The 112,784-nt window shown below is 71.8% G+C and carries 101 protein-coding genes and 1 pseudogene (2 of these 102 only partly in view); 53 read left to right on the forward strand and 49 right to left on the reverse strand.

The genetic code is table 11. From position 1 onward, the window contains the following. From yicI to ACZ6SA_RS35455, 13 genes are all read right to left on the reverse strand, one after another. A protein-coding gene (gene yicI / locus ACZ6SA_RS35395) for an alpha-xylosidase (RefSeq protein WP_465833126.1) crosses the window boundary here: on the reverse strand, positions 1-868 show its 5' end (the start). 1,460 nt of this gene lie to the left of the window's left edge; only the first 868 of its 2,328 coding nucleotides appear in the window; it begins with the start codon at positions 866-868; its stop codon lies beyond the left edge, outside the window. Between the two features lie 93 nt (positions 869-961). Continuing rightward, positions 962-2,971, reverse strand: a complete 2,010-nt coding sequence (locus tag ACZ6SA_RS35400; protein ID WP_465833128.1) for a beta-galactosidase — start codon at positions 2,969-2,971, stop codon at positions 962-964. Then, positions 2,968-4,008 (reverse strand): LacI family DNA-binding transcriptional regulator, encoded by a 1,041-nt coding sequence (locus tag ACZ6SA_RS35405; protein ID WP_465833130.1) that lies wholly within the window; start codon positions 4,006-4,008, stop codon positions 2,968-2,970. Before ACZ6SA_RS35405 ends, ACZ6SA_RS35400 begins: the two co-directional genes overlap by 4 nt. 165 nt (positions 4,009-4,173) lie before the next feature. Beyond that, positions 4,174-5,136 (reverse strand): arabinan endo-1,5-alpha-L-arabinosidase, encoded by a 963-nt coding sequence (locus ACZ6SA_RS35410; protein WP_347644674.1) that lies wholly within the window; start codon positions 5,134-5,136, stop codon positions 4,174-4,176. Positions 5,137-5,399: 263 nt separating this feature from the next. Continuing rightward, positions 5,400-6,404: a LacI family DNA-binding transcriptional regulator gene (locus tag ACZ6SA_RS35415; RefSeq protein ID WP_347644673.1), complete on the reverse strand. Its 1,005-nt coding sequence runs from the start codon at positions 6,402-6,404 to the stop codon at positions 5,400-5,402. Beyond that, on the reverse strand, positions 6,401-7,489 hold the full coding sequence (locus ACZ6SA_RS35420) for a Gfo/Idh/MocA family protein (RefSeq protein WP_465833133.1): 1,089 nt from the start codon (positions 7,487-7,489) through the stop codon (positions 6,401-6,403). Before ACZ6SA_RS35420 ends, ACZ6SA_RS35415 begins: the two co-directional genes overlap by 4 nt. Then, positions 7,486-8,334: an amidohydrolase family protein gene (locus ACZ6SA_RS35425; protein WP_465833135.1), complete on the reverse strand. Its 849-nt coding sequence runs from the start codon at positions 8,332-8,334 to the stop codon at positions 7,486-7,488. The genes ACZ6SA_RS35420 and ACZ6SA_RS35425 overlap by 4 nt, the downstream gene beginning before the upstream one ends. Then, entirely contained in the window at positions 8,331-8,819 is a 489-nt protein-coding gene (locus ACZ6SA_RS35430; protein ID WP_465833137.1) for a VOC family protein, read from the reverse strand. Before ACZ6SA_RS35430 ends, ACZ6SA_RS35425 begins: the two co-directional genes overlap by 4 nt. Then, positions 8,816-9,808, reverse strand: a complete 993-nt coding sequence (locus ACZ6SA_RS35435; RefSeq protein WP_347644669.1) for an alpha-ketoacid dehydrogenase subunit beta — start codon at positions 9,806-9,808, stop codon at positions 8,816-8,818. The genes ACZ6SA_RS35430 and ACZ6SA_RS35435 overlap by 4 nt, the downstream gene beginning before the upstream one ends. Continuing rightward, on the reverse strand, positions 9,801-10,748 hold the full coding sequence (locus tag ACZ6SA_RS35440; RefSeq protein ID WP_347644668.1) for a thiamine pyrophosphate-dependent dehydrogenase E1 component subunit alpha: 948 nt from the start codon (positions 10,746-10,748) through the stop codon (positions 9,801-9,803). Before ACZ6SA_RS35440 ends, ACZ6SA_RS35435 begins: the two co-directional genes overlap by 8 nt. After that, entirely contained in the window at positions 10,741-12,096 is a 1,356-nt protein-coding gene (locus ACZ6SA_RS35445; protein ID WP_347644667.1) for a class-II fumarase/aspartase family protein, read from the reverse strand. The genes ACZ6SA_RS35440 and ACZ6SA_RS35445 overlap by 8 nt, the downstream gene beginning before the upstream one ends. A 2-nt stretch (positions 12,097-12,098) precedes the next feature. Beyond that, positions 12,099-12,857, reverse strand: a complete 759-nt coding sequence (locus ACZ6SA_RS35450; RefSeq protein ID WP_347644666.1) for an SDR family NAD(P)-dependent oxidoreductase — start codon at positions 12,855-12,857, stop codon at positions 12,099-12,101. An 87-nt stretch (positions 12,858-12,944) separates the two neighbouring features. Then, positions 12,945-14,732 carry an aldehyde ferredoxin oxidoreductase C-terminal domain-containing protein gene (locus ACZ6SA_RS35455; protein ID WP_465833140.1) on the reverse strand — a complete coding sequence of 596 codons (1,788 nt, stop codon included), beginning with the start codon at positions 14,730-14,732 and terminating at the stop codon, positions 12,945-12,947. A 195-nt stretch (positions 14,733-14,927) separates the two neighbouring features. On the opposite strand from ACZ6SA_RS35455, the gene ACZ6SA_RS35460 reads away from it, so the two are divergent. Continuing rightward, positions 14,928-16,199, forward strand: a complete 1,272-nt coding sequence (locus ACZ6SA_RS35460) for a cation:proton antiporter (RefSeq protein ID WP_465833142.1) — start codon at positions 14,928-14,930, stop codon at positions 16,197-16,199. A 38-nt stretch (positions 16,200-16,237) separates the two neighbouring features. On the opposite strand, the gene ACZ6SA_RS35465 is transcribed toward ACZ6SA_RS35460, so the two are convergent. Then, entirely contained in the window at positions 16,238-18,364 is a 2,127-nt protein-coding gene (locus tag ACZ6SA_RS35465; RefSeq protein ID WP_465833144.1) for a WD40 repeat domain-containing serine/threonine protein kinase, read from the reverse strand. A gap of 216 nt (positions 18,365-18,580) precedes the next feature. Here ACZ6SA_RS35465 and ACZ6SA_RS35470 point away from each other — a divergent pair. The 3 genes and pseudogenes from ACZ6SA_RS35470 to ACZ6SA_RS35480 all read left to right on the forward strand — a co-directional run. Beyond that, positions 18,581-18,748: pseudogene (locus tag ACZ6SA_RS35470) on the forward strand (MBL fold metallo-hydrolase); the annotation flags it as partial. Between the two features lie 202 nt (positions 18,749-18,950). Next, on the forward strand, positions 18,951-19,178 hold the full coding sequence (locus ACZ6SA_RS35475; RefSeq protein ID WP_347644661.1) for an MBL fold metallo-hydrolase: 228 nt from the start codon (positions 18,951-18,953) through the stop codon (positions 19,176-19,178). Between the two features lie 196 nt (positions 19,179-19,374). After that, on the forward strand, positions 19,375-20,304 hold the full coding sequence (locus tag ACZ6SA_RS35480; protein ID WP_347644660.1) for a lytic transglycosylase domain-containing protein: 930 nt from the start codon (positions 19,375-19,377) through the stop codon (positions 20,302-20,304). A gap of 70 nt (positions 20,305-20,374) precedes the next feature. On the opposite strand, the gene ACZ6SA_RS35485 is transcribed toward ACZ6SA_RS35480, so the two are convergent. Beyond that, positions 20,375-22,129 (reverse strand): glycoside hydrolase family 15 protein, encoded by a 1,755-nt coding sequence (locus tag ACZ6SA_RS35485; RefSeq protein WP_347644659.1) that lies wholly within the window; start codon positions 22,127-22,129, stop codon positions 20,375-20,377. A 106-nt stretch (positions 22,130-22,235) separates the two neighbouring features. Then, complete coding sequence (gene yczE / locus ACZ6SA_RS35490) at positions 22,236-22,814, reverse strand: membrane protein YczE (RefSeq protein WP_465833147.1); 579 nt, start codon at positions 22,812-22,814, stop codon at positions 22,236-22,238. An 87-nt stretch (positions 22,815-22,901) separates the two neighbouring features. On the opposite strand from yczE, the gene yczR reads away from it, so the two are divergent. Continuing rightward, complete coding sequence (gene yczR, locus ACZ6SA_RS35495) at positions 22,902-24,332, forward strand: MocR-like transcription factor YczR (RefSeq protein WP_465833149.1); 1,431 nt, start codon at positions 22,902-22,904, stop codon at positions 24,330-24,332. A 7-nt stretch (positions 24,333-24,339) separates the two neighbouring features. Here the strand turns inward: yczR and ACZ6SA_RS35500 are convergent, their stop codons facing one another. Both ACZ6SA_RS35500 and ACZ6SA_RS35505 read right to left on the reverse strand, forming a co-directional pair. Further along, positions 24,340-24,948 (reverse strand): trimeric intracellular cation channel family protein, encoded by a 609-nt coding sequence (locus ACZ6SA_RS35500; protein WP_347644656.1) that lies wholly within the window; start codon positions 24,946-24,948, stop codon positions 24,340-24,342. A gap of 27 nt (positions 24,949-24,975) precedes the next feature. Then, positions 24,976-26,454 (reverse strand): peptide MFS transporter, encoded by a 1,479-nt coding sequence (locus ACZ6SA_RS35505; protein WP_347644655.1) that lies wholly within the window; start codon positions 26,452-26,454, stop codon positions 24,976-24,978. 151 nt (positions 26,455-26,605) lie between these two features. On the opposite strand from ACZ6SA_RS35505, the gene ACZ6SA_RS35510 reads away from it, so the two are divergent. The 3 genes from ACZ6SA_RS35510 to ACZ6SA_RS35520 all read left to right on the forward strand — a co-directional run bounded on the left by ACZ6SA_RS35510 (position 26,606) and on the right by ACZ6SA_RS35520 (position 30,078). Beyond that, a complete protein-coding gene (locus ACZ6SA_RS35510) occupies positions 26,606-28,447 on the forward strand; it encodes an AMP-dependent synthetase/ligase (protein ID WP_347644654.1) in 1,842 nt (613 codons plus the stop codon). A gap of 107 nt (positions 28,448-28,554) precedes the next feature. Next, positions 28,555-29,421: a hypothetical protein gene (locus tag ACZ6SA_RS35515; protein WP_347644653.1), complete on the forward strand. Its 867-nt coding sequence runs from the start codon at positions 28,555-28,557 to the stop codon at positions 29,419-29,421. Between the two features lie 153 nt (positions 29,422-29,574). Beyond that, a complete protein-coding gene (locus ACZ6SA_RS35520) occupies positions 29,575-30,078 on the forward strand; it encodes a hypothetical protein (protein ID WP_347644652.1) in 504 nt (167 codons plus the stop codon). 71 nt (positions 30,079-30,149) lie between these two features. Here ACZ6SA_RS35520 and ACZ6SA_RS35525 read toward each other — a convergent pair whose 3' ends face one another. Then, positions 30,150-30,797, reverse strand: a complete 648-nt coding sequence (locus ACZ6SA_RS35525) for an NAD(P)-dependent oxidoreductase (protein WP_347644651.1) — start codon at positions 30,795-30,797, stop codon at positions 30,150-30,152. Between the two features lie 104 nt (positions 30,798-30,901). Here ACZ6SA_RS35525 and ACZ6SA_RS35530 point away from each other — a divergent pair, with 104 nt between their 5' ends. From ACZ6SA_RS35530 to ACZ6SA_RS35545, 4 genes are all read left to right on the forward strand, one after another. Next, positions 30,902-31,270 carry a winged helix-turn-helix transcriptional regulator gene (locus tag ACZ6SA_RS35530; RefSeq protein WP_347644650.1) on the forward strand — a complete coding sequence of 123 codons (369 nt, stop codon included), beginning with the start codon at positions 30,902-30,904 and terminating at the stop codon, positions 31,268-31,270. Between the two features lie 38 nt (positions 31,271-31,308). Beyond that, on the forward strand, positions 31,309-32,283 hold the full coding sequence (locus tag ACZ6SA_RS35535) for a Rossmann-fold NAD(P)-binding domain-containing protein (protein ID WP_347644649.1): 975 nt from the start codon (positions 31,309-31,311) through the stop codon (positions 32,281-32,283). Between the two features lie 139 nt (positions 32,284-32,422). After that, a complete protein-coding gene (gene moaA, locus ACZ6SA_RS35540) occupies positions 32,423-33,412 on the forward strand; it encodes a GTP 3',8-cyclase MoaA (RefSeq protein WP_347644648.1) in 990 nt (329 codons plus the stop codon). A gap of 310 nt (positions 33,413-33,722) precedes the next feature. Continuing rightward, the gene (locus ACZ6SA_RS35545) at positions 33,723-34,514 is read left to right on the forward strand and encodes an NTP transferase domain-containing protein (RefSeq protein WP_347644647.1); all 792 of its coding nucleotides are present in this window, start codon (positions 33,723-33,725) and stop codon (positions 34,512-34,514) included. Positions 34,515-34,816: 302 nt separating this feature from the next. On the opposite strand, the gene ACZ6SA_RS35550 is transcribed toward ACZ6SA_RS35545, so the two are convergent. Further along, the gene (locus ACZ6SA_RS35550; RefSeq protein ID WP_347644646.1) at positions 34,817-35,131 is read right to left on the reverse strand and encodes a DUF3099 domain-containing protein; all 315 of its coding nucleotides are present in this window, start codon (positions 35,129-35,131) and stop codon (positions 34,817-34,819) included. A 99-nt stretch (positions 35,132-35,230) separates the two neighbouring features. Here ACZ6SA_RS35550 and ACZ6SA_RS35555 point away from each other — a divergent pair, with 99 nt between their 5' ends. Beyond that, positions 35,231-35,443, forward strand: a complete 213-nt coding sequence (locus tag ACZ6SA_RS35555) for a dodecin (RefSeq protein WP_347644645.1) — start codon at positions 35,231-35,233, stop codon at positions 35,441-35,443. Between the two features lie 31 nt (positions 35,444-35,474). After that, on the forward strand, positions 35,475-36,032 hold the full coding sequence (locus tag ACZ6SA_RS35560; protein WP_347644644.1) for an arsenate reductase/protein-tyrosine-phosphatase family protein: 558 nt from the start codon (positions 35,475-35,477) through the stop codon (positions 36,030-36,032). A gap of 36 nt (positions 36,033-36,068) precedes the next feature. On the opposite strand, the gene ACZ6SA_RS35565 is transcribed toward ACZ6SA_RS35560, so the two are convergent. Further along, positions 36,069-37,424 (reverse strand): metallopeptidase TldD-related protein, encoded by a 1,356-nt coding sequence (locus tag ACZ6SA_RS35565; protein WP_465833296.1) that lies wholly within the window; start codon positions 37,422-37,424, stop codon positions 36,069-36,071. A 62-nt stretch (positions 37,425-37,486) separates the two neighbouring features. Beyond that, positions 37,487-38,980 (reverse strand): TldD/PmbA family protein, encoded by a 1,494-nt coding sequence (locus tag ACZ6SA_RS35570; protein ID WP_465833157.1) that lies wholly within the window; start codon positions 38,978-38,980, stop codon positions 37,487-37,489. Between the two features lie 77 nt (positions 38,981-39,057). On the opposite strand from ACZ6SA_RS35570, the gene fabG reads away from it, so the two are divergent. Both fabG and fabI read left to right on the forward strand, forming a co-directional pair. After that, positions 39,058-39,753 (forward strand): 3-oxoacyl-ACP reductase FabG, encoded by a 696-nt coding sequence (gene fabG / locus ACZ6SA_RS35575; protein WP_347644642.1) that lies wholly within the window; start codon positions 39,058-39,060, stop codon positions 39,751-39,753. A gap of 1 nt (position 39,754) precedes the next feature. Continuing rightward, on the forward strand, positions 39,755-40,519 hold the full coding sequence (fabI, locus tag ACZ6SA_RS35580; RefSeq protein WP_347644641.1) for an enoyl-ACP reductase FabI: 765 nt from the start codon (positions 39,755-39,757) through the stop codon (positions 40,517-40,519). 105 nt (positions 40,520-40,624) lie between these two features. Here the strand turns inward: fabI and ACZ6SA_RS35585 are convergent, their stop codons facing one another. Both ACZ6SA_RS35585 and ACZ6SA_RS35590 read right to left on the reverse strand, forming a co-directional pair. After that, positions 40,625-41,449, reverse strand: a complete 825-nt coding sequence (locus ACZ6SA_RS35585) for a hypothetical protein (RefSeq protein WP_347644640.1) — start codon at positions 41,447-41,449, stop codon at positions 40,625-40,627. Positions 41,450-41,576: 127 nt separating this feature from the next. Beyond that, the gene (locus ACZ6SA_RS35590; RefSeq protein ID WP_347644639.1) at positions 41,577-42,524 is read right to left on the reverse strand and encodes an aldo/keto reductase; all 948 of its coding nucleotides are present in this window, start codon (positions 42,522-42,524) and stop codon (positions 41,577-41,579) included. 261 nt (positions 42,525-42,785) lie between these two features. Here ACZ6SA_RS35590 and ACZ6SA_RS35595 point away from each other — a divergent pair, with 261 nt between their 5' ends. Genes ACZ6SA_RS35595 through mshC form a run of 5 tightly spaced genes read left to right on the forward strand, consistent with a single transcriptional unit; the run spans position 42,786 to position 46,724 of the window. Next, positions 42,786-43,472: an MSMEG_4193 family putative phosphomutase gene (locus tag ACZ6SA_RS35595; RefSeq protein WP_347622317.1), complete on the forward strand. Its 687-nt coding sequence runs from the start codon at positions 42,786-42,788 to the stop codon at positions 43,470-43,472. Between the two features lie 9 nt (positions 43,473-43,481). Next, positions 43,482-44,030: a DUF3090 domain-containing protein gene (locus ACZ6SA_RS35600; protein ID WP_347644638.1), complete on the forward strand. Its 549-nt coding sequence runs from the start codon at positions 43,482-43,484 to the stop codon at positions 44,028-44,030. Next, positions 44,027-44,791, forward strand: a complete 765-nt coding sequence (locus tag ACZ6SA_RS35605; protein WP_347644637.1) for an SCO1664 family protein — start codon at positions 44,027-44,029, stop codon at positions 44,789-44,791. Before ACZ6SA_RS35600 ends, ACZ6SA_RS35605 begins: the two co-directional genes overlap by 4 nt. 48 nt (positions 44,792-44,839) lie before the next feature. Continuing rightward, positions 44,840-45,490 carry an NRDE family protein gene (locus tag ACZ6SA_RS35610; RefSeq protein ID WP_347644636.1) on the forward strand — a complete coding sequence of 217 codons (651 nt, stop codon included), beginning with the start codon at positions 44,840-44,842 and terminating at the stop codon, positions 45,488-45,490. Between the two features lie 10 nt (positions 45,491-45,500). Next, the gene (mshC, locus tag ACZ6SA_RS35615) at positions 45,501-46,724 is read left to right on the forward strand and encodes a cysteine--1-D-myo-inosityl 2-amino-2-deoxy-alpha-D-glucopyranoside ligase (protein ID WP_465833161.1); all 1,224 of its coding nucleotides are present in this window, start codon (positions 45,501-45,503) and stop codon (positions 46,722-46,724) included. Positions 46,725-46,746: 22 nt separating this feature from the next. On the opposite strand, the gene ACZ6SA_RS35620 is transcribed toward mshC, so the two are convergent. Genes ACZ6SA_RS35620 through ACZ6SA_RS35665 form a run of 10 tightly spaced genes read right to left on the reverse strand, consistent with a single transcriptional unit; the run spans position 46,747 to position 56,802 of the window. Further along, positions 46,747-47,286, reverse strand: coding sequence for a cysteine hydrolase family protein (locus ACZ6SA_RS35620; protein WP_347644634.1), 540 nt, complete (start codon positions 47,284-47,286; stop codon positions 46,747-46,749). A gap of 2 nt (positions 47,287-47,288) precedes the next feature. Beyond that, the gene (locus ACZ6SA_RS35625) at positions 47,289-48,251 is read right to left on the reverse strand and encodes a UDP-glucuronic acid decarboxylase family protein (RefSeq protein ID WP_347644633.1); all 963 of its coding nucleotides are present in this window, start codon (positions 48,249-48,251) and stop codon (positions 47,289-47,291) included. Then, on the reverse strand, positions 48,248-49,135 hold the full coding sequence (locus ACZ6SA_RS35630) for a glycosyltransferase family 9 protein (protein ID WP_347644632.1): 888 nt from the start codon (positions 49,133-49,135) through the stop codon (positions 48,248-48,250). The genes ACZ6SA_RS35625 and ACZ6SA_RS35630 overlap by 4 nt, the downstream gene beginning before the upstream one ends. After that, a complete protein-coding gene (locus tag ACZ6SA_RS35635) occupies positions 49,126-49,800 on the reverse strand; it encodes an SDR family oxidoreductase (RefSeq protein ID WP_347644631.1) in 675 nt (224 codons plus the stop codon). The genes ACZ6SA_RS35630 and ACZ6SA_RS35635 overlap by 10 nt, the downstream gene beginning before the upstream one ends. Next, positions 49,797-51,131: a PfkB family carbohydrate kinase gene (locus ACZ6SA_RS35640; protein ID WP_347644630.1), complete on the reverse strand. Its 1,335-nt coding sequence runs from the start codon at positions 51,129-51,131 to the stop codon at positions 49,797-49,799. Before ACZ6SA_RS35640 ends, ACZ6SA_RS35635 begins: the two co-directional genes overlap by 4 nt. After that, positions 51,128-51,676, reverse strand: a complete 549-nt coding sequence (locus ACZ6SA_RS35645) for a D-sedoheptulose-7-phosphate isomerase (RefSeq protein WP_347644629.1) — start codon at positions 51,674-51,676, stop codon at positions 51,128-51,130. Before ACZ6SA_RS35645 ends, ACZ6SA_RS35640 begins: the two co-directional genes overlap by 4 nt. A 2-nt stretch (positions 51,677-51,678) precedes the next feature. Then, positions 51,679-52,866 carry a glycosyltransferase gene (locus ACZ6SA_RS35650; protein ID WP_465833165.1) on the reverse strand — a complete coding sequence of 396 codons (1,188 nt, stop codon included), beginning with the start codon at positions 52,864-52,866 and terminating at the stop codon, positions 51,679-51,681. Continuing rightward, a complete protein-coding gene (locus tag ACZ6SA_RS35655; RefSeq protein ID WP_465833167.1) occupies positions 52,863-54,134 on the reverse strand; it encodes a glycosyltransferase family 9 protein in 1,272 nt (423 codons plus the stop codon). Before ACZ6SA_RS35655 ends, ACZ6SA_RS35650 begins: the two co-directional genes overlap by 4 nt. Continuing rightward, entirely contained in the window at positions 54,131-55,162 is a 1,032-nt protein-coding gene (locus tag ACZ6SA_RS35660) for a glycosyltransferase family 2 protein (protein WP_465833169.1), read from the reverse strand. The genes ACZ6SA_RS35655 and ACZ6SA_RS35660 overlap by 4 nt, the downstream gene beginning before the upstream one ends. Then, the gene (locus tag ACZ6SA_RS35665; protein ID WP_465833171.1) at positions 55,159-56,802 is read right to left on the reverse strand and encodes a carbamoyltransferase family protein; all 1,644 of its coding nucleotides are present in this window, start codon (positions 56,800-56,802) and stop codon (positions 55,159-55,161) included. Before ACZ6SA_RS35665 ends, ACZ6SA_RS35660 begins: the two co-directional genes overlap by 4 nt. A gap of 170 nt (positions 56,803-56,972) precedes the next feature. On the opposite strand from ACZ6SA_RS35665, the gene ACZ6SA_RS35670 reads away from it, so the two are divergent. The 3 genes from ACZ6SA_RS35670 to ACZ6SA_RS35680 are packed head-to-tail and all read left to right on the forward strand — an operon-like array spanning position 56,973 to position 58,820. Further along, positions 56,973-57,566 carry a D-glycero-alpha-D-manno-heptose-1,7-bisphosphate 7-phosphatase gene (locus tag ACZ6SA_RS35670; RefSeq protein WP_347644624.1) on the forward strand — a complete coding sequence of 198 codons (594 nt, stop codon included), beginning with the start codon at positions 56,973-56,975 and terminating at the stop codon, positions 57,564-57,566. Continuing rightward, complete coding sequence (locus ACZ6SA_RS35675) at positions 57,563-58,483, forward strand: glycosyltransferase (RefSeq protein ID WP_347644623.1); 921 nt, start codon at positions 57,563-57,565, stop codon at positions 58,481-58,483. The genes ACZ6SA_RS35670 and ACZ6SA_RS35675 overlap by 4 nt, the downstream gene beginning before the upstream one ends. Positions 58,484-58,511: 28 nt before the next feature. Beyond that, the gene (locus ACZ6SA_RS35680; protein ID WP_465833174.1) at positions 58,512-58,820 is read left to right on the forward strand and encodes a WhiB family transcriptional regulator; all 309 of its coding nucleotides are present in this window, start codon (positions 58,512-58,514) and stop codon (positions 58,818-58,820) included. On the opposite strand, the gene ACZ6SA_RS35685 is transcribed toward ACZ6SA_RS35680, so the two are convergent. Then, complete coding sequence (locus tag ACZ6SA_RS35685) at positions 58,756-59,241, reverse strand: peptide deformylase (protein ID WP_465833176.1); 486 nt, start codon at positions 59,239-59,241, stop codon at positions 58,756-58,758. The two genes, ACZ6SA_RS35680 and ACZ6SA_RS35685, sit on opposite strands and share 65 nt — an antisense overlap. Before the next feature lie 238 nt (positions 59,242-59,479). On the opposite strand from ACZ6SA_RS35685, the gene ACZ6SA_RS35690 reads away from it, so the two are divergent. Continuing rightward, entirely contained in the window at positions 59,480-60,631 is a 1,152-nt protein-coding gene (locus ACZ6SA_RS35690; protein WP_347644621.1) for a uroporphyrinogen-III synthase, read from the forward strand. After that, a complete protein-coding gene (locus ACZ6SA_RS35695) occupies positions 60,628-61,365 on the forward strand; it encodes a sirohydrochlorin chelatase (protein WP_465833178.1) in 738 nt (245 codons plus the stop codon). Before ACZ6SA_RS35690 ends, ACZ6SA_RS35695 begins: the two co-directional genes overlap by 4 nt. A gap of 33 nt (positions 61,366-61,398) precedes the next feature. On the opposite strand, the gene ACZ6SA_RS35700 is transcribed toward ACZ6SA_RS35695, so the two are convergent. Both ACZ6SA_RS35700 and ACZ6SA_RS35705 read right to left on the reverse strand, forming a co-directional pair. Further along, positions 61,399-61,953, reverse strand: coding sequence for a hypothetical protein (locus tag ACZ6SA_RS35700; RefSeq protein ID WP_347644619.1), 555 nt, complete (start codon positions 61,951-61,953; stop codon positions 61,399-61,401). Between the two features lie 153 nt (positions 61,954-62,106). Continuing rightward, complete coding sequence (locus ACZ6SA_RS35705; RefSeq protein WP_132604671.1) at positions 62,107-62,961, reverse strand: PAC2 family protein; 855 nt, start codon at positions 62,959-62,961, stop codon at positions 62,107-62,109. A gap of 271 nt (positions 62,962-63,232) precedes the next feature. Between ACZ6SA_RS35705 and metH the strand changes: the two genes are divergently transcribed. From metH to ACZ6SA_RS35745, 8 genes are all read left to right on the forward strand, one after another. Further along, entirely contained in the window at positions 63,233-66,697 is a 3,465-nt protein-coding gene (gene metH / locus ACZ6SA_RS35710) for a methionine synthase (protein WP_347644618.1), read from the forward strand. Positions 66,698-66,793: 96 nt separating this feature from the next. Then, positions 66,794-67,480 (forward strand): HAD family hydrolase, encoded by a 687-nt coding sequence (locus ACZ6SA_RS35715; protein WP_347644617.1) that lies wholly within the window; start codon positions 66,794-66,796, stop codon positions 67,478-67,480. Positions 67,481-67,585: 105 nt separating this feature from the next. Beyond that, complete coding sequence (locus ACZ6SA_RS35720; RefSeq protein WP_347644616.1) at positions 67,586-68,077, forward strand: cellulose synthase; 492 nt, start codon at positions 67,586-67,588, stop codon at positions 68,075-68,077. Between the two features lie 228 nt (positions 68,078-68,305). Next, on the forward strand, positions 68,306-69,298 hold the full coding sequence (locus tag ACZ6SA_RS35725) for an ABC transporter permease (protein ID WP_443153264.1): 993 nt from the start codon (positions 68,306-68,308) through the stop codon (positions 69,296-69,298). A gap of 48 nt (positions 69,299-69,346) precedes the next feature. After that, positions 69,347-71,107 carry an ABC transporter substrate-binding protein gene (locus ACZ6SA_RS35730; RefSeq protein WP_347644614.1) on the forward strand — a complete coding sequence of 587 codons (1,761 nt, stop codon included), beginning with the start codon at positions 69,347-69,349 and terminating at the stop codon, positions 71,105-71,107. Positions 71,108-71,191: 84 nt separating this feature from the next. After that, on the forward strand, positions 71,192-72,205 hold the full coding sequence (locus tag ACZ6SA_RS35735; protein WP_347644613.1) for an ABC transporter permease: 1,014 nt from the start codon (positions 71,192-71,194) through the stop codon (positions 72,203-72,205). After that, positions 72,202-73,227 (forward strand): ABC transporter ATP-binding protein, encoded by a 1,026-nt coding sequence (locus ACZ6SA_RS35740; RefSeq protein ID WP_465833183.1) that lies wholly within the window; start codon positions 72,202-72,204, stop codon positions 73,225-73,227. The genes ACZ6SA_RS35735 and ACZ6SA_RS35740 overlap by 4 nt, the downstream gene beginning before the upstream one ends. A 250-nt stretch (positions 73,228-73,477) precedes the next feature. Next, on the forward strand, positions 73,478-74,512 hold the full coding sequence (locus ACZ6SA_RS35745) for an ABC transporter ATP-binding protein (RefSeq protein WP_443153265.1): 1,035 nt from the start codon (positions 73,478-73,480) through the stop codon (positions 74,510-74,512). Between the two features lie 248 nt (positions 74,513-74,760). Here ACZ6SA_RS35745 and ACZ6SA_RS35750 read toward each other — a convergent pair whose 3' ends face one another. The 3 genes from ACZ6SA_RS35750 to ACZ6SA_RS35760 all read right to left on the reverse strand — a co-directional run bounded on the left by ACZ6SA_RS35750 (position 74,761) and on the right by ACZ6SA_RS35760 (position 77,617). Further along, positions 74,761-75,444: a response regulator transcription factor gene (locus tag ACZ6SA_RS35750; RefSeq protein ID WP_347644610.1), complete on the reverse strand. Its 684-nt coding sequence runs from the start codon at positions 75,442-75,444 to the stop codon at positions 74,761-74,763. After that, positions 75,441-76,616 carry a sensor histidine kinase gene (locus ACZ6SA_RS35755; protein WP_347644609.1) on the reverse strand — a complete coding sequence of 392 codons (1,176 nt, stop codon included), beginning with the start codon at positions 76,614-76,616 and terminating at the stop codon, positions 75,441-75,443. The genes ACZ6SA_RS35750 and ACZ6SA_RS35755 overlap by 4 nt, the downstream gene beginning before the upstream one ends. A gap of 140 nt (positions 76,617-76,756) precedes the next feature. Next, entirely contained in the window at positions 76,757-77,617 is an 861-nt protein-coding gene (locus ACZ6SA_RS35760; protein WP_347644608.1) for a RecB family exonuclease, read from the reverse strand. A 186-nt stretch (positions 77,618-77,803) separates the two neighbouring features. On the opposite strand from ACZ6SA_RS35760, the gene ACZ6SA_RS35765 reads away from it, so the two are divergent. Next, on the forward strand, positions 77,804-78,940 hold the full coding sequence (locus ACZ6SA_RS35765; RefSeq protein ID WP_347644607.1) for a site-2 protease family protein: 1,137 nt from the start codon (positions 77,804-77,806) through the stop codon (positions 78,938-78,940). Positions 78,941-79,280: 340 nt separating this feature from the next. Continuing rightward, positions 79,281-80,792, forward strand: a complete 1,512-nt coding sequence (locus ACZ6SA_RS35770; protein ID WP_347644606.1) for an FHA domain-containing protein — start codon at positions 79,281-79,283, stop codon at positions 80,790-80,792. 369 nt (positions 80,793-81,161) lie between these two features. Here the strand turns inward: ACZ6SA_RS35770 and ACZ6SA_RS35775 are convergent, their stop codons facing one another. Then, positions 81,162-81,659, reverse strand: a complete 498-nt coding sequence (locus ACZ6SA_RS35775) for a hypothetical protein (RefSeq protein WP_443153270.1) — start codon at positions 81,657-81,659, stop codon at positions 81,162-81,164. A 115-nt stretch (positions 81,660-81,774) separates the two neighbouring features. Beyond that, entirely contained in the window at positions 81,775-82,890 is a 1,116-nt protein-coding gene (locus tag ACZ6SA_RS35780; protein ID WP_465833187.1) for a GNAT family N-acetyltransferase, read from the reverse strand. Positions 82,891-82,942: 52 nt separating this feature from the next. On the opposite strand from ACZ6SA_RS35780, the gene ACZ6SA_RS35785 reads away from it, so the two are divergent. From ACZ6SA_RS35785 to dop, 5 genes are all read left to right on the forward strand, one after another. Then, positions 82,943-83,794 carry a tRNA (adenine-N1)-methyltransferase gene (locus ACZ6SA_RS35785; protein ID WP_347644603.1) on the forward strand — a complete coding sequence of 284 codons (852 nt, stop codon included), beginning with the start codon at positions 82,943-82,945 and terminating at the stop codon, positions 83,792-83,794. A gap of 204 nt (positions 83,795-83,998) precedes the next feature. Next, complete coding sequence (gene arc / locus ACZ6SA_RS35790) at positions 83,999-85,762, forward strand: proteasome ATPase (RefSeq protein WP_132514529.1); 1,764 nt, start codon at positions 83,999-84,001, stop codon at positions 85,760-85,762. 128 nt (positions 85,763-85,890) lie between these two features. After that, positions 85,891-86,970 (forward strand): pyridoxal-phosphate dependent enzyme, encoded by a 1,080-nt coding sequence (locus ACZ6SA_RS35795; protein WP_465833190.1) that lies wholly within the window; start codon positions 85,891-85,893, stop codon positions 86,968-86,970. Between the two features lie 67 nt (positions 86,971-87,037). Next, the gene (locus ACZ6SA_RS35800) at positions 87,038-88,117 is read left to right on the forward strand and encodes an acyltransferase family protein (protein WP_443153273.1); all 1,080 of its coding nucleotides are present in this window, start codon (positions 87,038-87,040) and stop codon (positions 88,115-88,117) included. Positions 88,118-88,203: 86 nt separating this feature from the next. Continuing rightward, positions 88,204-89,718, forward strand: a complete 1,515-nt coding sequence (gene dop, locus ACZ6SA_RS35805; protein WP_347644600.1) for a depupylase/deamidase Dop — start codon at positions 88,204-88,206, stop codon at positions 89,716-89,718. Positions 89,719-89,778: 60 nt separating this feature from the next. On the opposite strand, the gene ACZ6SA_RS35810 is transcribed toward dop, so the two are convergent. Further along, positions 89,779-90,183, reverse strand: a complete 405-nt coding sequence (locus ACZ6SA_RS35810) for a hypothetical protein (protein ID WP_347644599.1) — start codon at positions 90,181-90,183, stop codon at positions 89,779-89,781. A 147-nt stretch (positions 90,184-90,330) separates the two neighbouring features. On the opposite strand from ACZ6SA_RS35810, the gene ACZ6SA_RS35815 reads away from it, so the two are divergent. Next, the gene (locus ACZ6SA_RS35815; RefSeq protein WP_347622130.1) at positions 90,331-90,540 is read left to right on the forward strand and encodes a ubiquitin-like protein Pup; all 210 of its coding nucleotides are present in this window, start codon (positions 90,331-90,333) and stop codon (positions 90,538-90,540) included. A 283-nt stretch (positions 90,541-90,823) separates the two neighbouring features. Here the strand turns inward: ACZ6SA_RS35815 and ACZ6SA_RS35820 are convergent, their stop codons facing one another. Then, positions 90,824-91,936, reverse strand: coding sequence for a DNA polymerase IV (locus ACZ6SA_RS35820; RefSeq protein WP_465833194.1), 1,113 nt, complete (start codon positions 91,934-91,936; stop codon positions 90,824-90,826). A 205-nt stretch (positions 91,937-92,141) separates the two neighbouring features. On the opposite strand from ACZ6SA_RS35820, the gene prcB reads away from it, so the two are divergent. From prcB to ACZ6SA_RS35845, 5 genes are all read left to right on the forward strand, one after another. Then, positions 92,142-92,990, forward strand: coding sequence for a proteasome subunit beta (gene prcB, locus ACZ6SA_RS35825; protein WP_465833196.1), 849 nt, complete (start codon positions 92,142-92,144; stop codon positions 92,988-92,990). Positions 92,991-93,011: 21 nt separating this feature from the next. Continuing rightward, positions 93,012-93,800: a proteasome subunit alpha gene (gene prcA / locus ACZ6SA_RS35830; protein WP_347644787.1), complete on the forward strand. Its 789-nt coding sequence runs from the start codon at positions 93,012-93,014 to the stop codon at positions 93,798-93,800. A 282-nt stretch (positions 93,801-94,082) separates the two neighbouring features. Further along, entirely contained in the window at positions 94,083-94,604 is a 522-nt protein-coding gene (locus ACZ6SA_RS35835; RefSeq protein WP_347644597.1) for a hypothetical protein, read from the forward strand. A gap of 149 nt (positions 94,605-94,753) precedes the next feature. Next, positions 94,754-96,112 (forward strand): Pup--protein ligase, encoded by a 1,359-nt coding sequence (gene pafA, locus ACZ6SA_RS35840; RefSeq protein WP_103962987.1) that lies wholly within the window; start codon positions 94,754-94,756, stop codon positions 96,110-96,112. 122 nt (positions 96,113-96,234) lie between these two features. After that, complete coding sequence (locus tag ACZ6SA_RS35845; RefSeq protein ID WP_347644596.1) at positions 96,235-97,164, forward strand: FKBP-type peptidyl-prolyl cis-trans isomerase; 930 nt, start codon at positions 96,235-96,237, stop codon at positions 97,162-97,164. Positions 97,165-97,303: 139 nt separating this feature from the next. Here the strand turns inward: ACZ6SA_RS35845 and ACZ6SA_RS35850 are convergent, their stop codons facing one another. Continuing rightward, entirely contained in the window at positions 97,304-98,785 is a 1,482-nt protein-coding gene (locus tag ACZ6SA_RS35850) for a sulfatase-like hydrolase/transferase (RefSeq protein ID WP_465833199.1), read from the reverse strand. Positions 98,786-98,966: 181 nt separating this feature from the next. On the opposite strand from ACZ6SA_RS35850, the gene ACZ6SA_RS35855 reads away from it, so the two are divergent. Continuing rightward, on the forward strand, positions 98,967-100,151 hold the full coding sequence (locus tag ACZ6SA_RS35855) for an RNA-guided endonuclease InsQ/TnpB family protein (protein WP_465833201.1): 1,185 nt from the start codon (positions 98,967-98,969) through the stop codon (positions 100,149-100,151). A 38-nt stretch (positions 100,152-100,189) separates the two neighbouring features. Here ACZ6SA_RS35855 and ACZ6SA_RS35860 read toward each other — a convergent pair whose 3' ends face one another. Then, positions 100,190-101,641: an ABC transporter substrate-binding protein gene (locus tag ACZ6SA_RS35860; protein ID WP_465833203.1), complete on the reverse strand. Its 1,452-nt coding sequence runs from the start codon at positions 101,639-101,641 to the stop codon at positions 100,190-100,192. 139 nt (positions 101,642-101,780) lie between these two features. On the opposite strand from ACZ6SA_RS35860, the gene ACZ6SA_RS35865 reads away from it, so the two are divergent. The 5 genes from ACZ6SA_RS35865 to ACZ6SA_RS35885 are packed head-to-tail and all read left to right on the forward strand — an operon-like array spanning position 101,781 to position 110,498. Then, positions 101,781-102,788 (forward strand): LacI family DNA-binding transcriptional regulator, encoded by a 1,008-nt coding sequence (locus ACZ6SA_RS35865; RefSeq protein ID WP_347644593.1) that lies wholly within the window; start codon positions 101,781-101,783, stop codon positions 102,786-102,788. Then, complete coding sequence (locus ACZ6SA_RS35870; protein WP_347644592.1) at positions 102,785-103,720, forward strand: carbohydrate ABC transporter permease; 936 nt, start codon at positions 102,785-102,787, stop codon at positions 103,718-103,720. Before ACZ6SA_RS35865 ends, ACZ6SA_RS35870 begins: the two co-directional genes overlap by 4 nt. After that, entirely contained in the window at positions 103,717-104,559 is an 843-nt protein-coding gene (locus tag ACZ6SA_RS35875) for a carbohydrate ABC transporter permease (protein ID WP_347644591.1), read from the forward strand. Before ACZ6SA_RS35870 ends, ACZ6SA_RS35875 begins: the two co-directional genes overlap by 4 nt. Before the next feature lie 19 nt (positions 104,560-104,578). Further along, entirely contained in the window at positions 104,579-106,414 is a 1,836-nt protein-coding gene (locus ACZ6SA_RS35880) for a glycoside hydrolase family 2 protein (protein ID WP_465833206.1), read from the forward strand. A 13-nt stretch (positions 106,415-106,427) separates the two neighbouring features. Next, positions 106,428-110,498 (forward strand): glycoside hydrolase family 2 TIM barrel-domain containing protein, encoded by a 4,071-nt coding sequence (locus ACZ6SA_RS35885; RefSeq protein ID WP_465833208.1) that lies wholly within the window; start codon positions 106,428-106,430, stop codon positions 110,496-110,498. 74 nt (positions 110,499-110,572) lie between these two features. Here ACZ6SA_RS35885 and ACZ6SA_RS35890 read toward each other — a convergent pair whose 3' ends face one another. The 3 genes from ACZ6SA_RS35890 to ACZ6SA_RS35900 form a co-directional block, all read right to left on the reverse strand. Continuing rightward, positions 110,573-111,718: an RNA polymerase sigma factor gene (locus tag ACZ6SA_RS35890; protein WP_465833210.1), complete on the reverse strand. Its 1,146-nt coding sequence runs from the start codon at positions 111,716-111,718 to the stop codon at positions 110,573-110,575. After that, positions 111,715-112,122 (reverse strand): YciI family protein, encoded by a 408-nt coding sequence (locus ACZ6SA_RS35895; RefSeq protein ID WP_347644786.1) that lies wholly within the window; start codon positions 112,120-112,122, stop codon positions 111,715-111,717. Before ACZ6SA_RS35895 ends, ACZ6SA_RS35890 begins: the two co-directional genes overlap by 4 nt. Positions 112,123-112,292: 170 nt before the next feature. Continuing rightward, positions 112,293-112,784 carry the 3' portion of a MarR family winged helix-turn-helix transcriptional regulator gene (locus ACZ6SA_RS35900; protein ID WP_347644587.1) on the reverse strand. Its footprint extends 48 nt past the window's final position, so the window shows 492 of its 540 coding nt (coding positions 49-540); its start codon lies beyond the right edge, outside the window; its stop codon occupies positions 112,293-112,295.

Here is a 112,784-nt window from a genome sequence, read left to right on the forward strand (position 1 = left end):
CGTCCACGAACGACGTCACCGTGGCCTCGTCGTAGTCGGTGGTGAAGGACGTCGACAACCAGAGCCCGAACGACCACGCGGGCGGCAGCGCGGGGCGGCCGGTCAGCGCCGTGTAGCGGCGCAGGACGTCGGCCGGCTTCGGCCCGTGGATGACCAGGTATTCCAGGTCGTGGCCCTCGGCGCTGAACTGCACCCGCGACACCGACTCCGAGCCCACCTCGAACGACACCCGGCCGGGATGGTTGACGAACACGCCGTAGCCGCGGTTGGTGAGGTAGAAGGGCACGTTCTTGTAGGCCATCTCGCTGCTGGTGCCGCCGTCGTCGTTCCAGACGTCCACGGACTGCCCGTTGCGCACCAGGGGGCCGAAGCGCTCGCCGAGCCCGTACACGAGTTCCCCCGCGCTCAGGCGCAGCTGCTCGACCATGAAGTGCCGGTCATCGGCGTCGTGCATCACGCCCAGGCTCTTGCCGGCGCTGCGGGTCAGCTCGCGGCCGCCGGCGCTGAACGTCATCTCCCACGGCGCGTCCCTGCGCACCCGCACGGTGAGGGCGCCGCTGGTCAGGCTCGCGCTCTCGCCGTCCACGGCGACCCGCACGTCCGGGCGCTCGTCGCGCACCTCGAAGGCCGGCGCGTCCGGCACCGATCCGGCGAAGTGCACCGTACGGACCCTGATCACGTCCGGCATGGGGGACGACAGGTCCAGCCGCAGCACCGGGCCGTCGAGGGTGTGGCCGCGGCGGGTGATCTCCCTCGTCGGGGCGAGCACCCGCAGCGAACCGGCGTCCTCGGTCACGTCGTGGGCCGAGGCGGCGTAGTCGCCGCGCACCCCGGGGCGCATCCGCCAGTAGCCGTCTTTGAACTTCATCGGGATCGTGGCGCGGCGTCCACCGCCGTCAGGACCGGCGGTAGGCGCCGCCCCTCCTTTCGCAGAACAGTGGGCCGCAACGGTGAGCAGGGGTCATTCAGCGTGGGGGCGCAGCGCGACGACGTCGCGGGGAGCCAGCGTGACCTCGCCGCCCGCGACGGCTCCGGTCAGCAGGTCCTCCGCCTGCCAGGGGATGGGCACGACAGCCGTCCCGGCGCCGTGGTTGAGCAGGAACAGCACGTCGCCGCGGCGTACCGCCTCGACACCGGGCGGCAGCCGTGGCAGCGCGCCGGCCACGCCGGCGTCGGCCAGCGCCCGCTCGATGATCTCGCCGAGCGCGGCGGCCTCGGGCATGGTCGCCACGTACCAGGCGACGCCGTCGCCGGCGCGATGCCGCAGCACGGCGGGGCCGCCCGCGAGGTCGCCGCCGGCGAACTCCGCCACCGCCTGCGCGCCCTCGGCCGCCACCAGCTCCGTCCAGGTGTGCGCGGTGAAGGCGGCGCCGCCGGCCCACCGGCAGCGCACCGGCACGTCGTCGGGCGCCGGCCGCCACTCCTCGCCGGACGCGCCCAGCACCTCGCGCAGCGGCGCGGGGAACCTGCCCGTACGCACGTGCGAGCGTTCGTCCACCACCCCGGAGAACGGCCCGACCACCAGCACGCCGCCGCCGCGCGCGTAGGCGGTCAGCGCCGCCGCGTCCCGGTCGCCGACGAGGAACAGGTTCGGGACCACCACCAGCGTGTAGCCGGACAGGTCGGCGGAGGGCGGCACCACGTCCACGCTCACGCCGCGCTCCCACAGCGGCAGGTAGTAGCTGAGCAGCTGGCCGGTCGCGTCGAGGCGGTCGCTGGGGCGGCCGCGCTCCTCCAGCGCCCACCAGCTCGCCCAGTCGAACACCATCGCCACCCGCGCGGGAACCGGCGTGCCCGCCACGGAGGCGAGCCCGCGCAGCTCCCGGCCGTGGGCGCGGACCGCCGCGTGCAGCCGCGTGTCCGGCCCGGCGTGCGGCACCATCGCGGCGTGGAAACGCTCGGCGCCGAACCTGGAGGCCCGCCACTGGAAGTAGCAGAGCCCGTCCGCGCCGCGGGCCAGCGCCTGCAGCGACTCCAGCCGGAACTGGCCGGGCGGTTTGGGCAGGTTGTGCGGGCGCCAGTTGACGGCGCTCGTGGCCTGCTCCATCAGCAGCCACGGCCGGCCCCCCGCGAGCCCGCGCATCAGGTCGTGGGTGAGCGCCGTGCGCGCCGGGGCCAGCGGGTCGCCCGGCTCCGGATACCAGTCGTTGGAGACGACGTCCTCCTCGCCCGCCCACGACCAGTAGTCGACCGGCTTGAACAGCCCCATGAAGTTCGTGGTCACCGGCGTGCCGGGGGTGTGCTCCCGCAGGAGGTCACGTTCGGCCCGGTAGTGCTCCAGCAGCGCGTCGGAGCAGAAGCGCCGCCAGTCGAGGCGCTGCGACGGGTTGATGATGTACGGGGCCAGCCGCGGGGGGACGATCTCGGCCCAGTCGCCGTAGCGCTGGCTCCAGAACGTGGTGCCCCACGCCTCGTTGAGCGTCTCCAGGTCGCCGTAGCGCTCGCGCAGCCAGGCGCGGAACGCGGCCGCCGACTCGTCGCAGTGGCAGACCTGGCCGTACTCGTTGCCGACGTGCCACAGGGCCAGCGCCGGGTGGCCGGCGTACCGGGAGGCCAGGGCGGAGACGATCGACAGGGCGCGCTCGCGGTAGACGGGCGAGGAGGGGCAGAACTGGTTGCGCGCGCCGTACCAGAGCCGGTGCCCCGACTCGTCGACCGGCAGCGTCTGCGGCCAGCGGTGCCCCAGCCACGGCGGCGGCGAGGCGGTGGGGGTGGCCAGGTCCACCGCGACGCCGTTCTCGCCCATGAGGTCGAGCACCCGGTCCAGCCAGCCGAAGTCACGCACGTCCGGCTCGGGTTCGAGCCTGGCCCAGCTGAACACGCCGACGGTGACCAGGTTGACCCCGGCCGCGCGCATCAGCTCGGCGTCCTGCGCCCACACCTCCTCCGGCCACTGCTCGGGGTTGTAGTCGCCGCCGAACAGCAGCCCGCGGCCCGCGGTGAGCGTGTGCATCCCCAGCCGTGCGGTCATGCCCGCCTCCTCCCGTCCCGCCCGGTCGTCCGTGGGGGCGCGGAGCTGTCGCCGGCCACCAGCCGGCAGGGCACCAGCCGCTGCTGGGGCGGCCCGTCGCCGCGCAGCCGGTCGACGAGCATGCGCGCGCCGAGCCTGCCGAGCTCCGTGCCGGGCGGCTCCAGCGTCGTCAGCCTGGGGTGGAACATCTCCGCGACCCGGGCCGACGACAACACCAGCATCAGGGTCAGGTCCTCGGGGATCCGCCATCCGCGCGCCGCCACGGCCGCGATCACCCCGACCGCCGCGTGGTCGTCCATCACGGCCAGCGCGGTCACGCCGGGGTGCGCGTCCACGAGCCGCTCGAACGCCTCGCGGCCCTCCTCCGCCGACCCCGGGCGGTAGCCGTCCACATAGCCGATCCCGGCCGCCCGCGCGGCGGCCGCGAACTCCTCGCCGGCGCGGACCGCGGGGCCGTAGCCGGCGGCGTACGCGTCGGCGGAGAGGTTGAAGAAGGCGAGCGCGCGATGGCCGAGCGCGGCCACGTGCGCCACGGCGGACCCGGCCGTGGCCGCGAAGTCGATGTCGGCGTAGTCGATCGAGCCGGGGTCCCTGGTGCGCCCAATCATGCTGAACGGCACGCCCGCCGCCGACAGGAAGGACGCCCGCTCGTCGTCGAGGCCGACCTCCATGAGCAGCACCCCCTCGACCAGCCCGACGCCGGTGAGGTGGCGCAGCTCCTCGATCGGGTCGGCGTGCTCGGGGGAGAGCAGCAGGTGGTGGCCCAGCTCGCGGGCCGCCTCGGCGGCGCCGGTGGCGAACTCCATCTCCGTCAGGCCGAAGCCGCTGCGCGGGGCGGGGTACAGCAGCGCGAGGATGCGGGTGCGCTTGCTCTGCAGGCCCCTGGCCAGCAGGTTGGGGCGGTAGCCGAGCTCGGCCGCGGCCTGCTCGATGCGCCGCCTGGTGCCGGCCGCGACCGGCCGGGTCCCGTTGAGCGCGGCCGACACGGTGCTGATCGCGACCTGCGCGCGCTCGGCCACGTCTCGTAATGAGGACATCCTGCTCCCGACCCTGGGCACGCTCGGCCGGAGGGGCCGATACGGTTGTCGAAACGTTTCGCACAACGTAGGGTCCGTTTTGTGTGGATGTCAATGGTCTTGATTCGGATGTCCAGAAAGGCGGCCCCGGCCGCGCAGGCGTGACCGGGGCGCGCCCGCGGGGCTCTAGTGCACGTACGGCCAGCCGCCGGAATCCCAGCCGAGGAGGTTGATCCCGAGCTTGGGCGTACCGTTGTCCGCGCCGTCGTAATAGTGGTAGACGAGCAGGTCGCCGTCGACGTCCCGCATGATGCTCTGCCCGCCGGGGCCGACGAACCGGCCGTGCGTCTCCAGGACCGGCGTGCCGCCGCCGCCCAGCATGGGCCGCCCCGAGCGGTCGACGTACGGGCCGGTCGGGCTGGTGGAGCGGCCGACCTTGACCTTGTACGTGCTGCTCGTGCCGGCGCAGCACCGGTCGTAGGAGGCGAACAGGTAGTAGTGGTCGCCGTGCCTGACGATGTGGGGCGCCTCGACGGCGCGGGGCGCGTCGGGGCGGGTGGCGAGGTGGTGGAGCGTGCCGTCGCCGGGAAGCCGCTTGCCCGTCGAGGGGTCCAGCCGGATCATCCGGATGCCGCTCCAGTGGGAGCCGAAGCTCAGCCACCACCGGCCGGAGGCGTCCACGAGCAGGTTCGGGTCGATGGCGTTGTGGTCGGAGCTGGTCGTGGTCGCATAGACGACGCCCTGGTCGGTCCACGAGCCCGGCTGCCCGGTCGAGCTGGTGGCCAGGCCGATCGCGGAGTGGTTGGAGCCGAAGCTGGAGACCGCGTAGTAGAGCAGATAGCGCCCGCCGTGCTGGGAGATGTCCGGCGCCCACGGATCGTTGCCCGAGGAGTAGGCGCGCCACCACGACGGCGGCGTGCGGAAGGCGGATCCGGCGCGGGAGAAGGCGATGCGGTCGGTGGAGGTGCGCGCCTCCAGGTAGCCGTGGGTGGAATAGAGCACATATCCGGTCGAGGTGCGGATCATCGTGGGGTCGTGGACGACGACGTCCCCGGTGACGTGGCCGGGGTCGGGGTAGGCGAAGGCCGTGCTCGCGAGGAGCGCGAGCGCGGCCGACGAGGTGCCGATCAGACGTGCGAGGCGACGCACAGGGGTCCTCCTTCGGGGGCGGCCGTGCCGCCGTTCGTGGTCCGCCTGCCTGACGCTGCGCCGCACGACATGTAAACCCCGCCTCTGACGGACGTCAACCGCCGCGTGAAACTTTCACGGCCGTCCGGGCGCGCTCCGCGGGGACCGGCCCCGGGCCTTGACAGGGACGCCGGCCAAGCCTACGTTCGAGCTGCTTCGCCCCCTCTGTTAGCGCTAACAGTGCCTGCCGCGCTGCGCCACAGCGACAACCCGGCACCCGCGCGTCACCCGGGCGGCGGCGCGGTGGACCGGCGCTGGATGAGCTCCACGGGCCCGGCCAGCACCTCGGCCACCTTGTCGTCGGGCCTGAGCCCGGCGAGCAGGGTGACGCCGCGGCGGCCCAGCTCCGCCAGCGGCATCCGCACCGTGGTCAGGGCGGGGAACAGGTAACTGGCCAGCTCCAGGTCGTGCACGGCCACGATCGACACGTCCCGCGGGATCTCCAAACCGGCCGAGCGCGCCCCCTCCATCGCGCCGATCGCCGAGGCCACGTTCGCCACGAACACCGCCGTCGGCCGCTCGGGGCCGCCGAGCAGCCGGGCCATCGCCGCCGCGCCGCCGGCCGGCGTGTACCCCGCCGCCACGATCGGGCCCTCCGGCAGCCGCGCCTCGCGCATCGCCGCCGAGTAGCCCGCCGACCTGCGGCCGGCCGTGTCGGCGGCGGCCGGTCCCGCCAGGTGGGCGATGCGGCGGTGACCGAGGCGTACGAGATGCTCCACCGCGAGCGCGGCGGCCCGCTCGTCGTCGAGGATGACGTACCGCTCGACGCTCCTGCTGCGGTTGTTGAGCATGATCCACGGGATGGCGGCCCGGTCGAGGTGCTCCACGAGCCCGGCCTCGTCGCCCGCCCCGGCCAGCAGCAGGCCGTCGATGCGGCCCTGCCCGATCCGGTCCATGTACTCGCCGAGCCCGGCGCCGATGGCGCTGCCGGTGACCAGGACGTACCCCTGGGAGGCCGCCTCGGACTCCGCGCCCTTGATGATCTCCGCGTAGACGGGGTTGGCGAAGTCGGGGATGAACAGCCCGAACATGTGCGCACGCGCGGTGCGCAGGCTCCGCGCGGCCACGTTGGGCCGGTAGCCGAGCCTGTCGATCGCGGTCAGCACCCGCTCCCGCGTCTCCTGGCGGATGTTGAGCGTGGGGTCCTTGTTGATCACGCGGGAGACGACGGCCCTGTCGACCCTCGCCATCGCGGCGACGTCGGCGAGCGTGACCCGTGAACGCTTCATGCCGACGATCCTGGACGCACGCTCTCGCCCTTGTCCATCGAGCGGTAGAGGGCGTGGATCAGGCGCAGCGTGCCGAGGTTGTCGGCCCCGGACGTCTCCGGCTCGCCGCCCTCGGCGATCGCCCGCAGCAGCGAGCCCATCGGCCCGGCCACCGCGTCCGGCAGCCACCGCGTGGTCACCGGGTACGGCAGCCAGCCGTCGGTCGGCAACGAGCGGCTGTTGACGGCCAGGGTGTCGGGGCGGCCGTGCGGATAGTCGTAGAGCAGGCCGAGCGTGCCCTTGATCGCGCCTTCCGTCCCGTCGATGCGGAACGACGCCTCCTGGTCGCCGGTGCGGTTCTCGTGCGTGGCGTGGACCAGCGCCCGCACGTCGCCCGGGTAGACCAGCGTGCTCATCGTCCTGGTCTCGCCCTTGGCGACCTGGCCCGGCGTGCGGCTGCCGGTGCAGAAGACGAGCTCGGGGTCCCCGAGGACCGAGCGGATCGCATCGAGATAGTGGATGGAGTGGTAGACGATCTCCAGCCGCTCGGAGCTGACGAGCCAGTCCCAGGCGCTCCAGTCGGTGTGGATGTTCACCGTGAACGTCATGGCCGTCGGCTCGCCGATCCAGCCCGCGCGGACCATGGCGCGGGCGGCGGCGACGCCCTCGTCGAAGCGGAGCTGCTGGTTGACCGCGACCTTCAGCCCGCGGGCCGCCGCCAGCTCGACGATCTCCTGACCGGTCGCGACGTCGGGCGCGAACGGCTTCTGGCACAGCAGGTGCTTGCCGGCCGCCAGCGCCGCCCGCGCGATGGCGGGCTGCGCCCCCGGCGCGACCGCGATGTCGACCACGGCGGCCCGCTCGTCGGCCAGCAGCTCCTCCAGCGACCCGTACGTCCTGGGCACCCCGTGCCGGCCGGCCACCTCGGCGGCCCGCCCGGCGTCGAGGTCGAACAGCCCGGCCACCTCCAGCCCGGCCCGCCGGTAGGCGGGCAGGTGCGCGACGTCGACGATCGCCCCCGCGCCGACCACCGCGATCGGCAGCCGGTGTCCGGCGGGGACGGCCAGGCCGGCCGCGGCGGCGATGGGCGCGAAAACGTCGATCATGCCGGCTCCTCCATGCCGTAGAAGCGGGTCGCGGTGCCGCCCAGCACGGCCGCGCGATCGGCCGGCGACAGCCCGGACAGCGCCGCGCCCGTCTCCCGCCACACCTTCGCGTAGTCGCCGGCCAGCAGCGCCACCGGCCAGTCGCTGCCGAACATGAGCCGCTCGGGCCCGAACGACTCCAGCGCGTGCTCCACGTACGGCCGCAGGTCGGCGGCCGTCCAGGCCGCGGCGTCGGCCGCGGTGTTCAGCCCGGACACCTTGGCGTACACCTGCGGGCACTCGGCCGCGCGGGCGAGCAGCGACGCCCACGGCTCCCAGCCCTTCTCCCTGATCGGCGGCTTGGCGAGGTGGTCGATGACCATCCGCAGGCCCGGCACCCGCTCGGCCAGCACCGGCACGTGCTCCAGGTGCCGGGGCAGCACGGCCACCACGTCGAACGGCAGCCCGGCCGCCGCCAGCAGCCGCAGCCCCTCGATCACGGAGTCCTGCAGCACCCAGTCGGGGTCGGGCTCGTCGTGGATGAGGTGGCGCACCCCGGCGAACTTCGGATGGCGCCGGTAGCGCTCCAGCGCCCCGGCCGCCTCGTCCGGCCGCCGCAGCGGCACCCAGCCCACCACCGCGCCGATCACGTCGTGGGCGTCGGCCTGCGCGAGCATGGCGTCGGTGTCGGCGTAGGAGTCCATCGCCTGCACCAGGACCGTGCGCTCGACTCCGGCGGCGGCGAGCTGGGGGAGAAGCTCGTCCGGCTCGAACGTGCGGAAGATCGGCCCCGACTCCGGAGTCAGCCACGGGAAGGAGCCGGTCTCGAGGTTCCAGAAGTGCTGGTGGGCGTCTACGACGGTCATCCGGCCTCCTCGCCAGATCGTCCGAGCGGGTTCGCGGGGGGTTGGACCAGCTCCAGTGTGATCGCGTCGGGGTCGAGGAAGTAGCAGGCGTAGCCGCCCTTGTTGACGCCCGCGGTGATCTCTGCGGGCGGGTTGACGAAGCTCACGCCGGCCGCCGACAGCCGGGCGTGCTCCTCGCGGGCGTCCTCGACCGCGAGCGCCAGGTGGGCGGCGCCGGGCAGGTGGCGGGCGGGGTCGCGCGGCCGGCCCCTGGGCCGTACGTACTCGACCAGTTCCAGGTCGTGGGTGGAGACGCCGCGGGGCTGGCCGGGCACGGCGAGCTGGGCGACGCGCAGCACCGCGTCGGGGTAGCCGACGAGCCTGCGGGTGTAGGCGTTGTCCTGCTCCTGCCGGTGCACGAGGGCGAATCCGAGCAGGTCGCGGTAGAAGGCCACGGACCTGTCGAGGTCGGCGACCGTGAACGAGAAGTGCCAGACGCCTCTCATCGCGGAGCCTCCCGCCGGGCCAGGGCGCGGAGCTCGTCCGCGACGCGATCGGCGCCGGGCACCAGGGCCCGCGCCAGCGCCGGCGCGGCCGGCATCCGCACGTCCGGCGTCCCGATCCTGACGGGCGGCGCGAGCAGCGGCACCCCGGCGCCGGCCACGCGGGCGACGACCTCAGCGCCGAAGCCGCCGGTGACGTTCGCCTCGTGCACGACCGCCAGCCTGCGGGTGCGGCGGGTGCTCGCCAGCACCGCCCCGGTGTCGAACGGGTTGAGCCACGGCGTCTCCAGCACCTCGGCGTCGATCCCCTCGCCGGCCAGCGCCTCGGCCGCCTCCAGCACCCGGTGCGTCATGGCGCCCCAGGTGACGACCGTGACGTCGGAGCCGGGACGGCGGGTGCGCGCCCCGCCCATCGGCTCGACCGGGCCGCCGACCCGGACCTGCTCCTTCGCGCCGAAGTACAGCGTGCGGTTCTCGATCACCAGCACCGGGTCGTCGCAGTGCACGGCCGTCACCAGCAGGTCGTAGGCGTCCTGCGGCGTGCTCGGCATGCACACCCGCAGCCCCGGCACGTGCAGGAACAGCGCCTCCAGGCACTGGGAGTGCTGGGCGCACGCGCCCGGCGCGTTGCCCTGCTGGGTGCGGATCGTCAGCGGGGCGCTCAGCCGCCCGCCCGAGACGTAGCGCACGTTGGCCGCCTGGTTGACGATCTGGTCGAGCGCCACCAGGGAGAAGTCGGCCCACATGATCTCGACGATCGGGCGGGAGCCCATCATCGCCGCGCCCACCGCGCTGCCGAGGATGGCCGACTCGCTGATCGGCGTGTCGAACGCCCGGTCGCCGTGCTGCTTGCGCAGGCCCCTGGTGACGCCGAACACGCCGCCCGGCACGGCGACGTCCTCGCCGTAGACGAGTGTCTCCGGCAGCTCCTCCATGAGCCGGTGCAGGGCCGCGTTCACGGCCTCGCCGTAGGTGAGATCGCGCTCATGCATACAGGTGCTCCCTCGCGGTCGCGGGGTCGGCGAGCGGCGCGTCGAGCGCCGCCGCGGCGGCGGACTCCATCTCCGCCCGCGCCCGGCGCTCCACCGCGTCGACGTCGTCGGCGGGGACCCCGTCGGCGAGCAGGCCCTCGCGCAGCCTCGCGATCGGCTCCCTGCGCCTGATCCGCTCCAGCTCGCCGGGCTGACGGTACGCCTCGGCGTCGCCGATGTAGTGGCCCACCAGCCGTTCGGTCATGCACTCCAGCAGCGTCGGCCCGCCACCCTCGCGGGCGACCTCCAGGGCGTCGCGCATGTGGAAGCGCACGGCCTCGGCGTCGTTGCCGTCGATCCGGTGCCCGGGCATCCCGTACGCGGCCGCCCGGTCGGCCAGGCGCGGCGCGCGCACCATGTCGGCGATCGGCGTCAGCTCCGAGTAACGGTTGTTCTCGCAGACGAAGACGACCGGCAGGGAGAAGGCGGCGGCGAAGTTCATCGCCTCGTGCACCGCCCCCTGGTTCATCGCGCCGTCCCCGAAGACGCTCACGGCGGCCCGGCCCGAGCCGTCGAACCTGCCCGCCAGCGCGGCCCCGCACGCGATCGGCGCGCCGGCGCCCACGATCGAGTTCTCGCCGTGGAAGCCGTGCTCGGCGGCCGTGAAGTAGGCCGAGCCGCCCCGGCCGCCGTTCACCCCCGTCGCCCGGCCCATCAGCTCGGCGAACAGCGGCTCCGCCGGCACGCCCCTGGCCAGCGCCCAGCCGTGACCGCGGTAGGTGGCGAACAGCGCGTCCCGCGGCTCCAGCACGTCGCACGCGCCGGCCGGGATGGCCTCCTGGCCGACGCACAGGTGCACAGACCCCACGATCGGGCCCTCGGCGCGCAGGTCGCGCACCTTCTCCTCGAACGCGCGGATCCGCCACATGGCCAGCAGGTCCGCGAGCCGTCTCTCACTCATCGCTCTTTCTCCAGGCGTCCAGGGCCGCGGCGCAGATCGCCCCGGCGTCGCCGATGTAGGACTCGGGCGGGATGGGCAGCGTGCCCAGGCTCGCCAGGTCGTCGGGGCCGGCGACGTCGCGCAGGGCGTCGGCCAGCGCGCGCCCGCGCTCGCGCGCCTCGTGGGCAGCCTGGTAGACCAGGTCGTGCGCCTTCTCCCGGCCCAGCACGGGCGCCAGGCGCATCATGTACGCCTCCGCCATGATCAGGCCGCCCTCCGCACCCAGGTTGGCCCGCATGGCGGCGGGATAGACGCGCAGCCCGGCGGCGACATCGGCGGCCGTGGCCAGCGCGCCCGCGGCCAGCTCGGCCAGCAGCGGCACGACGTACCACTCGACCTGCCACTCGCCGGCCGCCCGCTCGTGGCCGGCCTCCATCGCGCGGAACAGGCCGGAGCTGAGCGCCCCCGCCGTGCCGGACATGCCGATGACGGCTTCGCAGCCGATGGGGTTGGCCTTCTGCGGCATCGTGGAGGACGCCCCCCGGTGGTGGCCGCCGGCCTCGCGCACCTCGCCGACCTCGGTCCTGGACAGGTCCACGACCTCGCGGGCGAAGCGGGCGGCCGTGGCCGCCAGGCTCGCGCAGGTCACGCCGAACTCGGCGACGCCGTCCCTGGCCACGTGCCACGGCACGTCCGTGGTACGCAGGCCGAGCCGCCCGGCCACGCCCTCGCGCACCTGGCGGGCGCGCTCGCCCATCGCCGCGGACGTGCCGCCGGCGCCGAACAGCGACACGACCCGCACCTGGCGTGCGGCGGCGGCGACCCGCTCGCGCTGCCGCGCCGCCTCCGCCAGCAGCACCGCCATCTTCGCGCCGAACGTCGTGGGCACCGCCTGCTGGGCGTGCGTGCGCGCGGCGATGACGGTGCCCGCGTGCCCGGCCACGAGACGGGCGAGCGCGTCGCCGAAGGAGCCGAGCAGCGTGGCCAGGTGGTCGAGCGCCTCGCCCATCTGCAGGGCGAGGCCGGTGTCCATGATGTCCTGCGTGGTGGCGCCGTAGTGGACCCGGCCGTCGGGCCCGTCCGGGAGGGCCGCCGCGATCATCCGGACGAGGGGGAGGATCGGGTAGCCCACGTTCGCCGCCTCGTCCCAGAGGCGGTCGAGGTCGATGGTGCCCGGGACGCAGGCCGCGGCGATGGCCTCCGCGTCGGCCTCGGTGATGATCCCCGCCTCGGCCTGGGCCCGGGAGAGCGCGGCCTCGGTGCGCAGCCAGGCGAGCACGGTGCGCTCGGCGGAGAAGATCCCGGCCATCGCGCGGTCGGCGAACAGCTCGGGCAGCAGCTTGAACGTCTGCGCGGAGGAGGCGGCCACGGTCAGTTCATCTCCAGTCCGCCGTCGACGTTCAGCGCCTGGCCCGTGACGAACGAGGCCAGATCGCTGGCCAGGAACAACACCGCGGAGGCGACCTCCTCGGGCCGGCCGGGGCGGCCCAGCGGCGTACGCTCGCCGACCTCCTTGAGGTGGGCGGCGCCCGCGCCGGGGCCGAAGCGGCGGTCGCGGTCGGCGATGATCTCGTCCCACATGGGGGTGAGGAAGACGCCGGGGCAGACCGCGTTGACCCGTACGGGGGCGAGCGCCTCGGCCGCCGACTTCGTCAGGGAGAGCAGCGCCGTCTTGGTGGCCGAGTAGTGGGCCGCGTTCGGGCGGCCCGAGCGGGCGGCGACGGAGGCGAGGGTGATGATCGAGCCGCCGCCCTGCTCGGCCATCCGCCGGCCGACGGCCTGGGTGAGCCAGAAGGCGGCGTTGAGGTTGGTGTCCACGATCCGCAGCCATTCGTCCGGCTCGATGTCCAGCAGCGGCGTGGTGCGCATGACGCCGGCGCAGTTCACCAGCACGTCGAGCCGGCCGGGATGGGCGGCCAGGGCCTGGGCCTGGGACCGGTCGGTGAGGTCGGCCGGCCGCGCGGTGACGCCCAGCGCGGCCGCCGTCTCGGCGAGCCTCGGGCTCTCCAGGTCGGAGAGCACGACGTCCGCTCCTGCCTCGGCCAGCGCGCGGGCGCACGCCGGCCCGAGGCCGCCCGCACCGCCCGTGACGAGCGCCGTGCGCCCGCTCAGGTCGATCGTGACAGCCATCCCCGATGGTCTCCCTCTCGTCAGTCAAACGATTGACCTGACCCTAACAGCGGCCTCGCGAACCGAACAAGAGGGAGATCAATTGTTCTATCGGGAAATGTCCTGCCAGCCGAGTTCCGCGCAGAACGCCGCGCTCGCCCGCGCGAACGCGGCGCGGTCGAGCACCGCGCCCTTGTGGCGGCCCTCCGTGATCGGCTCGTCGTGCATCCGGGCGGGCAGCCCGCCGGGAGCGCCGCCCTCCCTGGCCGCGTACGCGCGCATCTCGTCGAGCCGGAGCTGCCCGGCCGCCAGCAGGTCCTCCAGCGTGAACGCGTCGCCGAGCACGGCGGTGACCAGCGCCGTCAGGCGGTCGACGGTCAGCGGGCGCGTGGGGGAGGAGGCGAAGACGCACAGGTTGAGCGCGTCGAGACCGCTCCAGAGCCGCAGCAGCCGGGCGGTGCGCCGCCCGCGCTCCTCGTCCAGCACTCCGGCGGGGGCGGGCTCCGCGCCGATCCGCCGCGCCTCGGGGAAGCTGTAGCCCAGCCCCGCGACGGGATCGAAGTCGAGGTCGTGCTCCAGGGCGTCGTAGCGCGGGCCGCCCGGCGCGAGCGCGTACCCGAGCCCGACACCGGGCTGGATCCGGGGATCGAAACACGGCAGCTCCGCACCCCGGGCGGTCATCGCGTACGCCGCCGCCCCCGGCCCCACCCGCGCCGCCGCCCTGGCCGACCCCTCCGCCAGCAGGTCGCCCAGCGCGCCGGCACGGGCGGCCACGTCCCTGATCAGCCCCGGCAGCGCCGCCGCGTCGCCGAACGCCGGCCCGCCGGGCAGCAGGCCGCGCGCCGCGCACTCCATCGCGAAGGCGAGCGTCCCGCCGAGCGAGACGGGATCGAGGCCGAGGTCGTTGCAGAGGGCGTTCGCGGCGAGCACGGCGTCGAGGTCGTCGATCCCCAGGTTCCACCCGAGCGACAGGAACGCCTCCTGCCCGAGCCCGCCGGTGCGCCGCTCGCTCAGTCCGGGCGGGGCGTACACCTTGAGGCAGTCGTTCGGGCACCCCGGGCACGCGCCCGTGGTCGCCACCGCCCGCCCGTCGTAGTCGCGGACGGCCGGAACGCGCAGCCCGCCCGCCCCCGGCACCGAGAAGTTCCGCACGGACGCGTAGCCGGGGTCGAGAGGGTCGCCCGCCCACCCGGCGAACCCCGGCTCGCCCGCCTGCAGCGCCGCCAGCGGGTTCGTGGCCAGCGACTCCCGGTAGAAGGCCGTCAGCGAGGCGATCGTGCCCGGGTCGGCGACCGGCGCGGCAGCGTCGCCCGCGCACACGACCGCCTTGAGGTTCTTGGCGCCGAAGACCGCGCCCAGGCCGTACCGCCCGGCGGGGTGGGCGTGGCCGGTGACCACGCTCGCGTACCTGACGAGGTTCTCCCCGGCGGGCCCGATGGCCGCCACCTGGGCCGCCGCGCCGTGCCTGGCCCGCAGGGCGTCCGTGGTCGCGGCGACGCCGAGCCCCCACAGGTCGCCGGCGTCGCGGCACATGACCTCGCCGCCCTCGACCAGCAGGTACGACGGCCGCTCCGCCCGCCCCAGCACGGCCAGCGCCTTCGCCCCCGCCCCGCGCATCCCGGCCGCGAACGGCCCCAACGCGTGTGCCTCCCCGGCCACCCCCGTCAGCGGCGACTTGGCCAGGAAGACGGCCTTGGCCAGGCCGGGCGCCGCCGTCCCGCCCAGCATGCCCGCGGCCACGTACAGCAGGGCGCGGGGGTCGTACGGATCCAGCCCGGCGGGCGTGCGCTCGGCCATCAGCCGCAGCCCGAGGATGGAGCCGCCGTAGTGTCCCCTCTCGGCCGAGCGGTCTTCGCGTTCGACGCTCCCGCTGGTCAGATCGACAATGAACGGCAACAAAGCCTCCTTGAGTCGAAGGAGGCGGCCGGCCCCGGGCAGGCCCGTCGCCGTCCGCCAGACCTCAGGAGCGGCACACCATCACATATCACGCGTACGGCGCAACCCGGCCTGCTTCCATCCTTGATGGGCGAAAAGAGCGCGGACGGCGGCCGACACGGATTTTCCTCCGCCGCCCGGGCAGGAGATCAGGCGATGACCACTCCCGATCTCGTCCTCGCCCTGGGCGGTGGCGCCGCGCTGCTGGCCGCCTTCCTGCCCCAGGTGATCTCCCGCAGACCTCTGTCCTTACCCCTCGTCTACCTGCTGGGCGGCATGGCGCTCTTCGCCCTGCCGATCGGCCTGCCGGAGCCCGACCCGGTCGCCCACCGCGTGGCGCTCGAGCACATCACCGAACTGTGCGTCGTCGTCTCCCTCATGGGGGCGGGTCTCGCGATCAACCGGCGGGCCGGAATGCGCGCCTGGTCGACGACGTGGCGGCTGCTCGGCCTGGCGATGCCGCTCACCGTGGCCAGCGTGGCCGTCGCCGCCGCCCTCCTGCTCGGCTGGCCCGCCGGGGCGGCGCTGCTGCTCGGGGCGGTGCTGGCGCCCACGGACCCGGTGCTCGCCTCCGACGTGCACGTCGGCGAGCCCGTCGACGCCGAGAACGCCGACGACGAGGTGCGCTTCGCCCTCACCTCGGAGGCCGGGCTCAACGACGGGCTGGCCTTCCCCATCGTGTACGCCGCCGTCGCCGTCGCGGTCGCCGGCGGGACCGGCTGGCTGGGGGAGTGGGCGCTGATGGACGTGCTCTACCGCACCGCCGCCGGCATCGTCTCGGGGCTGCTGATCGGCTGGCTGCTCGGCCGCCTGTTCTTCCGCGCACCGTCCAGCGGGCTGCGCCTGTCGGAGCGCCGCGACGGCTTCGTCGCCCTGGCCGCCACGTTCCTGTCGTACGGGGTGACGGAGCTCACGCACGGGTACGGCTTCATCGCGGTGTTCGTCACCGCGTGCGCCATCAGGCGGGCCGAGCACGGGCACGGCTACAACAACGTCCTGCACGGCTTCGTGGAGCAGATCGAGCGGCTGTTCACGGCCTGGTTGCTGCTCCTGCTCGGCGGTTTCGTCGCCGTCGGCGGCCTGTCAGGGCTCACGTGGCGCGGCGCGGCCGTCGCGCTTCTCCTCCTGCTCGTCATCCGGCCGCTGACGGGCTGGCTCGCGCAGCTGCGCGGTCCGGCCGGGCCCAGGGAACGCCTGGTGATCTCGTTCTTCGGCATCCGGGGGATCGGATCGCTGTTCTACCTGACGTACGCGCTGGGCCAGGCCGGCTTCGGCGTACCCGCCGAGGAGCTGTGGGCGGTGACGGGATTCACCGTGGTGGCCTCGGTCGTCCTGCACGGCCTCACGGCCACCCCGGTCATGAGGCGCGTCGACGCGCTCCGCGACCGCGCCGAGACCAGCTCACCGGCCGCCCAGCCCGCCCCCTGACCACCCACCGCCCTCATGCCGGTCGTGACCGGGGCGGGTCAGGCCGGGCCGAGACTCCAGACCTGCGCCTTCCCGTACTCGCCCGCGCCCGCGATCACCGGCCTGCCGTCGAGCTCGGCCAGGGTGAGGGCGTGGACGGCGCCGCCGTCCGCGGGACGCAGCGCGCCGATGACCCGGGCCTCGTCGAGGTCCCAGATCCGGACGATGACCTCACCGCCCACGGGAGCGTGGGTCACGGCCGCGATGGGGAGGCCGCCGAGCCGCCCGGCCACGAGCGCGGTGGTGCCCCGGTCATCGGGGCTTCTGCCGCTGAAGTTCCACATCTTCCTGCGCTTGCCCGTCACCAGGTCGTGCACGCGGAGGGTGGCGTTCTGGTGCGTCGAGACGACCACGGGCCGGCCCTCGATCTCGCCGCAGGCCAGCAACTCGATCCCGCTGTACCGCCCCATGCCGAACGAGTGCCGCGGCTTTCCCGTCGACAGGCGCCACACCCGGACGCGCCCGCGGCCGTCCCCCGTGACGAGCACGTCGTCGGTGCCGAGCCGGCCGAACGCCAGGCCGTGGACGCCCTGGTAGTGGTCGCGGATCGCCGGGCCGATCTGCTTGCCGGTGGCGATGTCCCACAGCCGTACGACGCTGCGCAGGTCTTGGACGAGGTCGTACTTCTGCGACACGGCGATCGCCCTGCCCCCGTCAGTGTCCTCGTCCGTGCCCCCGCGTGTGATCGTGACCGCGATGACCGGGTCGCCGGCCCGGTGGTCGGCCAGGCTCTCGCCCGTCAGGGTCCACAGCCGCATCCTGCCGTCGGCGTGCCCGGAAGCCGCCACCGGGCGGCCGTCCACCCGGCCGGCGGCCACCGAGGTGGCCGTGCCTCCGCCGTCGCCGAGCGCGGTGACAGCCGCCGCGCCGTCGCCCGCCGCGTTCACGTCCCAGGCCAGCACGAGTCCCGTTGTGGTGGCGCACACGACCGCCGTCTCCGAGGCGGCCATGGACACCGGATCGCCGGACTTCGAGGGCAGCGGCACGGGCCCCCTGACCGGCGTGCCGAACGGCTCGGCCGAGGCGGCCCGTGTGGGTGCCCGTGCGGTCGCCGGGGTGCCGGTGCCGGGTGTTCGGGGGGAGGCGGACGAGGAGACCTCCTGGCCGGCACCGCTTGTGTGCTCGACGCCTGGCGGGAGCGGTGTGCGGCCGGGATCGAGGAAGGCGCGGTCGGGCCGTAACACGGCGAGGGCGGACACCCCTGCCGCGGCCGCCGCGGCCACTCCGCCGATCACCACCCGGCGGCTGAGCGACCTGGCCGGGTGCGGCGACCGTCCTTCCCGTAGGCCCGGCGTCGTGGGGTGCGGCCCGCCCGCGGGGTTCGTCCGCCGGATGATGTCCTGCAGCAGGTCGGTGGGGGTGGGCCGGGAGGCGGGGTCTTTGGACAGGCACGTCTCGATCAGCGGCAGCAGGTGTCCCGGCACTCCAGAAAGATCCGGTACGCCGTTGATCACGCTGTTCACGACGGCGGCCACCGTCGTGCCCGCGAAGGGAGCGCGTCCCGTGGCCGCGAAGACGATCGTGCCCGCCCAGCTGAACACGTCCGACGCAGGCCCCACCCGCCCGGACCCGAACTGCTCGGGCGACATGTACGCAGGAGTCCCGACCAGCCCGGACGTGTGCGTCGAGGCGTCGAGTGCCTTGGCGATCCCGAAGTCGATGACGATCGGCCCGTCGGGGCCCATCAGGACGTTGCCCGGCTTGAAGTCCCGGTGCACGACCCCGGCCTGGTGGATGGCTGTCAGCGCGGTCAGCGTGGAGATCGCGAGCCGGTCGAGCGCCCCGCCGGCGCGCGGCCCCTGGGAGCGGACGACCGCCTGCAGCGTGTCGCCGGGGACGTACTCGCTCACGATGTACGGCCGATCGCCCAGCATGCCGACGTCCAGCACCGCCGCCGTGCAGAACGCGGCCACCCGCCGCGCCGCCTCTACCTCCCGCATGAAGTCGGCGGTGGCGCCGCCGTCGTGGCTCAGGTGGCTGTGCAGCACCTTGATGGCCACGTCAGGCCCCGGGTCACCGGCGCCCTGGTAGACCACTCCCTGCCCGCCGGTGCCGAGCACGCCGAGCAGCCGGTGGCCGCCGATGTGCTGCGGATCGTCCGGCCGGAGCGGGCGTATCTCCGGCATCCCGCCCCTTTGCTCGATCTATTTGAACGATCCACACAATATGGCCATAACCGCGCCTGGACGAAGACCCGGTGCTCGACTACGACGTGTCCCGCGCCGCCGGTCGCGACCGCCCCGGATGCCCGTCCCGCCGCAGGCGTGGGGAGCAGGGCGATCGGGACGGCGCGGGGCGCCCCTCGATACCGGCGCCCTTGGAAGAACGGCGATGGCCGGCACATGGAGTCGATCGAACTATCGCCGACCCTGCACCATCTCCGGTTCCGCGTCGGCCAGGCATACCTGCGGCGCGATGCTGACGGGCTCACCCTCATCGACACCGGCGAGCCCGGCTCGGGCCCCGACCTGCTCGCCGCCGTCGAAAGCCTCGGGCACGCGCCCGGCGACCTGCGCGCCGTCGTCGTCACCCACGGCCACGACGACCACTGGGGAGCCCTCTCCGAGCTCGGCACGGACGCCACCGTCATGGCGCACGCCCCCGTCCTGCGCGGCGAGCGCGGCCAGCAGCTTCCCGACCTCACCGCCATGCCCGCCTGGGAGCGGGAACTGTTCGAGTCCCTCCCGTCGATGAGCCCGCCGAAGCCCGCGGGTGCATCGCGAGCTGGCCGGCGGCGAGGTGCTCGGCTTCGGCGGCGGCGCCCACGTGATCGCCAACCCCGGAGGCAACACGATGCTGGGCGTCTTCAACGCCGACCGGCAGGCGGCCGCCGGCTCGTTCCGCCGCCTGGCGGAGCTCGACGTGTCGCTCGTCTGCGTCGGCCACGGCGACCCGCTGACCGGCGACGCCTCCGCCCGCCTGCGCGCCGTACCGCTCTGAACGCCACCTCCGCCCGCGGGGCCGCACAGGTCTGGGCGGCGTGTCGCCCCGCGCGCCGCACTGGCCCGGAGCGAGAAGGTCGGATCGCGCGTGGTGCGGGTCCGGACGGCGGGCCGGGGGCGCGTGACGCGGGACGTATGCCGGATCGCCCGTGGGGCCGGTGCGCGCGGGCCGGAACCGGGTAGGTTGGCGGCCCATGGAGGAACGCCAGAAGCACCCACGACTCACCGGCCGGGGTCGCGCGCTCGCCGCGCTGGCGGCCGCGGCCCTCACGGGGACGGCGGCCTGCGGAACCCCGGCGCCCGTGCAGAACGCCCCCGCGCGCCAGCCGCTGGCGGCCCTCACCGGCACCGCGACACCCGCGCCGAGCCGGACGCTCCCCGACCCCGACGAGAAGATCCCCGCGAACGCCGCGAAGCTCGCCTCAGCCCTGAAGGAAACCACCTCCGCGCTCAACGACGCCATCGACGCCTGGAAGGGCAAGAAGGGCAAGCCGCCGGAGGACGTCGAGCTCCTGGCCCTCCACCACCAGCGCATCCACCGTTACGCGGCCCGCCATCCCAAGCTCGCCTCCCGGGCCTTCGCCCGCCTGCCGAAGGGCCTTGCCGCCCAGGCCAAGGACAACACGCGCGCCATCCGCGAGCTCCTGGCCCTGGCCCACCCGATCAAGCCGTCGACGCCGTTCAAGGTCCAGCCGGCCCGCCCGGCCGCCGAACTGCTCGGGTTCTTCAAGAAGGCCGAGCGCCGGTTCGGGGTGGAGTGGGAGGTGCTGGCGGCGGTGATGCTCTCGGAGACGAAGTTCGGCCGGGTGAAGTCGGCCAGCCACGTGGGCGCCCAGGGGCCGATGCAGTTCATGCCGGCGACCTGGAAGGCGTACGGGATGGGCGGCGACGTGCACGACCCGCGCGACGCCGTGATGGCCGCGGCCAACTACCTCAAGGCCAGCGGCGCGCCGCGCGACTATCAGCGGGCGCTGCACGCCTACAACCCGTCGCAGGCGTACGTGAACGCCATCCTCCTGCACGCCCGCCAGATCAAGCGCGATCCGCGGAACTACTACGTGTACTACAACTGGCAGGTGTACGTCATCACCACCGCCGGCGAGCGCCGCCTGACCGGCCCTTGAGCGTCGCGAAGGCCGGTCGGGCGGCGCGCCTCCGTGCGGCCGGCGCAGCACGGGGCGGCCCCCCGGGCGCCTATGCCAGGGCGCGGGCGGCGTGGACCAGAGGCACGTGGCTGAACGCCTGCGGGAAGTTGCCCACCAGGCGGTGGTAGCGGGGGTCGTACTCCTCCGCGAGCAGGCCCACGTCGTTGCGGAGCGACAGCAGGCGCTCGAACAGGTTCTTCGCCTCGTCCTTCCTGCCCTGCATCGCCATCACCTCCACCAGCCAGAAACTGCAGGCCAGGAACGCGCCCTCGCCGCCGGGCAGGCCGTCGACGTCGTTGTCGTCGGCCAGCGGATAACGCAGCACGAAGCCCTCGGACATGAGCTCCTTCTCGATCGCCGCCACCGTGCCCGCCATGCGCGGGTCGTCGATCGGCAGGAACCCGACCATCGGCAGCATCAGCAGGGCCGCGTCCAGCTCCACCGACCCGTACGACTGGGTGAAGGTGTTGCGCGTCTCGTCGAAGCCCTTCTCGCAGATCTCGGCGTGAATGTTGTCGCGCAGGGCCCGCCACTTCTCCACGGGACCCGTACGGCCGAACCGCTCGACGTATTTGACGGCCCGGTCGAGCGCCACCCAGCACATCACCTTGGAGTGCACGAAGTGCCGGCGCGGCCCGCGCACCTCCCACAACCCCTCGTCGGGCTCGTCCCAGTGCTCGGTCACGTAGTCGAGCAGCTGCCGCTGGATGGCCCACGCCCGCTCGTCGGGGGACAGGCCGCGCTCGCGGGCGACGAACAGGGAGTTCATCACCTCGCCGTACACGTCGAGCTGCAGCTGCTTGACCGCCTCGTTGCCGATGCGCACGGGGCGGGAGTCCTCGTAGCCGTCGAGCCAGTCGAGGCGCAGCTCGGGCAGCCGCCGCTCGCCCGCGACGCCGTACATGATCTGCAGGTCCTGCGGTCGCCCGGCGATGGCGCGCAGCAGCCAGGCACGCCAGTCGGCGGCCTCTTCCAGGAAGCCGGACGAGATGAGCGCGTCGAGCGTCAGCGTCGCGTCGCGCAGCCAGCAGAACCGGTAGTCCCAGTTGCGCACCCCGCCCAGGTCCTCGGGCAGCGACGTGGTGGGCGCGGCGACGATGCCGCCCGTCGGCGCGTAGGTGAGCGCCTTCAACGTGATCAGCGACCGCGTCACGGCCTCGCGGTAGGGGCCGTCGTAGGTGCAGCGCGCCACCCACTCCGCCCAGAACGTCTCACTTTCGGCGAGTTGTTCCTCGCAGGCGATCTGCGGCGGCATCGGCTCGTGCGAGGGGTGCCAGGTGAACACGAACGGCAGCCGCTGGCCCTCCTCGACGGTGAACGTCGCCCGGTGGGCGTAGTCGCCGCCCTTCAGCGGCACGGGGGCGTGCAGCCACACGGAGTCGGGACCGCCGACGGCCTGCAGGTGACCGTCGGTCCTGCGCACCCACGGCACGATCCTGCCGTAGTCGAAACGCACCCTGACCACCGTGGACATCTCCACGGTGCCGGAGACGCCCTCGACGATGCGCACGACGTCGGGGTTCCTGTCGCGGGGAGGCATGAAGTCGATCACCCGGACGGTGCCCGTCGGAGTGTCCCACTCGCTCTCCAGGATGAGCGTGTCGGGACGGTAACGGCGCCTGGTCGCCGGTTTCCTGCCGGTGGGCCCGAGCCACCAGTGGCCGTGGCGCTCGCTGCCCAGCAGCGCAGCGAAACACGCCGGCGAGTCGAACCTGGGCAGGCACAACCAGTCGATGGAGCCGTCCCTGGCCACCAGCGCGGCCGACTGCATGTCTCCGATCAGGGCATAATCCTCGATCCGCATGCCTAGACGCTACCGGAACCGTCCGTGGTGGTCCGGCTTCCTGCCGTGCGGGTGATTCCGTGACCGGGCCGGGTCATGTCGCGTCATGCCCGGACCGGTCACGGGATCACGTCAGCGGGAACCAGCGGGTGAACAGCTGCGTCATCGGCCCGATGGCCAGCGCGAACACCAGCGTTCCCACGCCCACGGTGCCGCCGAGCAGCCACCCGGCGGTCAGCACGGTGACCTCGATGAGGAAACGGCCGAGCCGTACGGACAGGCCGAGCCGCATCAGCCCGGTCATGATGCCGTCACGCGGGCCGGGGCCCATTCCCGCCCCGATGTACAGGACCGTGGCCAGGGCGATGGAGACGACCCCGAGCGCGAGGTACGACGCCTGGGCCGCGACGTGCTCCGGCGAGGGCAGCAGGAAGATCGCGGCATCGGCGAACAGACCCAGGAACACCACGTTGCTGATGGTCCCGAAGCCCGGCTTCTGCTTCAGCGGGATCCACAGCAGCATGACCAGGGCGCCGACGATGATGATCATGGTGCCGATGGTCGTCCCCGTCCTGATCGCCAGGCCCTGGTGGAAGACGTCCCACGGGTCGTTGCCCAGGCTGGACTCCACCTGGAGCCCGATGCCCAGCCCGTACAGGGCCAGCCCGCCGTAGAGGCGGAGCACTCGTGCGGGAAGGGAAGCCACGCGAGGGGCGGTCGTGTCACTCATAGTGGACCCAGAGTGGCAGGCCACTGGCTTGCCAAAACAGAACCAATCACGAAAAGTGGCCTTATGCGTTATGTATCGGCCACCCAGGCGGCCAGGCTCCTCATGATCGACCCCGCCACGCGGCCGTACTACCGGGCCCTGGCCGCCGGCGTGCGGGCTCTGATCATGGACGGCCGGCTTGCCGTGCAGGTCCGCATGCCCGCCGAGCGCCACCTCGCCGAGACCCTCAAGGTCAGCCGCACCACCGTGACCGCCGCCTACGACCTGCTGCGCGAACAAGGCTACCTGGAGAGCCGCCAGGGCTCGGGCAGCTGGACGGCCCTGCCCGATCCGGCCACCACCGCGGACAACCCGTGGCTCGAGACCGACGGCGACGGCCTGATCCAGCTCCAGACCGCCGCCCCGGCCGCGCCCACGGCGCTGCGCGAGGCCATGGCGGAGGCGCTGGAAGACCTCCCGAGGTACGGCATGGGCATCGGCTACGACCCCATGGGCCTGCTGGTGCTCAGGGAGCGCATCGCCGCCGCCTACACCGCCAGAGGCCTGGCGACCAGGCCCGAGCAGATCGTCGTCACCACCGGCTCCCAGCACGCCATCCAGCTCGTGATGGGGCTCCTCGTCGGCCCGGGCGACCCGGTGCTCGTGGAGTCGCCGACGTACCCGCACGCCATCGACGCGGCCCGCCGCGGCGGCGCCAGGATCGTCCCGGTCGGGATCTCGCACGAAGGCTGGCAGGACGATCTGCTGACCTGCGCCATGCGCCAGTCGGCGAGCCGTCTCGCCTACCTCATGCCCGACTTCCAGAACCCGACGGGCGCCCTCATGGACGACGCCACCCGCGCCGCCGTCGTGGGCGCCGCCCGGCGCGTGGACACGCTGCTGCTGGTGGACGAGACCTGGTCAGAGCTGGCGCTCGACGAGGTGCCGCGCACGTCGCCGATGGGCTCGTTCGACACCGACAGCCGCGTGATCAGCATCGGCTCCGCGTCGAAGTTGTGGTGGGGCGGGCTGCGCATCGGCTGGATCCGCGCCACGGCCGCGATGGCCCGGCGGCTGGCCACGTACCGCTCGGCTGCGGACATCGCCAGCCCGGTGATGGAGCAGCTCGCGGTGGCGCGGCTGTTCGACCGGCTGGGGGAGACGCGGGCCGAGCGCCGCCGCGCGTTGCGCGCCTCCCGCGACGCGCTGGTGTCCGGGCTGCGCGAGCACCTGCCGGAGTGGACGTTCACCGTGCCGCGCGGCGGGGGCACGCTCTGGGTGCGCCTCGACCGGGGCGGCTCCACCCCGCTCGCCGAGGCGGCGGCCTGCCACGGCGTACGCCTCGCGCCCGGCCCCTGGTTCGGCCTGGAAGGGACGCTCGAGAGTCACCTGCGGCTGCCGTACACCCAGCCGCCCTCGATCCTGCAGGACGCGCTCGTCCGGATCCGCGCCGCCCGCGACCACGGCGCCGCCGGCGGCTCCCGCCCGCCCGAGTCCCTCATCGCGATGGTGTGAGGGGCGCTCACTCGCCGGCCCCGCGGGCCAGCGGCGCCTGCCACTTGCGGCGCATCGCCACGATGCGCAGTCCGAACGCCAGCACGGCCGCCGCCAGCGTCACGGGCCAGCCGTGCAGGCCGTAGGAGGACAGCGCGGCCATCGTCGCCGCCCCCACCAGGGCGGGCACGGCGTAGAGCTGCCGGTCGTAGAGCAGCGTCGGGATCTGCCCGGCCAGCACGTCGCGCAGCATGCCGCCGCCCACGGCCGTGGTGATCCCCAGCACGGTGGCGTGCAGAGGGCTGAGGCCGTACTCCATGGCCTTGGCCGTGCCGACCGAGCAGAACAGGCCGAGCCCCGCCGCGTCCAGCACGAGGATGACCGGCATCACCTTCGTGACGTGCGGATGCCAGTAGAAGACGATCACCGTCGCCGCCAGCGGCACCAGCACGTAGCCGACGCTCTGGAAGGCGGCGGGCCGGACGTTGAGGATCAGGTCGCGTACGACGCCCCCACCCAGGGCGGTGATCTCGGCGAGCATCGTCATCCCGACCACGTCGAGCCGCTTGCGCACCCCCATCAACGCCCCCGTCAACGCGAAGACGAAGATGCCTGCCAGGTCGAGAATCTCGGACACGTTGACAGTGTCCACCGCATGGCGGGTCTACCGCACGGCGGGCTCATGGTGCTCGGCCATCATCACCCGCAGCCGCCGGGTGAACATGAACAGCGCGAGTCCCGCCACGATCGCCACCAGCGCCAGCACCAGGTAGTACATCGGGTCGGACAGCACGGCGGTGAGCCGGCCCGTCTGCCCGCCGACCGCGTCGCCCACCGACACCGCGATGAACCAGACGCCGAGCATCTGCCCCTTGAACGCCTCCGGCGCCAGCTTGGCCGTCACCGACAGCCCGACCGGGCTCAGCGACAGCTCGCCGAACACCTGGATCAGGTAGACCAGCACCAGCCACCACACCGACACCCTGCCCGGCCCGGCCAGCGCCGCCGCGACCGCCATGACGACGAAGCTCGCCCCCACCATGACCAGCGCGAAGCCGAACTTCTGCGGGGTGCTCACCCGCGTGCCCAGCCGCAGCCACAACGCCGCGAACACCGGCGCGAAGATCATGATGAAGAGGGGGTTGAACGACTGCGTCGTGGCCGGCTGGATCGGGATCCCGAACAGCGACAGCTCGGTGTGGTCCTGGGCGAAGAAGAGCAGCTTGCTGGGCGCCAGATCGAAGATCATCCAGAAGATGGCCGCGGCCACGAACAGCCAGATGTACGCCTTCATCCGGATCCGCTCGTCCTGCGTGAGGTTGTGGCTGCCCAGGAGGATGTAGCCGAAGTACGCGACGGGCACGAGCAGGATGATCACCGTGACCACCACGGTGAACCGGTCGACCGTGAACGTGCCGGTCGCCGCCCACCCGGCCAGCAGGGCCGCCGTCGCACCCACCGCCAGGACGAACAGGCGGCCGAACCTCCGGCGTTCCCGCGGCGACAGGCGAAGGCCCGGCTGCTCGCCCACGCCTCTGAGGGCCTTGCCGCCCCAGACGTACTGGATCAGGCCGAGCGCCATGCCGACCGCGGCGGCGCTGAAGCCGAGGTGCCAGCGGTCGCCCGCGGCCAGCCAGCCGACGACGAGGGGCGCGAAGAAGGCGCCCAGGTTGATGCCGAAGTAGAACAAGGAGAACGCCGCGTCGCGGCGCGCGTCGTCGCTGTCGGCGTAGAGGCGGCCGACCATGACGGAGATGTTCGGCTTGAGCAGGCCGGTGCCGGAGATGATGAGCAGCAGGCCGAGCCAGACGAAGAACGCCGACGTCGCCGGGATCGCCATGCTGATGTGCCCCAGCATGATGACGAACCCGCCCCAGAACACCGACCTGCGCGCCCCGAGGATGCGGTCGGCGATCCACCCGCCGGGCAGTGCCACCAGGTAGATGAGCGCCGCGTAGACGCCCACGACCGCCTGGGCGGTCACGGGCGACATGCCGAGGCCCTGGTGAGCGGGCGATGCGGCCAGGAACGTGGCCAGGATCGCGCGCAGGCCGTACCAGCTGAAGCGCTCCCACATCTCGGTGCCGAACAGCGTGGCCAGGCCCCACGGGTGCCCGAAGAACGTCCTGCCGCCGCCGGTCATGCCCAGCCCTCTCCCACGGCACCGAACGTAACCGAAATATCGCTCCAGGTGAGGGACGCGGGTGTTTCCCCGCGAGCTCTTGCCGCTACCCCCGTGGTGTGGTGCGATGCATGCCATTCATGCAAGTGAATACTGACGGGAGGCGCGCGCCATGGCCGAAGTCCTCGACGTGCGGGCGGAGATCCAGCGGCAGATCGCCGGCATGACCGTCTGCCGGCAGCTCGCTCAGGCCGCCGAGCAGCACCCCGACGCACCCGCCTACTCCGATCCCGACGGCGACGGCTGGCGCACGCTGACCTACGCACAGGCCAGGGAGCGGGTCCTGGAGATCGCCGCCGCATTCGCCGCGCTCGGGCTCCGGACCGGCGACACCGTGGCGCTCATGATGGTCAACCGCAGCGAGCACGTGCTCGCCGACTTGGGCGCCGTGCACGCGGGCGGCTCCGGCTGCACGATCTACTCGACGTTCGCGCCCGACCAGATCGCGTTCGTGGCCGGCGACGTCGGGGCGAAATACGCGGTGCTCGGCGGGCCGGCCGACCTGGACCGCTGGCGGCCCGTGCTCGACCGGCTCGACGGCCTGCGCACGATCATCATGCTGGAGGGAGCGCCCGACGGCGAGCGTTTCCTGGCGTGGACGGACTTCCTCCGGCTCGGCCGCGAACGCCTGGCCGCCGACCCCGGCCACATCGAGACGCGCTGGCGCGCGGTCACCCCCGACGACGTGGCCACCGTGTTATACACCTCCGGCACCACCGGCATGCCCAAGGGCGTGCCCCTGACGCACACGAACATCTTCTACGAGGTCGCCTCCACCGACCGGATGGCCTCGCTGCCCACCGAGGGCACCCAGATCTCCTACCTGACCTACGCGCACATCGCCGAGCGGGTGCTCAGCCTCTACCTGCCGCTGGTCAAGGCCTCCCACGTCTACTTCTGCACCGACCTGGCCAACCTGGGCGGCACGCTGGGGCAGGTCAGGCCGATGATGTTCTTCGGGGTGCCCCGGGTGTGGGAGAAGATGATGGCCCGCCTGTCAGCCGTGCTCGCCACCCAGCCGGAGGAGCAGCAGGCGGCCGTGCGCGCGGCCATGAAGGCCGGCGTCGCCTACATCGAGGCCGGCCAGCACGGCCACACCGTCACCCCCGAGATCCAGTCCGCCTACGACCAGGCCGACGCCTCCCTCCTGTCGGTCATCCGCGGCATGATCGGGTTCGACCGCGCCGTGTGGACCGCCACCGGTGCCGCGCCCCTGCCCGCCGAGGTGCAGCGCTTCTACGCCGGGCTCGGCCTCAAGGTCATCGACGTGTACGGCATGACGGAGACGACCGGCGCGTTCACCGGCAACAGCCCCACCTGCTACCGCCTGGGCAGCGTCGGCAGGGCCGAGCCCGGCGTCGAGATCCGCATCGCCGAGGACGGCGAGATCCTCACTCGCAGCCCGCTCAACACCCGCGGCTACCTCAACCGCGCGGAGGCCACCTCCGAACTCGTCGACGACGGCGGCTGGCTGCACACCGGCGACATCGGCACGGTCGACGACGACGGCTTCTACCGGGTCGTCGACCGCAAGAAGGAGCTGATCATCACCGCGGGCGGCGAGAACATCTCCCCGGCGGCGATCGAGAACCATCTCAAGGAGCACGCCCTGATCGGCCAGGCGCTCGCCTACGGCGACAACCGCCCGCACCCGGTGGCCGTGCTGACCCTCGACGGCGAGGTCGCGCCGGGCTGGGCGCGGGCGCGCGGCGTCACGTTCTCCTCGCTCGCCGAGCTGGCCGGGCATCCCGAGGTGCTCAAGGAGGTGGAGGCCGCGGTCGAGGCCGCCAACGCCAAGCTCGCGCAGGTGCAGCAGGTGAAGAAGTGGGCCCTGCTCGGGGTCGAGTGGACCGCCGAGACCGAGGAGCTCACCCCGAGCCTCAAGCTCAAGCGGCGCGTCGTGCACCAGAAGTACGCCGACGTCATCGAAGGGCTCTACACCGGTCCCCGCTGAGCGGGCGGCGGCACGCACCCGGCGGACGGGCCGCTCCGAGCGGTTTTGCCAATCGGGGCGTGTGTTGTGGTCCTGGTCATGACCGGCGGGTTCCTACCGTCTCGCTCATGACCAGAAGCCTTCTTCTCGTCTCGCTCGCGGCGGGATCGCTCACAGCGGGGTCGCTCATGGCGCCCGCGCCCGCGACCTCCGCCGCGACCGAGCTCGCCATCCGATCCATCACCGTACGTCCAGCGGAGCCCGTGGTCGGCCCGAAGGGCTCCGTCCGCCTGGTGATCGAGGTGATCGCCCGGGGGACACGGGGTAAGCACGGCGTCTCCGTCAAGGTCGAACCCGGCTCCCCGCCGGCCCCGGTGCTCAGCTCGAAGACCCCGGCCGAGGACACGCCGGCGGCCACGCCGTCGCCGAGGGTCTCCGGGGCCCCGCGGCTCGCCTCCGGCGGCGAGCCCGCCGCGGACCTCCCGGCGATGATGGCGTGGCGGGTGGGCTCGCCCGCCAGGTCCGCCACGCCGGCCTCGGCGGCGGAGGGCTGGGAGACGTGGCGTTTCCTGCCCGACAAGAGGCTGAACCGCTACTACCCCACGGGCACCTGGACGATCGCCGCCACCGCGACGGGCCGGGGCGGCACGACGGTCACCGAGTACGAGTCGTTCCAGTTCAGGCGTAACACGAAGCTCGCCTCCGTGCGGGTGGACGGGACGGCGGGCGGAAAGGTGCGGCTGCGGGGTTCGCTGACCAGGGTCGATCCGCGCGGTCTCACCGACTACGGGCCGTTCTCCAGGCAGAAGCTGGACATCCTCTGGCGTGCCGACGCATCCTCGGACTGGGAGCGCATCGGGGAGGTGCGTACCGACGCCGCCGGTTCGTTCGCCACGACGGTCTCGGGCCGTACCGGCGGATTCTGGCGCGTCCGCTATCCCGGAACGGGACATTACGCCGCAGATATCTCCAAAGTTCAACAAATCACTCAATAGCACAGCAAACATAATTAAATCAGCGCATGGCCTAAACCGCTGTTGCCGAATCGTGATCAACTGCGTCGCAACTTTTCTTTACCCTTACGCGTCATTGGCCAATGACGTGCCCCGTCCCGGGGTGCGTTCTCAGACGGGGAAGGAATTCCGATTGTGAAGATGCGACGTCTCGCCGCCGGCCTGGCGGCGGCCGCCCTGGGCGCGACGATGGTGGCCACCGCCGCCTCGCCCGCGCTCGCCGACCCGGGCATCGACCCGGTCGCGGGCGGGCACACGAGCCTGAAGTTCGACGCGAACCCTGAGCCCGCCTGGCGGGGCCGCCCCATCACCCTTGAGGGCAAGCTCTCCGTCGAGTGCGACAAGGACTACATCAGCGGTCTGGTCTCGGTGCACCACGCCGACCACTGCAAGAGCACCGAGCGCTGGCACCGCCTGGCCTGGAAGCGGATCACGATCCTCTTCCAGCCGGCCGGCAGCGGCAAGTGGGAATACGTCGAGACGGTCAGGACCAGCCGCAGCGGCTACTTCCACACGAAGGTGCCGGCTCGCACGTCGGGCACCTGGCGCGCGGTCTTCAAGGGCGCCAGGTGGCTGGACGGCTCCGAGGGCACGGACTGGGTCCGGGTCATCGGCCACCGCCACCACCACCGCCACTAGTCAACACCTCGGACGCCCGGCCTCACCAGGCCGGGCGTCCGGCATGTGCAACCGGCGATCGCCGGCCGGGCTCAGTACGACACGGCCACCTGGACGCGGTGGTGGCGGGGCGTCTCGGCCTCGTCCACCAGGGCGGCCGCGAGGTCGGCGTACGCGAACGCGGGATCGCCCTCGGCGGACGCCGGCACCTGCCCGCCCCCGATCCGGTAACGGCCCGTCCTCGCCGCGTGCTCGTCCAGGAAGACCGGCGGCGGCGCCAGCACCACCCAGTCCAGTGCCGACTCCTCGAACACCGCCAGCTCCGCCGCGTGCCCCAGCGAGAACGCGCGGGCGTCGGCGGGGAAGCCGGGCGTGTCCACGAGCCGGATCCCGGGTGAGACCTCCAGCAGGCTGCCGATGCCCAGCGCGACCAGGCGCGACACCCCGGCCCGCGCCAGCCCGTCCACCAGGGCGTGCGAGGCCGCCGTGTAGAACTCCTCCGACGGCATGTCCAGCCTGGCCGTGACCTGGATCGCCACGTCGTGATCCGCCGCCACCGCCGCCACCCGGTCGGCGTCGGTGACGTCCCCGGCGACCACCCGTACGTTCTCACCCGACAAATTCGGATATTTGGTTGGATCCCGTACTACGGCCGTCACGTCATGCCCGCGCCCGGCCGCCTCCGCCGCCACCCGCGTCCCGGCCCGTCCGCCGGCTCCGAACAGCACGAACCTGCTCATCGTCCACGCTCCGTTCTCCCGGCGACCGGACTCCCCGGCCGCCGGGAGAACGGTAGAGGGCGGGACCTCGCTTTCCGCAACGATAGTTACCTACGATGACGGGCATGGCCGAGCCTCTCGATCCGGACATGTTCTACGGATGCCCTCCTACCGCCGCGCCCATCCGCGTCGGCGACAAGTGGACCGCCAAGATCATCCGCTGTCTCGAACTGGGTCCGCGGCGTTTCACGGAGCTCCAGCGGCCGCTGCGCGGCATCACCCCCAAGGTGCTCACCGAGTCCCTGCGCGCGATGGAACGCGACGGCCTGCTCACCAGGACCGCCTACGACGAGATCCCGCCGCGCGTCGAATACGAGCTGACCGCCCTCGGCCGCAGCCTCCTCGAGCCGATGAACGCCGGCTGCGAGTGGTCCAGGAAACACCTGGCCGAGCTGATGCGCGCCCGCGAGACCTGGCACGCGGGAACGCCCTAGCCCGCCCGGGCGGGGGACAGATCGGGCAGGGTGGGAGCATGAGAGTCCTGATGCTGGGCGGCACGTGGTTCCTGGGGCGGCGCGTAGCCGAACGTCTCGCGGCCCGCGGCGACCAGATCCTCCTCGTCCACCGGGGTTCCGGCCGCTCCGCACCCGGCGTGCCGGGCGTCCACCTGCACACCGACCGTCACGACCTGGCGCGTCACGCCTCCCAGATCAAGGACTTCGCGCCGCAGGCCGTGGTCGACACCCACGCGCTCACCGGCTCCGACGTGGACACCGTCCTGCCGCTGCTGCCGCACGTGCCCACGGTGGTGCTGTCCAGCCAGGACGTGTACGAAGCGTTCACCGGCCTGCAGACGGGACGCTGCCTGGCGCCCGTGCCGATCACCGAGGACTCGGAGTTGCGCCGCGAACGCCACCCCCAACGGGGCAAAGGCTTTCCCGGCGTGCCGGACGACTACGAGAAGCTCGACGTGGAGGAGCGGTGGCTCGCCCGCGGCGCCGTCGTCCTGCGGCTGCCGCTGATCTACGGCCCGCACGACTGGCAGCGCAGGGAGGAGCCGATCCTGCGCCGCGTCCGCGCCGGCCGCGACCGCATTCCGGTCGGCGCCGCCAACCTGCTCTGGACCAAGGGCTACGCCGACGACCTGGCGACCGGCGTCCTGTCCGCCCTCGACCACCGCTCCGCCGACGGCCTGGCCGTCAACCTCGGGGAGACGGCCACGGTGACGATGGGCGCCTGGTTCGAGCAGATCCTCGGCGCCGCCGGTTCGCGGGCCCGGCTGGAACGGGTGCCGGACGACCGCATCCCGCCCGACCTGGCGCTGTCAGGTGCGCCCGCCCAGCATCTGGTGGTGTCCGTGGCCCGTGCCCGGGCACTGCTCGGGTGGGAGCCGGGCGACCCCGCCGCGCACGTCGCCGAGTCGGTGCGCTGGCATCTGGCCCACCCGCCGCAGGACGCCTGGACGGACGATGACACCGCAGCGGACGACGCCGCCCTCGCCGGCTGAGACGGGGCCCGGTTCGCGTACCAAGGAGGAATCGATCAAGATGGGAATGTGTTGTCGTGGCAGAGAGGGGCGATGGGAAGCGCCTCCCGGCATGCGTCATAGTCTGGTCCCCTGGCGAACGAACAGGAGGTGACGCCCCATGTTGCGAGACTCGTTCGGACGGGTGGCGACTGATCTGCGGGTGTCCCTCACGGACAAGTGCAATCTGCGCTGCACCTACTGCATGCCGCCGGAGGGGCTCGACTGGCTCCCCAACCCGCAACTGCTCACCGCCGACGAGATCGTCCGCCTGGTGACGATCGGCGTCGAGCGGCTGGGCATCACCGAGGTGCGCTACACCGGCGGCGAGCCGCTTCTCAGGCGCGAGCTGGCCGACGTCGTCGCCCGCACCACCGCGCTCACCCCCAGGCCGCAGGTGTCGCTCACCACCAACGGCATCGGCCTGGCCCGCCTGGCCGGCGCGCTGGCCGGCGCGGGGCTCGACCGGGTCAACGTCTCGCTCGACACGCTCGACCCGGCCACGTTCAAGCGGCTCGCGCACCGTGACCGGCACGCCGACGTGATCGCCGGGCTGGCCGCGGCCGACGGGGCGGGCCTGCGGCCCGTGAAGGTCAACGCGGTCCTCATGCGCGGCGTCAACGACCACGAGGCGGTGCCGCTGCTGCGCTGGTGTCTCGACCAGGGCTACGAGCTGCGCTTCATCGAGCAGATGCCGCTCGACGCGCAGCACGGCTGGAGCCGCGAGGGCATGGTCACCGCCGACGAGATCCTCGACCTGCTTTCCGCGTCGTTCGACCTGAAGCCCGACGACCTGGAGGAGCGCGGCAGCGCACCCGCCGAACGGTTCCTCGTGGACGGCGGGCCGGCGCGGGTGGGCGTGATCGGCTCGGTGACGCGCCCGTTCTGCGGCTCCTGCGACCGGGTCAGGCTCACCGCCGACGGCCAGGTGCGCAACTGCCTGTTCGCCACCGAGGAGTCCGACCTCAAGACCGCCATGCGCGCGGGCGCGTCCGACGACGAACTGGCCGAGAGGTGGGTGGCGGCGGTCGCGCGCAAGCGCGCCGGGCACGGCATCGACGACCCGTCCTTCCTCCAGCCCGCCCGCCCCATGTCCGCCATCGGCGGCTAGCCCCGGCGACGCGACCGGTGGCGGTTGTCCATGGACACCGGAACGCGAGCCGCCGCAGTCCGGCATCCGGCCCCCGGGACGCGAGCCGCCGCGACACGGCATCCGGCCCTCGGGACGCGAGCCGCCGCGACACGGCATCCGGCCCTCGGGACGCGAGCCGCCGCGACACGGCATCCGCCCCTCCCGGCCGCGGCACGTGCTTGAGGGGCTCCTGGGTCGCCCTTCGAGGCGGGTGGTGCCCGTACCCCCGGTGGGGTGCGGGCGGAGGAAGTGGTGACGTGCGGGACGGTTTCGAGCTGGGGGTGAGGGCGTGGACTTCGACGCGGTGATCCTGGCCGGGGGAGCGGCGCGCAGGCTGGGCGGAGCGGACAAACCCGGCCTGACCGTGGGCGGACGTACCCTGGTCGAGCACGTGGTCGCGGCCGCCGCGGGCGCGAGGAAGACGATCGTGGCCGGCCCCGAGCGTCCGATCCCGGGCGTCGTGTTCGTCAGGGAGGATCCCCCGCGCGGCGGCCCCGTGCCCGCGCTCGCCGCCGGCCTGAACGAGGTCACCGCGCCGCGGGTGGTGCTGCTCGCCGGTGACCTGCCCTTCATGACGGCGGCCCACGTGGCGGCCATGCTCAGGGCCGCCGAGCCGACGGGCGGGGTCGTGCTGGTGGACGCGGGAGGGCGCGAGCAGTGGCTGGCCGGCGCGTGGCCGGCCGCCGAGCTGAAGGCGGCTCTCGCGGACTATCGGGGACGCTCGCTCAAGGGCCTGCTGGGCCCGCTCGTGACGGTGCGCCTGGCGCTGCGCGGGCGGCCGTGGTTCGACTGCGACACAATGGACGACCTGGAGGAGGCTCGTATGAACGTGCTCAACGAATGGACCGCCCTGGCCTGCAAGGAACTCGGCATCGACCCGGCCACCGTGGACCGTGACCTGATTCTCGACCTGACCAAGGAGGTCGCCCACGGGGTCGCCAGGCCGGCCGCGCCCCTGACCGCCTATCTGCTCGGGCTCGCCCAGGGCGCCGGCACCGCACCCGAGGACGCGGTCACCAAACTGATCACATTGGCGAAAAACTGGTCGCAGGCGACCACCGAGACGTTGACCGACGACTGACACTCGAACGAACTGTTGAAGTCAATCCCCCTGCCCCCCTGAAAGTTTCCTGTGAAATGTGGGGCAGGAGGGGTGTAAACGATTTCGGGAAAGCAGTCCTATCCGACTCGCCCGACGGCGTCGCGCTGATCAAAAATTTCCGGAAAGGGGCGACGCCGGGTGGTTACGGGGGCAAACCACCCGGCGTCGCTTCATCGGCGTTCCGACGGGGGCCCGGAACGCCGGCACCAGCACTCCGACGGGGGACCGGAGCGCTTGGCTAAAGCGTACACCTACAACCCATGGGATGCGTCAAGACTTAGTCACGACCCGATCTCGCGTCGATGCAGCGGTATCTCGGTTTGGTTAGCCTCCGGCGACTGAAAGGTAGGAGGCGGGACGGCCTGGCCCCTCTCATTGGCCCCGATTACGGCTATGTATGGCAAAAAGACCGCGCCGGCGATGAACAGCAGCCGGTACGGCCACGGAAGCGGGACCACGACCGCCAGGATCAGGCAGATCGTCCGGATGCCCATCTTGATGAGGTAGCTGACCTCACGTTTGCGGATGTCCGCGGTCAGCGACGGCCTGGCGTCGGTGACGGCGTGGACGTCCGGCTTCTTGCGCCACCCCTTCATACCTTCCACGGTAGACCTCGGATGAGCAGGGCGCGACGGCGCCCCCGGACACGGACGCGGGTCATGCGACCATGGCCTTCGAGTAAGGAGGATGGGGAGATGACGGACCGTACGTACCGGGTCACCGAGATCGTCGGCACCTCCGGGGAGAGCGTCGACGAGGCGATCCGCAACGGCCTCAGGAGGGCCGCACAGACGCTGCGCCATCTCGACTGGTTCGAGGTGACGGAGATCCGCGGCCACCTCGACGCCGGCGAGGTCGCGCACTTCCAGGTCGGCATGAAGGTGGGCTTCCGCCTGGAGGACGCCTGAGCGCCGGGCGCCACGGGCTAGATTGGCCCACGTGAACGGTGAGTTCCGCATCCTGCTCGTGTGCACGGCGAACATCTGCCGTTCCGCCATGGCGGAGGTGATCACCAGGGCGATGCTCGCCGGCACGGGCCTGCCCGCCGCCACGGGGAGCGCGGGGGTGCACGCTCTGACCGGCCATCCGATGGCGCCGCACGCGCTCGCCACGCTCGCCCGGCTGGGCCTCGACGGCCGGGCGCACCGGGCCAGGCAGCTCGACCCCGAGCTCGTCAGGTCGGCCGACCTGCTGCTGACGATGGAGGCCGGGCACGCCGCCGTCGCGGTCGGGCTCGACCCGGCCGCCACGCCGAAGACGTTCACGCTGCCCGAGTTCGCCGCGCTCGCGGCGGGCACGGAGCAGCGCCACCACCGATCCGACACCGCGCAGCGCGCGCGGGCGATCGTCGAGTCGGCCGCCGGACGGCGCCGCCGGCGGCCCGCGCCCGACGTGCGCGACCCCTACGGAGGCCCGCCCGAGGGCTACGACACGTGCGCGAAGGCGCTCGGCGAGTCGCTCAGCCACACCCTGGGCGCCCTCCTGGGCCCCCGCTGAGCCCGCCCGTCCCCGGCAGACGGCGGGCGGCGCGGGTCAGCTCGCCTGGCTCACCGTGGACATGTTGAAGTCGGGCACCCGCACCGGCGGCATGACCGTGTTCTGGAAGTAGTCGCCCCACTCCCTCGGCAGCGTGCGCTCGCTCGCGCCCACCTCAGCCAGCCTTCCCAGCAGGTCGACGGGGCTCTCGTTGAAGCGGAAGTTGTTCACCTCGCCCACGATCTCGCCGTGCTCGACCAGGTAGACGCCGTCACGGGTCAGCCCGGTCAGCAGGAGCGTCTGGGGATCGACCTCGCGGATGTACCACAGGCACGTGACCAGGAGCCCGCGCCTGGTGGAGGCGATCATCTCGTCCAGCGACCTGCCGTCACCGGGACCCGACAAGATCAGGTTGTCGATCCCCGGCGTCGCCTGGAGCCCGCTCAGCCCCGCCGAGTAGCGGGTCTGCAGCAGCGCGTCGAGGCGGCCGTCGGTGATCCAGCCGGTCGGCCCCAGCGGCAGCCCGTTGTCGAAGACCGAGCTGTCCCTGTCGGAGGCGTGGGCCGCCACGAACGGCGCGCACCCGATGCCCGGCGCCCCCGGGTCGCTCGACAGCGAGACGGGCAGCGTGGCCAGTTGCTCGCCCACCCGGGTGCCCCCGCCGCGCCTGGCGAACACCGAACGCCCGTCGAGCGCGTCGCGCGCGCCCGACGACCAGTACATGTAGATCATCAGGTCGGCCACCGCGCTCGGCGGCAGCAGCGTCTCGTAGCGGCCCGCGGGCAGGTCGACCCGTGTCCTGGCCCACTCCAGCCGCTGCGCCAGCGTGGACCCGAGCGCCGCCACGTCGACGTCGGCGAAGTCGGGTGTGGACACGCCGGTCCACGCGGAACGCTTCATGTCGGCGGACTTGGCGTTGAGCTCGACCTTGCCGGCCGGCTGGTCGTGGCGCAGCCGCAGGCCCGTGGACGAGCCGAGGAAGGTCGTGGTCACCTTGTGCTGGGCGAACCCGTACAGCTTGCCTCCGGCCGCCTCCGCGTCGGCGAACGCGTCGCCGAGCGCGGGGGCGAACGCCCCGAACACCCCGATGTCGGTCGGCCGTACCGGCTCGCTCCAGTCAGGCGAGGCGGGGACGCCCGCCACGAGGTCGCGGGCGTCCTCGGCGGGCTGGGCCTCGCGAGCCGCCGCGTCGGCCGCCGCCACCACACCGGCGAGCTGGTCCTCGCGTACGGCGGACCGCGACACCACTCCCACGCCCTGCCCCGCGATCGAGATCACGGTGAGCCGCGACGAGCGGGCGACGCCGTTCGTGGTCAGCGTGTTGCCCGCGAAGCGCAGGTTGGCCGTGGAGCCCTCGTCCACCAGCACCACGCAGCCGTCATTGCGGGAGAGCTCCAGCGCCCTCTCCACCATCTCCTGAGGGGATACGAGGCTCTCCACCGGCTCGCGCCCGCCGGTCAGCTCGCCGTGCTCGTTCACTTGCCGCCCTCCTGCACCGTGTTGAGGATCCGCACGCCCCTGAAGAGCGCCGCCGGGCAGCCGTGGCTGACCGGCGCGACCTGCCCCGGCTGGCCCTTGCCGCAGTTGAACGCACCGCCGAGCACGTACGTCTGCGGCCCGCCCACGGCCTCCATCGACTGCCAGAAGTCGGTCGTCGTCGCCTGGTAGGCGAAGTCTCTGACCTGACCGGCCAGCTTCCCGTGCGAGATCTTGTACGCCCGCTGCCCCGTGAACTGGAAGTTGTAGCGCTGCATGTCGATCGACCAGCTCTTGTCGCCGACGATGTAGAGGCCCCGTTCGACGCCCGCGATGAGCTCGTCGGTGGAGGGCCCGCCGGGCGCCGGCACCAGCGACACGTTGGCCATGCGCTGGATCGGCATGTGACCGGGGGAGTCGGCGAACGCGCAGCCGTTGGACCGCCCGAACCCCTTCATCAGGCCCATCCGCCGGTCGAGCTGGTAGCCGACCAGGATGCCGTCCCTGACGATGTCGAAACTCTGCCCCTGCACGCCCTCGTCGTCGTAGCCGATCGTGGCCAGGCCGTGCGTGACCGTGCGGTCGCCGGTCACGTTCATCAGCGGTGAACCGTAGACCAGCTCGCCCAGCTGGTCGAACGTGGCGAAGCTGGTGCCGGCGTAGGCCGCCTCGTAGCCGAGCGCCCGGTCGAGCTCGGTCGCGTGGCCGATCGACTCGTGGATCGTCAGCCACAGGTTGGACGGGTCGATCACCAGGTCGTAGTCCTCGGCCTCGACCGAGGGCGCGGCCAGCTTCTCCGCCAGCAGCTCGGGCAGCCTGGCCAGCTCGCCCCGCCAGTCCCAGCCCGTGCCCGTCAGGTATTCGTAGCCCCTGCCGACCGGCGGCGCGAGGGTCGACATGTCGTCGAACCCGCCCTCGGCCGCCTTCATCGCGTTGAGCCTGGGATGCACCCGCACCCGCTGCTGCGTGGTCACCGTGCCGGCCGTGTCGGCGTAGAACTTCTGCTCCTTGACCTGCAGCAGCCGCGCCGAGACGTGGTCGGCCCCCTTCAGCAGCCCGGCCGACCAGTCGGCCAGCAGGCCCACCTTGTCGGCCGGCGCCACCTCGAACGGGTCGACGTCGTACGCCGACACCCACACGGTGTCGGCGTGCACCGGCTCCGGGGCCAGCTCGATGGGCTCCCTGTTGATCGGGGCGCTCACCTCCGCCACCCGCACCGCCTGCTCGGCCACCGCCGCGGCGGCCTCGGGGGTCAGGTGGATGCCGGCGGCGAACCCCCACGTGCCGCCCTTGACGACGCGCACGGCGTAGCCCAGGTCGTCGGCGTCCATGGAGCCTTCGAGGCGGGCGTCATAGAGGCTCAGCGTCTCGGCCCTGACGCGTTCGAGCCGGAAGTCGGCGTGCTCGGCGCCGAGGTCGCGGGCACGTTGCAGGGCGGCGTCCGCGAGCTGCCGCAACGGCAGCTCCAGGAAGTCGGGATCGATCTGGCGCATGTCCACGATCCTAACCCTGCGATCTTGTACCACCCGGACAAGCGCATACCCGCCGGTAGGAGATAGCGTCAGGTGTCATGGCACGCTCTGTACTCGTCACCGGAGGCAATCGCGGCATAGGCCTCGCGATCGCCCGTGAACTCTCCGCGGCAGGCGACGCCGTCGCGGTCACCTACCGCTCAGGGGAGCCGCCCGAGGGCCTGTTCGGCGTGCGCTGCGACGTCACCAGCATGGCCGACGTCGAGGCCGCCTTCGACAAGGTGGAGGCCGAGCACGGCCCGGTCGAGGTCGTGGTCTCCAACGCCGGCATCACCAAGGACACCTTGCTGGCGATGATGCAGGAGGAGACCTTCACCGACGTCATCGACGCCAACCTCACCGGCGCCTACCGCGTCGCCAAGCGGGCCATCAGGCCCATGATGCGGCTCAAGCGCGGCCGGATCGTCCTCATCTCCTCGGTCATCGGCATGAGCGGCCAGGCCGGGCAGGCCAACTACGCCGCCTCCAAGGCCGGCCTCATCGGCTTCGCCCGCTCCATGGCCCGCGAATACGGCTCGCGCAACATCACGGTCAACGTCGTCTCGCCCGGCTTCGTCGCCACCGACATGACGGCAGACCTCGACCAGGAGCAGATCGTGGCGCGCATCCCGCTCGGGCGCCAGGCCAGCCCCGAGGAGGTCGCGCGCGTCGTGCGCTTCGTGGCCAGCGACGACGCCTCCTACATCACCGGGGCCGTGATCCCCGTCGACGGCGGACTCGGGATGGGGCACTGACATGGGCATTCTCGAAGGCAAGCGGATTCTCGTGACGGGCGTGCTCACCGACGCCTCGATCGCGTTCAACGTCGCCAAGCTGGCGCAGGAGGAAGGCGCCACGGTGGTGCTCACCGGGTTCGGCCGGCTGAGCCTGGTCGAGCGCATCGCCAGGCGCCTGCCGTCGCCGGCCCCCGTGCTGGAGCTCGACGTCCAGGACACCGAGCACCTCGACACGCTCGCGGCCCGGGTCGGGGAGCACGTCGACGGTCTCGACGGCGTGGTCCACTCGATCGCCTTCGCCCCGCAGAGCGCTCTGGGCGGCAACTTCCTCAACACCTCGTGGGACGACGTCGCGACCGCCGTGCAGGTGTCGACCTACTCGTACAAATCGCTGGCGGTCGCCTGCCTGCCGCTCATGAAGGAGGGCGGCTCCCTCGTCGGCCTCGACTTCGACGCCTCCAAGGCGTGGCCGGTCTACGACTGGATGGGCGTGGCCAAGGCGGGCCTGGAGTCCTGCAACCGCTACCTCGCCCGCGACCTGGGCAAGCACAACATCCGCGTCAACCTGGTGGCGGCCGGTCCGCTGCGCACGATGGCCGCCAGGTCGATCCCGGGCTTCAAGGAGTTCGAGGACAGCTGGCCGGAGAAGGCCCCGCTGGGCTGGGACCTGTCCGACACGGTCCCGGCGGCCAGGGCGTGCGTGGCGCTCATGTCCGACTGGTTCCCGGCGACGACGGGCGAGATCGTCCACGTGGACGGCGGCGTCCACGCCATCGGCGGCTGAACCACCCGCCGGCGCTCAGGCGCGACGGCGGCGCTCACGGAGACGGCCGCCGTCGCCGCCGGGGCGGTCGAGGCCGACGCCGGCGGTGGGGCCTGGGGGTGCTGCTCAGGCCGTGCGGTGGCGGCCGTTGCCGGCGCGGGCCGGCTCGAAGGGGATCGACTCGGCGGGTTCGTTGCGGCTGCGGCGCTGCTGGACGATGCGGGCGGCGAGCACCGCCGACCCCAGCAGCGCGATGGTCAGCGCCGTGCCCAGCACGTCGGAGGCTGGCGGGCTGGGCCGCACGACCCGCTGTTGCTGCATCGGCACGGTCAGCTCGTGCGCGAACGGGTTGGGCCACAACAGGTCGACCCGCGGCTCCTCCGGGTCGGCCCGCTTCTTGTCGGCCAGCGGCCGGCGCGTGTCCATGAGCTGCGGCCGGCTCTCGGGCCTGCGCGTCCTCGACGTGCTGGGCACGGACGAGGAGTCCTTCTGTCCCGCGCGCGGCCGCGCCGGGCGCCTGGCCGAGGACGTGCGCGGTGGCGACAGAGTGCTGTGGACCTCGCCGTCCGCGCAGGCCGGCTCCGGCAGGCATCCGTCATCGGAGGGCTCCCGCTCCTGCTCACTCGCCCTGGGCGACGGCGACGGGGGCGGCTCGATCGTCCTGGTGGTCTTCGGCCTGGCGGTCGGCACGACCGTGCCCACCCTGCCGAGCACCTCGTCGGTGGTCTTGTCGAGGCCGTCGGTCACCTTGCCGGTGACCCCGCCTGTCAGGGTGTCGACCGTGCCGGTCACCGCACCCACGACGTCGCACAGCGTGTTGGTCACCCCGGAAAGCAGGCCGCCGCCCCGCGTGCAGTCCTGGGTGGTGGCCGCCGCGGCCGGTGCCGCCACCGGAACGGCCCCCAACGCCACCGCGAGAACTCCAGCCGAGATCGCGGTCCTGCTCCCCATCCGTCCCCTCCTGCGTTGCCTCAGGGAGAAATCCTGATGGACATCCCCGGTCGGACGCAGGCGTTTGCCGGGTAAAGTTGCGATTCGGTATCGACTAGTGATACACGAGAGAGTCTCTCGTTCCCGGTCAGTCGAGTGACGACACGTCATCGAGGGCCTCTCGGATCTCTATGGGCAGCACCACGTCTTCGGCGGGCAGGATGCCCTTGAGCTGCGCGTGTGTACGCGCTCCGACGATGGCGGAGGCGACGCCGGGCTGGTCGCGCACCCACGACAGCGCCACCGCCAGGGGCGAGACGCCGAGCCCGTCGGCGGCGGTCATGACCGATTCGACCACGCGCCGGCTGCGCTCGTCGAGATAAGGGCGGACGAAGTCGGCGAAGTGCGGGGTGGCGGCGCGCGAGTCGCCGGGGACACCGGCGCGGTATTTGCCCGTCAGCACCCCCCTGCCCAGCGGCGACCAGGCCAGCATGCCCACGCCGAGGTGTCTGGCGGCGGGCAGCAACTCGCGCTCGGGCTCGCGGGCCAGCAGCGAGTATTCGGCCTGCGCCGAGGTGATCGGGATGCGGCCGGGGATCATCTTCTGGGTGACCGCGGCGGCGGCCAGTTGCCAGCCGGCGTAGTCGCAGACGCCGGCGTAGACGGCGCGGCCGGAGGAGACGATCGCGTCGAGCGCGGCCAGCGTCTCCTCCAGCGGCACCTCGGCGTCGTAGGTGTGCAGCTGCCAGAGGTCGACGTAGTCGAGCCCGAGCCGGTTGAGCGAGTCGTCGACGGCGGCGATCAGGTGGCGCCGTGAGGCGTCGCGGGGCCGCCGGCCCGTGGGGGTGACCACGGCCTTGGTGGAGATCACCAGCTCGGAGCGCGGCACCGAGTCGCGCAACATGCGCCCCAGCAGCCGCTCGGAGTCGCCGCCGGTATAGACGTCGGCCGTGTCGACGAGGGTGCCGCCCGCGTCGAGGAACGTGCGGAGCTGGGCGGCCGCCTCGTCCGCGTCGGTGTCACGCCCCCAGGTCATCGTGCCGAGCCCCAGCCTGGACACCGACAGTCCGCTGTGGCCGACATAGCGCTGCTCCATGATCCCGCCAGATTACCAACAAGAAACCTGCTCAGCAGGCTGCCGCTCCGCTGTTGTCGGTGGTCAGGGCTGTAGCGGCGGCCCGCCATGCCGTTTTCTCATCGGCCGGCCGGAGATCTGCTGGGCGGGTTGTGGTCCGCGGCCCGTAGAGGGAGGGGCGGCCCCCCGCGTGCGGCCGGATGGCGGCGCCGCGGGCGCCGGGCCGGGGCGGGGGCGCAGCCGTTGTGATCGACTGTGGACGGCGCCTGCGACACTGGCAGGGTGACCACGTTGCTTCTCGCCCGGCACGGGCTGACGGATCTCACAGGGCCGGTGCTGGCCGGCCGTACTCCGGGGGTGCACCTGAGCGAGGCGGGCAGAGCGCAGGCCGCGGCGCTCGCCGGGCGCATCGCGGGCGTCGGTCTCGACGCCATCGTCTCCAGCCCGCTCGAACGGTGCCGGGAGACGGCCCAGGCGGTCGCCGACGGGCGCGCGGCGGAGGTGGTGATCGACGAGCGGTTCATCGAGTGCGGTTACGGCGAGTGGACCGGGCGGCCGCTGAAAGAGCTCGCCCGCGAGCCGCTGTGGCAGGTCGTCCAGGCGCATCCGAGCGCGGTGGCCTTCCCCGGCGGGGAGGCGCTGACGGCGATGCAGCATCGGGCGGTCGCGGCGGTCAGGGAGTGGAACGAGCGGGTCGGGGAGAAGGGTGTCTACCTGGTCTGCAGCCACGGCGACGTGATCAAGGCGATCGTCGCGGACGCTCTGGGCCTCCACCTCGATCACTTTCAGCGGATAACAGCCGATCCTGGAGCGCTCACCGTCATTCGCTATGCGCCGCTACGTCCCTTTGTGCTCAGGCTTAACGATATGGGGGAATTGAGGCTTCCCGAGGATTCGGAGGAGAAAGACGGGGGAGAAAACATCACCGGGAGCGATGCTGCCGTCGGCGGCGGACCCGGAACCACGTAAGGTCAGGCTATGCCGGTCTTCGACTACGACCCACCAGAGAGGTTCGTCGCCGGTGCCTTGGGGCAGCCGGGCGCGCGGGTCTTTTTTCTGCAGGCCAGGGCCGAGGGCAGACTGACCACGGTGGCGCTGGAGAAGTTGCAGGTCGCCGCGCTGGCGGGCAGGCTCGACGAGCTGCTCGACGAGGTGTTGCGCCTCAGCGGGGGCGCCGCGCACGTGCCCGCGCTGGCGCCCGCCGACCTGGCCGACGACGCGCCCCTGGACGTGCCGGTCGCGGAGGATTTCCGGGTGGGGACCATGGCGCTCGCCTGGGACTCGGACAGGTCGCAGGTGGTGATCGAGGCGCAGGAGGCCGTCGACGAGGACGACCTCGACGGCCCCGACCCCGCGGTGCTGCGCGTGCGCATCAGCGCCGGGGCCGCCCGGGCCTTCACCCAGCGAGCGCTGCAGATCGTCGCGGCGGGCCGCCCGCCGTGTCCCCTGTGCAGCCAGCCGCTCGACGCGGCCGGTCACGTGTGCGTCCGTCTCAACGGCTACCGCGGGGGTGAGGCGGCTTCATGACCGCTCCTGAGAGCGAACCGGCCGTCAAGTCGTCCCAGCCGCCGCCCCTGCACGAGGACGAGGCGCACGCGCTCCTGCGTGACGGCCGCCTGGAGGTGGCCGGCCGTCTGGTCGAGGCGACCAACATGACGCTCTACTGCTCGGTCAAACTGGGCTCCCGCACGGCGGCCTGCGTCTACAAGCCCGTACGCGGTGAGCGCCCGCTGTGGGACTTCCCCGACGGCACCCTGGCCGCCCGCGAGGTGGCCGCCTACGAGGTGTCCCAGGCGACCGGCTGGCGCATCGTGCCGCCCACGGTCTACCGCGACGGCCCTTTCGGGCCGGGCATGTGCCAGCTCTGGATCGACACCGAGCGGGAGATCGACCTCATGCGGCTGGTCAAGAGCCGCAACCCGGTCGTGCGCCGGATGGCGGTGTTCGACGCCGTGGTCAACAACGCCGACCGCAAGGGCGGTCACCTGCTGCCGCTGCCCACCGGCCACGTCTACGGCGTCGACCACGGGGTCTGCTTCTCCGTCGAGGACAAACTGCGTACGGTGCTGTGGCAGTGGCGCGGCAAGCCGCTGGCCCGCGAGGCGGTGGCGGTGCTGGCCAAGCTGGAGCGCGACCTCGAGTCGGGATCCCTCGGGCGCAGGTTGCGCGAGCTGCTCACGCCGGCGGAGGTGGAGGCCACCTGGCAGCGCGTCAGGCGGCTGCTCGACACCGGCGTGCATCCCTACCCGCCGGAGGGCTGGCCAGCCATCCCCTGGCCGCCGATCTGACCCGACCCCGGGCGTCACGCGACTTGGGGCGTTGATTACCCTTTGCCCATGTGCACGCTGATCGTGAGAACCGGGCGGCCGCTGACGCTCATGGGCGTGAGAGACGAGTTCACCGACCGTCCGTGGGAGGGCCCGGGCGAGCACTGGCCCGAATACCCTGGCGTGATCGGCGGGCGCGACCTCAAGGCCGGCGGCACCTGGCTGGCCGTCAACCCGGCGGCCCGCCGCGCCGCCGCCCTGCTCAACGGCCGCGGCCGGGCCGCGCGGGAGACCACGAAGATCTCCCGGGGCGACCTGGCGCTTCGGGCCGCGTACGGCGGCGACTTCCCCGATGCCGACCTGACCCGCTACGACCCCTTCCATCTGGTGCTGGCCGACCTGTCGCGGGTGCGGCTGGTCAGCTGGGACGGCGAGCGGCGCACCGAAGGCGAGCTGCCCGAGGGCACCAGCATGGTGGTCAACGCGGGCCTGGATCCGGAAGACGAGCGGGTGCTGGCCTACCTGCCCAGATTCGCGGAGACGAGCGCCTGGCGCGAGCTGGCCGCGGCGGAGCCGTCCTCCGACCCGGGCGCGCTCATCGTCCGGCACGAGCTGGCCGACGGCCGCGTCCTCGCCTCCCTTTCGGTGATGGAGGTCGAGATCGATGCCGGCGGCGTGACGTACGACTTCACCGACCTGACCGCAGATCGGGACGGATAGGCTCGAAGACATGCGATCGTGGTCTGCCCCGAACATACCCAAGCTCCTTGGTGAGAGCATCCCGCTGCGTCTCCACGACACCTCCGCGAAGCAGGTCAGGCAGACCGATCCGGGGCCGACCGCCAGGATGTACGTCTGCGGCATCACCCCCTACGACGCCACCCATCTCGGCCACGCCAACACCTACCTCGCCTTCGACCTCGTCGGCCGGTTGTGGCGCGACGCGGGCCACGAGGTGCACTACACGCAGAACGCGACCGACGTGGACGATCCGCTGCTGGAACGGGCCACGCAGACCGGCGTCTCCTGGCGCGAGCTGGCGGAGCGGGAGATCGAGCTGTTCCGCGGCGACATGGAGGCGCTGCGGATCGTGCCGCCCCGCGAGTACGTCGGCGTGACCGAGGTCGTCGACCAGGTGGCGGGTCTGATCGCCAGGCTCTCCGCCAAGGGCGTCACCTACGACCTCGACGGCGACGTCTACTTCAGCGTGGCCGACGCGCCCAAGTTCGGACAGGTGTCCGGCTACGACGAGGACGAGATGCTGGCGCTGTTCGCCGAGCGCGGCGGCGACCCCGACCGGCAGGGCAAGCGGCACCCGCTCGACTGGCTGTTGTGGCGCGCCGAGCGGCCCGGCGAGCCCGCCTGGGACTCGCCTCTCGGCAGGGGCCGGCCCGGCTGGCACATCGAGTGCACCGCGATCGCCCTCGACAGCCTGGGCGCGGGCTACGACGTGGCCGGCGGCGGCTCCGACCTGATCTTCCCGCACCACGAGTGCGGCGCCTCCGAGGGCCACGCGGCCACGGGGGAGTGGCCCTTCGCCAAGTTCTACACGCACGCGGGCATGGTGGCGCTCGACGGCGAGAAGATGTCGAAGTCGAAGGGCAACCTGGTCTTCGTCTCCAAGCTGCGCGAGCAGCACGACCCGATGGCGGTCCGGCTCGTGCTGCTGGCCCACCACTACCGCGCCGACTGGGAATACGTGCCCGAGCTGATGGCCGAGGCCGAGCGCAGGCTGGAGCTGTGGCGCCGGGCCACGGCGCTGCCGTCGGGACCGCGCGCCGGAGAGCTTCTGGCCACGGTGCGCGAGCGGCTGGCCGACGACCTCGACGCGCCGGGCGCGCTGGCCGCCGTCGACGCCTGGGCATCCGGGGCGCTGGCCGGCGAAGGCCCGGACACCGGCGCGCCGGGCCTGGTCAGGGACCTGGTGGACGCCCTGCTCGGGGTGCAGCTCTAGCAGGCGCCTGGCGGGTGCCTCGCTAGGTGAGGCAGCCCCTGGCCGGGGTGACCTCGGCCGACATGTTGCGCTCCATCATGCGCAGCGCCGCCAGCCCGAGGTCGCGGTGGATGGCCGCCACGCAGTCCGGCGGCACCATGATCGAGTAGTGCCTGATGTACGCGTCCAGCGCGCTGTACAGGATGCACTGCTCGGTCACCTGGCCCGCCAGCAGGACCGTGTCCGTCCCCAGCTGCCCGAGCAGGTACTCCAGCGGTGTCCCGAAGAACGCGCTGTGCCGCACCTTCGGCAGGAAGGAGCAGTCCGCCGGGGGCACGATCGGCTCGACCAGGTCCGGCCGGTGACCGCCGAGCGCCCGCGCCACCAGGTCCTCCCGGGTCGCGGTGAAGTCGCCGTAGTTGTCGTTGACGTAGATCAGGTCCACGTCGTCGCGCGATCGTGCCCGGCCGACGAGCTCGACCAGCGGGGGCAGGATCGGCTGGACGGCGCGCTCCAGCTGCTCGGCGTCCGCGTGCTCGTACGGGTTGAGCATGTCGACGACGACCATCGCGGTCCTGGCCATGATCAGACCTGGAGCTGTTCGAGCTGGTCCATCGAGGCCAGCTCGGCGGTGAACCACTCGATCGTGCGCCCGAGCCCTTCGGCCGCCGGCACCCGCGCCCGCCAGCCGAGCTGCTCGGCAGCCAGCGACGTGTCGGGCCGCCTGACCCGGGGATCGTCGGCGGGACGGTCGATGAAGACGATCTCCGACGACGACCCGGCCAGCTCCTTGATCATCGTGGCCAGCTCCAGCATGGTCAGCTCGTCCGGGTTGCCGATGTTGACCGGGCCGCCGAAGTGGCTGCGGGCCATCGCGAGGATGCCCGACACGGTGTCGTCCACGTAGCAGACCGAGCGCGTCTGGGAGCCGTCCCCGGTGATCGTGATCGGCTCGCCCTTCAGCGCCTGCCTGATGAACGTCGGGATGGCCCGGCCGTCGAACGGGCGCATGCGGGGCCCGTAGGTGTTGAAGATGCGCACGATCCCGGTGTCGGTGCCGCGCGAGTGGCGGTAGGCGGTCGTCAGCGACTCGGCGAAGCGCTTGGCCTCGTCGTAGACGCTGCGCGGGCCGACCGGGTTCACGTTGCCCCAGTACGTCTCGCGCTGCGGATGCTCCAGCGGGTCGCCGTACACCTCGCTGGTGGAGGCCAGCACGAACCTGGCGCCCTTCTCCCTGGCAAGCCCCAGCGCGTGCAGCGTGCCGGCGCTGCCCACCCGCAGGGTCTCGATCGGGTAGCGCAGGTAGTCGGCCGGCGAGGCGGCCGAGGCGAAGTGCAGCACGAGGTCCAGCCGGTCGGGCACGTGCACGTATCCGGTCAGGTCGCACTCGATCAGCCGGAACTCCGGCCGGTCCATCAGATGCTCGACATTGCGCGGCCCGCCGGTGAGGAAGCTGTCCATGCAGACCACCTCCGCACCCTCGTCCAGCAGCCGCTCGCACAGGTACGAACCGAGGAAGCCTGCGCCCCCCGTGACCAGAGCCCTCATGACGTGACCTCCAAGGCAGCGTCGACGACTTCGGAAACTTCGATCTTCAACAGGCCGGGATCCGGCCGCTCGCCGTGCGGGTCCCCGTTCCGCCCGGCCCACAGGGCCACGTGGCGCCAGCCGGGCGGCGGCCCCCACAGGGCGGGGGAGACCGGCCCGAACAGCACCACCGACGGGACGCAGAACGCCGTCGCCAGGTGCGCGACCCCGGTGTCGCCGCACACCACCAGCCGCGACCGGCTGACCAGGTCGACCAGGTCGGCCATGGTGGTCCGCCCGGCCAGCACCCGCTCAGGCGGCAGCCCCGCCAGCTCGGCGACCCGCCTGGCCAGCGGCGTCTCCTCGGCGTTCCCCGTGACGACCACGTCGTCCAGCGCGGCGGCGACCTCCGCGAAACGTTCCGGCGGCCAGCGCCGGGCGGGGTAGGCGGCGCCCGGGTGCACGATCGCGGGCCCCGTACGGTCGGAGACGCCGAACGTCAGGTCGGCGGGGTCGGTGGCGATGCCGTGCCATTCCAGCAGCCCGCACCAGCGCCGCACCTCGTGCACGCCGTCCGGGTACGCCGGACCCGTGCCGAAGCTGATCAGCCGGCCGGGACCGGTCCGCCGCAGCGCCTCGATGCTCTGCGGGCCCTTGCCGTGGAGGTTCACCGCGATGTCGGGGCGCTCGAACGGCACCCTGTCCATGGGGATCGGCCCCGGCCCCGACACGTCCACCTGCTCGTCCACCGCCCCGGTCAGCGGCGGCAGGGCGTCCAGCGCCCGCGGCGCCGCCAGCGTGATCCGGTGCCGGGGGAACGCCTGCCGCAGCGCCCGCAGCGCGGGCACGGCCGTGAGCAGGTCGCCCAGGCCGAGCCCGCGGAGCACCAGGAGATCTAGGGCCATGACGTCTCCGTGGACGGGCAGACGACGAGCTCTCTCACCTCGCATCCGGCCGGCTGCCGCAGCGCGAAGACGATGGACTGGGCGACGTGGGCCGGATCGTTCAGCCCGGCCTCGGGTCCCGGCTTGTACTGCTCGGGACGGCCGTCGAAGAAGCTCGTACGCATGCCGCCGGGGATCAGCAGGGTCACCCCGACCTCCCCGCGCAGCTCGGTCGCCAGCGCCCTGGTGAAGCCGACCACGCCGAACTTCGACGCCGAGTACGCCGACGCGTCGCTCAGCGGCCGAAGACCCAGCGTCGACGCGCAGGTGACGACCGTGCCGCGGGTGTGCTTGAGATACGGCAGCGCAGCCCGTACGACGGAGGCCGTGCCGAGCAGGTTCACCCGGACGACCCGCTCCCAGTCGTCGGCGGGAACGTCCTCCAGGCGCCCGCACGCGTCGATGCCCGCGGCCGTCACCACGCCGTCCAGGCCGCCGGCCCGCTCGGCCAGCTCGCGTACGGCGCGCTCGGCCTCGCCCCGGTCGGCCAGGTCGGCCGTGACGTGCTGGAACCGCTGGTCGGGCGCTCGGACGTCGACGACCAGCGCCTGCCAGCCCTCCTTCTCCACGGCCTCGGCGGTGGCCAGCCCGAGCCCGGATGCTCCCCCGGTGATGAGAATGTTCACTGGATCTCCTTGATCAGATCGGTGGTCGAACGCCCCGGCAGCGTGCTCAGCACGACGGTCTCCGCGCCGAGCCTGCCGAGGACCTCGGTTTCGGGCAGGATCTCCCCCGTGTAGTCGCCGCCCTTGACCCACACGTCGGGCCGCAGCCGCTCGATGGCGGCCGCCGGGGTGTCCTCGTCGAACACCAGCACGGCGTCCACGCAACTGAGCGCCCTGAGCACCTCGACCCGGTCGCGCGCGTCCACGATCGGCCTCGGCGGGCCCTTCAGCCGGCGTACCGAGTCGTCGGAGTTGACGCAGACGACGAGCGCGTCGCCGAGGGCCCTGGCCCGCCGCAGCAGGCTCACGTGCCCCGCGTGCAGCAGGTCGAAGCAGCCGCCCGTCGCGATCAGCCGGCCGCCCTGGGCGCGGGTGAGCTCGGCCACCTCCAGCGCCGTGCGCGGCCGGTCGCCGAGCCGCTGCTCGCGGACCTTGACGGTGGCCGCGCCGCCGCGCTCGACGAACCGCGAGGCCTCGCCGACGCCGATCGTCACCGCGTCCTGCACGTCGGTGCCGTCGCGCAGCGCGAGCGCCGCGGTGGCGGCGAACCGGTCGCCCGCCCCGCACGCGTCCTGCCCGGCGGCGCGCACCGGCGGCGGCACCGCCGTCAGCGGGCCGCCCTCCACGGCCAGCGCGGCGCCCCGCTCGCCGGTCGTGACGGCCACCGCCCTGGCCTGGATGGCCCTCACCAGGCAGCGGGCCGCCTGGTCCGGTCCGTGATAGCCGTCGGGGCACAGCAGCCGCGCCTCCGCCTCGCTCGGGGTCACCAGCGCGCAGCCGGGCATGGGCCGTTCGCCCCGGGGATGCGGGTCCCACACCACCGGAACGGCGACGTCGCGCAGCAGCCCGCGGGCCATCCTGGCCACACCCCTGCCGTAGTCGGACACCAGCACCGCGCCCGCCTGGAGGATCGCCTGCGCCGCCTCCTCGCTGGGGGCGTACCTGGCGGCGCCGTCGCCGGTGTCCAGCCTGACCAGCGTCTGGCCCTTCGACCTGACCCTGGTCTTGCGCACGGTGCCGCCGCGCAGCGGGAGGCGTACCAGATCGAGCTCCTCGGACAGCAGCCCGCACAGGCGGTGGCCGTCGGGGTCGTCGCCCATCGCGGTGATCAGCACGACGTCGGCGCCGTCGCGGGCGGCCAGCAGCGCCGCCAGGCCCGCCCCGCCCGGGCGGGCCTGTTCGGCGGCCACGTCGACCACGGGGACCGGCGCGTCAGGGCAGAGCCGCTCCGTGTCGCCTTCGACGTCCACGTCCAGCAGCGAGTCGCCGATGACGACGAGCGGCCCTCTCACAGCGCCTCCTCCACCGCGTCGCACAGCAGGTGGATCAGCGCGAGGTGCACCTCCTGTACGGTCGCCGTCTCCTCCGCCGGCACCGCGACCGCCTCGTCGCACAGGATGGCCAGCGGGTTGGGGGCGGGGCCGGTCATGGCCCAGGCGACGATCCCGCTGTCCTGCGCCGCCGCGGCCGCGGCCAGCACGTTGGGGCTGCGGCCGCTGGTGGACAGGCAGATCAGCACGTCGCCCGCGCGGCCGTGGGCCAGCACCTGGCGGGCGTAGACCTCCTCGTGGCCGAAGTCGTTCGCGATCGCCGTCAGCGCCGAGCCGTCGGCGTGCAGCGGGATCGCCGCGTACGGGCGCCGGTCGTGCCGGAACCTGCCGACCAGCTCGGCCGTCAGATGCTGGGCCTCCGCGGCCGAGCCGCCGTTGCCGCAGGCCAGCAGCCTGCCCCCCGCGGACAGCACGCCGGCCAGCTTCCCACCCCAGGCCCGGACGGCGACCGCGTGGTCGTCGACCTTCTCCAGCGTGTTCCACAACTTCTCCAGATGAGCATCCATGATCAACCCCCCAGGGCCGCCAGATGGCCGACCTTGCCGTCGATGACCTGCGCGTACACGGCCTCCGTGCGCTCGGCCACGCGGGCCCAGCCGTACCTCTCGCGGGCCCGGCGCGCCCCCGCCGCGCCCAGCTCCGCCCGCCTGCCCGGGTCGCCGAGCACCTCGCGCAGCACCCTGGCCAGGGCGCGCGGGCGGCGCGGCGGCACCAGCACGCCCGCGCCCGCGACCGTGTCCAGGTGGCCGCCGACCGCCGAGGCCACGACGGGAACGCCGCACGCCATCGCCTCCACCGGCACCATGCCGAACGGCTCGTACCACGGCACCGTGACCACGACGTCGGCCGAGCGCATCAGCGCCGGCACGTGCGAGCGCGGCACGCTGCCGATCACGTGGACGCGGTGGTCCAGCCCGTACGCCCCGGCCAGCTCGCGCAGCCGTCGCGCCTCCGCGTCGTCCCGGCCCCCGCCGGCGATCACCAGGTCGGCGCCGGGCACCCCGCGCATCGCCCTGACGATGGTGTCGACACCCTTGCGCGGCACCATCCTGCCGATGCTCAGCACCAGGCTGCCCTCGGCGCGTGGCGCGGCCGGGCCTTCCGGGCAGAACGCGGTCAGGTCCACCCCGCAGGGCACGACCGCGACCCGCTGCTCGGGCACGCCCATCGCGCGCAGCTCGTGCACCTCGTCGGTGCAGGTCGCGAGCACGGCGTCGGCCCGCTTGGCGATCTCGCGCTCGGTGGCGATCCGGTGCGCGGGGCTGGTGTCCGCCCCGCCCTGCCAGCGGCGCTTGACGGTGCCGAGCGCGTGGAACGTCTGCACCACCGGCACGCCGGCGGCCGCCTGAAGGGCCGCCTGCCCGCTCATCCAGAAGTGGGCGTGCACGATGTCCGGCGGGCGCGTGGCCAACCGGACGGCCAGCCGCTCGGTGAACTCCGGCATGTACGGAGGAAGCTCGTCCTTGGGGACCTGGGCCGCGGGGCCGGCGGGGACGTACTCGACGGTGACGCCCGGCGCCATGGTCAGCGAGGCGGGCTGCGAGCCGCGGGTGCGCCGGGTGTGGACGACCACCGTGTGCCCGCGCTCGGCCAGCGCCACGGCCAGCGCGGCGACGTGCACGTTCTGGCCGCCGGAATCCACGCCGCCCACCGCGGCCAGCGGGTCCGCGTGCTCGGAGATGAGATCCACCTTCACTGCGTCAGCTCCCTCACTGCCTTGACCACCTGCTCGCTGGTCACCTGGGACAGGCATGGGTGCCCGGGCACCGGGCAGGTGCGCGCCCTGCTGTCCCGGCAGGGCGCCTGCTGGTCGCCGAGCACCACCGTGGGCACGCCGTACGGGGCCCACCGGGCCACGGGGACGACGGGGGCGAACAGGCTCACGACCGGGGTGCCGACGGCCGCGGCCAGGTGGGCGGGGCCGGTGTTGCCGGCCACCAGCACGCCCGCGTGCTCGATCACGGCGGCCAGTTCGGCGAGCGTGGTCATCCCGCCCAGGTCGACGGCGACGTCTCCGGCCACGTGGGCGGTGAGATCACGTTCTGTTCCGGTCACGACGACCTGGTGCCCGTCCCCGGCCAGCTCCCGTACCGCCTGCCGGTGCTGGCCGGCGGGCCAGGTGCGGGCGGGGGCCGAGGTTCCGGGGTGGACCACGACGTACGTGCGCTTGTCAGCGCCGGACGCGTTCCCCAGAAGTCCCGAAATATCCGGCAATGGCCGCCGAACAGCGAGTTTTCCGTCATCGCCCGGCGGCAGCAGGAACCCGGCCGCCGCGGCGACGGCCAGCATCCGCTCCGCCTCCGGCACGTCGACGCTCTCGTCCACGACGTGCCTGACGTCCAGCAGCGAGCCGGGATAGTCGTTGCTGATGGCGGTGATCCTGCGCACGCCCGCCAGTCTCAGCAGCAGGGCCAGCGGCAGCGCCGACTGGTGGAACGACGTCAGCACCACCGCCTCGTCCACGCCGCGCAACCGGCCGACGAGGCCGGCGACGTCGTTCCTGCTGACCGGCGACGGGGTGTGGTCGATCCACGGGGCGTGCCACTCGATCACCTGGTCCACGCCCGGCAGGAGCTCGGCGGCCGCTCTGCCGTTCGGGCCCGCCAGGAAGACCACCTCGGCGGCCAGCGTCCGCACGGCCCTGACGGCGGGTCCCGCGAGCAGCACGTCACCCGCGTCGTCCAGGCGTGCCACGAGCACCCGCCCCCGGCCCGCGCCGCTTCGCACCGGCTCTCCCTGCTCGGCCGGGACCTGCCCGGATCTGTCGTGGACAGCCCGGTTGCGCCCGATCCCGCCCCGCTCCGCGCGCCGGCCCGTGCCCGCGCGCCGCCCGGTGCCCCCGCGCCGGCCGCCACCGGGCCTGCCGGTGCGGGCGGGCGCGCGCGGGGGCGCGCCCTCCGGCGCGCCTGCTGTCCGGCACGGGTTCGAGCCGCACGACACGGTTTCCGCCCAGCGAGCGCTCATCGCCGTGCCCTCCATTCCCCTCGCAGCCGGTGCACGCAGGCGACCGGCGGGATCACCACGCTGGTGACGGCCATCCGCACCACCTCGGCCGGGGTACGCGGCCCCGGCGCGATCCGGCGCCACGCGAACTCCGCGGCCAGGGCTCCCCAGACGAGCGCCGCCGCCCCCGCCGCCCGCCACCGATCGCAACGGTCGCGAGCCGGTCCCGCGCCGATAGCCGGCACGCCGGGAAAGCCTCTGCGGCCGGCCCTGCGGTCGGCCGTATTCCTGCCGCGCAGGGCGGCCGCCCCCAGGGCCGCCGCCGCGAGCGCGGCCGCCGTGGTGGCGGCGTGCAGGCGCAGACGGCCGGGACCGCCGCCGATGGCGGTCCGCCACCCCGGCCCGTGCAGGCGCCGCATGAGCGCGTCGTCGGCGTTGCCCCGCTGGAAGCGCACGCTCGCCCAGAACCCGTCGTCGCGCACCGGATGGGTCGTCACCCGCTGCCCGCGCACCAGCCGGTGCCCCGCCCGCGTCACCCGCAGCGCGAGGTCGGCGTCCTCCCGGTACGCCCGGGGAAAACGTTCGTCGAACCCCCCGGCGGACTCCAGCACCGGGCGCCGGTAGGCCATGTCGGCGGTCACCCACAGCGCGCCGGAGAGCCCGGCGGTGTGCCGCTCGCCGTCGGAGGGCCGCCGCCCGCCAGGCAGCGGCACCACGATCCGCCCCTGGCTGCCGGCCACGTCCTCGGGCAGATCCACGAGGTCCTTCCAGACCGCCTCCGCCCACCCGGGCCCGGGGATCACGTCGTCGTCGAGGAACACCACCCACGGCGTCTCCGCCGCCCGCCACCCCGCGTTGCGCGCCGCGGCGGGCCCCCTCCCGGAGGAGCGGACGACCCGCACCCGGCCGGGAAGCGACTCCACGACCCCGGCGGCGCCGCCCGGCGCCGCCCTGTCGTCGACCACGATCACCGGCATGCCGGGGCCCACAGCGGCCAGCGTGTCCAGGAGCGTGGCGCGCCCGATGGTGGGGATCACCACGGTGATCACGAGGCGAACACCTCCCCGCGCCGCACCAGGTACGGCCCGAGCGCGAGCACGTCCACCGGCGACGACCCGAAGCACTCCAGCGCGTCCCTGGGATCGTCGACCATGGGCCGCCCCGCGGTGTTCAGGCTCGTGTTGACCACCACGGGCAGCCCCGTCCGCGCCTCGAACTCGCTCAGCACCCGCGCCAACAGCGGGTCGGCGCCCGGCGAGACCGTCTGGATGCGCGCCGTCCCGTCCACGTGCACGACCGCGGGGATGCGCGGCGCCCAGCCGGGGTCCACGTCGTGCACGAACAACATGTACGGCGAGGGCACCGGCCCCCGTCCGAAGATCTGCGCCGCCCGCGACTCCAGCACCATCGGCGCGACCGGCCGGAACTGCTCGCGCCCCTTGACGTCGTTCAGCCGCTCCGTGTTGCGCGCGTGACCCGGGTGGGCCAGCAGCGACCGGTGGCCGAGCGCGCGCGGCCCGTACTCCGACCGCCCCTGGAACCAGGCCACGATCCGGTCGGCGGCCAGCTCGGCCGCCACCGCGGCGGCCAGGTCGGCGGGCCGGGTGTGCGGCACGCGCGCCACGTCCAGCCAGGCGCCCAGTTCCTCGTCGGTGAAGCCGCGCCCGAGCGCCGTGCCGTGCATGGGCGCGGCCGGCTCGCCGTACGCGTGCGCCAGGTGCAGCGCGCCGCCCAGCGCGGTGCCGGAGTCGCCCGCCGCCGGCTGGACCCAGACCTCCTCGAACGGTCCCTCGTCCAGCAGCCGGGTGTTGGCCACGCAGTTCAGCGCCACCCCGCCGGCCAGCGCCAGCCGCCGCTCGCCGGTCCGCTCGTGCAGCCAGCGCACCAGCTCCAGCAGCACCTCCTCCAGCCGCGCCTGCACGCTGGCGGCCAGGTCGGCGTGGTCGGAGGTCCAGGCCGCGCCCCTGCGCAGCGCCTTGGCGTAGCCGCCCCAGTCGACCGGCTCGACGCGGAAGCCGCCGTCCCCGGTCGTGTAGATCACCTCGCGCAGCGCGGCCAGGTGTCGGGGCCGGCCGTAGGAGGCCATCGCCATGACCTTGTACTCGTCGCTGGAGCGCAGGAACCCGAGGTGTTCCGTGACGTCCTCGTACATGAGGCCGAGCGAGTGCGGCAGCTCCTGCGCGGCCAGCACCTCCAGCTCGCCGTCGCGGTAGCGGCCGGCCAGGTGGGAGACGTTCTCGCCGCGCCCGTCGCACACCAGCACCGCGCAGTCCCGCCCCGGCGTCGACCACCGTGAGGCGAGCCCCGCGGACGCGGCGTGCGCCACGTGGTGCGGCACATAGGTGACCTGGCCGGGGTCCAGGCCCGGCAGCGCGGTGGACAGGAACGCGGGCGCGCGCACGGCGTACCTCGTGCGCAGGTCCTCCCAGTCGCCTTCCGGCTTCCGGACCACCAGCGAGGGGTCGTAGGAGTAGGCGACGGCGTCGATCTCCTCGGGGGAGAGTCCCGCCTCCCGCAGGCACCAGGCGGCGGCCAGCTCGGGCAGCTCCCAAGCCGAGAACGCCAGCGGCCGCTTGCCGTGCTTGCGGCGGCTGAAGCGCTCCTCCTCCGCGGCGGCGACGATCTTCCCGTCGACCACGAGCGCGGCGGCCGGGTCGTGGAAGATCGCGTTGATGCCGAGAAACTTCATGTCCCCTCCCCACAGATGTCGAGAACCGCTACCGACAGGAGCGGCTCTCAAACATTCGGCGACCTGAAGACCTGCGAAAACGGGCCTCTGCGCCGGGAGACTGTCACGCTAAGTAGTTGTTTGTCGGTTGAGGGCCCGGGTAGCTGCGGGGCACGCGACGGAGGTGAATGGTGTTCGAAAAGCGACGTCCCGGCGCCGTGCTGTTCGACCGGGACGGGACCTTGATCAGGGACGTTCCGTACAACGGCGATCCCCGTCTCGTCGAGCCCATGCCGGGTGCGACCGAGGCGCTGGGCCGGTTGCGGCGCGCCGACGTCCCGGTGGCCGTGGTCACCAACCAGTCCGGGGTGGCCAAGGGACTGGTCACGCCCGACGAGATGGACCAGGTGAACGCCAGGGTGGAGGAGCTGCTCGGCCCGTTCGACGCCTGGGCGATCTGCGTGCACGACGACACCGACGGCTGCACCTGCCGCAAGCCCGCGCCCGGACTCGTGATCAGGGCCGCCGCCGTGCTCGACGTCAGCCCGCGCGACTGCGTGGTGGTGGGGGACATCGGCAGGGACATGGAGGCGGCCAGGGCCGCCGGGGCCAGGGGCATCCTCGTCCCCACCATGGAGACGCTGCCGGAGGAGATCGAGGAGGCCCCCGAGGTGGCCGACGATCTGGCCGACGTCGTGGAGCGCGTGCTCAACGACGTCGGCGAGGCGCCCGTGCCCGCCGCCGCCGCGCCCTGGGCCAGGGCGATGGGCTGGAGCCGCTGGTGAGGATCCTCATCTGGCACGTGCACGGCTCGTGGACCAGCGCCTTCATCAGGGGCGGCCACGACTACCTCCTCCCGCTCGTCCCCGGCCGCGGCCCCGACGGCAGAGGCCGCGCCGCCACCTTCGACTGGCCGGCCGCGGCCCGCGAGGTGCCGTACGACCGGCTGCGCCACGAGCCCGTGGACGTGGTCGTCTACCAGCGCCCGCACGAGATCGGCCTGGCCCGCGAGTGGCTCGGCCGCGACGTGCCCGGCGTCTACGTCGAGCACAACACCCCGGCCGGCGACGTGCCCCGCACCCGCCACCACCTCGCCGGCCAGAACGACGTCACGCTCGTGCACGTCACCCACTTCAACGAGCTGTACTGGGACAACGGCCGGGCACGCACGCGCGTCATCGAGCACGGAGTCCCCGACCCCGGCCACCTGTACACGGGCGAGCTCCCCCGAGCGGGCGTCGTGGTCAACGAACCGGTACGCCGCACCAGGGTCGCCGGCACCGACCTGCTGCCCCGCTTCGCCGAGCGGGTGCCCCTCGACGTGTTCGGCATGAAGGTGGACGGGCTGCCGTACGGCACCCACGAGGACCTGCCGCAGCACGTCATGCACGCCGAGCTGGCCAGGCGGCGCGTCTACCTGCACCCCTACCGGTGGACCTCGCTGGGGCTCGCCCTCGTCGAGGCCATGACGCTGGGCATGCCCGTGGTCGCGCTGGCCGCCACCGAGGCGGTCGAGGCCGTGCCGCAGGAGGCCGGCGTCCTGTCGACGAAGGTGCACGTGCTCGCCGGCGCGCTGCACGATTTCGTGGCCGATCCGGAGCGCGCGAGCCAGGCGGGAAAGGCCGCCAGGGCCGCGGCTCTGGCACGGTACGGGCTCGACCGCTTCCTCGCCGACTGGGATCGGCTGCTCCATGAGGTATGACGGCCAGACGTCTGGGTAGGCGCGCCCCATGATGATGCTCGACTGGACACGCAGGGCGGCCTGCCTCGACCTGGACCCGGAGCTGTTCTTCCCGATCTCCCAGGAAGGTCCCAGCCAGTCACAGGTCCAGCGGGCCAAACACGTCTGCGGCGGCTGCCCCGTACAGGAGGCGTGCCTCGACTACGCGCTCAGCACCAGGCAGGCGTACGGCGTCTGGGGCGGCACCGATCCGGAACAACGGCGCGAGCTCAGGGCGGACGCCGCCGCCCGCCTCAGCCCGCCGGCAGCGCCTCGGCGAGAAACCGTGCCCGCTCGCTCTCTTCGAGATGGTCGCTGAACAGCACGCCGTCGAGATGGTCGACCTCGTGCTGCAACACCCTCGCCAGGATGCCCAGCGCCCGCACCGTCACCGGTTTGCCGAACATGTCACGGCCACGCGCGGTGACCATGTAGGAACGTTCCAGCGGCCACCACACGCCGGGCGCCGACAGGCACGCCTCGTCAGCGGTGACGCGCCGCTCTGACAACTCGAGGCGCGGGTTGACCAGATGGCCCGCCTTGCCGTCGTACGCGTAGACCACCACCCGCACCGCCTCACCGACCTGCGGCGCCGCCAGGCCGGCCCGGCCGGCTCCCGCCCGCATCGTGGCCGTCAGCGTCTTCACCAGCCGCCTGAGCTCCCGGTCGAAGTCGTGCACCGGCGCCGCCACCGCGCGGAGCAGCGGGTCGTCGAACATGCGAATAGGCAGGACCGTCACCAGCACTCCCCGATAGCCGTCGTCATGACGGACGTTTCCCTCCGCGGCGCCGCCCCAACCGCGAAGGTTCCTGCCTTGTAGCACAGCGGTAACAGAGGAGACCCAGTGGCGAAACCACCCGAAAGCAGGATCGGAGCGTGATCTCACTTGCGTCGTACGCGCCTGTGATGCCTGGCCGGGTGCTCGGGGCCCGGCCGGGCACAGGGGCAGAAATCCCTGTCCGCCCGGAGCGGTCCGCATGAACGGGCGCTCGTCCCCGGAGACGGAGCCGGACGCGCTGGCCGGCTTCACCATCGGCGTGACCGCGACCAGGCGGCGGGAGGAGTTCGGGGCGCTGCTGGAACGGCGCGGCGCGCGCGTGGTCAGCGCCCCCGCCATCAGGCTGGTCCCGCTCGCCGAGGACGCCGACCTGCTCGCCGCGACCCGGCACAGCCTGCGGGGGCCGCTCGACGACGTGGTGGTCACCACCGGCGTCGGCTTCCGCGGCTGGATGGCCGCCGCGGAAGGCTGGGGGCTCTCCACCGACCTGGGCGAGCACCTGTCCAGGGCGCGCCTGCTGACGCGCGGGCCCAAGGCCAGGGGAGCGGTGCGGGCGGCCGGGCTGAACGACCACTGGACACCCGCCACCGAATCGTGCGACGAGATCAAGGAGTACCTGCTGGCCCAGGACCTGAGAGGGCGGCGCATCGCGGTGCAGCAGCACGGGGAGCCGCTCACCGGGTTCGTGGCCGGCCTGCGCGCGGCGGGGGCCGAGGTGATCGAGATCCCGGTCTACCGGTGGCTGCCGTACCGCGACGCCTCGCCGCTGCGCCGGCTCATCAGCCAGACGGTCTCCGGCTCGGTGGACGCCGTCGCCTTCACCAGCGCCCCCGCCGTGCACGCCATGCTCGGCATGGCCCGCTCCGAGGGGCTGGAGGACGCGCTGCTGTCCGCCTTCAGCGGGCCCGTGGTGGCCGCCTGCGTGGGGCCCGTGACCGCGGGCCCGCTGGACTCGCGCGGCGTGCCCACGCTGCAGCCGGATCGATCGCGGCTCGGCGCCCTGGCCCGCGCCCTGGCCAGGCACCTGCCGGAACACGGCGTCGCCAAGCTCGTGGCCGGCGATCACCAGCTGGAGATCCGCGGCCACGCCGTGGTCGTCGACGGCGAACTGCGGCCCCTGCCGCCGGCCCCGATGGCGGTGCTCAAGCGCCTGGCCGACAAGCCGGGGCACGTGGTGTCGCGCGCCGACCTGCGTACCGTGCTGCCGGGCGGCGTCGCGCGCGAATCGGCCGAGCACGCGGTGGAGATGGCCATCACCCGGCTGCGCCGCGCCCTCGGGCCGAGCGGGATCGTGGAGACGGTGGTCAAGCGCGGCTACCGGCTCGCCTGCCGCTACGAGGCGGGGCCGTGACCCCCGCGCTCGTGCTGGCCGCGCACGGCACGCGCAGCCCCGCGGGGCAGCGAACCCTCGCGGCCCTGGCGGAGACGGTCAGAAGAGCGCGTCCAGGCCGGCGGGTCGAGCTGAGCCATCTCGAGATCAGCGTGCCGCTGCTGGCCGAGGTGCTCCCCGCCGTCGCAGGCCCCGTCGTCGTCGTGCCGCTCCTGCTGGCCGGCGGCTACCACGTCCACATCGACCTGCCCGCGGTGATCGCGCGGAGCCGCCCGGACGCGATGGTGGCTGGCCGGCTGGGGCCGCACCGGATGCTCACGTCGGCGCTCGTCCGCAAGCTGGCGCGGGCCGGGCTGCGCGCGGACGACGCCGTCGTGCTCGGCGCGGCGGGCTCCTCCGACCCGGCCGCCCTCGCCGACGTGCGCGCCGCCGCCCACCGGCTCGGCGTGCGCCTGGCGCGCCCGGTCACCGCCGCCTTCGCCTCCGCCGGCGCCCCCTCGCTGGAGGAGGCGGTGGAACGGCTCGGCTCCGCCGCCCGGGTGGTGATCGCGTCGTACGTCCTCGCGCCCGGCTTCTTCCACGACCGGCTGACCGCGGCGGGGGCGGGAGCGGTGAGCGAGCCGCTGGGGGCCGACCCGGACGTGGCGTCGCTGATCTGGCACCGCTACGAGGAGGCGCTCCGCGACCGCCGCGCGACGGCGCGGCACCCCCGTCAGCGGCACGCCCGGCCGACCCTCCGCCCCGCGACCCCCTGACACCGCCCCGGGGGAGGCGGCGGGGGCAGGGCGTCAGGCGTGGACGGGTTCGAGGCGCAGCTCGCGGACGATCTCCCTGGCGCTGTCGTCGAGGCTCGGCCCGGCGTCCCGCCCGACGAACATCTCGATGTAGGCCCGGTGGAAGCAGCCCGCGACCAGCAGCCGCGCGCTGGCCTCGGGGTCGGCGTCGGGGCGCACCCGGCCCAGCCGCTGCTCGGCGGCCAGGTACGCGGCGAGTGGCGTCGTCTCCGTGCGCGGTCCGAGCCCGGCGCCGCGCAGGGCCTCGCGGAAACGAACCGTCACGTCGGGCGAGGTGAAGGCGGGCAGCGCCGCGCCCTGCACCTCCATGTAGTAGTCGATGCCCGCTCGCGCCACCGGCAGAAGATTGTCGGAGATGCACCCTTTCCCTATGCGATGGGTTAGATCGTGGAGGATGCTGAGCCAGAGCGGGAGCCGATCCTGCAGCAGCGCGAGGAAGTAGTCGACGTGGCCGCCGCTGCGGTCCTCCCTGACGGAGACGGCCATCTCAAGGATGCGCCGCCTGGTGTCCTGACTTCTTTGGTGCGGATCCACGTGGGAAGTCGCCATGGCATGCCTAACGGTGCGCGGTCGGTTGATCAGGCATTACGGTGCGTCGATGCTGAGGGAAGGGGCGACAGCTGGTGTCCAGCCTTGTGCGACGTGCGAGGCCCCGATTATCACCCGAAACCGCGAAAAATGTGGAGATTTGACCGCTGAAGGTCAGCTGTCGGTGTCGCGGTCCCTGCGCCGCAGGTAACGCTCGAACTCCGCGGCGATCGCGTCGCCGCTGGCCTCGGGCAATTCGGCGGCGTCCTTACGCTCCTCGAGCTCCTTGACGTACTCGGCGACCTCGCTGTCCTGCGAGGCCAGCTCGTCGACGCCACGCTCCCACGCGCGGGCCTCCTCGTCGAGATCGCCCAGCGGCATGGGGATCTCCAGCACGTCCTCGAGACGGCGCAACAGCGCGACCGTGGCCTTGGGGTTGGGCGGCTGCGCGACGTAGTGGGGCACCGACGCCCACAACGACACCGCGTCCATGCCGGCCCGGCCGAACTCGTGCTGCAGCACCCCCACGATGCCCGTCGGGCCCTCGTAGCGGCTCAGCTCCAGGTTGGTCGAACGCGCCAGCGTCTCGTCCGTGGCGCCGCCGAGGATGGGCACGGGCCGGGTGTGCGGCGAGTCGTTGAGCAGCGCCCCCAGCATCACGGCCAGCTCGACGCCGAGCTCGCGGCAGACCTCGATGATGTCGGCGCAGAAAGAGCGCCAGCGCATGTTGGGCTCGATGCCGCGCAACAGCACGACGTCGCGCTCGACGCCCGGCGGGCGGGCGCGCAGCAACCGCGTCGTCGGCCACACGATCGACTGGGCCAGCCCGTCGTTCATCTCGACCACGGGCCGGGTCACCTGGAAGTCGTAGTAGTCGTCGGGGTCGAGCGCGACCAGCGTCTCGGCCTTCCAGGCGGACTCGAGATGGGCGACCACACCGCTGGAGGCCTCGCCCGCGTCGTTCCACCCTTCGAACGCGGCTATGAGCACCGGGTCGACGAGCTCGGGGAGCCCTTCGAGGTCTATCACGTGTCGCCTCCTCTCTCCATCATCCCGCTAAGCCTATGCGGTTCGGGGCCGTCAGCGTCACCGATCTCCCCCCGCAACGCCCGCGAACGCCCCACCGCGGCGCCCGCGGTCCACGTCCCCGGTGCCCGCCGGCACGTTCACGCACGCGGCACGGGCGTGGCGCCGGTCGCGCGGGCCGGGGACGCCTGACGCCACGCTCTGACGGGCGCGTCTACCGGCGCTCGAGGCGGCCTCGAACGATGGTTCAGGCACAGCCGATAAGCTTCACCTCATGAGCATCTCCCCGTCCTTCCGAGAAGTGTTGTCCCAGCGCGTCGTCGTCGCCGACGGGGCGATGGGCACGATGCTGCAGGCCCAGGACCCGACGCTCGACGATTTCCACGGCCACGAGGGCTGCAACGAGGTGCTCAATGTCACCCGGCCCGACATCGTCCGTGGCGTGCACGACGCCTATTTCGCCGTGGGCGTCGACTGCGTGGAGACCAACACCTTCGGCGCCAACCTGGCCGCGCTCGGCGAATACGACATCCCTGAGCGGGTCTTCGAATACTCCGAGGCCGGCGCCCGCATCGCGCGTGAGTCCGCCGACCACTGGTCCACGCCCGACCAGCCGAGGTTCGTGCTCGGCTCGATGGGTCCCGGCACCAAGCTGCCGACGCTGGGCCATCTGCCCTATGCCAGCCTGCGCGACGCCTACCGCGACAACGCCGCGGGCCTGATCGCCGGCGGCGCCGACGCCCTGATCGTCGAGACCTGCCAGGACCTGCTGCAGGTGAAGGCCGCCGTCATCGGCGCCAGGCGAGCCGTCGAAGACTCCGGTCGCGACGTGCCGATCATCGCCCAGGTGACGATCGAGACCAACGGCGCGATGCTGCTCGGCTCCGAGATCGGCGCAGCGCTGACCGCGATCGAGCCGCTCGGCGTCGACGTCGTCGGCCTCAACTGCGCGACCGGCCCCGCGGAGATGAGCGAGCACCTGCGCTACCTCGCCCGCCACTCGCGGCTCAAGCTCTCCTGCATGCCCAACGCCGGCCTGCCGGTGCTCACCTCCGACGGCGCCTACTACCCGCTCAGCGCGGAGGAGCTGGCCGGCGCGCACGACACCTTCACCGGCGACTACGGCCTGTCCCTGGTCGGCGGCTGCTGCGGCACCACGCCCGAGCACCTTCGCCAGGTCGTCGAGCGGGTCCGGGGCAAGCAGGCCGTCCAGCGCCGCCCCCACCCCGAGCCCGGCGCGTCCTCCCTCTACCAGACCGTGCCGTTCCGGCAGGACACCTCCTACCTCGCCATCGGGGAGCGGTGCAACACCAACGGCTCCAAGGTCTTCCGCGAGGCCATGCTGGAGGGCCGCTGGGACGACTGCGTCGAGATGGCCCGCAACCAGGCCCGCGACGGCGCCCACATGCTCGACCTGTGCGTCGACTACGTCGGGCGCGACGGCGCGGCCGACATGAAGGAGCTGGCCTTCCGCTTCGCCACCGCCTCCACGCTGCCGATCATGCTCGACTCGACCGAGCCCGCGGTGCTGCAGGCCGGTCTGGAGATGCTCGGCGGTCGCGCCGCCGTCAACTCCGTCAACTACGAGGACGGCGCGGGTCCCGACTCCCGCTTCCAGAAGATCATGCGCCTGGTGCGTGAGCACGGCTCGGCCGTGGTGGCGCTGACCATCGACGAGGAGGGCCAGGCCCGCACCGCCGACCGGAAGGTGGGCGTCGCCTGCCGCCTCATCGACGACCTGACCGCCAACTGGGGCATGCGGGTCGAGGACATCATCGTCGACTGCCTGACCTTCCCCATCGCCACGGGCCAGGAGGAGACCAGGCGCGACGGCCTGGAGACCATCGAGGCCATCCGCGAGCTCAAGCGCCGCCATCCGGGCGTGCAGACCACGCTGGGGCTGTCCAACATCAGCTTCGGCCTCAACCCCGCCGCCCGCATGGTGCTCAACTCGGTGTTCCTCAACGAGTGCGTCAACGCCGGGCTCGACTCCGCCATCGTGCACGCCTCCAAGATCCTGCCGATGGCCCGCATCCCCGACGAGCAGCGCCAGGTCGCGCTCGACATGGTCTACGACCGCCGGCGCGAGGGCTACGACCCGCTGCAGCGCTTCATGGACCTGTTCGAGGGCGTCGACGCCGCCGCCATGCGCGCGGGCAAGGCCGAGGAGCTGGCCGCGCTTCCGCTGTGGGAGCGGCTCAAGCGGCGCATCATCGACGGCGAGAAGAAGGGCCTCGAGGCCGACCTCGACGCCGCGCTGGAGCAGCGCCCCGCGCTGGAGATCATCAACGACGTGCTGCTCGACGGCATGAAGACCGTGGGCGAGCTGTTCGGGTCGGGGCAGATGCAGTTGCCGTTCGTGCTGCAGTCGGCCGAGGTGATGAAGTCGGCCGTCGCCTACCTCGAGCCCCACATGGAGCGGGTCGACGGTGAGACGAAGGGCCGCATCGTGCTGGCCACCGTCAAGGGCGACGTGCACGACATCGGAAAGAACCTCGTCGACATCATCCTGTCCAACAACGGCTACCAGGTGGTCAACCTCGGCATCAAGCAGCCGGTCTCGGCCATCCTGGAGGCCGCGGACGAGCACAAGGCCGACGTGGTGGGCATGTCGGGCCTGCTGGTCAAGTCGACGGTCATCATGAAGGAAAACCTGGAGGAGATGAACTCCAGGGGCCTGTCGGAGCGCTATCCCGTGCTGCTCGGCGGGGCCGCGCTCACCCGCGCCTACGTCGAGCAGGATCTGGCCGAGCTGTTCGCGGGCGAGGTGCGCTACGCCCGCGACGCGTTCGAGGGGCTGCGGCTCATGGACGCGTTCATGGCCGTCAAGCGCGGCGTCGCCGGAGCCACGCTGCCGCCGCTGCGCGAGCGGCGCGTCAAGACCGGCGCCGTGCTCACCCGCACGCCCGTCGAGGAGCTGCCGGCCCGCTCCGACGTGGCGGAGGACAACCCCGTGCCGTCGCCGCCGTTCCACGGCGACCGCGTCGTCAAGGGCGTCTCGCTGGGCGACTACAGCGCCTTCCTCGACGAGCGGGCGCTGTTCCTCGGCCAGTGGGGGCTCAAGCCCGCCAGGGGCGGCCAGGGGCCCGGCTACGACGAGCTGGTGGAGACCGAGGGGCGGCCGCGGCTGCGCATGTGGCTCGATCGCATCCAGACCGAGGGCCTGCTGGAGGCGGCCGTCGTCTACGGCTATTTCCCGTGCGTCTCCGACGGCGACTCGCTGATCATCCTGGATGACGGCGGCGGCGAGCGCACCCGCTTCACGTTCCCGCGCCAGCGCCGCGACCGCCACCTGTGCCTGTCCGACTTCTTCCGCGGCAAGAGCTCCGGCGAGGTCGACGTGGTCGGCTTCCAGGTGGTCACCATGGGGCCGAAGATCGCCGAGGCCACCGCCGAGCTGTTCGCGAAGGACGCCTACCGCGACTACCTCGAGCTGCACGGCCTGTCGGTGCAGCTCACCGAGGCGCTGGCCGAATACTGGCACGCCAGGGTGCGCCAGGAGTGGGGGATCGGCGGGGACGAGTCGCTCGACGACATGCTCAAGGTCAACGTCCAGGGGTGCCGCTACTCGTTCGGCTACCCCGCCTGTCCCAACCTGGAGGATCAGCAGCAGCTGTTCCAGCTGCTCGATCCCGAGCGCATCGGGGTGACGCTGTCGGAGGAGTTCCAGCTCCACCCCGAGCAGGCCACCTCCGCGCTGGTCGCCCACCATCCCGAGGCGAAATACTTCAACGTCTGACCCGGTCCGGCGCCCACCGGTGGGAGCGGACTCACCGAAGGGCCCGGGCGCCGGCGAGGCGGGCCCGGAGACGGGAGCGGGGGAGGACGACGGCACATGGCGACCGAGCGCGCCGAACGGAGTGAGACGATGGGCATGCAGGCGGTCTTCTTCGACATGGACGGCCTGCTGGTCGACACCGAGAAGATCTGGCTCGAGATCGAGTCCGAGGTGATGGGCAGGCTCGGCGGCACGTGGACGCCCGACCACCAGGTGCACCTCCTGGGCGGGTCCATGGAGCGCGCGGTCGGCTACATGTTGTCCGCGTCCGGCTCCGGCGTGAGCGCCGCGACGGTGGGGCAGTGGATGGTCTCCGGCATGGTCGAGCGCCTCTCCGGAGGGGTGCGCGTGATGCCGGGCGCGTCCGAGCTGCTCGACGCGCTGCGCGACGAGGGCGTTCCGGTCGGGCTGGTCACCTCCTCGCTGGGGGAGATCGCCGACGCGGTGCTCAAGGGCGTCGGCCGCGACCGGTTCGACCTCGTGGTGACCGCCGACGACGTCGAGCGGACCAAACCCGACCCCGAGCCCTACCTGACGGCCGCGCGGCTGCTCGGCGTGCCGCCGGTCCGCTGCGTCGTCCTGGAGGACTCACCGAACGGCGTGGCGGCGGCCACCGCCGCCGGCTGCGCGGTGGTGGCGGTGCCCAGCCTGCTGCCGGTCGAGGCGGCGGCCGGTCGCCTGGTGGTCTCCTCCCTGGAGGAGGTCACGGTCGACCGCCTGAGGGCCCTCCTGCCCGGTGCCTGAGGGCCAGGGCTCCGTCCCCTAGGGGAAATGTGGTTCTCGCGGAGGATGCCGTCCCGCGTTCGCGTGCCAGGATGGAGGCAGAGCCACAACGAGGGAGCGGGCAGGATGTCGTTTGATCAGATCGCTTGGCTGCCGCTGTGCGCCGGGGCGACCATCGCCGGGCTGGTGCTGAGTTTCCTGGCATTCCGGCGCAGGGGGGCCGCCTCCGGGCTGCGGGTGGCGGCGTGGGCGCTGCTGCCGGTGGCGGCCTATCTGACCGACGCGCTACGGTCGCTGTGGACCATCGGCGTCACCATCGTGGGCTTCGTGACCGGTCTGGTGTTCAACCCGCTCGTGTGGGCGGGAGTGGCCGTCGCGGGGCTGTCGGCGGTGCTCTTCGTCGTGTCCGGGGTGATGCGGGGCAGGAAGCTGAGGATCGTGGGGCGGCGGAAGAAGCCGTCCGCGGACGGCCAGCAGGAGCAATCCGTTCAGCCCGCAGCGAACAAGCCGGCCGTCTCCAGCAAACCGCAGCCCGCCGCGGCCGCCCCCAAGGCGGGCAAGCGCGACGACGACTTCTCCGACATCGAAGAGCTGCTGAAGCGCCGGGGCATCAGCTGATCCGGACGCTCTGTCACAGTTCCGAGACTCAACCGGGACGCAGGCTAGACATTGTCGTAAAGATCAATACGAATGAGTTTCGCATCAATCACAGATTAGCCACATAGCGGCCTGAGGGACTGGTCAGTGCAGCTCAGGCCATAGATTCTGCCTCCTGAGGTCGCGCGACTCGCGGTCTGAAGTTAATACTCCATAGACGCGTCGTCTGCTATCAGGGGGCAATCCGGCATGACCGCACCGCTTGACGTTTCCGGTTCCGCCGCAGAAGCGCAGCCGGAGTCGGTGCTCGCGGGAGCGGGCAAGGCCATCCAGGGCAGATCCCTCACGCGGATCGCCTGGACGCGGCTCAGGCGCGACAAGATCGCGCTTACCGGCGGCATCGTCGTCGTGCTGCTGATTCTCGTCGCGGTCTTCGCCTCGCCCATCATCGCCGTGTTCGGCCACCCGCCCCTGGAGTTCCACCAGGACCAGATCGACCAGAGCACGCTCCTGCCCAAGGGCGCGTTCGGCGGCATGAGCAGCGAATACCTGCTCGGCGTCGAGCCGATCAACGGCCGCGACATCTTCAGCCGCATCGTCGCTGGCGCGTGGATCTCGCTGCTGATCGGTTTCCTCGCCACGATGTTGTCGGTGCTCATCGGCACCACGCTGGGCGTCATTGCCGGCTACTTCGGCGGCTGGGTCGACCTGGTGATCGGCCGGCTGATGGACGTCTTCCTGGCCTTCCCGCTGCTGGTCTTCGCGATCGCGCTGGCGGGCGTCGTCCCCGACAAGGGCTTCGGCCTCGAGGGCAACGGCCTGCGGATCGCCATGATGATCTTCATCATCGGCTTCTTCAGCTGGCCCAGCATCGGCCGCATCGTCCGCGGGCAGACGCTCTCGCTGCGCGAGCGGGAGTTCGTCGACGCTTCGCGAAGCCTGGGGGCGCGCAACGGCTACATCCTGTTCCGCGAGATCCTGCCCAACCTGATGGCGCCGATCCTGGTCTACGCGACCCTGCTCATCCCGACCAACATCCTCTTCGAGGCGGCGCTCTCCTTCCTGGGGGTCGGCGTCAACCCGCCCACCCCGACCTGGGGAGGCATGCTCTCCGAGGCGGTCAGGTTCTACACGCTGCCGCACTTCGTGCTCTTCCCGGGGCTGGCGATCTTCGTTACCGTCCTTGCGTTCAACCTGTTCGGAGACGGGCTGCGGGACGCCTTCGACCCGCGGGCGCACTGATCTTCGCCAACGCTCCATCCCCATCTCACTCATCAAGGGGTTACGTCAATGAGAAGGAAAACCGCACTGGCAGGGGCCGCGACAGCGGCGCTCGCCCTGGTGCTCTCCGCATGCGGCGGAGGCGGCGGCACACAACAGCCCGCCGATTCGTCCTCCGGCGGCGCCGCGCAACCCGCGTTCAACGCCGGCCTCACCGAGGTGTTCAACCCCTCGACGAAGAAGGGCGGCACCCTCAAGGCCGCCCACTCCGCCGACTGGGACAGCCTCGACCCGGGTGACACCTACTACGGCTACTCGTTCAACTTCGGCCGCCTCTACTGGCGGACGCTGACGACGTACAAGCCGGGTCCCGGCCCCGACGGCAACACCGTCGTCCCCGACCTCGCCGAAGGGCTGGGCGAGCCGAGCGACGGCGGCAAGACCTGGACGTACAAGCTCAAGAGCGGCCTGAAGTTCGAGGACGGCACCCCGATCACGGCCAAGGACGTGGCCTACGCCGTGGCGCGCTCGTGGGACAAGAAGACCTTCCCGCACGGCCCCTCCTACCTCAACGAGCTGCTCGACTGGCCGAAGGACTTCAAGGGCGTCTACGACGACCCCGACGCCGACTACTCCTCGGCCGTAGAGGCGACCGACGACTCGACGGTGGTCTTCCACCTGAAGGAGCCGTTCGCGTCCATGGACTACGTCGTGCAGATGCCGATGACCGCCCCGGTTCCCAAGGACAAGGACACCGGCGCGAAGTACAAGGAGAAGGTCGTCTCCTCGGGCCCGTACAAGTTCGAGACCAACGAGATCGGCAAGGGCTTCACGCTGGTGCGCAACGACCAGTGGGACCCGGCGACCGACCCCATCCGTCCCGCGCTGCCCGACCGGATCGAGGTCCAGGTCAACGTCAACGCCGACGACCTGGACAACCAGCTCATCGCCGGTGACGTCCACCTCGACATCCCCGGCACCGGCCTGCAGCCGGCCGCGCTGGGCAAGGTGCTGCCCGACCCCGCGCTGAAGGCGCGTACGGACAACCCCACCATCCCCAGGCTCTGGTACGTCTCGGTCATCCCCGACACGCCGCCGCTGGACAACATCGAGTGCCGCAAGGCGGTCATGTGGGCCGCCGACCGCGTCGCCAACCAGACCGCCTACGGAGGCGAGCTCGCCGGCGGCGAGATCGCCACGAACGTCCTGCCGCCGCCCATCGTCGGCCAGGAGAAGTTCGACCTGTACGCGACCCCGGGCAACAAGGGCGACGTCAACAAGGCCAAGCAGGCCCTCGCCGCCTGCGGCCAGCCGAACGGCTTCTCCACCACCATGACCTACCGCTCCGACCGTCCTCGCGAGAAGGCGCTGGCCGAGGCCATGGAGCAGGCGCTGGCCAAGGTCGGCATCAAACTGACGCTCAAGGGCTTCCCCGGCTCCAGCTACTTCTCCGACTACGCCGGCAACGTCAACTACGTGAAGAAGAACGGCATCGGCCTGGCCGCCCACGGCTGGGGCTCCGACTGGCCTGACGGTTACGGCTTCCTGCAGGCCATCGTCGACAGCCGTACGATCCGCGACGCCGGCAACTACAACCTCAGCGTCAAGAACGACGAGGTCGACAAGCTGATCGACCAGGCCTCCGCCGAGCTCGACGACGCGGCCCGCGCCAAGCTCTGGGTCGAGGTCGACAAGAAGGTCATGGAAGACGCCTCCATCCTTCCGGTGGTCTGGGCCAAGTCGCTGCTCATGCGCGGCAAGGGCGTGACGAACGTCGCCTACAACGAGGGCCAGAGCATGTTCGACTACATCTTGCTCGGCGTCGAGTGACCGTGCGAGGTACGGGGATCTAGCGAAGGCAGGTGAAGGCACAAGTGGCCTGCTCGGTGACGGGCAGGCCACTCGGCCGTAGCGGTGTTCACATACATCATCAAACGTGTCATCGGCGCGTTCGCCATGCTCATCGTCATCAGCATGGTCACCTTCGGCATCTTCTACGTCGTCCCCCAGTGGGCCGGCGCCTCGCCGGAGGCCATGGCGTCGCGTTACGTCGGGCGCGCCGCGACGCCGGAGACGGTGCACCTGGTGGCCGAGCGGCTGGGCTTCAACGATCCGGTGATCGTGCAGTACGGCAGGTTCGTCAAGGGCCTGGTGGCAGGAGCCGAGTACGACTACGGCGCCGGCGTCGAGCAGTGCCCCGCGCCCTGCTTCGGCTACTCCTTCATCAGCGGGCAGCCCGTCTGGCCCGACCTGCTGGACCGCATGCCGGTGACCTTCTCGCTGGCCATCGGAGCCGCCGTCCTCTGGGTGGTGGGCGGCGTCTGCGTGGGCGTGATCTCCGCGCTGCGCCGGGGCAGCTTCTTCGACCGCCTCTCCATGGGTGCCGCGCTGGCCGGCGTCTCGCTGCCGATCTTCTTCACCGGCATGGTCTCCCTGGTCGTCTTCAGCTACGGCCTGGGCTGGACCCCACCCGGCGGCGCTTGGACGGACATCTCCGTCAATCCAGCCCAATGGGCCTACAATCTGCTGCTGCCGTGGATCACGCTGGCGTTCCTGTTCGCCGCGACCTACGCCCGGCTCACCCGCGCCGGGATGCTGGAGACGATGGGCGAGGACTACATCCGCACCGCCAGGGCCAAGGGCCTGCACGAGCGCGAGGTCGTGGTCAAACACGGCCTGCGGGCCGCGCTGACGCCCATCCTGACCCTCTTCGGCATCGACTTCGGTCTGCTCATCGGCGGCGCCATCCTCACCGAGACCACCTATACTCTGCCCGGGCTCGGCCAGTTCGCCATCCTGGCGATCAGAAATCAGGACATGCCGCAGGTCATGGGCGTGGTGCTGGTCGCCGCGATGTTCGTGGTCGTGGCCAGCCTGATCGTCGACCTGCTCTATGCCGTGGTCGACCCGAGGGTGAGGTTGTCGTGAGCTTCCTTGACGTCAAGGACCTGAAGATCCATTTCCCGACCGACGACGGCCTGGTCAAGTCCGTCGACGGGCTGTCGTTCAGCGTCGATCGCGGCAAGACCCTGGGCATCGTGGGGGAGTCGGGCTCGGGCAAGAGCGTGACCAGCCTCGGCGTGCTCGGCCTGAACAGGGGCGGGCGGGCGCGGATCTCCGGAGAGATCTGGCTCGACGGCGAGGAGCTCAACAGCGCCTCGGCCGAGCACGTACGCGGGCTGCGCGGCAAGAAGATGGCGATGATCTTCCAGGATCCGCTGTCGTCCATGCACCCCTTCTACACGGTCGGCCACCAGATCATCGAGGCCTACCGCATCCACAACGACGTCTCCAAGCAGGTGGCCCGCAAGCACGCCGTCGACATGCTCGGCCGGGTCGGCATCCCCGAGCCGGGAAGGCGCGTCGACAGCTACCCGCACGAGTTCTCCGGCGGCATGCGACAGCGCGCCATGATCGCCATGGCGCTCTCGTGCGACCCCGAGCTGCTCATCGCCGACGAGCCGACGACCGCTCTCGACGTGACCGTGCAGGCGCAGATCCTCGACCTGATGCGCGACCTGCAGCGCGAGTTCAACTCCGCGCTCATCATCATCACGCACGACCTCGGCGTGGTGGCGGAGCTGTCCAACGACATCCTCGTCATGTACGCGGGAAGATGCGTCGAATACGGCTCCACCGACGACATCTTCTACCGTCCCGAACACCCCTACACCTGGGGGCTGCTGGGCTCCATGCCCCGCCTCGACCGCGAACCCACCGAACGGCTGTTGCCGATCAAGGGCTCCCCGCCGTCGCTGATCAACGTGCCGGACGGCTGCGCCTTCCACCCCCGCTGCCCGTTCTCCGAGCGCACCGGGGGCAAGGCCGAGACCGAGGCGCCGGTGCTCGCCGAGACCGAGGGCGGCCACCTGGTGCGCTGCCACATGAGCCGGGACGAGCGGCGCACGCTGTGGGAGGACGAGATCAAGCCCGCGCTGGAGACCTCGTGACATCCGCTCCGGCGCGCGAGGCCGAAGCATCCCCGACGAAGCCGGGCGGCGCGCGGGTCGCCACCCCGGCCCGCGCCTGGAAGGCTTCCCGCGCCGCCACACACCCCGAGGCGGTCGCGCTCGCCGGCGTCACCACCGACGCCGGTCACTCCGGGCCGCCGCGCCGACACGATCAGGAGAACGTCATGCCCTGGAGCCCCCTATACGTTCGCCGCGCCAGGGGACGCGGTCGTCACGCGGGAGGTGCGCGATGACCGAGGCGAGCGACAACGAGCTGCTGCTTTCCGTCCAGAACGTCGAAAAGCACTTTCCCGTGACGAAGGGCCTGCTCAAAAGGCAGGTCGGCGCCGTCAAGGCGGTCGACGGGATCAGCTTCGACGTGGTCAAGGGCGAGACGCTCGGCCTGGTGGGCGAGTCGGGCTGCGGCAAGTCCACGACCGGGAGGCTGATCACCCGGCTGCTCGAGCCCACGGCCGGCAAGATCATCTTTGAGGGGGAGGACATCTCGCACATGTCGCAGGGCCGGCTCAGACCGCTCCGCCGCGACATGCAGATGATCTTCCAGGACCCCTACTCGTCACTCAACCCCCGGCACACCGTCGGCGCCATCGTCGGCGCCCCCTTCCGCATCCAGGGCGTGCAGACCGAGAACGGCGTCAAGAAGGCCGTCCAGGACATCCTGGAGCTCGTCGGGCTCAGCCCCGAGCACTACAACCGCTACCCTCACGAGTTCTCCGGCGGGCAGCGGCAGCGCATCGGCATCGCCCGTACGCTCGCGCTCAGGCCCAAGCTGATCATCGCCGACGAGCCGGTCTCCGCGCTCGACGTCTCCATCCAGGCCCAGGTCGTCAACCTGCTCGAAGACCTGCAGAATGAGCTCGACCTGACCTACGTCGTGATCGCCCACGACCTGTCGGTGGTGCGCCACATCAGCGACCGGGTCGCCGTCATGTACCTGGGCAAGATCGTCGAGATCGCCGACCGCAAGCGCCTGTACAGCTCGCCGATGCACCCGTACACCAACGCCCTGCTGTCGGCGGTGCCGGTGCCCGACCCGAGAGGGCGGGCCGGCCGCGAGCGCATCCGGCTGACCGGCGACGTGCCGAGCCCGCTCAACCCGCCGCCCGCCTGCCGCTTCCACACTCGCTGCTGGAAGGCACAGGACATCTGCAAGCAGGTCGAGCCGCCGCTGGAGGAGCTGGCCAGCGGCCATCAGGTCGCCTGCCACTTCCCGGAGAACGCCCCGGAGGTCTCCGCGGCCCCCGCCGCGACCGAGGACGCCTGACACCGACCGGGCGCCGCGGCCCGGGTTCGGCGGCGATGCGTGCGCGGCCGCGACCGGGATCCCACGCTCCTGACCCGGCGACGCGGCATCCGGCGGGGTGCGGCGGCCGGGTTTCGTGGCGCCCGTGTCGGCGCGCGACGCCCGGCGGGGTCGATGCGGCCGCGGTGCGTGGCGTCCGTCCCGGTGCGGCGCTGAGATGCCGGACGCGGAGCGGCGCGTGAACCGGTCTCAGGGCAGGGGAGCGGGTGTCAGGGCATGGCGCCCGGTGTGATCAACCCCGTCTCGTACGCCAGGACCACGGCCTGCACCCGGTCGCGCAGCCCCAGCTTGGTCAGCACGTTGCCGACGTGCGTCTTCACCGTGGTCTCGCTCACCACGAGCTTGGCCGCGATCTCCGCGTTGGACATGCCCTTCGCGATCAGCCGCAGCACCTCCAGCTCCCGCTCGGTCAGCCGGTCGAGCCGTGCGGGGGTGGCCTGCTCGTGAGCGGGGGGCAGCCGCGTGGCGAACCGGTCGAGCAGCCGCCGCGTCACGCTGGGCGCCACGATCGCGTCGCCGGCCGCCACCACCCGGATGGCCTGCACCAGCTCGTCGGGCGGCACGTCCTTCAGCAGGAACCCGGAGGCGCCCGAGCGCAGCGCCTCCACGATGTACTCGTCCAGGTCGAACGTCGTCAGCACCAGCACTTTCGGCACGTGCGCCGACGGCGTCGCCTCCCGCACGATCCTGCGGGTGGCCTCGATGCCGTCGACCCCGGGCATCCGGATGTCCATGAGCACCACGTCGGGCAGCAGCGCCCGCGTCTGCTCCTGGGCGCCCTTGCCGTCGCCGGCCTGGCCCACCACCGTGATGTCGGGCTCGGCCTCGAGAATCAGGCGGAATCCCGTACGCAGCAGCGGCTGGTCGTCCACCAGCAGCACTCTGATCGTCATTGGCCGTCCTTCAACGGGAATCTCGCCCGCACTTCGAAACCGCCCCCGGGTAGCGGACCGACGCTGAGGATTCCACCATAGAGGGCAACCCTTTCACGAATGCCCACCAAACCATGACCGGGCCGAGCCGGCGCCCCGGCCGTGCCCCGGCCGTCGTCGGCCACGCGTACGTCCAGCTCGTGCGGCGCGTGGCGGACCGTCACCACCGCCTGCGTCCCGGCGCCCGCGTGCCGCATGCTGTTCGTCAGCCCTTCCTGGACCAGCCGGTAGGCGGCCAGGTCGACCCCCGCGGGCAGCGGCGGCGGCTCGCCCTCGACGATCAGCCGCGTGGGCAGCCCTGCCTCACGCATCTGCTCGACCAGCGCGGGCAGGTCGTCCACGCCCGGCTGTGGCCCCAGCTCGGCGCGGGCGTCGGTGCGCAGCACGCCGACGATGTTGCGCATCTCGGACATGGCCATCCGGCCGGTGTGCTCGATCGCCGTCAGCGCCTCGCGAGCCAGGCCGGGGTCGGAGGACAGCACCTTGCGCGCCGCGGCCGCCTGCACGGTCATCACGCTGACGTGGTGGGCGACGACGTCGTGGAGCTCGCGGGCGATCCTCGACCGCTCCTCGGCCCGCGCGGCCCGCGTGTCGGCCGCGCGCGCCCGCTCCAGCCGCGCCGCACGGCCTCTCAGCTCCTCCCTGTAGGCCCGGCGCAACCGCAGGCTCCGGCCCGCGCCCCACACCGAGACCAGCACCATGGCCACCACGACGTGGTCGCTCAGGCTCGTGGCCATGGGCGGGCCCGCCGCGGCGCCCAGGGTGTAGGCCAGCACCGAGATCAGCAGCCCGCCCAGCGCCATCGCCAGGCCCCGGTTGGAGGCCACGGAATAGAGCAGCACCAGCCCGGACAGGCCCGGCACGCCGGTGCTGTAGCCGAACGCGGTCAGCAGCGTCTCCGGCACCAGCCCGACGCACAACGCCGCCAGCGGCCACCGCCTGCGCACGGTCACGGGGGCGCACGCCAGCAGCACCAGCAGCACACCGAACGGATCGGGCTCGCGCATGCCGTCGACCGCCAGGCCCCCGGACGGCAGCCGTCCAGGGTCGTAGAGAACGAACAGCGCCACCGAGGCCGCGGCCACCACTCCGGCGAGCACCGTGTCGTGGAACCTGGTTCGGTCTATCCGCACCGCTTCACTGTAGGCCCAGGCCAGAGCACGCAACCTCCTCCCTCGGGAGGATTAGCGCGCACACCCCGGCCACGCCGCGCCCCAGGACGCGCGCTCAGAGCTCCCCGGTGGCCGATCGGCGGTGTCGTGGGCCCGCGCGCTCAGAGCTCGTCCGTGGCCGATCGGCGGCTGCTGCGGACCGTGTCGCCGGGCTTGCGGTCGGGAACCGGCGGCGGGGTGCCGCCGAACTCCGGGCACAGCGCCTGGTGGTCGCACCAGTCGCACAACCGGCTCCTGCGCGCCCGCCACTCGCCGGACTGCAGGGACCGCTCGATGGCCGCCCACAACGCCATGACCTTGCGCTCGGTGGCCAGCAGGTCGGCCTCGTCGGGCGCGTAGCGCAGCACCTCGCCCTTGCCCCCCAGGTAGACCAGCTGCAGCAGCCGCGGCACCTGCCCGCGCAGCCGCCACAGCACCAGGGCGTAGAACTTCATCTGAAATAACGCCTTGGCCTCGAAATCGGGCCCCGGCGCGCTGCCCGTCTTGTAGTCGACCACCCTGACCTCGCCGGTGGGCGCCACGTCGAGCCGGTCGACGTAGCCCCGCAGCATGAGCCCGCCGTCGAGCACCGCCTCGACGTAGAGCTCCCGCTCGGCGGGCTCCAGCCGCGTCGGATCCTCCAGCGTGAAATAGCGCTCCAGCATGCCGCGCGCCTGCGCCAGCCACTCGCCCTGCTCGGCCTCGTCGGCGAACATCTCGCCGTATTGCGGGTCGTCGTCGAGCAGCCGCCGCCACTGCGGCTCCAGCAGCTCAAGCGCCGCGCTCACCGAACGCCGCGGCGCCGGCAGGTCGTAGAGGCGCTCGAGGACGGCGTGCACCACCGTGCCCCGCACCGCCGCCTGCGACGGCTTCTCGGGCAGCTGGTCGATTACCCGGAAACGGTAGAGCAGCGGACATGTCATGAAATCGCCCGCCCGGGACGGGGAGAGAGCTCCGATGATCGCCGGCTCGGTCAAGGTCATGCACCGCACTCTAGGTCAAGAGCCCGACAGAATAACGCCCGCGGAACGAGGATCACCTGATCCGGCGCGTAGCATCAAGGCAGCAACAGCACGTGCCGACGGGAAATCCGCGACACGGACCGTCGCCCGGCCCTCCGGCCGGGCGCGGCGACGGATGCCCCGGCGGCGAGGATGTCAAGGAGTGCGGTGAGCGAGCAGAGCCCGCGACAGGAGTTCTCCGGCCTTCGGATGGGAAAGCCGTTCGGCATTCCGGTTTACGTCTCGTGGACATGGTTCATCGTGGCGGCCTTCATCACCATGCTCGTCGGGCCGAGAATGCAGATCATGCTGCCCGAGCTGAACAGCACGGCCGCGTACGCCGTCGCGTTCGTGTTCGCGGTGCTGCTGTACGTCTCGGTGCTGCTGCACGAGCTCGCGCACAGCGTGCTGGCCAAGGCCTACGGCCTGCCGGTGCGGCGGATCACCCTCTACTTCCTCGGCGGCGTGTCGGAGATCGAGAAGGAGCCGCCGACGCCGGGCAAGGAGTTCCTGGTGGCCGCCGCGGGCCCCGCGCTCTCGCTCGGCCTGGGCGGGCTCGGGCTGGCCGCCGACATCTACGTGATCAACGACGGCGGCATCCCCGAGGCGCTCGTCTGGCAGCTGTGGGTGGCCAACCTCATCGTCGGCGTGTTCAACCTGCTGCCCGGGCTGCCCCTCGACGGCGGCAGGATGTTGCGCGCCGGCGTCTGGAAGCTCACCAAGAACCCCGGCTCCGGCACCATCGTCGCCGCGTGGGGCGGCCGGGTGCTGGCCGTGCTCCTCGTCGTCGTGCCGGTCGCGACGGCGCTGTCCGACGGGCGCGAGCTCGATCTCACCGACCTGCTGTGGCCGATCGTGCTGGCCATGTTCATCTGGCTCGGCGCCAGCCAGTCGCTGCGCGTGGCCAAGATCCGGGCCAGGATCCCGCAGGTCAACGCCCGCACCCTCGCGCGAAGGGCCGTTCCCGTGGTCGCCGAGACGCCGCTGGCCGAGGCGCTGCGGCAGGCGGGCGAACGCCGGGCGGGGGCCATCGTCGTGGTCGACCACGACGGCAAACCCGTCGCCATCGTCAGCGAGGCCGCCGTCCAGGCCACGCCCGAGCACCGCCGCCCCTGGGTGAACGTCGCCTCCCTCGCCAAGTCGCTCGAGCCCGACATGGTGCTGGCCGCCGACCTGGAGGGTGAGCCCCTCATCGACGCCATGCGCGAGGCGCCGGGCAGCGAATATCTGCTCGTGGAGCACGGCGGCGAGATCTACGGCGTGCTGGCCACGGCCGACGTGAACCGGGTCTTCTCCGGCGTCTGATTTGTCCCACTCGTTTAAGCGGCAGCCCCCGGCTAGGGTCGTGTCCAGCAGTTTCGGGGTGGGCCGGAGCCGACTCTGGCGATTTCTGCGATGTGACGACTGGCCGATAGTGTGCTGGTTGGCCAGACTTGCACAGTTGAGGGGTTTGCCGCGGTCGACCGGTTCACCGAATCGAGACGAGGTGGCCGCGACGTGGCCTCGTCGTCGGGGTACGTATGGCTGGTGACCAGCACGGCAGTGCGGGTGCCGTAACACCGCCGGCTTCCGGGGAGGAGAGTTGAGTGACCGAGCGCAGCGAGGGCACCAATGAGCGCAGCACGGTCGGCATGAGGGAGGACTCATGACCGGCCAAGGCTTCGGAGTGGTGCGTCCGCTTCCTGGAAATGGGCTGGTCGCCTACGAGGGCGGGCTGCTGCTCGTGTGCGACGCCGGCGAGTCCGCGGCCGACGACCTGCTCGAGGCGCTGCGCGCGACGGCGTCGTCCGGCGGGGACGGCCGGGCGCTGGCCCGGCGCGCCGCCCAGGTGCTCGCGGCCAACATGGCCGGCGACCCGGCCACCTGCGCGGTGGCGGGCTCCGTCGGCGACGGCGTGGCGGTCCTGGTCAGCGGCTCCGCGGCGGCCACCATCGCCACCCCGGCAGGCGAGACGCGGCTGGCCGGGAGCGACTCCCTGACGTGGGCCGACCGGCTCGTCACCGGCACCGTCGAGCGCGTCGAGCTGAGCCTGCCCGGCGCCGGCAGCCCGCACCCCGCGGTCCGGTTCGACGGCGGCGTCGTGCACGGCGGCGGTCTGGTGGGCGACTTCTCCGAGCAGCCCTCGGCACCCGCCGTGTCCAGGCCGCTCACCAGCGAGATGCCCGCCACCGGCCTCCACGTCGAGCCCGACCTCATCCAGCCGCCCCCGCAGCAGCCCGTCGAGCGCCCTCCCTACCCGCTGGCCGACCAGCCGCCGGCCGCCTCCGGCCCGCAGCCGGGCCCCCACTCGGGTCCGCAGCCGGTCGAGCAGCCGTCCTACCTGACGCCCCCTGACCAGCCCTCCTACGGCCCGCCGCAGGACCAGCCCCCTTACGGGCCGCCCCCGGAGCAACATCCCCCTTACGGCCCGCCGCAGGACCAGCCCCCCTACGGCCCGCCCCACGAGCAGCAGTCACCCTACGGCCCGCCGCAGGAGCAGCCGCCGCCCCTGCCCGAGCCGCAGCAGCAGTTCCCCTCCTTCGACGAGCCCGCGCACTCGGGCAACGGCGAGCAGCAGGCCCAGCAGCACATGGGGCCGCCCGACCACTATGACCAGCCCGGTCCGGCCGGGCCCGGCCCGCAGGAGCACTACGACCAGCCCGGCCCGCCCCAGCAGCAGGATCAGCAGGCCGACCACGGCGACCGGCCGCTGGTCTACGGGGTCGACTGCAAGAACGACCACTTCAACGACCCCCGCGTGCCCTACTGCGCCGTCTGCGGCATCGCCCTGGTCCAGCGCACCCTCGTCCCCTACAAAGGGCCGCGTCCCCCGCTCGGGGTCCTCGTCCTCGACGACGGCACGGCGCTGCCCCTGGAGGCCGACTACCTCCTCGGCCGTGACCCTGAGCGCGCGCCCGAGGTGGCCGGCGGCAGCGCGAGGCCGGCCAAGGTGACCAGCCCCGACGGCTCGGTCTCGCGCCGCCACCTGCGCGTGGCGCTGGACGGCTGGGACGTCAACCTGGTGGATCTCGGTTCGGTCAACGGCACGCAGATCCAGCCGCCCGGCGACCCCAACTTCTACGACATCCCGCCCAACGAGCCGGTCACCATCGCCCCGGGCACGACCGTCCGGGTGGGCGTGTCCCGCACGCTCCGCTTCGAGGCCCACAGGGGCTGACACCGCGCCGCCTGACGCTCGCGCCCTCGCCGGGGCGCGAGCGTTCTCGCACAAGGGCCGTACGCCATCCGGAGGGCGGCCTTCGGCGCGAAACGACACCACGTGTGGCTTGCCCCGAACGGGCGGAATCCGGGGTGCGGACGACGGGATCGGCGGCCACGCCGGGGATCCCGGCCGCGGAGCACACAATTCAGAGAGCCATATCCCGAGAAATCGTCAGTCTGGATAAGAGCCGCGAAATAGGCGAAGGATCTTCATGAGTGACGGGCCGGAGAACCCGCCGGGGCAGGTTTTCCCGCCTCATTCGGGCCCGCTACAGGTCGTCCGCAACCCCGGATTCCGACCGCGCGAAAGCGGGCCCACCCCTCGCTAGACGGGACGGAAGGACCGCACTCCGCGCAACATGCGCACCGCGGCCTCCAGGCCCCCGGCGGCCTCCAGCGCCCGCCCCGCCGCCGCGGCGAACCGGCTCACCAGGTGCTCGTCACCGTCGCTGAACCCGCGCCCCGCCACCCACAGGTGCGTGGAGTCCCGCGTCGCCATCGGCACGGGCATGGACAGGAAACCCGGCTCGCCCACCGACACGTCGCGCGCCAGCCGTACCGTCGCCTGCGACGCCACGAGCTCCTTCATCACCCCCGACTCCGCCAGCCACCGCCGCACGCTCAGCGGATCGCCTGGCGGCGTGTGCACGTGGATCGAGCACGCGTGCCGGCGCAGCACGTCCACCCGGACGAATCCGGCGTTCCCGGTGCCCGCGACGGCCGCGGCGGTACGTGCGAGCCGGTCGATCAGGTTCACCGCCTCCAGGCAGGAGAACACGGCGATGAGCTCGCGCATGGCGACGTCGGCACGGTCGTATGGCATCGCGGCGCCCCTCGGGGGGAGAGGGTGAGATCGCGTACCCCGATCGCGCGACCTTACGTGCGGGTGCCCCGACTATCGTCCTGGACGGCGCCCTTGACCAGACCTCAACAGGAAATCAGGATTTCCGGCCCGCGGGCTCGTCCTGCCGCAGGCGCGCCCACGCCACGTCGTCGGCCCAGGTGCCGTCCGGCTGCGGGAACAGCTCACGGTGCACGCCCTCCCGGCTGAACCCCGCCCGCTCCAGCACCGCCTGCGAGGCCGTGTTGCCCGCCTCGGTGCCCGCCACGATCCGGTGCAGGGGCGTGCCGGCGAACGCCCAGTCGACCAGCAGCCGCACCGCCCGCGTCATGAGCCCCTTGCCCCGGTGCGGCGGCACCAGCGAGTAGCCGATCATCGCCTGCCCGAGCGCCGGGACCACCTGCGTCAGCTGCAGGTGCCCCGCGAACGCCCGCGAGGCCGCGTCCCTGACCGCCAGCTCGACGCGCTGCCCCGACGCCCACCAGTAGCCGGTGTAGCGGCAGCGCCGCTCGTTGTCCTCCAGCGTGGCCGGCGGCCCCACGGAGTAGACCGCCACGCTCGGCTCGGCCATCATCCGGTGGAAGTCCTTGGCGTCCTCGGCGGCCAGCGGCTCCAGCGCCACGACTCCGTCGGTCAGCTCCCCGCCCTCGAAGAACGGAAGGTACGGCTCCGCCACAGCCACGGCGTCGCCAGCCAGCCGGCCGAACGTGACGACATCGGCGTACCGGCCGTCGCGCACCTGCTTGGCGTCCCGCCTGCGCCCCTCCTCGCGGAAACCCGCTTTGTACGCCACGCGCAGGCTCGCCACGTTCTCCACCTCGGCCTGCAGCTCGACCCGGCGCACCCCGTGGTCGAAGAGCCAGTCGGTGACCGCCCTGGCCGCCGTGGCCGCGACGTTCTTGCCCCGGGCCCACGGGGCCACCAGGTAGCCGATCTCGGTCACGCCCCAGCGGTCCGGCGGCCCGACGCCGATGGAGCCGGCGTAGCGGCCGTTCTCGGTGATCGAGAACTCCGCCCCGCCGTCCCGCCACCTGTCCGCGGACCTGCCGAGGTAGTCGAGCGCGTCGCCGGCCCCGTACGGCGACGGCAGGAGCGGCAGGAATCTGGCTGACACCGGGTCGTCGCAGGTCGTGACGATCGCTTCGGCGTCGGACTCCACGGGTGGCCGCAGGATGAGGGAGCCGGTGGAGATCACGTCGTGCGGGAGCATCATCCATACTTATCGTGCGTCCTGACCCGCTCGAAAGCCCTATAACCTTGCCGCCATGGGTTTCCGCAGGCATGGGCCTTTCCAGGCGGGGGATCAGGTGCAGCTCACCGACCCCAAGAACAAGCGCCACACGATCACGCTCAAGGAGGACGGCGTCTTCCACACCCACAAGGGCGCCATCCCGCACAGTGATCTGATCGGGCAGCCTGAAGGTTCCGTCGTGCGTTCCTCGGGCGGCACCGCCTACCTCGCCTTCCGCCACCTGCTGCAGGACTACACGCTGGCCATGCCGCGTGGCGCGGCCGTCATCTACCCGAAAGACGCCTCCATGATCGTCGGCATGGCCGACATCTTCCCCGGCGCCCGGGTCATCGAGGCGGGTGTCGGCTCCGGCGCGCTGACCTGCTTCCTGCTGCGCGCGGTCGGCCCGGAGGGGCACGTCACGTCCTACGAGCGGCGCCAGGAGTTCGCCGACGTGGCGCGCAAGAACGTGGAGAAGTTCTACGGCGGTCCCATGGAGGGCAACTGGCGCCTGGTCACCGGCGACCTGGTGTCGTCGATCGACGAGGTCGACGTCGACCGCGTCATCCTCGACATGCTCGCTCCCTGGGAGTGCGTCGACGCGGTCGCCAAGGCGCTGACGCCTGGGGGTGTGATCTGCTGTTACGTGGCCACGACGACCCAGCTGTCCAAGACGGTCGAGGTCATTCGCGATCATGGGTGTTTCACGGAGCCGCATGCGTGGGAGACCCTGGTTCGCGACTGGCACGTCGAAGGACTCGCGGTGAGACCGGATCATCGGATGATCGGCCACACCGGGTTCCTCGTCACCGCCCGCCGCATGGCCGACGGCGTGACTCCGCCGCCGCGCCGTCGACGACCGAAGGGGACGACCGAAGAACTATGACAATTTGGCCACGAGGGTGCGTTGGTGCGTGACACGGGAACAGATGACCGTGTTCATATGCTGGGAGTATTAAACGCACTATTGGGGATTAATCGCCGAATACTGATTGTCACACGACGAACACTGCCCGGCCAGGTTACGGAGGGGCCCGAGATAGGTAAGGTCCTTAGTAGTCGCCCTCGACTGGGAAGGAGGTGACGGGGCGTGGCAGCTCGCGATGATGCTGAGGCTCGAGCCGCGCAGCGCGAACGGGAGGTCGCTGATCTTTCAACACAGGTCTCCTTCCTCCAGGAGGAGATCACCGCGCTGAGGCGGAAGCTGGCCGAGTCACCCCGTCAGGCCAGAGTCCTCGAAGAGCGTCTCCATGAGGCACAGGCCAATCTGGCGGCCGTGACCGGCCAGAACGAACGCCTGGTGGCCACACTCAAGGAGGCCAGGGACCAGATCGTCGCCCTCAAGGAGGAGGTCGACCGGCTGGCGCAGCCGCCATCCGGCTTCGGCACCTTCCTGGAGGCCCGAGAAGACGGCACGATCGAGGTGTTCACCGGAGGTCGCAAGCTCCGGGTGAACGTCAGCCCCGCCGTCGACGTCGCTTCGCTGCGGCGTGGCCAGGAGGTCATGCTCAACGAGGCGCTCAACGTGGTCGAAGCCCTCGGCTACGAAGAGGTCGGCGAGATCGTGATGCTCAAAGAACTGCTCGACGAGGGAAAGCGGGCCCTGGTCATCTCGCACGCCGACGAAGAGCGCGTCGTGCGACTGGCCGAGTCGCTGGTCGGCCAGCCCATCAGGGCGGGCGACTCGCTCCTGCTCGAACCTCGCTCCGGCTACGTCTACGAGCGCATACCCAAGTCCGAAGTCGAAGAGCTCGTGCTCGAAGAGGTCCCCGACATCTCCTACGAGGAGATCGGCGGTCTCATGCGGCAGATCGAGCAGATCAGGGACGCGATCGAGCTGCCCTACCTGCACGCCGACCTGTTCCGCGAGCACAAACTCCGTCCCCCGAAGGGCGTGCTGCTGTACGGCCCGCCCGGTTGCGGCAAGACGCTCATCGCCAAGGCCGTCGCCAACTCCCTGGCCAAGCAGGTCGCGGAGAAGACCGGCCAGTCCGGCAAGAGCTTCTTTCTCAACATCAAGGGCCCGGAGCTGCTCAACAAGTACGTCGGTGAGACCGAGCGGCACATCCGCCTCGTCTTCCAGCGAGCCCGCGAGAAGGCCTCAGAGGGCACCCCGGTGATCGTGTTCTTCGACGAGATGGACTCGATCTTCCGCACCCGAGGCTCGGGCGTGTCCTCCGACGTCGAGAACACCATCGTCCCTCAGCTGCTGTCGGAGATCGACGGCGTCGAGGGGCTCGAGAACGTCATCGTCATCGGCGCCTCCAACCGCGAGGACATGATCGACCCGGCGATCCTGCGGCCCGGCCGCCTGGACGTCAAGATCAAGATCGAGCGGCCGGACGCCGAGGCGGCCAAGGACATCTTCTCGAAATACCTCATCTCTGACCTGCCTCTGCATCCCGACGACCTGACGGAGCACTCCGGCTCCCGTGAGGCCACCATCCAGGGCATGATCCAGAGCGTCGTCGAGCGCATGTACACCGAGAGCGAGGAGAACCGCTTCCTCGAGGTGACCTACGCCAACGGCGACAAGGAGGTCCTCTACTTCAAGGACTTCAACTCCGGCGCGATGATCCAGAACATCGTCGACCGGGGCAAGAAGATGGCCATCAAGCAGTTCCTCGAATCCGGCCAGAAGGGCCTGCGGGTGCAGCACCTGCTCACGGCCTGCGTGGACGAGTTCTCCGAGAACGAAGACCTGCCCAACACCACCAACCCCGACGACTGGGCCCGCATCTCCGGCAAGAAGGGCGAGCGGATCGTCTACATCCGCACGCTCGTCTCCGGCAAGCAGGGCACCGAAGCCGGCCGGTCCATCGACACCGTCGCCAACACCGGCCAGTACCTGTAACACCCCTTGATCGGGAGGGCCGCGCGGGAGACCGCGCGGCCCTCCCGCGTCTGCGGACCCGGTCGCCGGCCGCATCGGTGGCGGGTCGCCCGCCGGGGAAGGCACCGGCCGCGCCTAGCATGGCGATCATGGAGTACCTGAACCCCGGTCGCGGCCCGTACACCGCGCAGGACCGCGAGCTCATCGGAGTCGAGCACGCCCGCCAGGCCCGCGCCCGCTTCGCCGGGCACCGCGGCTACCGGCCCACGCCCGTCCACACCCTGCGCGGGTTCGCGGGTACGTACGCCGTGCACATCAAGGACGAGAGCCTGCGCATGGGTCTGGGCAGCTTCAAGGCGCTCGGCGGCGCCTACGCCGTGCGCCTGATGGCCGAACGCGAGCCAGGAGGCCCGCCCTTCGTGTGCGCCAGCGCCGGCAACCACGGCATCTCCGTCGCCGCAGGAGCCGCGGAGGCAGGCGTGCCGTGCGTGGTCTACCTGAGCGAGGACGTGCCCCAGGCGTTCGAGCGGCGGCTGCGCGCCCTCGGCGCGGAGGTGCGGCGCAGCGGCCGGCATTACGACGACAGCATGGCCGCGGCGCTCCGCACGGCCGAGGAGCAGGGGTGGCGGCTGGTCTCCGACAGTTCGTGGGAGGGCTACACCGCCGTCCCGCTCGACGTCATGCGCGGCTACACGGTCCTGTTCGACGAACTGTCCGGCCTCGGCGAGCTCTCTTCCGCGGCTGAGCCCGCCGGAGACGGCCCGGACGAGGGCCCCGGCGCGCCCACGCACGTGTTCGTGCAGGCCGGGGTAGGCGGGCTGGCCGCGGCGGCGGCCGGATACGTACGGGACCGCTGGGGCGAGCAGCCCAAAGTGATCGTCGTCGAGCCCGAGGGCGCGCCCTGCCTGCTCGAAAGCGCCCGCGCCGGCACGTCCGTCCGGATCAGAGGCGGACATACCACGCTCGGCCGGCTCGACTGCCTCGAACCCTCCCTTATCGCCCATCATCTCCTGTCCCACCTCGCCGACCTCTACATGACGATCACCGACGAGGAGGCGGACGCCGCGGTCCGGCTCCTGTCCGGGCACGGCGTGGCCCTGTCGCCGTGCGGAGCCGCCGGAGCCGCCGGGCTGCTCGAACTGAGCGGCGACTCCCGGCGTGCGCTCGGCGTCGACGAGCGCTCACGCGTGTTGCTCGTGGGAACAGAGGGACCGGTGGAACCAAAATGATCGACATCTACGTCAAAGGGGCGTGCATTCACCCAACCGGCCGAAGCATGTCCGGGGGGACGGCCGGTTGGCCGAGCTCGACCTCCTGCGATTCATCGCCGCCCTCGCCGTCGTCGCCTTCCACTATCTGGTCGCGTACGCCTCCGTCTGGGGGGACAGGCCCGCCGAGCTGTTCCCGGCGCTGGCGCCCATCGCGGGGTTAGGCATCCTCGGCGTGGAGCTGTTCTTCATCATCAGCGGGTTCGTCATCCTGATGACCGTCTGGGGCCGAGGGCTCGGCGGCTTCGCCCGGTCCCGGTTCGTGCGTCTCTATCCCGCGTACTGGCTCAGCCTCGGCGCGGTCGCCGCCCTCTACGCGATCACCGGCGCCAAGGCGCTCAACCCAAAACTTTCACCAGGCGAATACCTGGTGAACGCCACCATGCTCCAGCGGCTGTTCAAGGTCACCGACGCCAGCGGCGTCTACTGGTCGCTCTGGGCGGAGCTCCGCTTCTACCTGCTGATGGCCGTCCTTGTGATCATCGGCGTGACGTACCGGCGCGTGCTGGTCTTCGCGGGCGTCTGGCTGGTCGCCGCGCTCGGCGCGGAACTGCTCGGCAACGACCTGCTCGACGAGATCGTCATGCCGCGGTACGCCCCCTATTTCGTGGCCGGCATGTCCCTGTACCTCATCCACAAGCACGGCAGCGCCTGGCTGCCCTGGTTGTACGTGGCCGGCGGGTACGGCCTGTCGATCAACGCCGCGCTCGGCCGTGTGCACAGCCGGGTCGAGGCCGCGGGCTTCAAGAACATGCCCGTCACCGACGTCAGCGTCATCATCACCATCACCCTGATCTTCACCGTGATGGCCCTGGTCGCCCTCGGCCTGCTCAGGCTGAAGTCGTCGAGGACGCTCACCGCGCTCGGTGGGGTCACGTACCCGCTTTACCTGTTCCATGGCGTGGTCGCGGTGGCCCTCATCCCCGTGCTCGTCGAGGACCTGCCCCCTTGGGCGGTCGCCGTCACCGCGACGCTGGTCGCGATTCTGCTGTCCTATCTTGTCCATGCCTTTGCGGAACGTCCTATCCAGCGACTTCTCAAGCCGCGCAGGGCACCGCAAAGCACGTCAGCTCCTGCCGTACAGGTTGAAAAGACGTCGGTGCCATAACCTTGTGGCCTTGGGGCACTGTGAAGGGCATAGGCTCGGGCATATAAACGGCGGATAGACAGACCCGGACGAACAGAGGGTGTTGCATGACGGTGCGTCGGGTGATGGGCATTGAGACCGAGTACGGCATCTCCGTACCTGGTCAGCCAGGCGCCAACGCGATGGTGACCTCCTCGCAGGTCGTGAACGCCTACCTGGCCGCCTCGGCGGCCCGCGCGCGCAGGGCACGGTGGGATTTCGAGGAGGAGAACCCGCTGCGCGACGCGCGCGGGTTCGACCTTGCCCGGGAGGTGGCCGACCCCACCCAGCTCACCGACGAGGACCTCGGCCTCGCCAACGTCATCCTCACCAACGGCGCCCGGCTCTACGTCGACCACGCCCACCCCGAGTACAGCGCGCCCGAGTGCACCAACCCTCGGGCCGCCGTCATCTGGGACAAAGCGGGCGAGCGAGTCATGTACGACGCGGCAACCCGAGCCTCTGCCATCCCCTCCAACGCCCCCATCCAGCTCTACAAGAACAACACCGACGCCAAAGGCGCCTCCTACGGTTGCCACGAGAACTACCTGATGCGGCGCGCCACCCCCTTCGCCGACATCGTCCGGCACCTCACTCCTTTCTTCGTCTCTCGTCAGGTCGTCGTCGGCGCCGGCAAGGTCGGCATCGGCCAGGACTCCCGCGGCGAAGGGTTCCAGATCAGCCAGCGGGCCGACTTCTTCGAGGTCGAGGTCGGGCTCGAGACCACGCTCAAGCGGCCCATCATCAACACCCGTGACGAACCGCACGCCGACCCCGAGAAATACCGCAGGCTGCACGTCATCATCGGCGACGCCAACATGTCGGAGATCTCGACCTATCTCAAGCTCGGGTCCACCGCACTCGTCCTCGCCATGATCGAGGACGGCTTCCTCACCCGTGACCTCGCCGTCGACAACCCCGTGCAGGCGCTGCGGGCCGTGTCCCACGACCCCGCCTGCCGCTACGAGATCCCCATGCGCGACGGGCGCAAGCTCACCGCCATCCAGCTCCAGATGGAATATCTCGAGCAGGCCCGCAAATACGTCGAGGAACGCGGCACCGCCCACGACGAGATGAACAAGGACATCCTCGACCGCTGGGAGTCCGTGCTCACCCGCCTCGCGGAAGATCCGATGCAGCTCGCCCGCGAGCTCGACTGGGTCGCCAAGCTCGAACTCCTCGAGGGCTATCGCAGCCGTGACGGCCTGGCCTGGTCGCACCCCCGGCTCCAGCTCGTCGACCTGCAATATTCCGACATCCGCCCCGACCGGGGCCTCTACAACCGCCTCGTCGCCCGCGGACGCATGCAGCGCCTGGTCAGCGAGGAAGAGGTCCAGCGTGCCGTCGAACACCCGCCCACCGACACCCGCGCCTACTTCCGCGGCCGTTGCCTGAGCCAGTACAGCGAGGCCGTCGCCGCGGCCTCCTGGGACTCCGTCATCTTCGACATCCCCGGCAGGGAGTCACTGCAGCGCGTGCCGACCCTTGAGCCGCTGCGCGGCACCAAGGCCCATGTCGGAGAGCTCTTCGATCGCTGCCGCACCGCCGCCGACCTGGTGGCCGCGCTCACCGGCGGCGACTGACCACCCGCTGGTGGCCGCGTCCACGGCGGCGGCCGACCACAGGCCGCGCGCGGTCCCGCCTCACAACAGGCTCACGCCGAGCGTCAGCGTGCCCGCCGCCAGGCTCACGCCGCCCGCCACGGTGAGCCAGATCAGCCTGCTCGGCTTGGTGTCGCTCGGGCGCGCCACCGACAGGAAGAACCCCAGCGGCATCAGGATCGGCGCGGCCACGATCAGCGTGCGCACCACGGCCTTGGCGCCTTCCGGCAGGCTCGCCTGATCCACGTACACCATCGCCACCAGGGCGAAGAGCACCAGCACGCCCGCGTGGGCGTGACCCGCCCGCCACAGGCCGCGGCGCACCGGATTGTCGAGGTATCCTGGAACGTTCCGCATCAGGAACGACAACAACGAGACACCGCCGAAGGCGACCAGGGGAACTGTGATGAGGAGCACACCGGCAGTGCTCAGGGACGAAGGGGACATCGCAACCTCCTGTGCGTACAGGGGTCCCATTATTGGATAGCTCTACTATCTGGTCAACCCCGCAAGATCGCTGGGCGATGGGCGCGAAATGTCGCCCGGTTCGGGGAAGATATGCAGGAGAGGCAGTCCCCCAGACGGAGGTAGGACATGGCAACCAAGGACACCGGCGGCCAGAAGCAGACCGGTCGGCGCGAGTCCGAAGTCGAGGAGACCGAGGCCTCGGCGGCGCCGGACGTTCAGGAGCGGCAGGAGAAGCTCACGGACGATGTCGACTCGATTCTGGATGAGATAGACGAAGTTCTCGAAGAGAACGCAGAGGAGTTCGTGCGCAGCTATGTCCAAAAGGGCGGAGAGTAGGGCAAACATCAACTAAAGGGATGATTCGGGTGGGAACGCCGGGCCGACTGACCTGCCCGGACCGCGGTGAGGCCACGGCCGTCACCCGGTCCGGGCCCATCTGGCGCAGGCCCGATGGGCGAGCGTGCGTCGGCGGGATCCTCCTCCGGAACCATCCGTTCGCCTGCCGTTACGGCACCACCAGGACGACGTCGCGCGCATGCTCGCCCACGAGGGCGGGCTCAGCGCGCTTTTTTCTGCGGGGCATGGGGAACCGGCGAAGGGCCGGGTTCCAGGCTGTTCTCTAGTCCAGGTGGTCGAGGGTGGGTTGGTCGTCGGGTACGGCATGGTCGGGCGTGTGGTCGGGCGTGTGGTCGGGCATGGCATAGTCGACCGCGACGCCGAGGAGGCGGACGGGGCGGTCGAGATCGAAGCGGCCGAGGACGGTGAGGGCCGTCCGGGTGATGGCCCCCGGGTCGGCCGTGGCGGCGGGGAGCTTGGCCTGGCGGGTGCGGGTGAGGAAGGGCGTGTAGCGCACCTTGACGGTGACGCGGGTCGCCTGGCGGCCGGCGTCGATGGTGTCCTGGGCCACGCGCCCGGCGAGTGCCGTGACGTGGTGGGCGATGCCGCCCCTGTCGGTGAGATCGTGTTCGAAGGTCGTTTCGCGGCTGTGGCCTCGGGCGATCCAGGGTGTGGTGACGACCTCGGCCTCGCCCTTGCCGAGGGCGAGATAGCGATACCACGGGCCGTTGGTCGGCCCGAAACGGCGGGCGAGATCGGCGGGGTCGGCGGCGGCGAGCTGGGCGACGGTGTGCAGGCCGTGGGCGGCGAGCTTCCTGGCGGTCTTGGCGCCGATGCCCCAGAGCGCGTCGGTGGAGCGGTGGTTCATGGTCTCGGCCCAGTTGTCGCCGGTGAGCCGGTGCACGCCCGCCGGCTTGGCGAAGGCCGAGGCGAGCTTGGCCTGGTGTTTGTTGTCGCCGATGCCGACGGAGCAGGTCAGCCGGGTGCGGGCGCGTACGGCCTGCTGGAGGCCGGCGGCGAGTGCTTCGGGGTCGTCGGTGGTGGCGCCGACGAAGGCCTCGTCCCAGCCCCAGATCTCCACGCGCACGGGGAACTCCCGGAGGACGGCCATGACCTCTCGCGAGGCGGCCTCGTAGGCGGGCGGGTCGCTGGGCAGGAAGATCGCTTCCGGGCATCGTTTGTACGCCGTGCGCAGCGGCATGCCGGAACGGATGCCGTGGGCGCGGGCTTCGTAGGTCGCGGTGGCGGCCACGGTGCGGGGGCGCGTGGGATCGCCTGTGCCGCCCACGACCACGGGCCTGCCGCGGAGCTCGGGATGGCGGAGCAGCTCGACCGCGGCGACGAACTGATCGAGGTCGACGTGCAGGATCCAGTCCCGGGTGGACCTGGTGGCCATGGTGTCCAGTATGGCCGGTGGGTTCGTGACGGGCCCAGCACGGGGGAGCGCTGTCCACGGGCGTGGTGTCTGGTTCGGGGTTTCAAGGGGTGCGCCGGTGAAGCCCGCGCACAATGGTTCGCCGTGAGCTGATCGTGGGAAGTGCAGACAGCAACCCAACATGAGTAGGGTCGCCCTAGGAACACTGACGTTTGGAGGGAGTCGCGTGGCATCGCACAGGGATCTGCCCGTCGGCTTGGTGAACCATCTTTTCCGGAACACGGGAAATTCGTCGTTCTCGGAGTTTGTCAGTTCATATGCGCCCGAGTTGCTGCCACAGCGGGATGAGGTTCTGGCCACCCCGATCGGCGATCAGGTCCCGCACGCGACCACGATCGTGGCCGCCACCTTCGCCGGCGGAGTGATCATGGCCGGCGACCGGCGGGCGACGTCGGGCAACATCATCTCCCAGCGCGACGTGGAGAAGGTGTTCCGCGCCGACGACTACTCGTGCATGGGCATCGCCGGCACGGCCAGCACGGGCCTCGAGTTCGCCCGCCTCTACCGCGTCGAGCTGGAGCACTACGAGAAGCTCGAGGGCCGCACGATGTCGGTGGCCGGCAAGGCCAACCGGCTGGCGACCATGATCAGGGGCAACCTCGCCATGGCGATGCAGGGGCTGGTGGTGGTGCCGCTGTTCGCCGCCTACGACCCCGACAAGGACGAAGGTCGCATCTTCAGCTACGACGTCGCGGGCGGCCCCTACGAGCGGGAGCGGTTCGACGCGATCGGGTCCGGTTCGATCTTCGCCCGCGGGTCGCTGAAGAAGCTCTACCGCGACGGCGCCTCCTCCGACGACATGGTGATGACCCTCATCCAGGCCCTCTACGACGCGGCCGACGACGACTCGGCCACCGGCGGGCCCGACGTGAGCAGGAAGATCTGGCCGGTCGTCGCGGTGATCGACGCCGACGGTTTCCGCCGGCTGACCGACGAGCAGGTCTCCTCCTACGTGGAGCAGATGCTCGAAGCCCGCCTGATCTCGCCCGACGGCCCCATCGCCCCGCTGCGCTAGAAAGGACCACCGCACGTGTCCATGCCTTTTGGATATGCGTCCCCTGAGCAGATCATGCGGGACAAGGCCGACTACGCGCGCAAGGGCATCGCGCGGGGCCGGTCCGTCGTCGTGCTCCAGTACGTCGACGGCATCCTGTTCGTGGCGCCCAACCCGTCGCGGGCGCTGCACAAGATCAGCGAGATCTACGACCGCATCGGGTTCGCCGCCGTCGGGCGCTACAACGAGTTCGAGGAGCTGCGCCTCGGCGGCATCCGCTACGCCGACATCAACGGCTACACCTACGACCGCTCCGACGTGACCGGACGCGGCCTGGCCAACCTCTACGCCTCCAACCTGGGCCGCATCTTCACCGAGTCGATCAAATCGCTCGAGGTGGAGGTCGTCGTCGCCGAGGTGGGTGAGACCAAGGACGGCGACGCGATCTACCGGCTGACGTTCGACGGGTCCGTCTTCGACGAGCACGGTTTCGCGGCGATGGGCGGCCAGGCCGAGGCGGTGGCGACCCGGCTGAAGGAGCGCTACCGCGAGTCGATGTCGCTGGCCGACGCGCTGGAGGTGGCGCTGACGGCGCTCACCGAGCCGGGCGGCGAGCGGCCGCCGGTGGCGCAGCTGGAGGTGGCGGTGCTCGACCGCAACCGCGAGCACCGCAAGTTCCTCCGGCTGACGGGGGCGCGGCTGGAGCGGCTGCTCGCCCAGACGACCACCCCACCGGCCTCCCAGCCCACGCCTCCCGCCGGCGAGGGCAAGGACACGCCGCCGCCCACGGGCCCGGACGGCGACGTGGACGACGGCTCCTCGCCGCTGTAGACACACTTTTCCGCGGGGGCCTGCCATGGGCGGTCCCCGCAGCCGCAGCCGGGCATCCGGTGGTTTCCTGCGGTCGTGCCGGGCGCCCGTGGCGGTCCCGGCCGCCGCCCGGCGGTGGCGACGTCGCCGTGGCGCCGACGGTCTCACACCGTCGTGCGGGGCGATCCCTCCACCCGCACGCGGCGGCGCGGCGTTCGTGGCTTCCTGGGGTTCTCCAAGAGTGTGATCTGTTTCACATTGGTTGGGGTGAACTTCGGAGGGCCGTCGAAGATCTCAGGTTCCATGAACACTTCCCTGCGCGGCATCCTCGCGGCCGGGGCGGCCGGGGCCGTGGTGCTGGTATCCGGCGGCGCCGCCGACGCGGCCGCCTACCCGAAGTACAAAGCGCCCAAGACCTTCGGCACGACCTTCCAGGCCGACCCGGGGCACGATTTCACCAAGGGGATCCACTCCCGCCACAACGGCATTCTGCGCGGCCGGATCACCCACGTGCGCGGCGGAGTGGCCGAGTACGAGCCCATCAAGTGGAAGAAGGGCACCCACACCGAAGGGCTGTTCGTCGGCCCGCGCGAGGGGAGCGTCGGCGCGTATGCCTCGCCGATCGCGAAGAACGTGGTGTTCCTGTCGGCGTATGGGTGCAAGTCCACGATGTCGGACATGACGGTCAGCAGGAAGACGGGGCTCGGCGCGAAGCGCTGCTCCAGGGCCACGCTCATCAAGCGGCACGGCGCTCGTCCGCACCCCGCGTTGATCACTGTCCACAAGGGGCGCATCGTCAAGGTGCAGGAGATCTACACCCCTTGACCCGCGCCGTGTGACCCGCGCCCCGAGGGGGCGGGTGCGGGACGAACGCCCGTAAACGCCCGGTCAACGGGACACCCGACGGGGCGGGTGCGGGAAAACACCTGCGAAGATCTCTCCCGCATGCCGATCCGTGGGCATAGTGTGAGGTGATGGATCGTCGCATCTTCGGGCTGGAGAACGAGTACGGCGTGACCTGCACGTTCAGGGGGCAGCGCAGGCTGTCGCCCGACGAGGTCGCGCGCTACTTGTTCCGGCGGGTCGTGTCCTGGGGCCGATCGAGCAACGTCTTCCTCCGCAACGGCGCACGTCTCTACCTCGACGTGGGCAGCCACCCTGAATACGCAACACCTGAGTGTGACAACGTCATCGAGCTCGTCACCCATGACAAGGCGGGCGAGCGCATTCTCGAGGGCCTGCTCGTGGACGCCGAGAAGCGGCTGCGCGAAGAGGGCATCGCCGGTGACATCTATCTGTTCAAGAACAACACCGACTCGGCCGGCAACTCCTACGGCTGCCACGAGAACTACCTCGTGGGCAGGCACGGGGAGTTCGGGCGGCTGGCCGACGTGCTGATCCCGTTCCTGGTGACGCGGCAGATCGTGTGCGGGGCAGGCAAGGTGCTGCAGACGCCACGCGGCGCCGTCTACTGCGTCTCGCAGCGGGCCGAGCACATCTGGGAGGGCGTCTCCAGCGCCACCACCCGGTCGAGGCCCATCATCAACACCCGCGACGAGCCGCATGCCGACGCCGAGCGGTTCCGCCGCCTGCACGTCATCGTGGGCGACTCCAACATGAGCGAGACCACGATGTTGCTCAAGGTCGGCGCCACCGACCTGGTGCTGCGCATGATCGAGTCGGGCACGGTGATGCGTGATCTGTCGCTGGAAAACCCGATCAGGGCGATCCGCGAGGTCTCCCACGACATGACGGGCCGGCGCCGGGTGCGCCTGGCCAACGGGCGCGAGGCCTCCAGCCTGGAGATCCAGCAGGAATACCTGTCGAAGGCGAAGGACTTCGTCGACCGCCGCGGCGGCGACGCCATCGCCCACCGGGTGCTGGAGCTGTGGGAGCGCACGCTGCACGCGGTCGACACCGGCAACCTCGACCTGGTCTCGCGGGAGATCGACTGGGTGACGAAATACCAGCTGATCGAGCGCTACAGGAAGAAGTACGACCTGCCGCTGTCCTCGCCGCGGGTGGCGCAGCTCGATCTGGCCTATCACGACGTGCACCGCAAGCGCGGCCTGTTCTACCTGCTGCAGAAGCGCGGGTCGGTGGAGCGGGTGGCGTCCGACCTGAAGATCTTCGAGGCCAAGTCGGTGCCGCCGCAGACGACGCGGGCGCGGTTGCGCGGCGAGTTCATCCGCAAGGCGCAGGAGAAGCGGCGCGACTTCACCGTCGACTGGGTGCATCTCAAGCTCAACGATCAGGCGCAGCGCACGGTGTTGTGCAAGGACCCGTTCCGCAGCGTGGACGAGCGGGTCGACAAGCTCATCGCCGGCATGTGACCCGTGCCAGAGCGTGGTGTCGCGTTTACCCCGGCCCTACCTGAATGTCGGGTAGTGTGACGCGAATCTGACGTCTTTTCCGAGGGACATTCATGCGCCGCGCTCTGGCCGTTTCGGCCGCCGTGCCTTTGCTCTTGTTCGCCGCCGCGTGCGGCTCCGATGACGGCGCGAACTCCGGCGCCACGTCCAGCGCCGGCGCCACGTCGAGCGCCGCGCCGGCCGACGGCGCCAAGGTGGGGGTCGCGGGCAACGTGGGGGCCAAGCCCACGGTGACCTTCCCGTCCGGCTCGCCCGCCACCACGTCGTCGTACAAGGTGATCCATCCCGGCGACGGCGACGCCATCAAGGCGGGCGACCGGGTTGTCGTCAACCTGACCGTCTACAACTGGGACGGCCAGGGCAACGCCGTGCAGGGCTCCTCCTACGACACCAAGGCGCCCGAGGCCATCCCGGTCAACGAGCAGCTGCCGAAGGTCCTGCAGGAGGGCTTCACCAAGGTCAAGAAGGGCGGCCGGCTGCTGGCCGTGCTGGCCAACGACGCCGCTCCCCAGCAGCAGGCCGCGCCCGCCCAGCCGACCAAGGTGTTCGTGTTCGACGTGGTCGGCACCCAGCCGCCGCCGCTCAAGGCGGCCGAGGGCAAGGAGATCGACGACAGCATCAAGGGTGTCAAGGTCGACAATCCCGGCGGTGAGAAGGCTCCCGGGCTGACCACGAAGACCGATGCGAAGCCGCCGGCGAAGCTCGAGGTCAAGACGGTCATCAAGGGCACCGGCGAGAAGGTGAAGGCCAACCAGACGCTCGCCGTCCACTACACGGGCAAGATCTGGGGCACCGACAAGAAGTTCGACTCCAGCTGGGATCGCGGCCAGCCGGCCGAGTTCCCGCTCGGCCAGGTGATCAAGGGCTGGCAGCAGGGACTGGTCGGGGTGCCGGTCGGCAGCCGGGTCGTGATGAGCATCCCGCCGGACCTCGGCTACGGCGACCAGGAGCAGCAGGGCATCCCCGCGAAGAGCACCCTGGTGTTCGTGGTGGACGTCCTGGGCGCCTACTGATCAGCACCACGGTGCCGGACGGACTCCCGTGATCGGCGGTCGTCCGGCACCGTGGGAGCAGGGCCAGGTGCATGCCGCCCGGTCTCGCGTTCGCGTGATCGACGTCCTCCCCGGCGGACGCGCCAGGACGTGAGCCCCGTTACGCCTGGCTCCAGTTGTGTGGTGGACGTTTGAGCGTGTAGACCGCCTGGGGCAGGTCGTCCCTGACGCGGATCATCCAGCGGGCGAGGTCGGTGGTGAGGTCGGCGCGGACCCCGGCGAGCGCGGGGTCGTCGTAGCGGTTGTCCAGCTCGGCGGGGTCGGCGTCCAGGTCGTAGAGCTCGCCGGTCCCGCGCTCGTCCAGCAGCAGCTTCCACCGCGCGCGCCGGAGCATCACCGTCGTCCCGGACTGGGTGACGGTGTTGAGCTCGTCGAAGGTGCGCCCTTCGTAGGGGAAGTGCAGCGGGGGGCGCTCGTCGACGGTGTACGACAGCCCGCCGAACCCGCGTTCCCCGTAGCCGCTCGCGAACTCCTCGGCCGGGTAGGGCTCCCCGGTGAGCATGGGCCACAGGCTGCGGCCCTGGACACCGGGCGGGATGCCGGCGCCGAGGGCGTCGCAGACCGTCGGGAACAGGTCGGCGAGCGAGACGAAGTCGGTGCCGTTGGCCATCGGCCGCACGCCCGGCCCGGCCACGGCGAACGGGATGCGCATCAGGCACTCCGGCATGCCCGCGCCCTTGCGCTGCAGGCCGTAGTCGCCGGTGTAGTCGCCGTGGTCGGCGACGAAGAACACCAGCGTGTCCGCGTCCCGCCCGGTCTCGCGCAGGTGCGTGAAGAACCGGCGCAGCTGGTCGTCGATGAGGCGGAGCATGCCGCAGTAGTTGGCGCGGTAGCGCCGCCATTCGGCGTCGTAGCCGGGCCGTTTCTCCTCGGTCAGCCGGCGCAGCCACGTGTACATGCCGCCCTTGCGTTCGGCGCCCTCGGGCCCGGACTGCCGGTCGGGCACCTCGTCCTCCGCGAACAGGCTGAAGTACGGCTCGGGGACCTGGTAGGGGTTGTGCGGCTCCGGGAACGACAGCCAGGTGAAGAACGGCCGCCCGGCGGGCGTCTCGTCGATCGCGCTGATCGCGTCGGTGACGATCCGGTGCGGGAACTGGCACTCCAGCGGGAACGGCGCCGGCTCATGGCTGACCGAGTGGTCGAGCGAGGCGAGCCATTCCTCGAACGCCTCCTGCTCGGGCGTCGCCGCGTCGGCCGGGCCGCGCTCGTGCCAGTAGGGCGCGGCGAACGTGTCGAAATCGGTGGGCTTGCGGTGGAAGTGCGTCTTGCCCGCCAGGTGCAGCGCGTAGCCGGACTCGCGCAGCACGTCCACCAGGTCGTCGCCGCGGAGCACGTGATGGGCGGCGCTGTTCTGCCTGACCCGGTGCGCGGACGGATACCGCCCGGTGAGCAGGCTGATCCGGGCAGGGACGCACAGCGGGGAGGTCGTGTACGCCCGGCTGAACCGCACGCCGGCGTCCATCAGCCCGTCCAGGAACGGCATGGTGTCCAGGGGGAATCCGCCCGCCGCCGTCCAGCCGGCACGCTGCTGGTCGGTCATGATCAGCACGATGTTCGGTCGTTGCACGGGAACGTTCTCCATCAGATCCTCCCGAGGGGACCGTCGCCTTGAGGCGACAGGGGAATCGGGAGCGGCAGGGCCGTCAAGGCCCGAGTGTGCCCTGACCGGTCGGGTCTGCGCATCACGGATGTCCTTCCTGGTTTTGTCGGCGGCAGCCGGTAGCGTGGCGGTGTCGTTACGAAACGTGATGGGGGGGTGGGGTGTGCGCAGGTCGTTCCGGTTCCTGTTGCGCCCCACCGCCCGGCAGGCGGCGGCGCTGGCGGCGTGCCTGGAGGACCACCGGCAGTTGTACAACGCCGCTCTGGAGCACCGGCGGACCGCCTATGCCAGGGCGGGGGTGAGCGTCCGGTACGGCGATCAGTCGGCCGAGCTGAAACACATCCGCGCCGGTGATGCGGACGGGCAGGGGCGTTGGTCGTTCTCCTCCCAGCAGGCCACGCTGCGACGGCTCGACAAGGCGTTCGCCGCGTTCTTCACGCGGGTCCGCGCGGGTCGCACCCCGGGCTTCCCCCGGTTCAAGGGGCGCGGCCGGTTCGACACCGTCGAGTGGCCCAAGGACGGCGACGGCTGCCGGTGGAACTCCCAGCCCGAGCACCCGACCGCCACCTACATGCGCCTCCAGGGGGTCGGGCACGTCCGCGTCCACCGGCACCGGCCCGTGCGCGGCCAGGTGAAGACGATCAGCGTCACGCGTGAAGGCTCCCGCTGGTTCGTGGTCCTGTCGTGCGACGACGTGCCCGCCGAGCCGCTGCCCGCCACCGGCGCGGTGGCCGGGATCGACATGGGTGTGGCGTCGCTGGTCACCACCTCCGACGGACAGCATCTGACCAACTCCCGTCACCTGGCCGCGTCCGCGGGCCGTCTGGCCGCCGCGCAGCGGGCTCTGGCCCGCAAGGAACGGGGTTCCAAGCGGCGGCGCAAGGCGGTGGCCCGCGTGGCCGCGTTGCACGCCAGGGTGCGCAGGCAACGTCTGGACGGCGCGCACAAGGCCGCGCTCGCCCTGGTCCGCGCCTATGATGTGATCGTGCACGAGGACCTGCGGATCGCGAACATGACCCGCTCGGCGTCCGGCACGGTCGAAGTCCCCGGCCGGAATGTGGCGCAGAAGTCCGGCCTCAACCGGAGCATCCTGGACGCTGGCTGGGGGGTGTTCCTGACGATCCTGTCGTACAAGGCTGAAAGCGCCGGTCGCAAGCTGATCGCGGTGAACCCCGCCGGCACCTCCCGCACCTGCGCCCGCTGCGGGCACAGCGCACGGGAGAACCGCGTCACCCAGGCCGCGTTCGCCTGTACGGCGTGCGGTCATACCGCGCACGCCGACGTCAACGCGGCCAAGAACATTCTCAGGGCAGGGCTTGCCCTTCGCGAACCTGCGGAAGCGGCTTAGCGAGAAGCCGCCTCCTTCAGGGGGCGGAGGAGTCACCGTCAGCGCTCGTCGTACATCGGCCTGGTGTAGTCCTTGCCCGGTTTCCAGTTGGGGAAGGCGTAGTCGTCCAGGCTGACCTTCGCGCCCTTCTTCCTGGCCTCCGCGATCGCGCGGTCCCGGTCCTTGGCGGTGTCGCTGGACAGCTTGGTCAGCGCCGCGCGGACGTCGGTGACGTCGCCGGTGAGCGTGCCCTGCACGATGTCGCCGAGGGTGGGGCGCACCGGCTTGGACGCGATCTGCACCTGCTGGATGTCCGCGTTGCCGGCGATCGGGTCGGGGCCGAGGTGGACGCTCTCCCGGAACCAGCCGATGAGCTTCTTGTAGGCGGGGTGCGCTTGGGACTGCTCGACGACGTCGATGTCGCGCGGGGGTTGCGACATGGTCTCGGCGACCCGGCGGGAGTAGTCGGGGGTGGTGAAGTAGTCGCTCAACAGGGTGTTGGCCGCCTGGGCGTGCCGGGTCGTCGGTGACAACCAGTAGTCGCCCGGCTGTGGCACGTGGTAGCTCGCGACGGCGGTGCCCGCGTCGGGCACGAGCATCGGCCCGACGCCCAGCTTCTCCCCGAACTCCGGCATCTCCTGCAGCGCCACGCCGGGGCACCAAGGGCCGTCGAAATAGTACGCCGCCAGCCCCGCGGTCCACCGGGCCCGCGCCACGTCGTCGACCCAGGAGTTGGACCCCGGCACCAGCACCTTGTCCTGGCGCAGCGAGACCAGGAACTCGATCACGTCGAGATATTCGCCGGCGTGGAAGGCGTACTCGCCGCTCTCGTACAACCGTCCTTGCCCGCCGGCGAACCCGGCCGCCTGCGCCAGGTCGTGGACCTGCTCGCCGAGCCGGTCCGGCATGCCGATGTTCCACACCCAGCCGTAGGTGCCCTCGCCGGCCGACTGCTGCACCGCGCGGGCCGCCGCGCGGAACTCGTCGTAGGTCTTCGGCGGCGCCTGCGGGTCCAGCCCGGCGCGCCCGACCAGCTCGGTGTTGAACCAGTTGACGGCGACGTAGACCTGGTGGCTGAAGATCGGGAACGCGTAGATCTTGCCGTCGAAGACGTGCACGCCCTCGACGAGCGAGTCCTTGACCCGGGCCGTCGCCTCCTCGCTGAGGTCCAGCGGCTGCGCCCATCCGGCGGCGACGAGCGCGGCGGGGGGCAGGTTGAGACCGGCGTTGGAGCGGACGTCCGGCAGCTGGTCGCTCTGCTTGGCCAGCTGCAGCGCCTGGCCCATCTTCGCCGGGTTGTAGTACGTGTACTGGACGGGGACGCCGCCGGGGCTCTTGGCATACGTGGCGAAGATCTCCGCCTTGGCCTTCTGCAGCTGGTTCTGGTGGTCCCACCAGGTCAGCGAGGCGCCGCCGCCGCTGCCTCCGCCCCCGCCGCACGCACTGGTCGCCGCCGCGGCGGCCAGGGTGCCCGCCGCGGCGAGGAACCCTCGCCGAGTCATCGCGCTCATCGGTCCTGCCTTCCACCCCGCGGCGGTCAAAGGTCTTGTGAAGCAGTGTTGCCGCGTGGCAAAGTCATTCTTGCCACGCGGCATGCCGCGCGGCAAGACTCTCTTGGAAGTCGGCTCCCGATCTGGAGGTTGGACGGTCGTGGTGACACAACGTGACGTGGCGCGGCTGGCGGGAGTCTCCGTACGGACCGTCTCCAACGTCGTGAACAACTTCGCCTACGTGTCCGAGGAGACCCGCGCCCAGGTGCAACGGGCCCTGGAGGAGCTCGACTACCGGCCCAACCTCGCGGCCCGCAGCCTGAACCGGGGGCGCTCCAACCTGCTGGCCCTCGTGCTGCCGCTGGACGTGCCCTACTTCACCGAGCTGGCCGCCCACGTGGTGGACCAGGCCGAGGAGCGCGGATACACGGTGCTTCTCGACCGCACCGAGGGCGTGGCGGAACGCGAGCGGCAGATCACCATGCGGCGGGACCGGTCGGCGCTGTTCGACGGGATCATCTTCAGCCCGCTCGGCCTGACGGAGGACGAGCTGCGCAGCTGGGCGGGCAACTGCCCGGCGGTCATCCTGGGTGAGGTCCGGGTGGAGGGCCTCGACCACGTCGCCATCGACGACACCGCCGCCGCGCGGGCCGCCACGGCTCACCTGGTCTCGCTGGGCCGGACCCGGATCGCCGCCATCGGGCCGGTGGAACGGCCGGTGGGCAACACGGCGGCGCACCGGACGGCCGGATACCGGCAGGCGCTGGAGGAGGCCGGGCTGCCCGAGATCCCCGCGACGGTGCGCCGCTACCAGCGCCAGGACGGGCGGGAGGCGATGGAGCGCCTGCTCGACCTGGACGAGCCGCCGGACGCGGTGTTCTGCTACAACGACCTGCTCGCGATCGGGGCGGTGCGAGCCGTGCTGGCCCGAGGGCTGCGGGTGCCGCAGGACGTCGCCGTCGCCGGGTTCGACGGCATCGAGGAGGGCCGGTTCGTCACCCCGCCCCTGACCACCATCGTGCCCGACAAGAAGAAGATCGCCGAGCTCGCCGTGACCCGCCTGCTGCAGCGCGTCGAGGGTGACCGGGAGCCGGCGGCCGAGCTGGAGGCGCCCTGGCGGCTGATGGTCGACCAGAGCACCACGGGCGTCGCCGGAGCGGGCGCATGACGTTCGCCGTCCCGTCCGCCGGTTCGCGGAAACCGCGCGGCGCCCGCACCACCACGTACGTGTGGTTGTTCCTCGCCCCGACCGTGCTGCTGTACGGCGCGTTCACCGTCTACCCGATCGTCGGCAGCTACGTCTACTCGCTCACCGACTGGAACGGGTTCGACGCCAGCCCGTCGTTCATCGGCGTGACCAACTACCGCGAGGTCCTCGCCGACCCGATGTTCTGGAGCTCGTTCCGGCTGACCCTGACGTTCATGCTCGTCGCCGTACCGCTCCAGGTGCTGACCACCCTGCTGGTCGCGATCGTCCTCAACTCGCCCCGCATGCCGCTGCGCACGTTGTTCCGCACCGCGCTGTTCCTGCCGGTGGTCACCACGACGGCGATCGTCGGCGTGGTCATGCAGTTCGTCTTCGACCCGGCGAGCGGCCCGGTGAACCTCGCGTTGCGCGAGGCCGGCCTGGTGACGGACGGGGTCGACTTCCTCGGCCAGTCGTCCACGGCGCTGGGCACGACGATCGCCGTCTACGTGTGGAAGTGGTTCGGGATCACCCTGGTCTACTGGCTGGCCGCGTTGCAGACCGTGCCCGACGAGGTGTACGAGGCGGCGCGCCTCGACGGGGCCGGCGCGCTGGCCACCCTGCGGCACATCACCACGCCCCTGCTCAAACCGTTCCTGGTCATCATCACCCTGCTGTCGATCGAGGCCTCGTTGCAGGTCTTCGACCTCGTCCTGACCATGACCGGGGGAGGCCCGTTCTACTCGACCGAGGTGATCGAGGTCTACATCTACCGGTGGGCCTTCGCCGCGACGGTGCCCCGGCTCGGATACGCCTCCGCGGCCGCCGTCCTGTTCGGCCTGTTCGTCTGCGTCGTCGGGCTGCTGCAGCTCCTCGCGGTCCGCGCCACCCGCAAGGCCAGGGGGGCGGCATGACCCTGTCCAAGGCGCTGCGCCGGCTGCCCTGGTGGCTGGCCGCCGCCGCGCTCGCCACCGGCTGCCTGATCTGGATCTACCCGTTCCTGTGGATGGTCGCCGCGTCGTTGAAGACGTCGGCAGAGGTGTTCACCCAGGGGCTCGACCTGCTGCCGGGCAACCCGCAGTGGGAGAACTACGAGCGCGCCTGGGGGGACGCCCAGTTCGGGAAATACCTGCTCAACACCGTGATCGTCACGGTGGCCACGGTGGTGGTCGTGGTCGTCAGGTGCGCCATGGCGGGTTATGTCCTCGCCCGCCACGAGTTCCGCGGGCGCAAGATCGTCATGGGCACCCTGATCGCCACCCTGTTCGTGCCGGCCGGCTACACCATCATCCCGCTGGTCGACCTCGCCCAGCGGCTGGGCATGCTGAACTCGCTGACCGGCATGATCCTGGCGATGTCGGGCGCCGCGCACGTGGCGGCGATCCTGCTCTACATCGGCTACTTCCGCGGCATCCCCAAGGAGCTCACCGAAGCCGCGCTCATGGACGGCGCCGGGTTCGGGACCGTCTTCTTCCGCATCATGCTGCCGCTGGCCAAGCCGGTGACCGCCACGGTGACCGTGCTCACCTTCCTGAACACCTGGAACGCGTTCTTCCTGCCGCTGGTCTTCACCTTCTCCCGGCCCGACCTGCGCACCGTGAGCGTCGGCATGCTCGCGTTCGTGGGCGAGAACGCCACCGACTGGTCGGGCATGGCCGCCGCGGCGACGATCTCGCTGCTGCCGGTCGTCGCGCTGTTCATCGCCCTGCAGCGCTACTTCGTCGAAGGCATCGCCGGCGCCGTCAAGTCCTGAGCACATCACCATCGAGAAAGTGAGCATCGTGCCTGAGAGCCCCGTGGTTCCCCGCCCGGAGTATCCCCGCCCCCAGTTCGTCCGCGCCGCATGGCAGTGCCTCAACGGAACCTGGCAGTTCGAGAGGGACCCCGGCGATTCCGGGCTGGAGCGCGGGCTGCTCGACCGCGACCTGGCCGGCGAGATCGTCGTGCCGTTCTGCCCGGAGGCGCCGCTGTCCGGCGTCGGCGACCCCGACTTCCACCCGGCCGTCTGGTACCGCCGCACCGTCGAGGTGCCGGAGGAGTGGGCGGGGCAGCGGGTGCTGCTGCACTTCCAGGCGGTGGACCACGACGCCACGGTGTGGGTCGACGGCGTCGAAGCCGGCCGGCACCGGGGCGGGTTCACCCCGTTCACCTGCGACCTGGCCGCCGCGGCCGATCCGGCGCACACGTACACCGTGGTCGTGCGCGCCCGCGATCCCCGCACCGGGCCGCAGGCGCGCGGCAAGCAGGCGACCACCTACGAGGGGCGCGGAGCGCGCTACGGACGCACCACCGGCATCTGGCAGACGGTGTGGTGCGAGCCCGTGCCCGGCCCGCACCTCGGCCGGCCGCGGATCACGCCCAACGTCGCCGCGTCCGCGTTCCGGGTCACGGTGCCGCTGTCGGCCAACCGCGCCGGGCACGAGGTGCGGGTGACGGTGTCGGACCAGGCGGGCGAGCTCGCGCAGGCGCGGGCGCGCGCCGACCTCGACCTGTCCGCCGAGGTGTGGCTGGCCCTGCCGGACGACCGGGTACGCCTGTGGCGCCCCGAGGACCCGCACCTGTACGACCTGCGCATCGACCTGCTCGACGGCGACGGCGCCGTGGTCGACACCGCGGCGAGTTACGCCGGGCTGCGCTCGGTCGCCATCGACGGGCACGCCGTCCTGCTCAACGGCCAGGCGTGCTTCCAGCGGCTCGTGCTCGACCAGGGCTACTATCCCGACGGCCTCATGACCGCGCCGACGGACGAGGCCCTGCGCCGCGACATCGAGCTGGCCGTGGCCGCGGGATTCAACGGCGCCCGGCTGCACCAGAAGGTGTTCGAGGAGCGCTACCTGTACCACGCCGACCGGGCGGGCTTCCTGGTCTGGGGCGAGTTCGGCGACTGGGGAGCGAACACCGGCGGGCCGGCCGGCGACAACCAGCAGCCCACCGCGACGTTCGTGACGCAGTGGCTGGAGGCGGTCGAGCGCGACTACTCCCACCCGAGCATCGTCGGGTGGTGCCCGCTCAACGAGACCTGGCAGCGGCTGCACGACCGGATCACCGTCCTCGACGACGTCACCCTGGGCATGTACCTCGCCACCAAGGCGGCCGACCCCACCCGCCCGGTGCTCGACGCGTCCGGCTACGCGCACCGGGTTCCCGGCGCCGACGTCTACGACTCGCACTGCTACGAGCAGGATCCCGAGGTGTTCGGCAAGCTCATGGCCGGCCTGGCCGAGGGGGAGCCGTACGTCAACGCCGGCCGCGACGGCACGGCCTGGTCGGTGCCGTACCGCGGGCAGCCGTACTTCTGCAGCGAGTTCGGGGGCATCTGGTGGAACCCGGACGTGCGTCCCGGGGAGAGCTCCTGGGGGTACGGCGAACGGCCCACGAGCGAGGAGGAGCTCCAGCGGCGCTTCGCCGGGCTGGTCGGGGTCCTGCTGGACGACCCCCTGATGTTCGGCTACTGCTACACCCAGCTCACGGACGTCTTCCAGGAACAGAACGGCGTCTACCGCTTCGACCGCACGAGCAAGCTGGACGTCTCGCGGATCCGCGCGGCGCAGCGACGCCCGGCCGCCATCGAGCGGGCCTCCACGTCCTCCTCTTCACCCACCATGTAGATCGGTGACCTCGATGTCTGGAGCCACAGGCGGGCGGGGCGTGCGGGCCCCGGCCGCGACGACACGCCGGAACCTGGCCGTCGCCCTGATCAGCGTTCTGGCGCTGCTGTGCCCGGGGATCCCGGCCCTCGCCGAGCCGGACCCGGGCCCCGGGGGCGGCCCGGCCGCCGGAGCCCCGGCGGGGAGGACGATCGACGTGCGCGGCCGGGTGGTGGAGGCCCGCGGCGGCGCGCCGGTCGAAGGCGCCACCGTGCACGCCTCCAGGTCGGAGGCGTTCGCCACGACCGCGAGGGACGGCGCCTTCACCCTGACCGGCGTGCCGGACGGCAGCGCCCTCGTGGTCGCGGCCAAGGAGGGGTACGCCTTCGCCTCCACGACCACGGCCCGTACGGTCACGGTCGAGCTCGAGCGCGACACCGCGCCGGCCAGGGCGGAATATCCGCGTCCCGACGCCGACCGGCGCCCGTTCACCGGCGGCGCATGGATGTCGCTGAACGGCACCTGGTCGTTCGACTTCGACCCCGGCGACGCCGGGGAGCGGGAGCGCTGGTTCGACCCCGGGCACACGTTCGGCAAGGCGATCCGGGTGCCGTTCGGCTACCAGTCGATGGCGGCCTGGGGTGAGGAGACGCTGGCGACCAAGGAGATCTTCCGCAGCGCCTTCTCCTCCTACCGCGGAACGGTGTGGTACCGGCGCTCCTTCACCGTCCCCGAGGACTTCTCCGGCCGGGAGACCAGGCTCCGCATCGGGGCCGCCGACTGGGGCGCGGCGGTCTGGCTCGACGGCGAGCCGGTGCTGCCCTACTCCGGCGACGGCTACACCGAGATCAGCGCGGGGCTGGGCGCGCTGGCTCCCGGCTCGACCCACACGCTGACGATCCGGGTGGTCGCGCCCCCGACGACACCCGGCTCGCCCTACCCGATGGGCAAGCAGACGGGCGTCCCCGACGGCGAGAACACCGGCTGGTTCACCGACGTCGGCGGCATCTGGCAGTCGGTGTGGATCGAACCCTACGACGGCGCCCGGCTCACCGGGACCAGGATCACCCCCGAGCTGACCTTCGAGGGGGAGTCGCGCACGCCGTCCGCGGCCGCCGCGAAGATCGACCTCGCGGCCGACGGCGCGGCGGACAGCGCGACCGTACGGGTGAAGGACCCGCGCGGCAAGGTCGTCGGCACCGCCACCGTGCCGCTGGACGGCGGCCGGGGCACGGCGCGGATCCCGATCGAGCGCCCGCGCCTGTGGGAGCCGGACGACCCGGCGCTGTACACCGCCGACGTCCGGCTGGGAGACGACGACGGCGTCAGGACGGCCTTCGGGCTGCGGACGATCGACCGCAAATGGGCCCCCGGCCACACCGGCGAGTACCAGTACATCCACCTCAACAACCGGCCGATCTACGTGCGCGGCGTCCTCGACCAGGGCTACAACCCGTGGGGCCTGTACACCTACACCGGGGTCACCGCCGGCCCCGACCTGCGCACCGGCAGCGAGGCCGAGCCGGGCCGCGGATCGATCCTGCTCGACCTGAAGAACGCCAAGAAGCTCGGCTTCAACGTCATCAGGAACCACCTCAAGGTCAACGAACCTGCCTACTACCACTGGGCGGACAGGCTCGGGCTGATGATCTGGTACGACCTGCCCAACGCGGGCTGGCACTCCCTGGGAGAGGACGCGGAACGGCTCTTCGAAGGGCTGCTGCGCACCACCTTCCAGCGCGATCACAACCACCCGTCGATCGTGATCTGGACGATCTTCAACGAGTCGTGGGGGATCAACAAGGATCCGTGGCAGCAGCCGATCCCGGCGGAGGCGTTCCCGTACGTCCGCAGGATGGTGCGGATCGCGCACGACCTCGACCCGTCCCGGCTGGTCGTCGACAACTCCGCCTGCTGCCAGAACGGCCACCTCGACACCGACCTCAACGACTGGCACTACTACCTGGCCACGTACGACGAGTGGAAGAAGCTCCTCGACGGGTTCGACGCCCAGGTCAAGCCGGGTTCCACCTGGAACTTCGACGACGGGGCACAGAGCGGGCAACCCTGGCTCAACTCCGAGTTCGCCATCAGGGGCGGGCAGTTCCCCCACACGGCGAGCCTCTTCCGCGCCTACCCCAAGCTCAACGGCTACGTCGGCGTGCAGCTGGCCGAGACCGAGCAGGAGGTCCACAGCCCGGTCACCTTCGACCGGCAGCCGAACCAGCCGGAGTTCACCGACCACCGGGGCAGGGCCCGCGGCATCGAGATGTTCCAGGCCGACGACGCGATCTCCTTGATGGGCAGGTCGGCGCGGACCGTCGAACGCGGCGGCACGATCGACGTCCCGGTCAGGGTCAGCCACTTCAGCGACCACGACCTCTCCCGGGCGAAGCTGCGCTGGAAGATCGGCGGGTACGACGACGAGGGCCGCTGGATCGCCGACGCCGGAGGCGGCTCGCGCGAGGTCGCACCCACGCGGTACACCGTCACCGACGCCGGCACCGTGTCGGTCACCGCACCCGCCGGGCTGCGGGCCGGGCATCTGTGGATCTGGCTCGAGGCCGGCGGCAGGACCCTCGCCGAGAACTACCTCACCTTTGACTCCCCCGGCGGCGAGACCGGCTTCCCCGCCGGCGAGGTGACGGCGCAGGAGTGGACCGGCGGGGCCCAGGCCCACACCACCGGCGGATCGGACCGGGTCACCGGTCACGGCCGCGGCTACTTCGAGTACGAGGTCAAGGTGCCCGAGAAGCTGCGCGGGGCGCGCGGCGCGACCCTGGTCGCGGAGGTCGCCTCCGCACAGGCACGCGGCTGGTACGACCCCAACAACAAGACCAGCGCGCGCCGCCACCCCACCCGCCTCACCGTTTCCGTCAACGGCAGCCCGCTGCCGCCGGTCGAGCTGCCCGACGATCCCCACGGCCCGGCGGCGCTGGCCGGTCGATCGCGTGGTTCCCTCGCGGGGGACTTCGGCAACCGCTACGGCTACCGCGTCGCCGTCCCGATCACCGGGAGGCAACTCGGCGACGCGGGCACCGTCACGCTGCGCTTCGCCTCCGACGGCGGCGGGTTGTCGATCTTCGGCGCCCGCGCGGGCCGCCACGGCACGCCGCCCGCGCTGGCCGGCGGAAGGGTCTCCGTGCCCGACGAACGCCCGCGGTTCAAGGCCGTCGACTCGCGGCTCTCGGTGTACCAGGCCCCGGCCGCGATCGCGCCCGGATCCGGCACCGGGACGGCGATCGTCTCCGTGGTCAACGACACCGGCAGGACGGTCCGGAACGTGCGGGTGCGGATGTCGGCCCCCGGCGGCTGGAGCGCGACCGCCGCCGAGCCGGACACGATCGGCTCGCTGAAGCCCGGCCAGGCCCGGCACATCGCGTACACCGTGCGGGCGGAGTCGGACGTGCTGACCGGCCAGACCGCGGACTTCACCGCCACCGCGAGCTGGGGCGAGCACGCGATCCAGGTGATCAGCAGATCGACGGTGGCGTTCGACCCCGGCGCCTACTCCGAGGCCGGCGTGGACGACACCTTCGACACCGACTCCAGCGCCGGCTACACGGTGCACCAGCCGTCGGCGGGCGAGGCGCTGCCGCGGTTGACCTTCGGCGCGGGCAGCCTGCGGGCGCAGGGTCCCGGCGCCTACTACGGGCTGGTCGCCCATGGCTCGGGGCCGCGGAGCTCCCGGGCCGTGGTGATCGTCGACCACGGCAGATGGGCGGGCACGGGGAAAGGGCAGGACGCCCTGTTCAACGGGCTGGTCAAGGACGAGCGCAACTACGTCATGGCCTGGACCGGGATCAAGGGCCGGCACGGCGTCGACATCAGGATCGACGGCAGGCTCACCAGCGCCTGCTGCTCCACGGCGCCGCTCGAACCCGGCGACCGCTGGGCGTACGTCCTGGACGGCAACACGATCAGCACCTGGGTCGACCGGGGGCGGGGCTGGGGCTGGTCGCAGATCATGACGGCCACGACCCAGGGCCGGGTCGACTTCACCCTGCCGGGCGCGCTGGACGGCTGGCACTACGCCGCGGGCCTGCGCGGCAACGCCGGCACCCAGGCGATCGACCGCCTGGAGGCGCGCAGCGCCCCCGGGTGAGCGCGCCGGCCCGGTCATCCGGCCCGGTCATCCGGCCCGGTCGGCCGGCCCGCGCACCCATGAGCGCTCGCCGCTCAAGCGCGCAGCCGTGCGTTGAGCCGTGCGGCCTGCCGCGTGAGGTGGTCGCGTTCGGGGACGCTGAGCGCCGATCGGGCGGCCTCGGCGTAGAGCCGGGCCGCGGTGACCGGGTCACCGTCACGCTCGTGCAGGTACGCCGCGACGGCGGTGTGGCGGGGCAGGGCGGGGTCGAGCTCCGCCAGGGCGGCCAGGCCGGCCCGCGGGCCGTCGGCCTCGCCGACCGCTACGGCCCGGTTGAGGCGGGCCACCGGGCTGCCGGTGAGGCGCAGCAGTTCGTCGTACCACTCGACGATCTGCACCCAGTCGGTCTCCTCGGCCGTGCCGGCGTCGGCGTGCAGCGCGGCGATGGCGGCCTGGGCCTGGTACTCGCCCAGGCGGTCGCGGGCGAGGGCCGCCTGGAGCACGTCGACGCCCTCGGCGATCAGGCGGGTGTTCCACAGGCCGCGGTCCTGCTCGGCCAGGGGCACGAGCCTGCCGTCGGGGCCGGTCCGCGCCGGGCGCCGTGCGTGGTGGAGCAGCATGAGCGCGAGCAGGCCCGCGACCTCCTCGTGGCGGGTCCTGGCCGCCAGCCGGCGGGTGAGCCGGATCGCCTCTGCGGCCAGGTCGACGTCGCCGGAGTAGCCCTCGTTGAAGACGAGGTAGAGCACGCGCAGCACCGTGGCGACGTCACCGGGCTGGTCGAACCGGACGGACGAGACGGTCCGCTTGGCCCTGCTGATCCGCTGGGCCATGGTCGCCTCGGGCACGAGGTAGGCCTGCGCGATCTGCCGCGTGGTCAGGCCGCCGACCGCGCGCAGGGTCAGCGCGACGGCCGACGCCGGGGTCAGGGACGGGTGCGCGCACAGGAAGTACAGCCGGAGCGTGTCGTCCACCGCCTCGGCCTGGCCGGGCAGGGGCTCGCCCTCGGCACGCACCTCGCGGTTCCTCCGGGAGGTGTCGGCGCGGGCGGCGTCGAGGAACTTGTGCCAGGCCGCGGTGACCAGCCAGCCCTTGGGATCCCGCGGCGGGTCGTCCGGCCACACGCGCACGGCCTCGACGAGGGCGTCCTGCACGGCGTCCTCGGCCGCCGCGAAGTCCGCTCCGCGACGGACGAGGACACCGATCACCGCGGGCACCAGCTCCCGCAGCAGCGACTCGTTCACTCGGTCACCGTGGGGGCCTCGTGCATGAAGGGGCGCACCTCCAGCCACTCGTGGATCGGCTTGCCACCCGCACCCGGTGCCGCGGACAACTCGCCGGCCAGCTCCAGCGCCCGCTCGTAGGTGTCGACGTCGATCACCATCCAGCCGGCGATCAGATCCTTGGTCTCCGCGAACGGGCCGTCGGTGACCGGCGGCCGGCCCTCGCCGTCGTAGCGGACGAACGTGCCCTCCGGGGAGAGCGCCTGGCCGTCGACGTACTCGCCGGTGCTCTCCAGCCGGGTGGCGAAGTCCTGCATGTACTGCACGTGGGCCGTGAGTTCCTCCGGCGTCCACTGCTCCATCGGCACGTCGTTGACCGCTGCCGGCGCGCCACGGTAGTGCTTGAGCAGCAGGTATTTGGCCATCATGTTCTCCTTCGTGCGATACGGCCCATTGTGGCCGGTGTTCGCTGCGGGGACGGAGCCGCGCGCGGGTTCTCGACATCCCCTCGGAACTTTTTTCCGGTGGATGTCAGCAGCCGCGGTGTACGGCCCTCCCAGCCGGCCCGCTGCCCCGGGCGTCCCGGGCGGTGCTGTCAGTTCGGCTGTCGCCGGTCCTGGCGCTCGGCTTCACCGACCGGGCAGGTCGAATGCTCCGTAGCACACGCGCCCCGGTCGCAGAGCCGGCAGATGTACTGGGCGTTCCCGTTGTCCTCGTACAGCCGCGTGAGGATCTTGACGAGCAGGCACGACAGGGTCTGCCGCTCTCCTTCGTCGAGGCATTCGAGCACGCCGCTGAGCGGGGTCGCCCGGGCTCCCAGGATGTGCTGGGTCGTGGCCCAGCCCGTTTCCGTGAGCGAGACGGTGACCCAGTGACTGTTGAAGGGGTGCGGTGAGCGCTTGAGCAGGCCGTCGGCTTCGAGCGTGTCGACCATCCTGGCGGCGGCCGACTGCGTGAGTCCCACGCGCCGGCCGAGCTCCGACACGCTGAGGCCGGGACTGGCGGACAGCGTGACCAGCGCCGTAGCCGCCCGGGCGGTCACTCCGGCGGCGCGGGTCACGTTGCCGAGCGTCACGTCCGTCAGGGC

This window comes from Nonomuraea sp. NPDC049378 (genome assembly GCF_055586745.1).

What these genes read in the sequence shown, in the direction of transcription:
- ACZ6SA_RS35760 (WP_347644608.1), bottom strand. Translation starts at nt 77,617, where the DNA reads ATGACCTTGACCGAGCCGGCGATCATCGGAGCTCTCTCCCCGTCCCGG.
- ACZ6SA_RS35530 (WP_347644650.1), top strand. Translation starts at nt 30,902, where the DNA reads ATGGCCGAGCCTCTCGATCCGGACATGTTCTACGGATGCCCTCCTACC.
- ACZ6SA_RS35720 (WP_347644616.1), top strand. Translation starts at nt 67,586, where the DNA reads ATGTCGTTTGATCAGATCGCTTGGCTGCCGCTGTGCGCCGGGGCGACC.
- ACZ6SA_RS35895 (WP_347644786.1), bottom strand. Translation starts at nt 112,122, where the DNA reads ATGGCCAAATACCTGCTGCTCAAGCACTACCGTGGCGCGCCGGCAGCG.
- moaA (WP_347644648.1), top strand. Translation starts at nt 32,423, where the DNA reads ATGTTGCGAGACTCGTTCGGACGGGTGGCGACTGATCTGCGGGTGTCC.
- prcA (WP_347644787.1), top strand. Translation starts at nt 93,012, where the DNA reads ATGCCTTTTGGATATGCGTCCCCTGAGCAGATCATGCGGGACAAGGCC.
- ACZ6SA_RS35555 (WP_347644645.1), top strand. Translation starts at nt 35,231, where the DNA reads ATGACGGACCGTACGTACCGGGTCACCGAGATCGTCGGCACCTCCGGG.
- ACZ6SA_RS35820 (WP_465833194.1), bottom strand. Translation starts at nt 91,936, where the DNA reads ATGGCCACCAGGTCCACCCGGGACTGGATCCTGCACGTCGACCTCGAT.
- ACZ6SA_RS35745 (WP_443153265.1), top strand. Translation starts at nt 73,478, where the DNA reads ATGACCGAGGCGAGCGACAACGAGCTGCTGCTTTCCGTCCAGAACGTC.
- ACZ6SA_RS35610 (WP_347644636.1), top strand. Translation starts at nt 44,840, where the DNA reads ATGTGCACGCTGATCGTGAGAACCGGGCGGCCGCTGACGCTCATGGGC.
- dop (WP_347644600.1), top strand. Translation starts at nt 88,204, where the DNA reads ATGACGGTGCGTCGGGTGATGGGCATTGAGACCGAGTACGGCATCTCC.
- ACZ6SA_RS35600 (WP_347644638.1), top strand. Translation starts at nt 43,482, where the DNA reads ATGCCGGTCTTCGACTACGACCCACCAGAGAGGTTCGTCGCCGGTGCC.
- ACZ6SA_RS35725 (WP_443153264.1), top strand. Translation starts at nt 68,306, where the DNA reads ATGACCGCACCGCTTGACGTTTCCGGTTCCGCCGCAGAAGCGCAGCCG.
- ACZ6SA_RS35460 (WP_465833142.1), top strand. Translation starts at nt 14,928, where the DNA reads ATGACCACTCCCGATCTCGTCCTCGCCCTGGGCGGTGGCGCCGCGCTG.
- ACZ6SA_RS35535 (WP_347644649.1), top strand. Translation starts at nt 31,309, where the DNA reads ATGAGAGTCCTGATGCTGGGCGGCACGTGGTTCCTGGGGCGGCGCGTA.
- ACZ6SA_RS35680 (WP_465833174.1), top strand. Translation starts at nt 58,512, where the DNA reads ATGATGATGCTCGACTGGACACGCAGGGCGGCCTGCCTCGACCTGGAC.
- ACZ6SA_RS35565 (WP_465833296.1), bottom strand. Translation starts at nt 37,424, where the DNA reads ATGGTGGAGAGGGCGCTGGAGCTCTCCCGCAATGACGGCTGCGTGGTG.
- ACZ6SA_RS35780 (WP_465833187.1), bottom strand. Translation starts at nt 82,890, where the DNA reads ATGATGCTCCCGCACGACGTGATCTCCACCGGCTCCCTCATCCTGCGG.
- ACZ6SA_RS35620 (WP_347644634.1), bottom strand. Translation starts at nt 47,286, where the DNA reads ATGGCCAGGACCGCGATGGTCGTCGTCGACATGCTCAACCCGTACGAG.
- yczR (WP_465833149.1), top strand. Translation starts at nt 22,902, where the DNA reads ATGCGTTATGTATCGGCCACCCAGGCGGCCAGGCTCCTCATGATCGAC.
- ACZ6SA_RS35430 (WP_465833137.1), bottom strand. Translation starts at nt 8,819, where the DNA reads ATGAGAGGCGTCTGGCACTTCTCGTTCACGGTCGCCGACCTCGACAGG.
- ACZ6SA_RS35485 (WP_347644659.1), bottom strand. Translation starts at nt 22,129, where the DNA reads ATGCGGATCGAGGATTATGCCCTGATCGGAGACATGCAGTCGGCCGCG.
- ACZ6SA_RS35645 (WP_347644629.1), bottom strand. Translation starts at nt 51,676, where the DNA reads ATGGATGCTCATCTGGAGAAGTTGTGGAACACGCTGGAGAAGGTCGAC.
- ACZ6SA_RS35570 (WP_465833157.1), bottom strand. Translation starts at nt 38,980, where the DNA reads ATGCGCCAGATCGATCCCGACTTCCTGGAGCTGCCGTTGCGGCAGCTC.
- ACZ6SA_RS35440 (WP_347644668.1), bottom strand. Translation starts at nt 10,748, where the DNA reads ATGAGTGAGAGACGGCTCGCGGACCTGCTGGCCATGTGGCGGATCCGC.
- ACZ6SA_RS35700 (WP_347644619.1), bottom strand. Translation starts at nt 61,953, where the DNA reads ATGGCGACTTCCCACGTGGATCCGCACCAAAGAAGTCAGGACACCAGG.
- pafA (WP_103962987.1), top strand. Translation starts at nt 94,754, where the DNA reads ATGGATCGTCGCATCTTCGGGCTGGAGAACGAGTACGGCGTGACCTGC.
- ACZ6SA_RS35550 (WP_347644646.1), bottom strand. Translation starts at nt 35,131, where the DNA reads ATGAAGGGGTGGCGCAAGAAGCCGGACGTCCACGCCGTCACCGACGCC.
- ACZ6SA_RS35850 (WP_465833199.1), bottom strand. Translation starts at nt 98,785, where the DNA reads ATGGAGAACGTTCCCGTGCAACGACCGAACATCGTGCTGATCATGACC.
- ACZ6SA_RS35665 (WP_465833171.1), bottom strand. Translation starts at nt 56,802, where the DNA reads ATGAAGTTTCTCGGCATCAACGCGATCTTCCACGACCCGGCCGCCGCG.
- ACZ6SA_RS35690 (WP_347644621.1), top strand. Translation starts at nt 59,480, where the DNA reads ATGAACGGGCGCTCGTCCCCGGAGACGGAGCCGGACGCGCTGGCCGGC.
- ACZ6SA_RS35515 (WP_347644653.1), top strand. Translation starts at nt 28,555, where the DNA reads ATGACCAGAAGCCTTCTTCTCGTCTCGCTCGCGGCGGGATCGCTCACA.
- ACZ6SA_RS35875 (WP_347644591.1), top strand. Translation starts at nt 103,717, where the DNA reads ATGACCCTGTCCAAGGCGCTGCGCCGGCTGCCCTGGTGGCTGGCCGCC.
- ACZ6SA_RS35655 (WP_465833167.1), bottom strand. Translation starts at nt 54,134, where the DNA reads ATGAGCGCTCGCTGGGCGGAAACCGTGTCGTGCGGCTCGAACCCGTGC.
- ACZ6SA_RS35795 (WP_465833190.1), top strand. Translation starts at nt 85,891, where the DNA reads ATGGAGTACCTGAACCCCGGTCGCGGCCCGTACACCGCGCAGGACCGC.
- ACZ6SA_RS35590 (WP_347644639.1), bottom strand. Translation starts at nt 42,524, where the DNA reads ATGGAGCAGCGCTATGTCGGCCACAGCGGACTGTCGGTGTCCAGGCTG.
- ACZ6SA_RS35415 (WP_347644673.1), bottom strand. Translation starts at nt 6,404, where the DNA reads ATGAAGCGTTCACGGGTCACGCTCGCCGACGTCGCCGCGATGGCGAGG.
- ACZ6SA_RS35810 (WP_347644599.1), bottom strand. Translation starts at nt 90,183, where the DNA reads ATGTCCCCTTCGTCCCTGAGCACTGCCGGTGTGCTCCTCATCACAGTT.
- ACZ6SA_RS35480 (WP_347644660.1), top strand. Translation starts at nt 19,375, where the DNA reads ATGGAGGAACGCCAGAAGCACCCACGACTCACCGGCCGGGGTCGCGCG.
- ACZ6SA_RS35510 (WP_347644654.1), top strand. Translation starts at nt 26,606, where the DNA reads ATGGCCGAAGTCCTCGACGTGCGGGCGGAGATCCAGCGGCAGATCGCC.
- fabG (WP_347644642.1), top strand. Translation starts at nt 39,058, where the DNA reads ATGGCACGCTCTGTACTCGTCACCGGAGGCAATCGCGGCATAGGCCTC.
- ACZ6SA_RS35425 (WP_465833135.1), bottom strand. Translation starts at nt 8,334, where the DNA reads ATGACCGTCGTAGACGCCCACCAGCACTTCTGGAACCTCGAGACCGGC.
- ACZ6SA_RS35605 (WP_347644637.1), top strand. Translation starts at nt 44,027, where the DNA reads ATGACCGCTCCTGAGAGCGAACCGGCCGTCAAGTCGTCCCAGCCGCCG.
- ACZ6SA_RS35860 (WP_465833203.1), bottom strand. Translation starts at nt 101,641, where the DNA reads ATGAGCGCGATGACTCGGCGAGGGTTCCTCGCCGCGGCGGGCACCCTG.
- ACZ6SA_RS35585 (WP_347644640.1), bottom strand. Translation starts at nt 41,449, where the DNA reads ATGGGGAGCAGGACCGCGATCTCGGCTGGAGTTCTCGCGGTGGCGTTG.
- ACZ6SA_RS35405 (WP_465833130.1), bottom strand. Translation starts at nt 4,008, where the DNA reads ATGTCCTCATTACGAGACGTGGCCGAGCGCGCGCAGGTCGCGATCAGC.
- ACZ6SA_RS35770 (WP_347644606.1), top strand. Translation starts at nt 79,281, where the DNA reads ATGACCGGCCAAGGCTTCGGAGTGGTGCGTCCGCTTCCTGGAAATGGG.
- ACZ6SA_RS35785 (WP_347644603.1), top strand. Translation starts at nt 82,943, where the DNA reads ATGGGTTTCCGCAGGCATGGGCCTTTCCAGGCGGGGGATCAGGTGCAG.
- ACZ6SA_RS35450 (WP_347644666.1), bottom strand. Translation starts at nt 12,857, where the DNA reads ATGGCTGTCACGATCGACCTGAGCGGGCGCACGGCGCTCGTCACGGGC.
- ACZ6SA_RS35730 (WP_347644614.1), top strand. Translation starts at nt 69,347, where the DNA reads ATGAGAAGGAAAACCGCACTGGCAGGGGCCGCGACAGCGGCGCTCGCC.
- ACZ6SA_RS35870 (WP_347644592.1), top strand. Translation starts at nt 102,785, where the DNA reads ATGACGTTCGCCGTCCCGTCCGCCGGTTCGCGGAAACCGCGCGGCGCC.
- ACZ6SA_RS35750 (WP_347644610.1), bottom strand. Translation starts at nt 75,444, where the DNA reads ATGACGATCAGAGTGCTGCTGGTGGACGACCAGCCGCTGCTGCGTACG.
- ACZ6SA_RS35400 (WP_465833128.1), bottom strand. Translation starts at nt 2,971, where the DNA reads ATGACCGCACGGCTGGGGATGCACACGCTCACCGCGGGCCGCGGGCTG.
- ACZ6SA_RS35420 (WP_465833133.1), bottom strand. Translation starts at nt 7,489, where the DNA reads ATGATCGACGTTTTCGCGCCCATCGCCGCCGCGGCCGGCCTGGCCGTC.
- ACZ6SA_RS35885 (WP_465833208.1), top strand. Translation starts at nt 106,428, where the DNA reads ATGTCTGGAGCCACAGGCGGGCGGGGCGTGCGGGCCCCGGCCGCGACG.
- ACZ6SA_RS35815 (WP_347622130.1), top strand. Translation starts at nt 90,331, where the DNA reads ATGGCAACCAAGGACACCGGCGGCCAGAAGCAGACCGGTCGGCGCGAG.
- ACZ6SA_RS35505 (WP_347644655.1), bottom strand. Translation starts at nt 26,454, where the DNA reads ATGACCGGCGGCGGCAGGACGTTCTTCGGGCACCCGTGGGGCCTGGCC.
- ACZ6SA_RS35775 (WP_443153270.1), bottom strand. Translation starts at nt 81,659, where the DNA reads ATGCCATACGACCGTGCCGACGTCGCCATGCGCGAGCTCATCGCCGTG.
- ACZ6SA_RS35435 (WP_347644669.1), bottom strand. Translation starts at nt 9,808, where the DNA reads ATGCATGAGCGCGATCTCACCTACGGCGAGGCCGTGAACGCGGCCCTG.
- ACZ6SA_RS35625 (WP_347644633.1), bottom strand. Translation starts at nt 48,251, where the DNA reads ATGAGGGCTCTGGTCACGGGGGGCGCAGGCTTCCTCGGTTCGTACCTG.
- ACZ6SA_RS35465 (WP_465833144.1), bottom strand. Translation starts at nt 18,364, where the DNA reads ATGCCGGAGATACGCCCGCTCCGGCCGGACGATCCGCAGCACATCGGC.
- ACZ6SA_RS35525 (WP_347644651.1), bottom strand. Translation starts at nt 30,797, where the DNA reads ATGAGCAGGTTCGTGCTGTTCGGAGCCGGCGGACGGGCCGGGACGCGG.
- ACZ6SA_RS35630 (WP_347644632.1), bottom strand. Translation starts at nt 49,135, where the DNA reads ATGGCCCTAGATCTCCTGGTGCTCCGCGGGCTCGGCCTGGGCGACCTG.
- mshC (WP_465833161.1), top strand. Translation starts at nt 45,501, where the DNA reads ATGCGATCGTGGTCTGCCCCGAACATACCCAAGCTCCTTGGTGAGAGC.
- fabI (WP_347644641.1), top strand. Translation starts at nt 39,755, where the DNA reads ATGGGCATTCTCGAAGGCAAGCGGATTCTCGTGACGGGCGTGCTCACC.
- ACZ6SA_RS35715 (WP_347644617.1), top strand. Translation starts at nt 66,794, where the DNA reads ATGGCGACCGAGCGCGCCGAACGGAGTGAGACGATGGGCATGCAGGCG.
- metH (WP_347644618.1), top strand. Translation starts at nt 63,233, where the DNA reads ATGAGCATCTCCCCGTCCTTCCGAGAAGTGTTGTCCCAGCGCGTCGTC.
- ACZ6SA_RS35835 (WP_347644597.1), top strand. Translation starts at nt 94,083, where the DNA reads ATGAACACTTCCCTGCGCGGCATCCTCGCGGCCGGGGCGGCCGGGGCC.